At 68.7% G+C, this 106757-nt stretch carries 81 protein-coding genes, 2 tRNA genes and 5 pseudogenes; 33 read left to right on the forward strand and 55 right to left on the reverse strand.

The window, feature by feature from the left end; genetic code table 11:
• Positions 1 to 114: pseudogene (locus LZ199_RS40805) on the forward strand (IS5-like element ISRso1 family transposase); the annotation flags it as partial.
• A gap of 40 nt (positions 115 to 154) precedes the next feature.
• Here the strand turns inward: LZ199_RS40805 and LZ199_RS40810 are convergent.
• Together LZ199_RS40810 and LZ199_RS40815 are read right to left on the reverse strand one after the other, a co-directional pair.
• Complete coding sequence (locus LZ199_RS40810) at positions 155 to 526, reverse strand: M57 family metalloprotease (RefSeq protein ID WP_323390263.1); 372 nt, start codon at positions 524 to 526, stop codon at positions 155 to 157.
• Between the two features lie 205 nt (positions 527 to 731).
• Complete coding sequence (locus LZ199_RS40815; RefSeq protein ID WP_253999217.1) at positions 732 to 1601, reverse strand: NAD(P)H-binding protein; 870 nt, start codon at positions 1599 to 1601, stop codon at positions 732 to 734.
• A 111-nt stretch (positions 1602 to 1712) separates the two neighbouring features.
• On the opposite strand from LZ199_RS40815, the gene LZ199_RS40820 reads away from it, so the two are divergent.
• Positions 1713 to 2159, forward strand: coding sequence for a winged helix-turn-helix transcriptional regulator (locus tag LZ199_RS40820; protein ID WP_253999218.1), 447 nt, complete (start codon positions 1713 to 1715; stop codon positions 2157 to 2159).
• A gap of 706 nt (positions 2160 to 2865) precedes the next feature.
• On the opposite strand, the pseudogene LZ199_RS40825 reads toward LZ199_RS40820, so the two are convergent.
• Positions 2866 to 3003: pseudogene (locus LZ199_RS40825) on the reverse strand (IS256 family transposase); the annotation flags it as partial.
• A gap of 49 nt (positions 3004 to 3052) precedes the next feature.
• Between LZ199_RS40825 and LZ199_RS47040 the strand changes: the two are divergent.
• A pseudogene (locus LZ199_RS47040) lies at positions 3053 to 3109 on the forward strand (hypothetical protein); the annotation flags it as partial.
• A 102-nt stretch (positions 3110 to 3211) separates the two neighbouring features.
• Here LZ199_RS47040 and LZ199_RS40830 read toward each other — a convergent pair.
• The gene (locus LZ199_RS40830; protein ID WP_253999219.1) at positions 3212 to 5011 is read right to left on the reverse strand and encodes an eCIS core domain-containing protein; all 1800 of its coding nucleotides are present in this window, start codon (positions 5009 to 5011) and stop codon (positions 3212 to 3214) included.
• 356 nt (positions 5012 to 5367) lie between these two features.
• On the opposite strand from LZ199_RS40830, the gene LZ199_RS40835 reads away from it, so the two are divergent.
• Positions 5368 to 7413 carry a tetratricopeptide repeat protein gene (locus tag LZ199_RS40835; protein WP_253999220.1) on the forward strand — a complete coding sequence of 682 codons (2046 nt, stop codon included), beginning with the start codon at positions 5368 to 5370 and terminating at the stop codon, positions 7411 to 7413.
• A gap of 427 nt (positions 7414 to 7840) precedes the next feature.
• Positions 7841 to 8230: a hypothetical protein gene (locus LZ199_RS40840; RefSeq protein ID WP_253999221.1), complete on the forward strand. Its 390-nt coding sequence runs from the start codon at positions 7841 to 7843 to the stop codon at positions 8228 to 8230.
• Between the two features lie 84 nt (positions 8231 to 8314).
• Here LZ199_RS40840 and LZ199_RS40845 read toward each other — a convergent pair whose 3' ends face one another.
• From LZ199_RS40845 to LZ199_RS40870, 6 genes are all read right to left on the reverse strand, one after another.
• Positions 8315 to 9328 (reverse strand): phosphotransferase enzyme family protein, encoded by a 1014-nt coding sequence (locus LZ199_RS40845; protein ID WP_253999222.1) that lies wholly within the window; start codon positions 9326 to 9328, stop codon positions 8315 to 8317.
• 8 nt (positions 9329 to 9336) lie between these two features.
• Entirely contained in the window at positions 9337 to 11085 is a 1749-nt protein-coding gene (locus LZ199_RS40850; RefSeq protein WP_253999223.1) for a hypothetical protein, read from the reverse strand.
• A gap of 6 nt (positions 11086 to 11091) precedes the next feature.
• Positions 11092 to 12588 carry a TolC family protein gene (locus LZ199_RS40855; protein ID WP_253999224.1) on the reverse strand — a complete coding sequence of 499 codons (1497 nt, stop codon included), beginning with the start codon at positions 12586 to 12588 and terminating at the stop codon, positions 11092 to 11094.
• Complete coding sequence (locus tag LZ199_RS40860; RefSeq protein WP_253999225.1) at positions 12585 to 14552, reverse strand: ATP-binding cassette domain-containing protein; 1968 nt, start codon at positions 14550 to 14552, stop codon at positions 12585 to 12587. Before LZ199_RS40860 ends, LZ199_RS40855 begins: the two co-directional genes overlap by 4 nt.
• 140 nt (positions 14553 to 14692) lie before the next feature.
• Complete coding sequence (locus tag LZ199_RS40865) at positions 14693 to 17425, reverse strand: ATP-binding cassette domain-containing protein (protein WP_253999226.1); 2733 nt, start codon at positions 17423 to 17425, stop codon at positions 14693 to 14695.
• Positions 17426 to 17427: 2 nt separating this feature from the next.
• On the reverse strand, positions 17428 to 18645 hold the full coding sequence (locus LZ199_RS40870) for an HlyD family secretion protein (protein ID WP_253999227.1): 1218 nt from the start codon (positions 18643 to 18645) through the stop codon (positions 17428 to 17430).
• A 1153-nt stretch (positions 18646 to 19798) separates the two neighbouring features.
• Here LZ199_RS40870 and LZ199_RS40875 point away from each other — a divergent pair.
• Both LZ199_RS40875 and LZ199_RS47140 read left to right on the forward strand, forming a co-directional pair.
• Positions 19799 to 20173 carry a hypothetical protein gene (locus tag LZ199_RS40875; protein ID WP_253999228.1) on the forward strand — a complete coding sequence of 125 codons (375 nt, stop codon included), beginning with the start codon at positions 19799 to 19801 and terminating at the stop codon, positions 20171 to 20173.
• A 41-nt stretch (positions 20174 to 20214) separates the two neighbouring features.
• Positions 20215 to 20346 (forward strand): annotated as a pseudogene (locus LZ199_RS47140) (helix-turn-helix domain-containing protein); the annotation flags it as partial.
• 34 nt (positions 20347 to 20380) lie between these two features.
• Here LZ199_RS47140 and LZ199_RS40880 read toward each other — a convergent pair.
• From LZ199_RS40880 to LZ199_RS40890, 3 genes and pseudogenes are all read right to left on the reverse strand, one after another.
• The gene (locus LZ199_RS40880) at positions 20381 to 21964 is read right to left on the reverse strand and encodes a mechanosensitive ion channel family protein (RefSeq protein WP_253999229.1); all 1584 of its coding nucleotides are present in this window, start codon (positions 21962 to 21964) and stop codon (positions 20381 to 20383) included.
• Positions 21965 to 22404: 440 nt separating this feature from the next.
• Positions 22405 to 23664, reverse strand: coding sequence for an imm11 family protein (locus tag LZ199_RS40885; RefSeq protein WP_456094068.1), 1260 nt, complete (start codon positions 23662 to 23664; stop codon positions 22405 to 22407).
• 17 nt (positions 23665 to 23681) lie between these two features.
• Positions 23682 to 25037, reverse strand: a pseudogene (locus LZ199_RS40890) (AHH domain-containing protein); the annotation flags it as partial.
• Between the two features lie 340 nt (positions 25038 to 25377).
• Here LZ199_RS40890 and LZ199_RS40895 point away from each other — a divergent pair.
• A tRNA-Ile gene (locus LZ199_RS40895) sits at positions 25378 to 25451 on the forward strand.
• Between the two features lie 98 nt (positions 25452 to 25549).
• Here the strand turns inward: LZ199_RS40895 and LZ199_RS40900 are convergent.
• Positions 25550 to 25777 (reverse strand): hypothetical protein, encoded by a 228-nt coding sequence (locus LZ199_RS40900; RefSeq protein WP_253999231.1) that lies wholly within the window; start codon positions 25775 to 25777, stop codon positions 25550 to 25552.
• 452 nt (positions 25778 to 26229) lie between these two features.
• Positions 26230 to 26817 carry a hypothetical protein gene (locus LZ199_RS40905; protein WP_253999232.1) on the reverse strand — a complete coding sequence of 196 codons (588 nt, stop codon included), beginning with the start codon at positions 26815 to 26817 and terminating at the stop codon, positions 26230 to 26232.
• Positions 26818 to 26997: 180 nt separating this feature from the next.
• Between LZ199_RS40905 and LZ199_RS40910 the strand changes: the two genes are divergently transcribed.
• From LZ199_RS40910 to LZ199_RS40920, 3 genes are all read left to right on the forward strand, one after another.
• A complete protein-coding gene (locus LZ199_RS40910) occupies positions 26998 to 27255 on the forward strand; it encodes a ribbon-helix-helix domain-containing protein (protein WP_253999233.1) in 258 nt (85 codons plus the stop codon).
• Entirely contained in the window at positions 27252 to 27425 is a 174-nt protein-coding gene (locus tag LZ199_RS40915; RefSeq protein WP_253999234.1) for a hypothetical protein, read from the forward strand. Before LZ199_RS40910 ends, LZ199_RS40915 begins: the two co-directional genes overlap by 4 nt.
• A gap of 85 nt (positions 27426 to 27510) precedes the next feature.
• Positions 27511 to 27891 carry a hypothetical protein gene (locus LZ199_RS40920; protein ID WP_253999235.1) on the forward strand — a complete coding sequence of 127 codons (381 nt, stop codon included), beginning with the start codon at positions 27511 to 27513 and terminating at the stop codon, positions 27889 to 27891.
• A gap of 36 nt (positions 27892 to 27927) precedes the next feature.
• Here LZ199_RS40920 and LZ199_RS40925 read toward each other — a convergent pair whose 3' ends face one another.
• The 3 genes from LZ199_RS40925 to LZ199_RS40935 are packed head-to-tail and all read right to left on the reverse strand — an operon-like array spanning position 27928 to position 29947.
• Positions 27928 to 28992, reverse strand: coding sequence for a lysylphosphatidylglycerol synthase transmembrane domain-containing protein (locus LZ199_RS40925; protein ID WP_253999236.1), 1065 nt, complete (start codon positions 28990 to 28992; stop codon positions 27928 to 27930).
• Positions 28993 to 29009: 17 nt separating this feature from the next.
• Positions 29010 to 29741 carry a tyrosine-protein phosphatase gene (locus LZ199_RS40930; RefSeq protein ID WP_253999237.1) on the reverse strand — a complete coding sequence of 244 codons (732 nt, stop codon included), beginning with the start codon at positions 29739 to 29741 and terminating at the stop codon, positions 29010 to 29012.
• Positions 29738 to 29947: a DNA gyrase inhibitor YacG gene (locus LZ199_RS40935; RefSeq protein WP_253999238.1), complete on the reverse strand. Its 210-nt coding sequence runs from the start codon at positions 29945 to 29947 to the stop codon at positions 29738 to 29740. Before LZ199_RS40935 ends, LZ199_RS40930 begins: the two co-directional genes overlap by 4 nt.
• A gap of 84 nt (positions 29948 to 30031) precedes the next feature.
• Between LZ199_RS40935 and LZ199_RS40940 the strand changes: the two genes are divergently transcribed.
• Genes LZ199_RS40940 through LZ199_RS40950 form a run of 3 tightly spaced genes read left to right on the forward strand, consistent with a single transcriptional unit; the run spans position 30032 to position 31990 of the window.
• On the forward strand, positions 30032 to 31021 hold the full coding sequence (locus LZ199_RS40940) for an NAD(P)H-quinone oxidoreductase (RefSeq protein ID WP_253999239.1): 990 nt from the start codon (positions 30032 to 30034) through the stop codon (positions 31019 to 31021).
• Between the two features lie 10 nt (positions 31022 to 31031).
• Positions 31032 to 31427 carry a hypothetical protein gene (locus LZ199_RS40945; RefSeq protein ID WP_253999240.1) on the forward strand — a complete coding sequence of 132 codons (396 nt, stop codon included), beginning with the start codon at positions 31032 to 31034 and terminating at the stop codon, positions 31425 to 31427.
• Between the two features lie 59 nt (positions 31428 to 31486).
• On the forward strand, positions 31487 to 31990 hold the full coding sequence (locus LZ199_RS40950; RefSeq protein ID WP_253999241.1) for a hypothetical protein: 504 nt from the start codon (positions 31487 to 31489) through the stop codon (positions 31988 to 31990).
• 40 nt (positions 31991 to 32030) lie between these two features.
• Here LZ199_RS40950 and LZ199_RS40955 read toward each other — a convergent pair whose 3' ends face one another.
• The gene (locus LZ199_RS40955) at positions 32031 to 32561 is read right to left on the reverse strand and encodes a hypothetical protein (protein ID WP_253999242.1); all 531 of its coding nucleotides are present in this window, start codon (positions 32559 to 32561) and stop codon (positions 32031 to 32033) included.
• A 371-nt stretch (positions 32562 to 32932) separates the two neighbouring features.
• On the opposite strand from LZ199_RS40955, the gene LZ199_RS40960 reads away from it, so the two are divergent.
• Genes LZ199_RS40960 through LZ199_RS40975 form a run of 4 tightly spaced genes read left to right on the forward strand, consistent with a single transcriptional unit; the run spans position 32933 to position 39356 of the window.
• Entirely contained in the window at positions 32933 to 35767 is a 2835-nt protein-coding gene (locus tag LZ199_RS40960) for a serine/threonine-protein kinase (protein WP_253999243.1), read from the forward strand.
• A gap of 13 nt (positions 35768 to 35780) precedes the next feature.
• The gene (locus tag LZ199_RS40965) at positions 35781 to 36800 is read left to right on the forward strand and encodes a peptidase associated/transthyretin-like domain-containing protein (RefSeq protein WP_253999244.1); all 1020 of its coding nucleotides are present in this window, start codon (positions 35781 to 35783) and stop codon (positions 36798 to 36800) included.
• An 11-nt stretch (positions 36801 to 36811) separates the two neighbouring features.
• On the forward strand, positions 36812 to 38275 hold the full coding sequence (locus LZ199_RS40970; protein WP_253999245.1) for a DUF4215 domain-containing protein: 1464 nt from the start codon (positions 36812 to 36814) through the stop codon (positions 38273 to 38275).
• A gap of 43 nt (positions 38276 to 38318) precedes the next feature.
• Positions 38319 to 39356 carry an agmatinase family protein gene (locus LZ199_RS40975; protein ID WP_253999246.1) on the forward strand — a complete coding sequence of 346 codons (1038 nt, stop codon included), beginning with the start codon at positions 38319 to 38321 and terminating at the stop codon, positions 39354 to 39356.
• A gap of 5 nt (positions 39357 to 39361) precedes the next feature.
• On the opposite strand, the gene LZ199_RS40980 is transcribed toward LZ199_RS40975, so the two are convergent.
• A complete protein-coding gene (locus LZ199_RS40980; protein ID WP_253999247.1) occupies positions 39362 to 39997 on the reverse strand; it encodes a response regulator in 636 nt (211 codons plus the stop codon).
• A 244-nt stretch (positions 39998 to 40241) separates the two neighbouring features.
• On the opposite strand from LZ199_RS40980, the gene LZ199_RS40985 reads away from it, so the two are divergent.
• Positions 40242 to 41585, forward strand: a complete 1344-nt coding sequence (locus LZ199_RS40985; RefSeq protein WP_253999248.1) for a trypsin-like peptidase domain-containing protein — start codon at positions 40242 to 40244, stop codon at positions 41583 to 41585.
• A gap of 78 nt (positions 41586 to 41663) precedes the next feature.
• Positions 41664 to 43820: a protein kinase domain-containing protein gene (locus LZ199_RS40990; RefSeq protein WP_253999249.1), complete on the forward strand. Its 2157-nt coding sequence runs from the start codon at positions 41664 to 41666 to the stop codon at positions 43818 to 43820.
• 75 nt (positions 43821 to 43895) lie between these two features.
• Here the strand turns inward: LZ199_RS40990 and LZ199_RS40995 are convergent, their stop codons facing one another.
• From LZ199_RS40995 to LZ199_RS41005, 3 genes are all read right to left on the reverse strand, one after another.
• Positions 43896 to 45791 (reverse strand): hybrid sensor histidine kinase/response regulator, encoded by a 1896-nt coding sequence (locus tag LZ199_RS40995; protein ID WP_253999250.1) that lies wholly within the window; start codon positions 45789 to 45791, stop codon positions 43896 to 43898.
• A 118-nt stretch (positions 45792 to 45909) separates the two neighbouring features.
• The gene (locus tag LZ199_RS41000; protein WP_253999251.1) at positions 45910 to 47256 is read right to left on the reverse strand and encodes a GspE/PulE/PilB domain-containing protein; all 1347 of its coding nucleotides are present in this window, start codon (positions 47254 to 47256) and stop codon (positions 45910 to 45912) included.
• A 55-nt stretch (positions 47257 to 47311) separates the two neighbouring features.
• The gene (locus LZ199_RS41005) at positions 47312 to 47698 is read right to left on the reverse strand and encodes a VOC family protein (protein WP_253999252.1); all 387 of its coding nucleotides are present in this window, start codon (positions 47696 to 47698) and stop codon (positions 47312 to 47314) included.
• A gap of 13 nt (positions 47699 to 47711) precedes the next feature.
• Between LZ199_RS41005 and LZ199_RS41010 the strand changes: the two genes are divergently transcribed.
• The gene (locus LZ199_RS41010; RefSeq protein ID WP_253999290.1) at positions 47712 to 49103 is read left to right on the forward strand and encodes a DUF4388 domain-containing protein; all 1392 of its coding nucleotides are present in this window, start codon (positions 47712 to 47714) and stop codon (positions 49101 to 49103) included.
• A gap of 1 nt (position 49104) precedes the next feature.
• On the opposite strand, the gene LZ199_RS41015 is transcribed toward LZ199_RS41010, so the two are convergent.
• The 7 genes from LZ199_RS41015 to LZ199_RS41045 form a co-directional block, all read right to left on the reverse strand.
• Positions 49105 to 52173 (reverse strand): hypothetical protein, encoded by a 3069-nt coding sequence (locus LZ199_RS41015; protein WP_253999253.1) that lies wholly within the window; start codon positions 52171 to 52173, stop codon positions 49105 to 49107.
• Between the two features lie 9 nt (positions 52174 to 52182).
• Positions 52183 to 55788, reverse strand: a complete 3606-nt coding sequence (locus LZ199_RS41020; RefSeq protein ID WP_253999254.1) for a flagellar motor protein — start codon at positions 55786 to 55788, stop codon at positions 52183 to 52185.
• A gap of 91 nt (positions 55789 to 55879) precedes the next feature.
• Positions 55880 to 57784, reverse strand: a complete 1905-nt coding sequence (locus LZ199_RS41025; RefSeq protein ID WP_253999255.1) for a hypothetical protein — start codon at positions 57782 to 57784, stop codon at positions 55880 to 55882.
• A gap of 43 nt (positions 57785 to 57827) precedes the next feature.
• On the reverse strand, positions 57828 to 59492 hold the full coding sequence (locus tag LZ199_RS41030; RefSeq protein WP_253999256.1) for a TolB family protein: 1665 nt from the start codon (positions 59490 to 59492) through the stop codon (positions 57828 to 57830).
• 249 nt (positions 59493 to 59741) lie between these two features.
• On the reverse strand, positions 59742 to 60710 hold the full coding sequence (locus tag LZ199_RS41035) for a FecR family protein (protein ID WP_253999257.1): 969 nt from the start codon (positions 60708 to 60710) through the stop codon (positions 59742 to 59744).
• A gap of 36 nt (positions 60711 to 60746) precedes the next feature.
• Positions 60747 to 62594: a sensor histidine kinase gene (locus tag LZ199_RS41040; RefSeq protein ID WP_253999258.1), complete on the reverse strand. Its 1848-nt coding sequence runs from the start codon at positions 62592 to 62594 to the stop codon at positions 60747 to 60749.
• Complete coding sequence (locus LZ199_RS41045; RefSeq protein ID WP_253999259.1) at positions 62591 to 65917, reverse strand: response regulator; 3327 nt, start codon at positions 65915 to 65917, stop codon at positions 62591 to 62593. Before LZ199_RS41045 ends, LZ199_RS41040 begins: the two co-directional genes overlap by 4 nt.
• Before the next feature lie 198 nt (positions 65918 to 66115).
• On the opposite strand from LZ199_RS41045, the gene lexA reads away from it, so the two are divergent.
• Entirely contained in the window at positions 66116 to 66781 is a 666-nt protein-coding gene (gene lexA, locus LZ199_RS41050) for a transcriptional repressor LexA (RefSeq protein ID WP_253999260.1), read from the forward strand.
• Between the two features lie 34 nt (positions 66782 to 66815).
• On the opposite strand, the gene LZ199_RS41055 is transcribed toward lexA, so the two are convergent.
• From LZ199_RS41055 to surE, 4 genes are all read right to left on the reverse strand, one after another.
• On the reverse strand, positions 66816 to 67952 hold the full coding sequence (locus LZ199_RS41055) for a tetratricopeptide repeat protein (protein ID WP_253999261.1): 1137 nt from the start codon (positions 67950 to 67952) through the stop codon (positions 66816 to 66818).
• A 15-nt stretch (positions 67953 to 67967) separates the two neighbouring features.
• The gene (locus LZ199_RS41060; protein ID WP_253999262.1) at positions 67968 to 69047 is read right to left on the reverse strand and encodes a hypothetical protein; all 1080 of its coding nucleotides are present in this window, start codon (positions 69045 to 69047) and stop codon (positions 67968 to 67970) included.
• A gap of 158 nt (positions 69048 to 69205) precedes the next feature.
• On the reverse strand, positions 69206 to 69949 hold the full coding sequence (locus LZ199_RS41065) for a peptidoglycan DD-metalloendopeptidase family protein (protein ID WP_407667334.1): 744 nt from the start codon (positions 69947 to 69949) through the stop codon (positions 69206 to 69208).
• A gap of 221 nt (positions 69950 to 70170) precedes the next feature.
• A complete protein-coding gene (gene surE, locus LZ199_RS41070; RefSeq protein WP_253999291.1) occupies positions 70171 to 70953 on the reverse strand; it encodes a 5'/3'-nucleotidase SurE in 783 nt (260 codons plus the stop codon).
• A gap of 79 nt (positions 70954 to 71032) precedes the next feature.
• On the opposite strand from surE, the gene LZ199_RS41075 reads away from it, so the two are divergent.
• Positions 71033 to 72103, forward strand: a complete 1071-nt coding sequence (locus tag LZ199_RS41075) for an ADP-ribosylglycohydrolase family protein (RefSeq protein ID WP_253999292.1) — start codon at positions 71033 to 71035, stop codon at positions 72101 to 72103.
• A gap of 128 nt (positions 72104 to 72231) precedes the next feature.
• On the opposite strand, the gene LZ199_RS41080 is transcribed toward LZ199_RS41075, so the two are convergent.
• The 4 genes from LZ199_RS41080 to LZ199_RS41095 all read right to left on the reverse strand — a co-directional run bounded on the left by LZ199_RS41080 (position 72232) and on the right by LZ199_RS41095 (position 74645).
• Entirely contained in the window at positions 72232 to 72408 is a 177-nt protein-coding gene (locus tag LZ199_RS41080) for a hypothetical protein (RefSeq protein ID WP_176433708.1), read from the reverse strand.
• 385 nt (positions 72409 to 72793) lie between these two features.
• The gene (locus tag LZ199_RS41085) at positions 72794 to 73219 is read right to left on the reverse strand and encodes a type II toxin-antitoxin system RatA family toxin (RefSeq protein ID WP_253999264.1); all 426 of its coding nucleotides are present in this window, start codon (positions 73217 to 73219) and stop codon (positions 72794 to 72796) included.
• Between the two features lie 33 nt (positions 73220 to 73252).
• Positions 73253 to 74221 (reverse strand): class II fructose-bisphosphatase, encoded by a 969-nt coding sequence (glpX, locus tag LZ199_RS41090; protein WP_253999265.1) that lies wholly within the window; start codon positions 74219 to 74221, stop codon positions 73253 to 73255.
• A 13-nt stretch (positions 74222 to 74234) separates the two neighbouring features.
• On the reverse strand, positions 74235 to 74645 hold the full coding sequence (locus LZ199_RS41095) for an acyl-CoA thioesterase (RefSeq protein ID WP_253999266.1): 411 nt from the start codon (positions 74643 to 74645) through the stop codon (positions 74235 to 74237).
• Between the two features lie 100 nt (positions 74646 to 74745).
• Between LZ199_RS41095 and LZ199_RS41100 the strand changes: the two genes are divergently transcribed.
• A complete protein-coding gene (locus LZ199_RS41100; protein WP_253999267.1) occupies positions 74746 to 76362 on the forward strand; it encodes an alkaline phosphatase family protein in 1617 nt (538 codons plus the stop codon).
• A 57-nt stretch (positions 76363 to 76419) separates the two neighbouring features.
• Here the strand turns inward: LZ199_RS41100 and LZ199_RS41105 are convergent, their stop codons facing one another.
• On the reverse strand, positions 76420 to 77181 hold the full coding sequence (locus tag LZ199_RS41105; RefSeq protein WP_253999268.1) for an alpha/beta fold hydrolase: 762 nt from the start codon (positions 77179 to 77181) through the stop codon (positions 76420 to 76422).
• A gap of 104 nt (positions 77182 to 77285) precedes the next feature.
• On the opposite strand from LZ199_RS41105, the gene LZ199_RS41110 reads away from it, so the two are divergent.
• On the forward strand, positions 77286 to 77987 hold the full coding sequence (locus LZ199_RS41110) for a helix-turn-helix transcriptional regulator (protein WP_253999269.1): 702 nt from the start codon (positions 77286 to 77288) through the stop codon (positions 77985 to 77987).
• A 7-nt stretch (positions 77988 to 77994) separates the two neighbouring features.
• On the opposite strand, the gene nadC is transcribed toward LZ199_RS41110, so the two are convergent.
• The 4 genes from nadC to LZ199_RS41130 all read right to left on the reverse strand — a co-directional run bounded on the left by nadC (position 77995) and on the right by LZ199_RS41130 (position 84938).
• Entirely contained in the window at positions 77995 to 78879 is an 885-nt protein-coding gene (gene nadC, locus LZ199_RS41115; RefSeq protein WP_176433711.1) for a carboxylating nicotinate-nucleotide diphosphorylase, read from the reverse strand.
• 11 nt (positions 78880 to 78890) lie between these two features.
• Complete coding sequence (locus tag LZ199_RS41120; protein WP_253999270.1) at positions 78891 to 82634, reverse strand: valine--tRNA ligase; 3744 nt, start codon at positions 82632 to 82634, stop codon at positions 78891 to 78893.
• Between the two features lie 69 nt (positions 82635 to 82703).
• Positions 82704 to 84005, reverse strand: coding sequence for a response regulator (locus LZ199_RS41125; protein ID WP_253999271.1), 1302 nt, complete (start codon positions 84003 to 84005; stop codon positions 82704 to 82706).
• Between the two features lie 117 nt (positions 84006 to 84122).
• Positions 84123 to 84938 (reverse strand): chemotaxis protein CheW, encoded by an 816-nt coding sequence (locus tag LZ199_RS41130; RefSeq protein WP_253999272.1) that lies wholly within the window; start codon positions 84936 to 84938, stop codon positions 84123 to 84125.
• A 50-nt stretch (positions 84939 to 84988) separates the two neighbouring features.
• Here LZ199_RS41130 and LZ199_RS41135 point away from each other — a divergent pair, with 50 nt between their 5' ends.
• Complete coding sequence (locus tag LZ199_RS41135; protein ID WP_253999293.1) at positions 84989 to 86368, forward strand: GGDEF domain-containing response regulator; 1380 nt, start codon at positions 84989 to 84991, stop codon at positions 86366 to 86368.
• An 8-nt stretch (positions 86369 to 86376) separates the two neighbouring features.
• Here the strand turns inward: LZ199_RS41135 and LZ199_RS41140 are convergent, their stop codons facing one another.
• Positions 86377 to 86769 (reverse strand): demethoxyubiquinone hydroxylase family protein, encoded by a 393-nt coding sequence (locus tag LZ199_RS41140; RefSeq protein ID WP_253999273.1) that lies wholly within the window; start codon positions 86767 to 86769, stop codon positions 86377 to 86379.
• A gap of 149 nt (positions 86770 to 86918) precedes the next feature.
• Between LZ199_RS41140 and sinK the strand changes: the two genes are divergently transcribed.
• Positions 86919 to 88430: a hybrid histidine protein kinase/response regulator SinK gene (sinK, locus tag LZ199_RS41145; RefSeq protein ID WP_253999294.1), complete on the forward strand. Its 1512-nt coding sequence runs from the start codon at positions 86919 to 86921 to the stop codon at positions 88428 to 88430.
• The gene (sinM, locus tag LZ199_RS41150; protein WP_253999274.1) at positions 88427 to 89527 is read left to right on the forward strand and encodes a signal integration modulator SinM; all 1101 of its coding nucleotides are present in this window, start codon (positions 88427 to 88429) and stop codon (positions 89525 to 89527) included. The genes sinK and sinM overlap by 4 nt, the downstream gene beginning before the upstream one ends.
• A 128-nt stretch (positions 89528 to 89655) precedes the next feature.
• Here sinM and groL read toward each other — a convergent pair whose 3' ends face one another.
• A complete protein-coding gene (gene groL / locus LZ199_RS41155; RefSeq protein WP_253999275.1) occupies positions 89656 to 91308 on the reverse strand; it encodes a chaperonin GroEL in 1653 nt (550 codons plus the stop codon).
• 168 nt (positions 91309 to 91476) lie between these two features.
• Positions 91477 to 91833, reverse strand: a complete 357-nt coding sequence (locus LZ199_RS41160; protein ID WP_176433714.1) for a response regulator — start codon at positions 91831 to 91833, stop codon at positions 91477 to 91479.
• Positions 91834 to 91924: 91 nt separating this feature from the next.
• Here LZ199_RS41160 and LZ199_RS41165 point away from each other — a divergent pair, with 91 nt between their 5' ends.
• On the forward strand, positions 91925 to 92998 hold the full coding sequence (locus tag LZ199_RS41165) for a metallopeptidase family protein (RefSeq protein ID WP_253999276.1): 1074 nt from the start codon (positions 91925 to 91927) through the stop codon (positions 92996 to 92998).
• On the opposite strand, the gene LZ199_RS41170 is transcribed toward LZ199_RS41165, so the two are convergent.
• Entirely contained in the window at positions 92952 to 93959 is a 1008-nt protein-coding gene (locus LZ199_RS41170; RefSeq protein WP_253999277.1) for an NAD-dependent epimerase/dehydratase family protein, read from the reverse strand. The genes LZ199_RS41165 and LZ199_RS41170 overlap by 47 nt on opposite strands.
• Positions 93960 to 94062: 103 nt before the next feature.
• On the opposite strand from LZ199_RS41170, the gene LZ199_RS41175 reads away from it, so the two are divergent.
• The gene (locus LZ199_RS41175) at positions 94063 to 94683 is read left to right on the forward strand and encodes a TetR/AcrR family transcriptional regulator (RefSeq protein WP_253999278.1); all 621 of its coding nucleotides are present in this window, start codon (positions 94063 to 94065) and stop codon (positions 94681 to 94683) included.
• Positions 94684 to 94723: 40 nt separating this feature from the next.
• Positions 94724 to 94822 (forward strand) — tRNA-Sec (locus LZ199_RS41180).
• Positions 94823 to 95273: 451 nt separating this feature from the next.
• Here the strand turns inward: LZ199_RS41180 and LZ199_RS41185 are convergent.
• From LZ199_RS41185 to LZ199_RS41205, 5 genes are all read right to left on the reverse strand, one after another.
• Complete coding sequence (locus LZ199_RS41185) at positions 95274 to 95480, reverse strand: hypothetical protein (protein ID WP_253999279.1); 207 nt, start codon at positions 95478 to 95480, stop codon at positions 95274 to 95276.
• Between the two features lie 1200 nt (positions 95481 to 96680).
• Positions 96681 to 97349, reverse strand: coding sequence for a hypothetical protein (locus tag LZ199_RS41190; protein WP_253999280.1), 669 nt, complete (start codon positions 97347 to 97349; stop codon positions 96681 to 96683).
• Between the two features lie 194 nt (positions 97350 to 97543).
• Entirely contained in the window at positions 97544 to 97930 is a 387-nt protein-coding gene (locus tag LZ199_RS41195) for a hypothetical protein (RefSeq protein ID WP_253999281.1), read from the reverse strand.
• A 58-nt stretch (positions 97931 to 97988) separates the two neighbouring features.
• Positions 97989 to 102236 (reverse strand): eCIS core domain-containing protein, encoded by a 4248-nt coding sequence (locus LZ199_RS41200; RefSeq protein WP_253999282.1) that lies wholly within the window; start codon positions 102234 to 102236, stop codon positions 97989 to 97991.
• Positions 102237 to 102396: 160 nt separating this feature from the next.
• A complete protein-coding gene (locus LZ199_RS41205) occupies positions 102397 to 102594 on the reverse strand; it encodes a phospholipase D-like domain-containing protein (RefSeq protein WP_253999283.1) in 198 nt (65 codons plus the stop codon).
• A gap of 325 nt (positions 102595 to 102919) precedes the next feature.
• Here LZ199_RS41205 and LZ199_RS41210 point away from each other — a divergent pair, with 325 nt between their 5' ends.
• Positions 102920 to 103444: a hypothetical protein gene (locus LZ199_RS41210; protein ID WP_253999284.1), complete on the forward strand. Its 525-nt coding sequence runs from the start codon at positions 102920 to 102922 to the stop codon at positions 103442 to 103444.
• A gap of 44 nt (positions 103445 to 103488) precedes the next feature.
• Here LZ199_RS41210 and LZ199_RS41215 read toward each other — a convergent pair whose 3' ends face one another.
• Entirely contained in the window at positions 103489 to 103647 is a 159-nt protein-coding gene (locus LZ199_RS41215) for a hypothetical protein (RefSeq protein WP_253999285.1), read from the reverse strand.
• A 382-nt stretch (positions 103648 to 104029) separates the two neighbouring features.
• Between LZ199_RS41215 and LZ199_RS41220 the strand changes: the two genes are divergently transcribed.
• Positions 104030 to 105859 (forward strand): DEAD/DEAH box helicase, encoded by a 1830-nt coding sequence (locus LZ199_RS41220; RefSeq protein ID WP_253999286.1) that lies wholly within the window; start codon positions 104030 to 104032, stop codon positions 105857 to 105859.
• A gap of 92 nt (positions 105860 to 105951) precedes the next feature.
• Here the strand turns inward: LZ199_RS41220 and LZ199_RS41225 are convergent, their stop codons facing one another.
• Positions 105952 to 106251, reverse strand: a complete 300-nt coding sequence (locus LZ199_RS41225) for a hypothetical protein (protein WP_253999287.1) — start codon at positions 106249 to 106251, stop codon at positions 105952 to 105954.
• 132 nt (positions 106252 to 106383) lie between these two features.
• A complete protein-coding gene (locus LZ199_RS41230; protein WP_253999288.1) occupies positions 106384 to 106614 on the reverse strand; it encodes a hypothetical protein in 231 nt (76 codons plus the stop codon).
• Positions 106615 to 106757: the final 143 nt, after the last annotated feature.

The following is a 106757-nucleotide window of genomic DNA, read 5'->3' on the forward strand; positions in this document are numbered from 1 at the left end:
ACCAACGCGTGGCTGACGCGCCAGCGGCGACTGGCTCGCGACTACGAGCGTCACGAGCACTCGTCCGAAACCTTCATCCACATCGCGATGACCGGCCTCATGCTGCGCCGCCTCGCGTAGCGCTCCAATTCAACAGGCTCTCAGGGAAGAGTGTTTAGCTGTGGTCCTGGGTGGTGGTCACCATGTCGATGTTCGCGGAGCACCCGGTGGTCGGGCCGCGCGCGAAGGTGAATCGCAGACCCAGCGCGTTGTAGTTGTCGATGGCCATGTCGAGCCCCTGGCTCAACTTGGGATAGGTGTTGAACGAGGCCGATGGGTTGAGGCAGATCTTCGTCACTGAGGGGCCGACGAGGTTGGTCGTGCGGTAATGCTCGGCGCTCCCCGGGGGAGCCTGAAGCATCTCTCGGGAGGCCTGGAGCGTCACACGCGTGTCGCCGCCCACGAAGACAGCCTCGTTGATGACCTGGATGTCCTTGGCCGGATAGCCGGCCTCGATGAGGTTGGAGATGATCTCCTCGTTCTCCATTCGCGGCTCCATACCGCCGCAACCGACCAGCAATGCGACACCGATCACCACGAGGACTGCTGCCTGCTTGAACATGAATGCTCGTCTCTTTGACTGCGGGGGAATGCGCCGCCCGGCGAGGGCTTCCTGCCGGGACCGCGCGCCAGGTTTCATAGCGCGCCCCCACCCCAAACCCTCAGCGACAACCCTGGATGATTAATCTGTCTCAAATCTCGGGATTCGAGACACCCATGGGAGGTCGGAACGCGGCGACGTGACGCTCCACCCACGCGGAGAACAGACTTGCCGGACGCCCGAGCACCTGCTCCACGTCGGGACTGACACGCCGCTCGGCTTCCGTCGGCGCTTCGAGGATGTCGAGCGTGCCATCGGCAACGGGCTCGGGCATGAACCGCAGCATCATCGACCGGGCCTCCTCGCGGCTCCACTCCACGAAGCGCAGCGGTGTGCCCAGTGCCTTCGAGATGACCGTGGCCTGCTGACGCGGGGAGATGGCGACGGGCCCGGTGAGCGTATACACCTTGCCGGCGTGTCCTTCCTCGCGCAGGGCGCGGTCCGCGACAGCCGCGATGTCCGCCGGGTCCACGACGGGGAGCGCCACGTCGGCGAAAGGCGCGGCGATGGCACGCTCGGCGCGCACCGAGGGCACCCAGGCCAGGGCATTCGAGGCAAAGCCCCCGGGACGCAAGAGTGTCCAGGGAACCGCGAGCGAACGGACCCCTTCCTCGACAGCGCGCAGGTGTGCATGCGAGGTGGCCAGGGGCCGCGTATCGACAGCGAGCGACGAGAGCAGCACCACGCGCGACACACGGGCCGTCTCAAGCAGTTCGCGCAGCACCTGCGGTGAGATATCCGCGCCTCCGCCAGGGATGAGCAGGAAGACTCCTGAAGCATTCTTCAGATGCGGAGCCAGCGATGCAGGCGAGGACAGGTCACCCTGGACGTGGCGGACCCGCCGAGGGAGCGGTGCCTCGGGTGCCTTGCGGGCCACCGCCGCCACCTCCTCCCCTGCCTCCGCCAGCCGCGCCACCAGCTCCCGCCCCACGTTGCCCGTTGCTCCCAACACGACCAGCATTGACGTACTCCTCGAAAAGGGTGCTCCTTTCGATAGCCGTCTCACGCTCGCCATGGCACCTACGAACGAGCTGTCTCCACTCTTTCCAGTAACCGCTGGGTTACCGACATCATGACCCTCAAGGTGAGGAAGAACCGGGCCACCCCACCCGCCGACATCGACCGGCCACGACGTGGCCAGGGCACGAAGTCCTCGGAGGAGTGCCCGCTCAATCGCTCGATGGAGCTGCTCAGCGGAGCGTGGGCGCCACACGTCCTCTACTACCTGAGCACCCAACCCCGGCGCTTCGGCGAGCTGCGGCTCGACATCCCGGGAGTCTCCGCGCGTGTGCTCAGTCAACGCCTGCGAGAGCTGGAGGCACGGGGCGTGGTGGCGCGCACCCTCGTGCACACCACGCCCACCTCGGCTGAGTACGCCCTGACGGACCTCGGGCGTGAATTGCTCCCCATCATCCAGGCCATCGCGGACGTCGGCCGTCGACTCCAGCAACGTCCCGTGGAGCACCGGACGCGTCCAGGAGGCCTTCGCGCGATGGCGCCCCAGCCCACGCTGGGCTGAGGCGCCAAAGGGGCATGGGAACGCGGCGGCGTGCTCAGTCCAGGATGAGTGAGGAGGGGCCGAACGTTCAAGCTCCCAGAGACATGTTCAGGCCGGACCCGGAGGTGATGGAGGCCTGATTGGGTGGGAGTGAAGTCCCCCTCGAAGCTCCTGGGCATGTCCGTTCCATCCGGGGCCATCACACCCACCACCGTCCCTAAACCGGCTGTGGCCTTCACCCGAGGGCGGCGACGAACGGGTTCGATGCGTGCCAGCCTCCACCCCTTCGGTTCCATGGCCAGAAGTTGGAACAGATGAAATCACCAGCGCCGCCACGGGGACACCGCGATCCATGGAGCGCACCGCCCATTGGCACGGCTCGGTCCTCGCCCAGTCACGACGACCATCGCGAACGCGGTGAACGCGGTTCCACGCACGAGTACGGCCCCGCTCAGCATTCCGAGACAGTCCAAGGGCTTCGCCAACCATCCGCTCAACTCAGAGGCGGCAGAGGCCTGGGAGGACGCGGGCCTCGGCACGAGGGCCACCAGGCCGTGTGGTGTTGAGACTCCAGAGGCGCCAACAGACCCAGGCTCCTGCCACGCACCTGATGGGAGCGCGGCCTGTCCACCGGCCGGGAGCATCGCTCGGGCGGCCCCGGGTCAAGCACCGAATCCTGTGTAGTTGGTTCGGAGGGGGTTCGGGGGAGGAAGGCTCCTTGGCGGCATCAGGCAGCGGCGGTGTCTGGGGTTGACTTGAGCAGGGACATATCGAGGTAGCGGCGGTCGTCCCAGACTCCGGTGACTTCGAGGGCGACAGCGGTGATGAGGCGCAGCGCGCTGGCGCGGTCCGGGACGGCGCCCACGAACAATGGCGGCGCGCCCTTCACCGGCTACATCATCACCCCGCATCCGATGGGCGCGACCCAGTCGACGACCTCCTCGGCGACGAGCCACTACCTGTCGGGCCTCACCCATGGCGCCACGTACACCTTCAGCGTGGCCGCGCGGAACTCGACGGGCGTGGCGCCGCCGCCACCCTGGGGCTCCGGAAGAGGGCTCTGGGAACGGTCGCTAACGCTCACAGCGGCTGAGCTTGGAGATGTTCATCGTCAGGGCATTGGCGAAGCCGTGGGCGTAACAGCTCTCGTGCCAGGACTGGGCGATGAGCGGATCATTGACCTGGGTGGGCACGCGGGTCATCTGGAAGAACGAGCGGAACTCGCTGCCCTGGAGCTGGGGGCCATCGCGGTCCTCGTAGTTGCGGGCGTAGTTCTCGAAGGTGATGCGGTCCTGGCCACTCTCCGCGACCACACCGCCCCAGTGGTACTCCCACACCGGCTCGCTGTAGACGGCCGGAGGAACGAGCACCGCCGGGCGGGGTGCCACCTCGTCCCGCATCCGCATCCAGCTGCGGAGCTGGGCATCCTGATAGCGCTCCATGGCGCCCACGGAGTACGTCTGGAACGCATCGCCCACCCGTGGGTCCGCATAGGCGTTGACGCCCAGCCGGAAGAGGAGTTGCTCGTAGCGTGAGCGGAGCGTGAGCCCGTTGAAGTTGACGCCGTTGAGCGTCATGGGGGCATTGGCACGGACCCGGTTCACCAGCCGGCCATAGTCGCGGCCAATAGGGCCGTAGTAGCCCGCGAGCGCCGCCATCTGCGCATTGGGGTTGTTGGCACCCGCCAGCGCGTTCTGCAATCCCACCTGGTAATCGTCGACCGCGCGTTGCCGGGCCGCGACGGCGTCGGGTCCCTCTCCCTGCCCATGGAAGAGGAACGTAGTGATGAGCACCGCCAGCCGGAAGGGAATGTCTCCATGCGTCGCGAACGCGGGGGACCACCCTCCGAGCTGCCAGCGCGGCAGATTGTGGAAGAGCTGATTGCCGGACTGCTTGAGCCTCACGGTGCGCTGCGAGTCCCGCTGCTCCCCCATGACCTTGCCGGAGATCTCATTGCAGTTCTGTGCCACGGAGGGCTCGAGCTGCCCATTCTCGGACATCACCACCTGGAACAGCCGCTTGGGCCCCCGGCCGTTCAGGAAGGGCAGGAACCCCGGCCGCGCGGGGGGGCCAATCTCAATGAAGCGTGGCCCGGCGACCTTGGCGATTCGATAGACGGAGCCTGCGGACTTCAACGCGCGGTTGCACCTGCTGATGGCGCTGTCCGTGGCGAAGAAGTGCTTGGCCTGCTCGTGGTGAGGGTTGGTGTCCTCGATGGCGAGTTCGTTGTCATCCGAGAACCGGAGCGCGACCTGGTCCTGCGCCCGCACCATGATGTTCGCCACCCCAGCGTCGATGAGGAAGCTGTCCCCGTGCGTCTTCGGGTGGGGATGAGGGCGCACTCCGTCCCGCTGGGTCTCGAAGACGGCGTTGTGGAGATTGACATCCTGGGCGCCGAACTGGGCGTTCTGGATGACGTGGTACGCCTGAAGCGCCGGCGTGGACAAAGCCCAGCGGCCCCCGCCCGCCCCCGGAGCCGCGAGGTGCGCACGCTCACCCGCGAGGGCCCGTGCCGCCAGGGCTTCGGCCTCCGCTTCCAGGGCCTCATCCACGAGCAGCCCGGCCCCGCCGTTCCCATGAGGTGCGCGCCCCGCGCGCTGTTGCAGCACATGCACCAGTTCATGCGCGAGGATTTGAGAGCCGCGAGCCGCGTCGAGCTCCAGCGCTCCCGGAGCGTAGAGAATCTGCTCTCCCCAGCACAGGGCCTCGGCCCCCAGCCTCGCGACCAGGGGATGCTCGTGAAGGCGCACAGCGCCCAGCTCGGCTCCGAAGGCGCGCTCGAACCGGACACGCGACCGACTCGGGAGTGCCCAGCCCCGAGAGCAGGCCTGCTCCAGGAGCGTGGGGGAAATCCAACGGTGCCGAACATCCAAGTTTCGTGCTCCCAGTGTATCGGGCCATGCCCCGTGAAGGACCTACCCTACACCAGGGATTCACAGCTCACGCGAGCATCTTGAAACATGTCGCGGCGAGGGAAAGGTCCTCGCAATCCAAGTGATTCCAACAATAACAGACACCATTGAATTGGGAGGAAGCGGAGTCCAGAGTTGGACGATTTGAAATGTCTCGCCCTGGCTCACGCGGAAGCGCCGTGACGCGCTCCGCACGAGCACAACTCGAAGTGCGGCGACTCGACGAATTCGTCCAAGAAAGCGGGGTGCGCCCATTGTTGCGCCGCGCCTGTTCCAGCTACGATTCCGGTCCTTTTTTCTTTCTGGGATGTGGGTCCGTGACTCGTCGGTCGGTCCTCGTGGGTGTATTCATTATTGTAGTCAGCGCGCTGGGAGTGCCCGCGCTGGCCCAGGCTGATGCGGCCAGGTCGGCACTCGCCCAGTGCAGGGCCCAGACGAACACGCGACGCTTCGCCGAGGCCCAGCGGGCCTGCGACCGCGCCGTCGCGCAGCAACCCGCCTCCGCGGAGGCCCTTCGCGCTCGCGCGGAACTGCACTTCGTCCAGGAGCGCTACGACCTGGCCATCAGCGACCTCGACGCCGCGCTTGAAGCGACCCCTGAATTGGATGGCGCCATCTTCCTGCGCGGCATGGCGCACAAGCACAAGGGCGAGGACGCGAAGGCCCTCCTTGACGTGGAGACAGCCCTGCTCCTGTCGCCGGGGAACGCCGAGTACCTGAACTCCGCGGGAGCCCTTGCCCGCTCGCTGCGCCAGCACGAGAAGGCGCTCGGCTTCTTCGACCGGGCCCTGGCCTTGAAGGCGGACTCAGTGCCGGCCCTCATGGGGCGCGGCTTCACGCTGCGCGAGAAGGGCGATGCGGCTGGCGCGCTCGAGGCCTTCGACGCAGCGGTGAAGGCCGCTCCCCAGGAGACCCAGCCGCTGCACTGGCGTGGACACCTGCTTGCGTCGCTCAAGAACACCGAGAAGGCGCTGGTTGACTTCGAGGCCGCGCTCGCCATCTCTCCGCGCTCGGCCGACATCCTCTGCGACCGCGGCGACCTCCTCCTCGGCCTGAATCGCCACGACGAAGCCCTCGCCGCCTATGACAAGGCCATCGCGACCGACCCGGCCTTCACGCGAGCCATCCGCTCACGCGCCGTCTCCCGCTTCAAGGCCGACGACTTTCTCGGAGCACGCATCGACCTCGAGCTGGCGCACAAGCAAAACCCTGACCCGAATACCGCGAAGTACCTCGAGGTGCTCGACACCGCGTTGGCCCTCGGCTACCGCGGGCCTCTAGAGGAGGCACGCGACACCTTGCGCGAGGCCTCCCCTGGCGGCATCGGCTGCGCGAGCGAGCTCGCCTCGGTGTGGACCTACGAGCGCGGGCTGCGAGACGCGGCTGGGAACGTCGATGCCGCCGAGCAGAAGCTGATGCGCGACGGGCTGGGCAGCTACCGCAAGTGCCTCGCCGAGAGCCGGGCGGAGGGGGCCGGCGCCGTCGACGGACTCCCGGCGCTCCGGCTCAAGCTGGTCGAGTTGCTCAAAGCCCAGGCCGTCAAGACGGAGGAGTTGAAGACCCGCTGCGCCGCGCGACCGGAGGCGAAGGAGACCTGCGCGAGCCTGCTGAAGGACATCGCGGACGCCAGCCAGAAGGTGCGCGCGGACCAGAAGCTGCTTGAGTCGGCCACGCTTGCCCTGGGAGGCGACGTGGCGCGGCTGGAGGCGGACGCCCCAGGGCGCGTGGCGGCGGCCATCGAGGCAGCTCGTGCTGGGTTCGCGGCCCGGGCCGCAGCGAGCTACGACGAGGAGATTGACCGCGGAGCCCTCGCACGACACTCGGCGCTGGTGCGCAAGGGGAGCGTGAATACCATCTACAGCACTTGCGGCAGCATCCGATTGTCGGCGCCCAGGACCGAGCTCCAGTTGGACGCGATGAACCAGCAACTGAGCAACCATCGGAAATGCCTGCAAGGGCTCGGCAAGGAGAGTTCGAGCGCGGGCTCCGACTTCGCCGACGCGCACGAGGTTCTGGACGACGCCATCGAGCAGAACGCTGTCTTCAAGGCCTTCCGCTGCTCGGTCCGCCCCGGCCCGGGTTGTGTGAAAGACGAGGCCTGGTCCAGCGTCCAAGGCCTGGCGACACCAGAGTTGCGCTCACGCGCGCTCACCCTCTCCGCGATGGCCGGGAAGGTGCCAGACGAGGTGGACGCCGAACTGACTCGTATCAATGACGCGGTGAAACGCCTCAACTCGGAGATAGAAAGTCACAACACCTGGGCGGACGTGAGCGCCGCGGTCAGCGCCTTCACCGATGCGTTCAATGCCGCATCGCCATCCAACCGCGCTCCGAGCAACTTTTCCGCACCGGGGATTCGCTGAGCCGGCGTTCCCGGGGCAGCCCTCGAAGCCCAGCTCCACGGCACTCCCGTGCCCTGTGCGCTCGAGGAGCGCCGCGAACAAGGCCTTGAGTGGAGGCAGCGGGGTTGCGGCCTCCCCTCAAAGGGGGGCGTGACGCTCGCGCTGGAGTGTCTTCTGGGACCCATGGGTATAATTTCCATCCCAGTCCGACACATTTTACCGGATGCGTGTTAAATTCCGTCCACGGTGTCGAACGCTGGAAAGCGCGGGGAACACGGATTGTAGCGCGCGTGACGTGGGAGTCGGGCTCGCATGCTCATGCGGGAGCGACTCCGGAGGAAGGCTCGTGCGCTGAACCCTGTGTGCCACGCCAGGAGGCTGTCCTCCCTGGCGCGGATACTCGCGGCTGGCTGGCGTACCCGCTCCGCACGGAAAGAGACCGCATCCCATGACGAGCCCGCTGTCCGCCGCCCTCCCCATGTCGCTTCCGCCGCAGCCCGCGCGTAGCGAGAAGCTCAAGGCCTCCTGGTTCGATGGTGTCCCCGCGGACAATGCAAGTCGCGTCCAGCCCCCGAGCGCTCCCCAGGAGGTGGCCTCGGTGGGAGGGGCGGCCCCGGTGACGAGGATGGACGGGACGATGCTCAATGGCATCTCCCGCTTCGTCCAGGAGTTGGAGCAGGGCCAGCGCGTGCTGGACCACCTCATCCGGTCCGCGTCCTCCGGCCCGCGCGACTCCAGCACGGAGCTGCTGTCGCTCAAGGCGTCCATGTACCGCTACGCGGAGGTGTTGGACCTGGTGAGTCGCATCGCATCGTGGAGGAGGGCACCCACGGACTGAGGTCAAGTCCCGGAGCGCGTGTGGTGGGTGGCCCTCCTCGGCCCCTCTGCGCCCTCCCTCCCCTCCACAGGGCCCCCGTCCCTGCTATGCGCCGCTGAAATCAATCTGCAGGACGGGTGTGTCCGCTTCGATGTCTCGCTTGAACCGCCCCCACCGGTCGAGCGTGCTCTCGTCGAGCACGGCCGGGTCGCGATACTGGTGGAACAGCGCGTAATTCATTGAGCGCTGGAGCGCGAGCAGGTCCGGCACGGCCGCGAGCCACTCGGGCTCCATCCGTCGGAGCTCCCGATATCCTTCGAGGAACGGCCCCAGGAACGCAGCGGCCGCTTCGTCGCGCGCCTCTCGAGCCTCGCCTCGCGCGATGTAGAAGAGGAGGACCGCGATGTCCTTGACGAACCACGCGTACTCGCAGTTGTCGAAGTCGAACGCGGTGATCTTCCCTTCGGCGAAGCAGAAGTTGTGCATGTGGAGATCGGCGTGGATCAGCCCGTAGCTCTCCGGTGTTCGCGGTAGCCGGTTCAATCGCGCGATGATCGCCGCGGTGCGCTCGCGAACGAGCTTCTCCTCGGGGGGCGCGAACCGGTCGATGTCGACCACGTCGTACTCATGCCATTCCTGGCGCTTGAGCCTGGGGCTCGAAGGCGCGTAGCTCTCTGCGCGGTTGTGGAGCCGCGCGAACAGCCGGCCCATGTCGCGGAACAGGGGCGGCTTCCAGTAGCGCTCCTTGAGCGGAGGCGCGTCGTCGAAGACGATGCCCGGCGCGCGCTCGAACGCGGTGACGACGAAGTAGCTGCCGGGCTCGCGGTCTTCGATCCGCTCCACGAACTGCCCCGAATCGGAGAGGATCGGCGAGGCGACTGGAATGCGCGCGGCGGCCAGATAGCGAACGAACTCGACCTCCCCCAGCGTGTAGTCAATCGTTCGCCGCGTGCTGTGCGAGATGCGCAAGATAAGGCTTTCGCCGTCGTCGTTCTGCGCCTCGTAGACGAAGTTCTCGAAGGCCTGGAGCTCGGTGAGCTGCTCGGGCGACAGGCCATACCGGCGCGCGGCCTCATCGCGAATCGGTTCGTGGAAGCGGCGGACAAGCTCTGGATGCATCGAACCCTCTAGTCCTTCAACGTGAGGCTGCTCCCACCGTAGCCCAGCACGGTCGAGGCAGAGTCGCTGGTCACCGAGAGGCCCAGGCCGCGCGCGAGGGTCTCCGCCAACGGGGGGCCATTGCGCGGCCGCGTGAACACCGCCAGGTCCATGCCGGTCAGGGGGTGATCCGGGCGCCGGAGCCGCTGGTTCAGCATCGCTTGCTCGCGCTCGACGACGCGCAGGCACCGGCGCTCCAGGGCGAACGCGCTGGCAGCGACGTCAGCGAGCTCGCCGCGGAGGGACTCCGCCACGACCGCGTCTGCCGGCAGCCCGTGCGCGAAGAGCTCGGCCAGTCGCCGTCGGCTCGTCTCCTGCTCGGCGGGATCCAGCTTCGCCAGCTCGTCCAGCGAGGTGCCCTGTGGCGTGCCGGGGAACACCTCGCCGATGCGCGCGAACAACCAGCGGCTGAGCTTGATCTCGCGCTGGTAGGTCTCCGCGAGTGGGAAATCGTCGCGGAGCAACGGGTAACGCGCGACATCGATCGGCGCCTCCACGAACTCTTGCAGCGCGGTGCGCGGGAGGTGTCCGGCGAACGCCGCCCGGAGCCGCTCGTGGAGCAGCCCCTGGGTCGCGCCGAGGAAGCGGACCACCGCTTCGACGCGCTGCCCGAGCAGGCCGTAATCGAGCGCGGCGTCGAGATCGCCGAGGCGCGCCGCGATGTCGGGCTGAGCATCAATCGGTGCCGGGGCCACGCCGGTCAACACCTGCATATATTCGTTGATCAGCGCCGGCGGCCCGGCGCACACGCCGTGCGGACCATTGAAGACCGCGTGACGCTCGGCATAGTCCACGATGGTTTGCACGGTGACGGGCTGCTCGGGGGCGTCGCGCACCAGGTCGTTGGTGACCAGGCGAACTCCGTCGATCAGCCGGAACATGGCCGCGAGCCCGTTGTCGAGCTCTCCGTTCGGCACCGGCTGGTTGCCCCGCACCATCACGTACCCGACCGACGCGAGCGTGCAGACGACCATGATGTGGAGTTCGCCCGCGGTGAGCACGCCCGGGGTCCGGGGCGGCATGCGCGCGAAGAAGGCCTTGCGGAACTGCTCGGTCAGCGAGAGCAGGTCCGGCCACTGACGCGCCATGCCCTTCATCGCGGTCACGTTCATCGGGAGTTCGTTCTGATACCGGCTCCCCGCGTAGTGGCACTGCTTGCGCACGGTGGGGAGATCGAGGAACAAGGTGCGCGGTCCGACGTTGTTCTCGCCCACCTGCCGACCGTCAGCGTCGAGCGCCGGATGCGCCACGCGGTAGACCGGAACGACGACCTCGAGGTTCGAGAGCTCGAACGCACGTCCGTACGCCTGTTCGGTCAGCACGGGGCAACGGTTGTCGTGGGCGCTGAACGTGCGCGGCTCACGCCCGGCTGGCACCTCACCCAACCGCTCAGGGTAGGACACCGTGGTGCGGCCCGTGGGCGCATCCGAGACCCGCCTCAACACCCGCTGTTCAATCAATGTTTCGAGCAGGTCCCGGATCTTGTCCCAGGAATGGGGCGCGCCGTCCGACCACGCCATGGCGTCGGAGGCTTGAAATTGCTCGAGCTGGATCAGCTTCTCGCCCAAGGGCGCGATGTCCGGCTCGTCGAAGATGAGCTCCACCTCGCCATAGAAGAGGTGCAGGACCTGCTGGCCATTCCCCGCGTCGATCCGGTCGTGCGTGAGCCGCTTTCGATTGGGAATGTAGAGCATCTCATCCGCTTGCAGCTGTGCCATGGCTTTTCACTCCCGATTCAGTGTGACGTCGCGCGACCAGGTGCCGCCGAGCGAACGATAGACCGCGACGCGATGGTTGAGCAGCAGCCGTTGCGCTTGCAGACTCGCGCGCTCGAGCCCGACCAGATTCGTCAGGGCGGAGAGCACCGTCAGATAGTCCGAGAGCCCCTGCTCGAAGAGCCGCCTCGCCTCGTCCAGGAGCCGCTGCCCGAGCTGGACCTGCGCGCGCAGGGCGCGCAGGTTCGTCGCCCCGGTCTCCTCCTGGACCACGGCATCCTGCACCCGTCCGATCGCGGTGTTCAGCGCGAGCTGGTATTGGACGTGGCGACGGTGGAGCTGGATCGGCAGGCGCATGTGCTCGGTGAATCGCCTTCCATCGAAAAAGGCCCAGGTCAGGTTCACGCCGACGACGGACTGGTGGAGGACCGGCTCCGAGAGGCCGACCTTCGCGGCGCCCACGCTGCCCACCAGTTCGATTGTCGGAAGCCAGCTCGCCCGGTTCGCGTTGATGCGGTGCTCGACCTCGGCGACGCGCAGCTCCTGGAGCCGCATCTCCGGCGTGTTCGCGTTCAGGTCTTCTGGCGTTCCGAGTCTGGGCGGAGGCGGGAGATCGGGGAGCTGTCGCTCGAGGGGGACGATGTCGTCCGCGGGATTGGGGACCCGGCCCAGCAGCGCCTTCAGCTCCGAATTCAAGAGCGCGCTCCGGGCGGAGATCAGCGGCACCTGCGCTTCGAGGTTCAGCAGCAACTGCTCCTGCTGCAGCACCGCGAGCCGGGGCGTGAGGTGCTGCTCGAACCGCGCTTGAATCAGCCGCAGCAGCTCCTTGTTGTAGTCGATCTGCCGCAGCGTGAGGTCCCGGAGCGCGCGGGCCTCGAGGATGTCGAACCAGACCTGGGTGATCCGCTGCGCGAGGTCCTGGACGCGGGCCTCGGTGAGCTGCCGCTGCTGCTCGGCGAAGTTCATTCCCGCGCTCCGCTGCGCGGCGAGGTTTCCGAACAGGTCGACCTGGTAGGTCACGCCGACATCGGCGGTGGCGATGCTGTACCTGGCCTGGGTTGCCGGCGCGGGCGGAACGATGGCGACCACATGATTCAGCCCCGCCGGGTTGAGGATGCCGACCTGGAGCGGGTACCACCAACCTTGTGGCACGTTGGGGTCGAGCTGGTTCTCGTAGATCAGATCCCGCACGTCGTGCAGGACCAGGCTGTTGGCGAAGCACTCCTGGATGGCCGTGTCGAGCGCCGGATCGGCGAACGCCGACCACCAGACCTCGTCCTGGGTGACGTGCTCGGCGGGCCGCGAGGGTGCGCCCTCCTCCTTCGGCGGCCGAGGGCTTGGAGCCCCACCCTCGGGTGCGCTGGACGGTGGAGGCGGCTCGGTGCTCGGCTCGACGGAGGTCGAGTAGCTGCTTGGCGCCTGAGGCGGTGTGACGACGACGGGACGGACCAGCCCACAACCGGAGCAGGTCGTCGCGAGGAGTGCGAGCGTAAGTCTAAGGCTCATGGGTGACTGACGACCACGAGGGCTTTGGCGTGGTTGAGGACGCAGCGCTGCGCGACCCGCATGGTCTCCGGGTCGAGGGAGGCGAAGCTCTCGTCGAGGATGACCAGCTCGACCCCCTGCAGCAGCGTGCGCGCGATGTAGAGCCGGCTCTTCTCGCCGTGCGAGAGTTGCCAGCCGGTCTCGCCGATCATCTCCTCGAGGCCGGCGGGCATCTTGGCGACCAGCTCGTCCAGCCCGAGCTCCTTGCACAGCGCGGCGGCCTTGGTCCGCAGCTCGGGCGAGGTCGGCCACTCGCGCCCGAGCAGGAGATTGTACGCGAAGCTGCCGGACAGGACGTGGTTCTCGTGGAACTGCGGCGCGGCGGTGATGCGCTTGCGCCAGCCCGAGGAGCCGAACGTCGCGCGGTCCAACGCGTGCAGCAGCATCACCCCGCCCTGCGGCCTCCTCATGCCCGTGAGCAGCGACACCAGCGTCGACTTGCCACCGCCGGATGGGCCCTCCAGCAGGATGCGGTCGCCCTGCGCTATCTGGAACGAGCAGTTCTCGAGCACCGGCCGGGTGCGCGCGTCGTGCCGGAAGGTCACGCCCCGCGCCTCGATGAGGCTTCCGCCGTCGGCGTCGGTGGGCTTGCCTCCCTCCATTTCGAGAGGGACTTTCGATTCGAGCTCGGGGCGGCCCACCGCGAGCAACAAGTCGCGGATCTGCTCGAACGACACCGCCGCCTGGGAGACCTGCTGGAAGTAGACGGAGACCTCGTCGAAGGCTCGCAGCGCGAGCAGGATGCCGCCCACGGCCACCGCCAGCGCGCTGGCATTGGCCGTACCGGTGCTGAACGCCGGCAGCAAGGTCAGCAGGCCGAGCACCAACCAGCCGTCGCGCAGGAGCGCGGTGAGCTGCATGGTCCGGCGATCCATGACCTTCGAGATCTCGGAGTAGGAGCTCAAGCGGAGGTCTTCGCCATCGTGCCAGCGCTCGAGTGGAAGCTGCGCCAGCCGCGTTCGATGGCCGAGCATGCGCTCGAGGAGGTCGTGGGTGATTTCAACGCGCGCGCTCGACCATTCCCGCTGGACGCCGTAGTGGCGGCGCGCGAGGACGAACGCGACCACGACCCACAGGACGAGCACCATCGCCTGGGGCCACCCTCCCGCCCCGAGCACGAGGATGGCGCCCGCCATGACCAGGTCGACGAGCGACAACACCGCGAGCAGGGCGCCGCCGACCGCGAGCTGCTCGACGACCTCGGACTCGGCGACGCGGCCGAAATGGCGGCCGATGCCGTCGAGCCTCACCTCGTCGGGGGTCAGCTTGAGGGTTCCCGCGAGGAGCTGCTGCTTCAGCAGCGTTCCCAGCCGGATCGAGAACACGCCCTGCCACCACACCTCGAGCATGCGCAGCGGAATCGCGCACGCGATGACGGCGATCCACCCCAGGAACCAGCCGGTCTCGAGGTGGGCCTGGAGCGCGGCGCGACCGAGCAGCCAGAACGAGCCCGCCAGCACCAGCGAGAGGAGCGTGTGGCTCACGAGGATGCCTACGGCGAGCGACGGGATGTCGCCGAGCAGCGTCCGCCGGCTCGCGGTGCGCCGGGGGCGCATGATCCAACCGGTGCGCAGCTGCGCCTGGCCGAGCCGCTGCAACAGCATCCGTGAGCGGGCGCGCTCGAGCGCACGGGGCGACATCTCCACGCCGCCGAGCAGCTGGTCCACCTCGGCGACGGTGGCCTCCTGCTCTTCGCGCAGGAGCGAGAGCGCGCTCTTCATCGGGAGCGAAACCACCGTGGCGTCGCGCGCGAGCAGGCGCGGCTTTCCCCGCCGCGTCCCCAACAGCACCAGATAGGACGGGACGCCGTCTCGCCGGACCTGGAGAATGCAGGGCGCGGCGCGTTCGAGGACGTCGGGCAGCTCGTGGTAGAGCGGCGTGATCGGCTCGAGCTCCACGCCGAGTCGATCTCCGAGCGCGAACATCCAGACCCGGCTCGGCTCGACGGCCGCCGCGGGCGGAGCGATTTCACCCGCGGCCCTGCCATAGCCCTGCCGCTGCGCCAGCTGCTCCAGCGCGTCGGGCAGTCGCTCGACCGGCCACAACAGGTCGGAGTGCGAGCGCGTCATCCCACCAGCTCCAGCTCGCCCGCGGCGGGCTTCGCGACGGGCGTCTCCACCGGCTTCGGCGCCGTCCTCTCCACCAGCTGGCCGTCCGAAAGCCACCAATGGCGCCAGTGTCCACCGCCCCAGAGCAGCGTGCGATTCTCCTGGTCAGCGCGAAGGAGCACGGAGTACCGCGACTCCTTGTTCGCGAGCAGCTCCTTCGGCCGCCCGTTCTCGAGGACTCGACCGTTCTCGATCACGAGCACGCGATCGAACTCCTGGGTGTGCTCGACGTCGTGGGTGACACAGAGGAGCGTGATGTCCGCCCAGAGCCGCCGGGACTCGGCGAGGAGCCGCGCGCGCCGGTCGCGATCAAGACCGCGAAAGGGCTCGTCGAGGATGGCCAGGCGCACGCCGGAGCGGAGCATCGCGCGCGCCAGACGCACGCGCTGCCCCTGGCCGCCGGAGACCAGCCCTCCGCCTTCGCCCAGCGACGTCTGCAGCCCGTCTGGAAGCGCCTCGAGGATGTCGAGCATCTCGGCGCCCTTGAGCGCCCCCGTCAGGGACCAGCCATGCGCGCCATCGTTGCCATACCGGATGTTGTCGATGAGGCTCTGGTTCCAGAGGCTGATCGCCGGGTCCACCCAGGCCGTGGTGCGCCGCAGCCGCTCGACAGCGGCCTGGTCGAGCACCTGCCCGTCGATCTTGATCTCGCCTCGCGCCGGCCGGAGCCAGCCGAGCAGAAGGCCGACCAGCGTCGACTTGCCTGCGCCGGAGACACCGACCACGGCCACGTGCTCGCCAGGGGCGATGTTCAAGGAGACCTTGTCGAGGATGGTGTGACCGCCGCCCTTCACGCGGACCTTCTCCATCACGATCGAAACGCCGCTCGCGGCGGCCGCGGGAGCGACAGGCTCCTGCACGGGCGCCTCGGTCCGGGCCGGCGACTCCTTGATGTCGCCGATGATGTCGAGGAGCCGGCGAACCCGGTTCATCGCATTCGGGAACGCGCGGCTGAGCACCATCAGCCGCTGGCCGAGGATGGGGTAGCGCAGCGCCCAATAGACGACCAACAACACCAGCGAAGCCCGCTCGGTGCCCGCGAGGTACGAGTAGACGAGCAGCATGACGAGGCCGTAGCTCACCAGCATCAGCCCGCCTTCGAACCCGACCGACAGCGTCTGGACCCAATAGCGCGCCTTGGTCCAGCTGACGAGCAAGGTCTCCTGTGCGCGGCGCAGCGACCGCTCGGCGCCGTGGATGCGGATCGGCGTGAGCCCGACGAGCGCGTTCAGGGTGAAGCCGCTGAGCGCGCCTGAGTGCATCTGCACGCGCAGGTCGGGCTCGAAGAGCAGCTTCTGCGCGACCAGGGGCACGAGCAGCGTGACCGCCGCGAGCCCGAGCACGAGGTGCCATGCGTACGGTGCGGCCCAGATGAGCGCGGCGGTGATGCTCGCGACCTCGAGCGACAGGATGGCGGCCTGCGCGAGCAGCTGCGGCAGCGACCGCATCGCCTGGATGTTGTGCGTGCGAGACGCCATGTCGGAGGCGAGCCGGCTCTGGAAATAGCGGTCCTCCATCTCGGGGAGCTTCTCGAAATACGCCTTGCGCAGCCGCACCTCGAGCCGGCGGCCAATGCCGAGCAATCCCAATGAAATGGGGATCTGGATGAGCATGAAGCAGAGCGCGACGCCCGCGAGAACGGCCATGCCCGTCGCACGCTGCGCGAACGTCCCGAGATCGCGCCCCAGGTCGAGCACGCCCCGGAGCATCAACGCTTGCAGGATCCGCCCGAAGGTGGCGAACACCAGTCCCACCGCGATCAGGCCCGGAACGACCCACGAATCCTCGCCTCGCAGGCGGAGCAGCGTTCGCGCCGGGCTCACCTGTTTGGCGACGAGCTCCGTCGCCAGGTCGCTGGCGAGCACGGCTCTCGGCGCGTCTTCGCCTGTGCGCGAAGCCTCCTCGCGCCAACCGCGAATCCGCATCAGCACCGCGCCCGTCATCGACAGCTCGCCGTCCACCTCGGGGTTGGGGCGAACGGCCCAATAGGCCGCGGGAATGGGCACTTCGCCGGAAGCGTCCTTCGCAATCATGGATTGCAGCAGCCCCGCCGCGGTCGCGCCTCGCCGGACGGCGCCCGCGCGGATCATCGCTTCGGACGCACGGCACGCGGCGTCGAGCCTGGCGATCGACAGATACCCGGTGTCCTCAAGCGCCCGGGCCACCAGCGCCCGCGCCTGCGTCGAACCCAGGTTCAGCAGGCGGCGCTCGAACGTCGCGACCGCCTCCTCGGACCCGGCCCATTCGCGCCAGCCGGTCGCCGGAACGGACGTGGTGTGCTGGTACAGGTGGCCCAGCAGCGTCGAAATCAGGGTCCAGTGACGGCCCGCCGCCGGGTCCATGACCTGGACGAATGGGCCGATGCGATTCCACAGCACCACGAAGTGCGGCCGTCCTCCCGCGCTGAGCGTGACGATGATGGCGGGGAGTGCCTTGGCTTCAGGGACCACCACGTGATCGAGCGGAAGCATCACCTGCTCGGAGTCGAGCCCGAGCTGGTTGGCGACTTCATCCAAGGTGACGATCGAGGTGCCGTCGACGTCCGTCTGACACACTTCGCGAAGGACGCGATAGTTGAGCTCGACGCCCATTCCCGCGAACAGGCTCTTGAGCGAAGAGGGACCGCAGTCCGTCGCCGAGATCTGGATCACCTCGGGAATGATCGAGCGCCGGACCCTGGGAGGAGTCATGGTCAGCGGGCCTCGGCTTCGGGCTGAAACACGGTCACAGGCGGCTCTTCAGGCTGCGGGTTCCATTCGCCGAGCGCCCGCATCAGCAGGGCGACAGGCGATGCCCGTGCGACCTCGACCTCCACCACCAGGGTCATGCCGTGGCGGAGCTGGATGCGCGGATCGTCCGGCGGTGCGAACTTGAGCTCGACGCGCACGGTACCGGGGATGGCCTCGGGCGTGGCCGTCTGGCCGGGCTCGGTCCCGACGGCCGTCACCCGGGCGGGGACCGTCCCGTAGATGGTCATCGGGTAGCCGTCGAGCTTGAGGCGCGCCGTCTGGCCGGGCTCAATCAATCCGACGACCTCCTTCGGGAAACGGGCGCGCACCCGCACCTCGGCATCGCTCGCGACGATGGTGCCGACCCGCTGCCCATCGGCGATGAACGCTCCCGAGCCGAGCTCCGCCACGTCGACCAGGTGCCCCGTGGCCGGCGCCCGATACAGCTTCCGCTCAATCTGGTACTCGAGGCGGTCAATGGCGCCCTGGAGCTCCCGGATCCGCCCCTCGGCGCCCAGCTCCTCGCGCTCGAGCTCGAGCAGCTGCGCGGCGAGGGCTTGACGGCGCACGTTCTGCTCGCGCCGCAGTCGGGTGAGCGCCAGGCCCTGCGCCGTCTGCGCGTAGCTGAGCGCGTCGACATCGGTCTTGCGCTCGAGCTTCTCCATCTCCGAGACCGCGCCCGTCGGGCTCTTGAGGGCCAGCTGCTCGCGTTCCACCGCGAGCCGGTGCCTGGGCGCGAGCTCCTGCGCCCTCCCCAGCACCTCCTGGATCGCGACCTCGTCCACCCGTGCCGTCAAAGCCGCCTCTTCGCGCTTGTTGGTGATCTGCTGGCGGATGATGGCGAGTTCCTTCTCGGTCGCGGCGAGCGTCGCCTTGCTCCGCTCGAGCTCGAGGCGCTCGGCCCGTGCGTCGAACTCGATGAGGAGGTCGCCTTCCTTGACCTGCTGGTCGAGTTTGAGCCGCGAGAGCACGACCCTGCCCGCACTGGGCGGCTCGATGCGATGGACGGCGTTGTGTGGCTCAATCCGGGCCTGTGAGCTGGCCTTGACGAGCGGGACCTTGGCGAACAGCGACCAAGTGATGAGCCCGCCTACGCACAACACCATCAGAGCGACGAACACGAGGCGCGTGTCCGACTCGTAGTTCAGGGAACGAAGGGTCCGCTCGAAGGGATATGCCATGGTCCGCGAACCAAAGTCGCCTTAATCGCCGCACCCTGTCAACACCTCGGCCCCTGCATTTAATTCACGCTCCCCTTGTCTGAATACGGGCGCCCCGATGCGACGCGAGACTTCGCCCGCATCGCCGCAATGCGCCACACATTGTACCTTGGTTCGATTTGACATCCAGCTTCGATTACACTTAGCGTTCAATTAGAAAGGAGGCACGACATGAAGATCAAGCTCCACGTTCGCGGCGGCCCGAAGGCGCGCGCGTAGTCAGTCGTTTTGACGCCCGCTGTCGAAGTTGGGCGTCCCTCGTTTTCGATCACAGAGGAGGGGTTGATGGGAATTTTCCATCAGCCCCTCTTCTCATTTCTGGCATCGTCTTGACCTTGCAGGTGCTCGTTCCTGCCAGGCTGCCCCACGACCTCTCAGGTGCTTGATCCGAATAGGCCACGGCGCTCCTGGGTGGCTGTTCGTCGCTTCCCGGAGTGGGGCGATACCTCAACTCCCACTTCGCAGGTCGGGCCCCCATTCGCCTGTCCAGGCCTTGGCGGGTGAGCACACTGATTTCAATCTCCACGACGAGCGGGACCTTGGCGAACAGCCACTGCGTTGTGATTCACGCTCCCCTTGTCTGAATACGGGCGCCCCGATGCGACACGGGACTTCGCCCGCATCGCCGCAATGCGCCACATTTTGTTCTCTGGTTCGATTTGACATCCAGCTTCAAGTACACTTAGCGTTCAACTCGAAAGGAGGCACCACATGAAGATCAAGATCCACGTTCGCGGCGGCCCGAAGGCGCGCTAGTAGTCAGTTGTTTTGACGCCAGCTGTCGAGGCTGGTCGTCCATCGTTTTCGATGACCAGAGGGGGGTTGATGGGAATTTTCCATCAGCCCCTCCTCTCATTTCAGGCAACGTCTTGAACTTGCAGGTGCTCGTTCCCGCCAGTCTCGTGGCCTCCCAGCGTTGGGCGGTACCTCAACCCCAACCTTGCAAGTCGGGCAGGTTCGCCCGCCATTTTGTCTCTGCTCCGCCGTGTGCCGCGCCAGCATTGCTGAGCGAATCGGCCTGATTGAGATGGCTTAGCACCCTCCTCCGGCCTGCTGAGACAGCCATCCTCCGACCTGCTGAGTCAGCCTCCCTCGGCCAGTCATCACGGTTTCAATGTTTCAATGGGAGCAGCCCGCCTCCATCCAGGGGCTGCACGTCACCTTCACCGACGCCGACAAGGACGGCCTCGCCGATGCGCTGCCCTACAGCCCGGGCAGCGGCACCTCGACGCCGTACGCCAACACCAGCGACGGGTTCGTCGCCCAGCCGGTGGGCGCCTTCGCGTCCGTGGGGATGGGCGTCTCGGCGCCGCTGGCCGCGGACGTCGTCGGCAGCGGCAACGCCGAGCTGTACTGCCTGGTGGCGGGCAAGGCGCGTACCTGCAACTACGGCTCCGCCTCGCCCCGGGCGCATACCGCCGGGCGCTACCTGCTCGGCTATCAGCCGACCGCGCTGGGCACGCTCCCGGCTGCGCCAGCGGCTGCGTAGGGGGCACCTCCCGCGAAAGCCGCGATGGACGCGGCGGCGGGAAGGACCACGGCGAAGAGTTTGCGGTCTTCCGCAGCCAGGCCAGCGGCCCGGTGGTGCACCGCCAGTTGACGCGCGGCGCGCTGAGGGAGCTGGCGCGGCAGAAGTTCCGCCCGCCCGCAGCCGAGCACACCTGCACCATGACTACGGCCCCCGCTGCCGAGAGGACTACCGAAGCGAAGCGGCAAGGGCCTGGGGCTCCTCCTCTGGCGGCGCGGCGGCGGCGGCGGGAAGCACCGTGGTCCCCTCGTATTGCACCGACTTGGGGTAGGGAAGTTCCAGGCCGTTGGCGTTGAAGGCGTCGAACAACAGCCGGTTGAGCAGCCGCTTCACGTCGAAGTGCGTCCCTGGCTGGACCTTGGCTTCAATGCGAATGGTCATCCAGCTCTCATCCATGCTCTCGATACCCAGCAGCTTGGGCATCTCGGACACCTTGCCCGCCGACAGCAAGGGCACCTGCTCGCAGACCTGGCCAATCACATCCAGCACCTTCTTCAGGTCGCACTCATAGGCCACGGCCATGTCCACGACCGCCAGCGTCCAGCCGCGACTGTAATTGATGACATTCTTGACTTCACCATTGCGGAGGATGTGAAGGCGCCCGAAGCGATCGCGAATGCGGGTGATGCGAGGCGTTATCTCCTCCACCACGCCCTCGGTATCGTTGATGCGGATGTAGTCGCCGTTCAAGATCTGGTCCTCGAAGAGCAGGAAGATGCCATTGACCATGTCCGTGACGATGGCCTGTGAGCCCAGGCCCAAGGTGAGGCCGACGATGCCGGCGCCAGCGAGGATGGGGGTGGGGTCCACACCCAGGTCGCTGAGCACCATCATCCCCACCAGGAAGTAGACCAGGTACGTGGAGGCTCTCTGGATGAGGGCGACGAAGGTGTTGCGCCGCCGGGCCTTGTCATCCAGGTCGAGGCCGTCCACCTTGAAGGCCCGGGCGATGAGCAGCCGGACGAACTCCACGGCGACGCTGGCGGCGAAGAACAGGGCGATGACGCGGATGAGCACCGGCCCGTACGGAGCAAAGGGCTCCAGGCCTTGGAACCGACGAATGATGAGGGTCGCCACCGAGATGTAGACGATGGCCTCCAGGCTCCGCTGCCCCACCGGAAGCAGCCGGCTGAGGGCCAGGAAGTACTCCTCGTACTTCGTGGCCGTGCTCTTCGCCCGCCAGGATTCGACCAGCCGACCCGACATCAGGTGAAGCAAGGACACCGCCAGGCGCCCACCGCTGATGCACAGCAACACGAAGACGATGGTGCCAACGAGCCAGTCGAACGCGGCCGGGGGCTGCAGCGAGGTGACCGCCACGCCCACCGCGAAGTAGGCCAGCACCAGCTTGATGAAGCCGGGCCCCTGCTCGATCGCCTTCTGGGCATGTGCCCTGTGCTCCGGGCTCAGTTGCCACTCGTTCACCCTGCGCTCGAGCCGCATCAGGAGCTGGCGCGCCGTCCGATCCAACACCAGGAAGGCCGTCAGCAAGAGCACCAGCAGCCCCGCTCCGCGCCCCAGGGCAGACAGCCCCTCCGCCGTCACTCCCGCCAGCAAGGCCTTGAAGGAGGGCTCCAGGTCCTTCTTCGCCCACAGGGAGAAGCCCAGCACGGCGATGCCGATGATGACCACCACGAAGGACAGGAGGGCGGCACTCAGCCGGGCGCGCTTGCGAAGCGCGTCCGCCATCTGCTCCAGCGCCTTCACACCCATCAGCCGGATGCCCTGGTACAGCAGCGCACTGGAGGCCACGAGCGCGGCCCAGAGGACGAGCAGCTACAATGCCACGCTCAGTCCGACGAGCCATGCGTTGTTCAACTCGACCGTATCCGCAAGTCGGAAGATTTCCATGCGCCGGGGCATAGCACACCAGCGAACACATCGCGCCCCGCCCCCGAGGAGGAACAGCGGCTCCAACTTCTCGCCAGACAGGAAAGGCCGCGAGCAGTTCGCCGGGGTTCCCATCCAGTGCGGGCAAGACAAGCGTTGAGCCTGGGGCAGCGGCTGGGAGGGAGTGCGGGCTCCGTCTCCAGGGTGAAAACGGACCGCCGTCCCGGCTGCTCCGGAATGCCATCCACCTGGGCGACTCCGCGACTGCCATGGAGCCAACGCTCCAGGTGGGCAACTGCTGCGTCCTTGGTGTCAACTGAAGCGGATCACGCCCAGCGTCACGTCATCCATGGATGAGGCCGTCACACCACGGACCTACGCCACGCGCGAGACACATGTTCCTGTCCGTCTTGGGCGAAGCACCGCACCAGTTCGTCCCGACCGCGCGTTCCGTGCTCCAGCAGATATGCGAGCTCCGCGGGCATCAGCACCTTGACGGTGACGAGCCGGACCTCTCCGGCTGGCGTGGTGAAGCGGCCAGGCAGCGTGCTCGACTCCATGCCTAGCAATACCCCCACCCTGCCCTCTTTCGTCAGCAGAGGCTCGGGCATTCCCTGGCCTGAGACTTCCATGGAGAGGAAGCCTGTCTTCACCTTCTCACGGACACTTTCGTGTTCCGCGATTTCATCTCCCACCCGCTCCAGCAACAACAGGAGCCAGCTCTTCTCGATGTGCGCCTGGGGCTCGTTCGTCTCCAAGGCCAGTTCCAGGCCGAAGCCCACGGACGGCTCGGGCTCCACTCCGTCCACGACGAAGAAGTCCGAGAGCCCATGCGTCACCAGCAGGGTCCGCCCGTGCTCGCGGTGGATGACACGCCACATCTGACGCCGGGCCGGCCAGTTGCCACCCACGACGATGGGAATGATGACCTCTTCATCCAATTTCCCCAGGGTGCGCCAGAAGACGCTGCGGGCAGCGTCTGCCTGATCCGCCAGAGCCATGAGCTTGTGGTTGCGTTCTCGCTCCTCTGGACTGATGGCGCTCGGACCGGTGACCTCCTGGAACTTCGCCCCCGTGACACCCGCTCGCTCCAGCGCCTCCTTGATGTCCTCGGACACGATGATTGTTCCAGTCCACCCCCAGGTCCGGAACACCTTTGCATCACCCACCTTCGTCGGGTCGATCCGCATATCATATACGGCCCGGTATTCGCCGAGCCTGTCCGGTCGACCATCCTCCGGCGTCCAGTACCTCACCTCGGTCGATGCGTTGTCATCAATGCACCGGATGAGCCGAGTAGCGACAAGGATACAGTACGGCTCAAACAGCCCGTCGATATCGACCGGTATGCTCTGCACGTCGTCAGGTGCCAACTCCGTGAAGATGTTTGAGACTCTCTGATGAACTACGGGGGCGCCACCAACATCCGCCCGTGTGAAATCGAGAGGGCTCCCTGGATGGTAGATGGGAATCCGGAGTCGTTCTGCAATTGCAACGGGGCGACCATCCGCGAACTGCCATGGGTCGTCCACCTCCTTTCCCTGTGAATCCGTGGGGTCTCCCAGCAACCAGCGCCCCTGGCTCCCCATGTCATCCAATAGCTCAAAGAATCGCTTTGCCATAAGTCCGTCCTCACAGCCCGCGTCACCAGCTTGTTGAGCTTGGTGCCCGACGTGGAGATCTCCCTCGCCAAATCCGTCAGTTCCGCCGTCAGACTTTCACGACACTGCTGGATTCTTCTGCAATGCCTCATCGCGTCCTGCAATCGGCGGAAGATCTCTCGATGGTACTCAACGGGGTGAGGCCCCTTGTGGTCAGGTACGCGGACCCTGTTGACCGCGTCATTGAGGGACATTCCGGCCCGGTCGAACAGCCTCTGGAATTTGGGGGACCACGGGCCATCGTTATTGAAGGAGTCCCACCATTTGTTCGTGGCGATGTGATGCTCGTGGGCACTGGTCGCTACGGGCTCGGACGCCACGGCTTGCGTACCGCCTGCCGTCTCCGCGAGAGCCTCCGGGTCCAGGGCGATGGTGATGACGCCTCCCGCTGCCACCGCCACGGAGGTGACCTGCCCCGCTGCCGACAACCTGAAGCCACCCTGCCCTGCACCCACCAGCGCGGCCTGTGCGGAGCCGGGGAGCGTGGGAATCCGCGCCGCCAGCGTCTGTGCCGTACCCCCGAGTGCCGCCATCGCCAGCATGACGAACGCGCGCGCGGCGTTCCTTCCCATCACCTCTCCGTACTTCTCTCCCGCGTCCTGAATCCCATCGAAGCTGGTTGCCTCCTCCACCTCCTTCGCCAACGCCCGCCAGCCCTGGACGAGGCTCCACATCGTGTCCCATCCCAGGTATGCGATGAGCGCCACCGTCAGCGTCGCGGCGATGCCCTTCGAAAGCAGGGGCTCGGGCACCAGCCACAAGGCGAAGTAGACCGCTCCCGTCGTGGCGAGCATCGTCATCATCGACTCCTTGTCCGTCAGCTCCTCCAGGGCCTCGGCCGTTTCGTCCCAGACCGAATCCAGCGCCAGGCGAAAGGCCAGGATGCGCTTGCCCTCCTCGTCCAGCGTGACGCCCTCGTCCAGCAAGTGAAGGCAGTCTCGGGACTGCTCCTGGCGTTGACACCAGCGTCCGTAGGCACTCGCCAGCTCCGTCTCCGCGTCCGGCGCTTCGGCCACGAGAAGGCGGCCTCGGCGTGGCTCCTCGACAGAGACCAGTCCCAGGCGTCCCCGCACACGAGTGACGGCACGAGGGGGCTCGAGGTTGAACAGCCGCATCGCGGTGTCCCTCGGCCGAGAGGGAAGAGGCGCTGTGCTCGCCAACCGCTGGAGCGCCTCGTTGAACTCGTCGGCGTCGAGTCTCGCAGGCTCATCATCGGTGCGTGGCTCGTAGACGAGAGGCCGTCCTTCGCCCGTATCCAGTCGCACCCCCCTGGAGGCCGCACACCCCGAGCCCATCAACACCAGCAGCACCACGGCGCCCCACCGCAGCGTCATGCGCCTCTCCCGTCATCGCGACCCTCTCGAGAGTCGAAGTCCATGAAGTACCAAAGCAGCCCCATCACACCCAAGGAGCGTGAGAATCGGCGCTGCATGCCGCCTTGGCGCAGGGTACCTGCACCATGAGTACGGCCCTGCTCGCGCGGAATGAGCCTGCTCCTGCCCTCCTCCTTCCAGGCCGGGCAGAGCGCCAGGACAGCACAGAGGTCCACTCCCGGACGGCCCAAAACCCGCCCTTCTCCCTCTGAAACCCGAGGGAGGCGACTCACAGGTCCCCTGGTCGCTTCGAAGTTCTTGCGGTGACGCGACGCTCCCGATATACGGGCCCTCACTTCACGGCCAGGTAGCTCACCTGGTTAGAGCGGCGGTCTCATAATCCGCAGGTAGTCGGTTCAAGTCCGACCCTGGCCACTGCCCCGGAGTCACTTTCTGAGTGACTCCGGGGCTTTTCTTTTGCCGGAATGCTCTCGGCGGCGTGCCCTGTGCTCCGTGTACGCCCCTCCCCTCGCCTACGCTGGAAGGATGCGCTCCACGCGAACCAGAGCGCCCTCGTCGTCCACGGTGGCCACGAGCTGGAGCGGCATCTCCCCCTCGGAGAGCAGCGACTGGAGCCTCTGCGCCACGGAGTCGACGGCCTCTCTGACCGCGACATCCGGACCTTCGAGACCGCGCTCGGCATCCTTCAGTCGGGAGCGGAGCTGCCCTTGATGCTCTTCCTCGGTCGACTCCCAGGTCATCCATCCCCCCCTTGAGTGCAGGGATGCGCAGCTCGGCCGCTTCGAAGAACTTCTTCTGGCGCTCCGCATGACGCTGCAACGCAAGCCCGCGTCAATCGCGACCTCCTCATCACGCAACCCGCCGCCACGGCTCCGGCCATCAATCCCAACCCGAATTGAATCCAGCTTTGCATAGGGCCCCCACCGAGGTTCGCGAATCAAAGGAGAGCATCCGGCGCCTCCGCCTCGGAGACTCCCAGGTCGACGTCGGGCGCGGGCTCGCCCTGGGAATCCAAACAGCCCGGCAGGCCCAATACCACCCAACACGCAACCAACAGCTTGCGAAGTCTCATCAGCCACGAGACCTGTCAATCCCGTCACACCGGTGCGAGCCCTGAGTCGCGTTCGGATTGACCCATGCACCAGCCCACGGCGTCGGCCCGAATCCAGGGCCGACGCCTCACGACATCAGCTCAGGAGTCGTAGCCCGTGTAGCCCTGCAGCACGACGACCTTGCGCGTGGCCGGGTAGTACAGCACCGCGTACTGAAGGAACTCATGGCAGTTGTGGCAGGGCACTTCCTGCGTGGCAATCCACGCCTGGACCGTCCCACCACTGGCGAAGGAGTCAATGGCCGCCAGCACCGCGAGGCCATTGCCGTAGTAGTTCGAGCTCAGGAAGATGCTCTGCGACAACCCGGCGCGGTTGGTGAAGAGGCCATCCTCGGGGAACGGAAACCCCTGGTTCTGCTCCGACAGCTTGTTCACCACCGCCTGGATGGTGACCGGCGTCGCGGGGCACTGCGGCGTGACATAGGCCTGGATGGTGTCCATGTAATGCCAGGCACCACTGTTGGAGCCGGCATTCCACGCCACCCGCGTGGGCTCCAGCGAGGACGCGTTGATGGCCGTCAACGACAGCGGCACCGCGGTACATACCTTGGCCTGTGACGCGGCGAAGCCATCCACCTCCACCAGCGACACGGACTCCCGAACTCCCTCGGCGCTCGCGGCGAACGAAAAGACAGCGGCAGCGGCAACGCACACACGACGAATGTTCATCAGGACGCTCCAGGTGAGAAGTCCGCGAAATACCACATCAATTTGAGAGAACGGCTAACAAAGGTGTCACTTCCACCCCGTGGGGCGCGGGCCGTTTTGTTGACGAGTCCTCGGAGCGCCCTCCTAATGCCCGGACAGGTCGGTAGCGGCCTGTAGCAGCCACGCCAGGAGGAACCCCCGATGCAAGATGGAAACGCCAGCCCCCTGAGCCCCGAGCTTCCCGCGTCCCCGGCCACCGCCGAGGGCTCCGTGAATGCACGTGGGCCCGAGGCCGACATCGTCTCCACCCACGTCCTGGTGCCGGAGGAGCAGGTCCAGAAGCTGCGCGAGCTGGCGCGGCGGACCCGCATCCACCAGAGCGAGTACCTCCGCGAGGCGGTGGAGGACCTGCTCGGCAAGTACGGCCGAGGCCCCGCGAAGGAAGAAGGCCAGTCGTGACGAGTCGGGCCTTCATGCAGCACGGAGCGCCACCCCGTACGCGCGAGCACCTGTCCCCCGCGCGGCTGTACGACGTGGAGACGACGCGAGGCCCGCGCGCTCGTCCGGCCTCCGAGCGCCCCACCTCCATCCGCGACGCCATCATCCGCTGGTTGGACCAGGAGTTGTAGGACCGACACACCCGGCCCCTGTCTGGAGGCTGGCGACACGCGCGGGCTAGGCTGGCGGCTTTCCTTCCCTGGAGCCCCGCACCCCATGCGCTCTTTCTTCCTGACCGTCACCCTCGCCGTCGCCGCCTCCGGCTGTTCCACCACCGGTGGCTTCCAGAAGCTCTACCCCGGCATGACGGCGCGGGAAGTCGTGGACGCCATGGGCCAGGGCCCTACCCGGGCGCAGGAGTTCCCCGACAAGTCCACCGCCTGGTACTACGGCGAGGACCGCTGCGTGCTGATGCGCGATGACAAGCTCGTCGCCAAGTCCACGTCGAAGGACCGCATCGCGGTGGACACCCCCGTCGTCACCATCCGGGACACCGCCAAGGCCCAGTGCGCGCCGGAGGGCTACGCCGACGAGGGCCACAGCGAGCACCAGGTCGAAACGCCCTTCGGCACCATCAAGCGGAACATCGACCCCTGACGCCGTGAAGCCGCGCCCGCGAGCACCTCGCGGGGCTCACGTCGTGGGCGCGGGGGCTTCGCCTTCCTTCTCCAGCTTGCCCGCGATGTCCTTGAAGGACATGTGTCCCAGGGACATGAGGAGGATGCCGAAGCCCACCGTCTGCACCGTCTGCGCGAACCACAGCACGTTGGCGTAGGCCAGCCCGCTGGCATTCACGACGGTGGCGGGAAGGAAGAGGCTCAGGCCCACCTTGCAGGCCGCCTGGAACGTGCCGACCATGCCGGGCGCCGCGGGAATCATCAGCCCCACCACCAGCACGCACAGCACCACGTACGCCTGGAAGAGCGACAGCTCCATGGGCTGGCACGCGGTGCCGGCCGCCACGCCCGAGCAGTCGAAGGCGTTGGCCAGCAGCACCATGCCAAAGCCGTTCAGGCCCCAGTAGCCGAAGGTGAAGAGGAAGAAGAGCGCCACCTGCCTGGCGTCGGGCAGCTGCCGCATGGCGCCCACGAAGGTGTCGACGACATCCGCCACCTTGTCGGCCAGGCCCGGAGCGAGGCGGCCCACCGTCGCGCGCACCAGGCCCACGGTGCGCTCCTGCTGCCACAGCCCGACGAGGAGGAAGAGCAGCCCGCCGCCGAACACGGCGAACATCAGCCACGAGCCCAGCTTGACGTAGCGGACCTCGGGCGTCTCGTTGGGGACGAAGAAGAGCAGCACGCGCATGGACGAGGCGACGAAGAGGCCGTCGACGATGCGCTCCAGCACCACGGACGTCATCGCGGCGCTGCGGCGGATGGAGCTGCGCTGGGCGATGAGGAAGGGCCGGGCGAACTCCCCCAGGCGGAACGGCAGCACCAGCAGCATCATGAAGCCGATGCCGGAGGCCTCGTTCAGCTTGCGGAAGGGGATGCGCTCCATGCCCGACAGCAGGCTCCCCCAGCGCAGCGTGCGGAACACGTGGATGGCGAAGAGGCAGCCGAAGTACGGCACCAACCAGACGTAGTTGGCCGACTTGAGGCTGGCGAGCTGGGTGCCCCAATCGGTGTCCCGGAAGGCCCACCACAGGAAGAGGACGGTGACCAGCAGGCTGGCTGTGAGCTTGACGGCGCGTTTCACGGCGGCCGGGTATACCGTCAGTCGTGGTCGGACTCCAGCGACTCTCCCGCCAGGAGGTGGGATGGGTTGCCCCGAAGGAGGCGGCTGGATGCCTCCTCCCCCACCCTGCTCCTCAGCTCCCCGAGCGCCCGGCCCACCCACTCCCGCGCGCCCACGGGGCCGTGCAGGTCCGTGGCGGCCACGGCGTAGAGGCCGTCGTCCAGGAAGGCCCGGGCCAGCTTCTTCGCCAGGGGGCCATAGCGGCCAATGAGCGCCCCCACGTCGAGCTGCAGGTGGGCGCCCGCGCGCACGGCCTCCGCGGCGCGGCCCTTGCGCTCGAACTCCAGGCACCGCTCGGGATGGGCGATGAGGGGCACCACGCCCTTGGTGCGGATGCGGAAGAGGATGTCCGGAAGCGCGGGAACGGGCGCGGTGTAGGGCAACTCCACCAGCGCCACGCGCCCTCCGCCCAGCATGCGCGCCGAGGGTGTCCCCAGGCCGCGCAGGAAGGCGTCATCCAGGAGGTTCTCCGCGTTGCGGCCGAGCGACAGCGGGATTCGCGCGTGCTCCAGCGCGGCCGTCAGCTCCGCGAGCCGGGCCTCCACGACGTCGACGGGCGCGTACTCGGGGCGGGCGTGAGGGCTGGGCGCCACGGTGGAGAAGCCCAGGTCGACCAGCGCGCGCGCCATCTCCAGCGCGTCCTCCAGCGTGCGTGCGCCATCGTCCACGGCGGGCAGCAGGTGGCAGTGCAGGTCGACGAAACCGCTCACGCATCCTCGCGCTGGCGGTCGGGGTGGCTGCCGGAGGGCAGCTCATCCTCCGTCTGCTCGGCCTGGCGGTCGGGCATCCGGTACTCCTCCCCCAACCACCGCCCCAGGTCCACGGCGCGGCAACGCCGGGAACAGAACGGGAAGGCCGGGTTCTCGGCCCTCGGAGGGGCCTGCTTCTTACAGATGGGACACGTAATGGTGCTCATGATGGGCCAGTCCTTAGATATGCCTTGAGGCTCTCGCGGGCCAGGACGTTTCGTGCCCGCTCGCCCCAGGGAGAGGTCCGCGCCATGAAGGTCATGCGAATCACCGAGCCGGGAGGCCCCGAAGTCCTCGCGGAGGAGGAGCGCCCCGAGCCCACGCCCGGCCCCGGCGAGCTGCGGGTGCGCGTCCGGGCCACCGCCCTCAACCGCGCGGACCTGCTCCAGATTCGCGGGCGCTACCCCGCCCCGCCGGACGTGGCCCCGGACGTGCCCGGCCTCGAGTACGCGGGCGAGGTCGTCGCCGTGGGCCCCCGCACGCGCCGCTTCAAGGTCGGTGACAGGGTGATGGGGCTGGTGGGCGGCGGCGCCTGGGCGCAGATGCTGCTCACGCACGAGCGCGAGGCCCTGGCGATGCCGGAGGGCATGGACTTCACGGACGCCGCCGCGCTGCCCGAGGCGTACCTCACCGCGTACGACGCGCTGGTGCTCCAGGGGGGCTTGAAGCCGGGGGAGACGGTGCTCGTGCACGCGGTGGCCAGCGGCGTGGGCTCCGCGGCGGCGCTGCTGTGCCGGGCCTCGGGCGCGCGCGTGGTGGGCACCGGACGCAACGCGGCCAAGCTGGCGCGGGCCTCCGAGTGGGGCGTGGCGCGCACGGTGCTGTGCGAGTCGTCCCCCCCGCGCTTCGCGGACGCCGTGCGCGAGGAGACGGGCGGCCGGGGCGCGGACCTGTGTCTGGACCTGGTGGGCGGGGACTACGTGCCGGAGTCGCTGCAGGCCCTGGCCCCTCGGGGACGGATGATGCTGGTGGGTCTGGTGGCAGGACTCCAGGCCGACCTGAACCTGGGGCTGCTGCTGACGAAGCGGCTGAGCCTGACGGGCACGGTGCTGCGCAGCCGCCCCATGGAGGAGAAGATGGCCCTGACGCAGAGCGCGGAGCGCCACCTGCTCCCCTTGTTCCGCACGGGCGCGCTGCGGGCCGTGGTGGACGCGGTGCTGCCCAAGGCGGAGCTGCGTCAGGGATTGGAGCGCATGGCGCGCAATGACTCGGTGGGCAAGCTGGTGGTGCGCTGGGAGTGAGCGGGGCCCGTTGCATGCCATCGCGCTGATGAAGGCGCGCGACGCGCTTGTCGGCATCTCGATGAACGATGCCGGCAAGACGTTCGGCCCGGCGATTGTCGCCGTGGCCACGCTCGTCTGCGCGCGGTGGTTCCTCAGGCCCGACCCTCGGATTGGAATGGCTTGTCTGGGTATCGCCACATGCAGACTCGCAACCGACAACCACTGTCAGTCAATGGTGGATGACCTCCATGCCCTCACGTCTGAGATTGTCATTTCCGCTGGCGTGGCCTTTTTCGCGCAGCTGATGGAATGTCGTGACGCAGCAACGCGATGCATCAGCCCCTGGGAGGTCACCTCCCCGTGTCGTGGAACGCCGCGCACGGTCCTTGACGGCGCCAGGCGCGGCGACTTAGCTGAAGACTGAATCACCCCTCAACTCACGGATTCGCCGCACACGTGCGGCCCGGGAAGGCAATGCGCTACATGGGACACCTTCGGCATGGCATGGTCATCGGCTTGGCGCTGCTCGCGGGATGTGGAGGTCAGGAGGGCACGGAGGTCGGGGCGGAGCACCCCGAGGCCACCGGCACCGTCGAGGCCGCCCTCTATGAGACTCCGGACAGCCTGGCGGGACTGGTAGGCACCTACTCCCGCAGCTGGCCTCCGGCGGCGACGGAGGAATTGCTCACGATGACGCTGACGGGCACCGAGTACATCGACCGCGTGGAGGGCAGCTACGTGCGCACGGTGAGCCGCACCTGCCCCGTGCTGGGCTGCAACACGGAGACGGGCAGCTTCTACGCGCTCCCCAACAACCCCGCCATCGGCTCATTCATCGCCTTCAGGGACCTGGCTGGCGTGACTCGCGACGTCTATTCCATCAGCCAGATTCAGCGCAGCCTCTTCACCGGGAAGATCACCGGCATCATCCTCCAGAAGGGCGTCAACAACTCGCAGCCCTTCACGATGACTCGCGTGGGCTTCTGATTCACCGGGGCGCCCGGGTGCCTCCTGCAAGGGCGCTCCGTCAATCCCAGCCGTACCAATACTTCTTGTCGGGATTGTAGGAGTACTTCCAGAAGACGATGGTCATGCAGGTGATGCCGTAGGTGTCAGCCGTCCTGCGGAAATAGCCGCCGTCGGCGATGCCCGGCCGGTGCTCGGGTGAATCCTCCAGCTCGCACGAGGGCGCCTTCGACAGGTGCGCGGGAATCAGCTCCGCCACCGACTCGGGGTACTGCCCCGTCTCGGCATGGTAGGTGTCCAGCGCCTGGATGAGGGGGGCGAACTCCTCCTCGATGCGGTCGAACCGCCAGGACATCCCCCGCGTCATGCCCGCATAGGCCAGCGCGATTCCGCCCAGCAGGTACGCCGGGATGATGAAGTTCACGGCCCTCCGGCCGGGCAGGAGCGCGCGGACGAGCGTCACCAGCGCCAGCACCCCTCCCCCCAGCACCAGGAACGGCACCAGCAGGGCCGCATTGAACGAGCGATGTCCCAGCAGCGTCATCGTCGCCGCCCCCAGCAGCACCAGGACGGGCAGAAGCCAACGTGTCATCCCGTCACCGTAGCAGTCGGGAATGACCTGATGTCGCGCAGCCGACGCCCCGTTCGAGGCCCGTTTCCGTCCGGGGTGCACGACTGCACCCAATCGCCAATCACACGACACAGCCCTGCCCTCGCGTTCACATAGGCAAGCAGGCAAGTACGGTCAAGATTGGCAACGAGAGCTTTCTCCGGAAAGTCGGCCCCCCCCTAGAGCTCTCGTCCATCGGCGGACGTCCATTCTCCGCGAACAGGGATTCGTCAGCGGCCCCTCCCTGTCGGCCCGCCCTCATCGAGATTCGCTGAAGCACGGCCCGCACCCTTCGCGGGGGCGATGGGCCGCTCGCGCTTTCCCGAGGCCCCCCTGCCTCTCCGAGTACCCCCATGAAGCCAGAACCCACTCAAACCGCCCGCAATGCGCCCATTCCCCATGCTCCCCCGCCTGGAGCGCTGACTGCCTTTGGCCCCGGCACTCGCATCCAGCACTACGAGCTGATTCGACAGCTCGGCAGCGGAGGCATGGGAACCGTCTTCCTCGCGCGAGACACCCGGTTGGGCCGGCGCGTCGCCATCAAGCTGTTGCACACGCGGGACGCGCAGTTCGCCCGTCGCTTCATCCTCGAGGCCCGCACCACGGCGCGGTGCGGCCATGAAAACATTGTCATCATCTACGAAGTCGGTGAGGCCCATGGCACCCCCTACATGGTGCTGGAGTACCTGCAGGGCCAGCCGCTCGACAAGATTCTGAAGAGCAGCCCGCGACTGCCTCCGTCGCGCGCCGTGGAGCTGGTGTCCCCCATCCTCCGCGCCCTGTCCTGCGCGCACGCGCACAAAATCGTCCACCGCGACCTCAAGCCGGAGAACGTCATCGTGACGGACTCCGGCACCATCAAGGTGCTGGACTTCGGTATCGCGAAGGTGCTCCAGGGCGACGAGCATCGCGGTGAGACGGACCCGCGCGCGCTCCTGGAAGGGCTGCGGCTGCTTCCCCCACCGGGGCCCCGGAATGAGTCCAGCCACCTGACGCGCCAGGGCGCGTTGCTCGGGACGCTCGCGTACATGTCTCCAGAGCAGTGGGGCAACGGCATCCCCGTCGACCACCGCACGGACATCTGGGCGGTCGGCATCCTGCTGTTCAGCATGCTCGCCGGACGTCATCCCCTGGAGCCCCTGCGGGGTCCGCAGTTGATGGTCACCGCGCTGCTCGAGGAGCCCATGCCGTCCCTGCGGGCCGTGCTCCCGGATGTCCCCGCCGAGCTCGCCGCCGTCGTCGACCGGTGCCTGCTCAAGCACAAGGAGCAGCGCTTCCCGGATGCGCTCGCGGTGCTGCGGGCCCTGGAGCCGTTCCTCCCCGGCCGGTTCGTCCACGAGGCGGGGCTCGATGAGAGCCCGTATGCCGGCCTCGGCTCGTTCCAGGAGGCGGACTCGGCGCGGTTCTTCGGCCGCTCGCGGGAGACCGCAGCGCTCGTCAATCGGTTGCAGGACCAGCCGTTGCTCGCGGTCGTCGGTCCCTCGGGTGCGGGCAAGTCCTCCTTCGTGCGCGCGGGCCTGGTGCCCGTGCTGAAGCGGACGGGAATCCCCTGGGAGTCGCTCATCATCCGCCCCGGTCGAGACCCGCTCGGGGCCCTGGCCAGCATGGTGGCGCCGCTCGTCACCTCGTCGCCCACGTTGGAGGAAGACCTCCAGAAGCAGCAGCAGATCACCGCGCATCTGCGGGTGGAGCCGGGCTATGTGGGCGCCGTCCTGCGAGCCCGTGCCCGGCGCGAGCGTCGGCGCATCGTGTTGTTCATCGACCAGTTCGAGGAGCTCTATACGCAGGTGCCCGATTCGCGGGAGCGCCGTGCCTTCACGGCCTGCCTGTCTGGCATCGCAGACGATGCGACGTCTCCCATCCGCGTCGTGCTGTCCTTGCGCTCCGACTTCCTGGACCGCGTCTCGGAGGACGAGCGCTTCATGGCGGAGCTGTCTCCGGGGCTGTTCTTCCTGACGGCACCCCAGAAGGAAGGCTTGCGGGATGCGCTCGTGCAGCCCGCGGAGATGGCGGGCTATCGCTTCGAGTCTCCCCAGATGGTGGACCAGATGCTCCAGCACCTGGAGACGACGCCGGGCGCCCTGCCCTTGCTCCAGTTCGCGGCCACCCGACTGTGGGAGGCGAGAGACCCCTCGCGCCGGATGTTGACGGAGAGCGCATTCCAGCAGCTCGGCGGAATCGCGGGGGCGCTCGCCACGCATGCGGACAGCGTGCTCGCGAGGATGTCGTCTCCGGAGCGGGCCCTGGTTCGGGCCATCTTCCTGCGGCTCGTCACGTCGGAGAAGACGCGCGCGATTGTGTCGCTGGAGGAGCTGCGCGAGCTGACCCGGGACGCGGACGCGCTTCAGCGGCTCATCGACAGCCTGGTCCAGGCGCGACTGCTCGTCATCCAGACGGGGACCAAGGCCACGGGTGCGTCGGTGGAGCTGGTCCATGAGTCGCTCATCTCGGGCTGGCCCACGCTGCGCAGGTGGCTCGAGGAGGGCCAGGAGGACTCGGCGTTCCTGGAGCAATTGAGGAACGCGGCGCGGCAGTGGCAGGCGAAGGCTCGGGACAGTGGGCTGCTTTGGCGCGGTGAGATGGCGGATGAGGCACGGCGATTCCAGCGCCGATATCGGGGGGAGCTGCCGCTGTTGCAGCGGGCGTTTCTGGAGGCGGTGTCGGCGCAGGCGACGCGGTCGGCTCGGATGAAGCGCGCGTTCGTCGTGGGTGCGGTGACGTTGGTGACGGTGTTGTTCGCCTCCGCGGCGGTGGCGCTGGTGGTCATCCGGGAGGCACAGCGGGAGGCGGAACAGCAGGCCATCATCGCGCTGCGCGCGGAGGCTTCGGCGCGCAATGCGGAGTTCCTGGCGAAGCGTTCCGCGGCGGAGGCCCAGGAGCGACTGGCGGAGGTCCAGGCCAAGGAACTGGCCCGCCAGGAGGCCCAGCTTCAGGTCGATGCGGCCAATCTGCGAATTGAATCGACTAACGACGAGCTGGTGAAGAAGAACTCCGAGCTGAGCAGGGCGGTTCTCCGGGCGCGGTGGGCGCAGTACCGGGCGAACGAGGCGCTGCGACAGGCCGAGCACAGCGCCCAGCAGGCTCGACAGGCGCGCGCCGAGGCTGAACGGCTGCTGCAACGTGAGCAGGAACGGACGCTGCGCATCCAGTCCTCGCTCGGAAGTTCTTTCATCGAAACCTTGAAGTAGGACCGAGGCCCCCATGACTGCGATTCAGAAACATGGCTCGCGTGGACGCGGGCTGGCCGTTGTGTTGATGGTGGCCTGGGCGAGCGTGTCCATGGCGCAGCGTGTGGACACGCCGCTGGATGTCGGAGGAGACCGGCCGTGGGCACTGGGGGTTCCACCGGATGAGCAACAGGCAGCCCAGGCGCTCTTCTTCGAGGGCAATGAGCGCCTGCGGGAGTCGGTCTTCGTCGAGGCGACCCGGAACTACCGCCGGGCCCTGCGGCACTGGAATCACCCGGCGATTCACTACAACCTGGCGCTGGCGTTGATGAACCTCGATCAGCCCATCGAGGTCTACAAGCACCTGAAGTCGGCGATGGGTCATGGGCCGGAGCCGCTCGACGTCGGCAGGTATGAGCATGCGCGCTCGTACAATGCGCTCCTGGAGAAGCAGCTGGCCTGGGTGGATGTGAAGTGTGACGAAGCGGGTGCGATTGTGACCTTGAACGGGCAGTCGCTGTTCAAGGCGCCCGGGAGGTATCAGGCGTTCATCCGGCCCGGCGTGCACAGCATCGTGGCCTTCAAGGATGGGTATCTGCCGACGGAGAAGCGTCAGCCGTTGATGCCGGGTGAGAAAGCGGAGCTGGACCTGGAGCTGTACACGGAGGACGAGGTCATCCGCTACAAGCGCCGGTGGTCGGCCTGGGTGCCATGGACGGTGCTGGGGGCGGGGCTCGTCATGGGGGGCGGGGGCGGATTGATGCATAGGAAGGCGAATGAGGCCTTCCGGGATTTCGACTCGCGTATCACGCCCACTGGGAGCCCTCTGACCAGGGACCTGGCGGGGCTTCGAAGAACGGGCTTCAGGTTCCAGGCGGGCGCCGTGGGCGCCTATTCACTGGGGGGCGCCGCCGTCATGACAGGGACGGTGCTGCTCTATCTCAATCGGCAGCGGGCCTATCGACTCAATCCAGACGAAATGGGTCCATCCATGGTCATCGCCCCCGCCGTCGACTCCGAGTCGAAGGGCGTCGTCGGCTCGGTCCGTTTCTGAAGAGGTGGCTCATGAACCAGCATTCGTTCTTTCGCGGCATCCTCACGTCACTCACCCTGTCGGCCCTGTCCTTCGGCCCGCTCGCCTGTCTCCAACCCGGGAGCACCGTCTGCTCCACGGGAATCGTGTGCCCCTCGGGCGAACGTTGCGCGGCGGCCCAGGAGATATGCATCACCGACAACTGCGGCGATGGAGTCATCCAAGCCGGAGAGGCCTGTGATGATGGCAACATCCACAGTGGTGATGGTTGCAGTTCAACGTGCAGCTCCAACGAGACCTGTGGCAATGGAACCACGGATTCAGGCGAGCTCTGCGACGACGGGAACACGCTCGACGGCGACGCATGCAGCAAGGACTGCCTCTCGGACGAGTCCTGCGGCAACCTCACCGTGGACCTCGCCCAGGGCGAGCGGTGCGACGACGGCAACAAAGAATCGGGTGACGGATGCAGTGGCGACTGCAAGTCCACTGAAGTCTGCGGTAACGGAGTCATCGATTCGGCCGCGGGCGAAGCCTGTGATGACGGTAATCGAAGCAGTGGCGACGGGTGCAATCCAGACTGCCTTTCCAACGAAGCTTGTGGGAATGGCGTTCTCGATTCAGGCCAGGGGGAACTCTGCGACGATGGAAACACGAACAACGCGGATGGCTGTAGCTCCGACTGTCGCTCCACCGAGCGGTGCGGCAACGGCACCGTCGACGTGAGCGAAGGCGAACTGTGTGATGACAGCAACACAGACGATGGCGATGGATGCAGCGCCAACTGTCGCTCCCTCGAAGGCTGCGGCAATGGCATCCGCGACACCAACGAACAATGCGACGACGGAAACGGCAAGAACGATGACGACTGCCTGAACACATGCCGGATCGCGACGTGTGGAGATGGCCACCTCAGAGCCACCGGCCTTTCGCCAGAGGCCTGCGACGATGGAAACACCAGCGCTTGTGGCTCATGCAACTCCTCCTGCACCAGGGCTCAAGAACCAGGTCAGGCCAGGGGAGCCATCGCTGTCGATGGAACGATTATTGAGGGAGAGATTGTCTCCATCGGCATCGGGAGCGTTCGTCGCACCTTCGAGTTCACCAGAACGGGAAAAACCCCTGCTTCACATGTCGCGATTTCCATTCAAGGGCTGAATGGCAACGCCGCCATCGCGACAGCCCTCCTGAACGCCATCGAGTCCACGACCAGAAACGACCAGGGAGAGCCCCTTCGAATCAAAGCCACCCAAGCCAAGGGAAGCTCCACCGTGAAGCTGGCTGCCATGGACCCAGGCTCAGCAGGCAACCAGCCCATCATCGAGTCAGTCGCGGACCCGAAATTCACGGTGACCACCATGAGCGGAGGGGCCGGCTACGACTGCCCCGGCGACACGGGATGTACGCAGCACTCTGACTGCGACCCAGGCGACGGCACCATCACCTGCGTGAAAGACGACGCCCAGCTCGTGGGGAAGTGTGGCCGGCGCCCCTAACGGACAGTTGCACCCGCTTCCCGGGCCCATATCCTCCGCCGCCATGGCCACCCACTTCGACCCCAGCGCCGCGGCGCAGCCGGGCTCCGGCGTCTTCGGACTCCCCCACTCCCCCGATGAGGCGCACGTCGTCCTCATCCCCGTCCCCTTCGAGGCCACCACCAGCTACGGCGGCGGCACCTCCGAGGGACCCGCCGCCGTCCTCGACGCCAGCCGCCAGGTCGACCTCTTCGACGTGGAGACCGGCCGCCCCTACGAGCGCGGCATCGCCATGCTCCCCGAGTCCGAGAAGCTCCGCGACTGGAACACCCGCGCCAAGGAGCGCGCCCAGGTCGTCATCGAGGCCGGCGGCATCCACTCCGGCGAACCCGAGCTCCTCGCCGCCGCTCGCGACGTCAACGCCCTCTGCGACCAGATGAACGAGCTGGTCTACCGCACCACCAAGCACTGGCTCGACCAGGGCAAGCGCGTGGCCGCCGTCGGCGGAGACCACTCCATCTCCTTCGGCATCATCCGCGCCCACGCGGAGAAGTACCCCGGCCTGGGCGTCCTCCACCTCGACGCCCACGCCGACCTGCGCGTCGCCTACGAGGGCTTCACCTGGTCCCACGCGTCCATCATGTACAACGTCTCCGAGCGCATCCCCGGCGTGAAGACGCTCGTCCAGGTCGGCCTGCGCGACATGAGCCAGGAAGAGCACCGCTACATCGAAGACTCCCAGGGCCGCGTCCACGGCTTCTTCGACGCCGCCCTCCAGAACAAGCGCTTCGACGGAATCCCCTGGAACCGCCAGGTCGATGAGATGGTCGCCCTGCTCCCCCAGCAGGTCTACCTCTCCTTCGACATCGACGGCCTGGACCCCGTCCTCTGCCCCCACACCGGCACGCCCGTGCCCGGCGGCCTGTCCTTCCCGGAGGCCATCGCCCTCATCTCCGGCGTCGTCCGCTCCGGACGCACCATCGTCGGCTTCGACCTGACGGAAGTCGCCCCCGACCCCGAAGGCAGCGAGTGGGACGGCAACGTCGGCGCCCGCCTGCTCTACAAGATGATTGGCTGGATGCTGAAGTCCCAGAAGGCCTGAGCCCCTCAGCTCACGCTCCCCTTCGGCACCCGCGAGCCAAACGTCAGGCCGCGCACCGCCTGCGACTCCACGGTCAGCGCGCCTCCCTGCAGGCGCGCCAGCTCCGACGCCACTACGTCCATCGACTCGAGCTGCGCTCGCAACATCTCCAGCGCGGCTCGGTCCACCGACGGCCCCGACTCCAGCCGGTGGAGCTGCCGCCGCGCCTCCTCCAGCGGGCCCTGCAGCGCCCTCGCCGCCCACTGGCTCAGCGTGGCCCCGGGCGGGCCCTCCGCCTTCGACGCGGACTTCGGCGCGTTCGCGAGCGACTGGTGGATGAGCGCCTCGAAGTCCGTGATTTCGAAGGGCTTGTGCAGGAACGCATGGGCCTCCGGCGCGCCCTGCGGCAACACCGCGCTCAGCAGGATGACGGGCACGTCCTGGAGGTCCGCGTCCCGCTTCAGCCGGCGGCACAGCTCCACCCCGCTCAGCCGAGGCATCATGTGGTCCGTCACCACCAGGTGTGGGCGACACGCCCGGGCCAGCTCCAGGGCCTCCTCGCCGTCTCGCGCCTTCACCACCTCGTGACCCAGGTCCTCCACCACCTGACTGAGAACTTCCAGCACCGCGGGCTCATCATCCGCGACCAGGACGAGACTCATTCTTCCGCTCCTCCGCACCGGCGCGGCCCCCAAGCCACGCCGCCAGGACTTCGGCCTGCCCCAGGGATGAACCGAAATCCTCGGGGAACGGCCGCCTCCCGGAGATGCAATCGTTCACGGACGTGCGGACTGGTTTATGAAAGGCACCGCACCGCCTCCAGCGAATCGTGGGAATGACGCCAGCTTCCCGACAGTCTGCGTGTCATTCGCCGGACAATCCGCTGCGGGCGCACGGAGGGCATACATGAAGGCTGGAGTCATGAGGTGGGGACCCCTGGTGGTGACGCTGCTGGCGTCCAGCGGCGCGAGCGCGGACATGGCCCGGCGTCGCGACGCCGTCGTGGAGGTCGTCCAGAAGGTCTCCCCGGCCGTCGTCTACATCGGCACCGAACAGGAGGTGGAGTCGCGCTTCCGCCGCCGTTCTCCGCTGGAGGAGTTCTTCGGAGGCATGGGCGGCGAGCAGGGCCGCCAGAAAATCGAGGGCCTGGGCAGCGGCGTCATCATCGACCCGACGGGCATCATCGTCACCAATGACCACGTCATCCGGGGCGCGTCCGCCATCCACGTCGTGCTCGCGGACGGTCGCTCGTTCGACGCGGAGGTCATCGGCAGCGACGCGGGCAACGATTTGGCCGTGCTCAAGGTGACGGCGAAGGAGGCGCTGCCCATCGCGAAGCTGGGCACCAGCGCGGACCTGATGATTGGCGAGACGGTGGTCGCCATCGGCAGCCCGTTCGGCCTGAGCAAGACGGTGACGGCGGGCGTCGTCTCCGCCGTGGGCCGCACCTTCCGCGCGGACAACCGCGTGTACAACGACTTCGTCCAGACGGACGCGGCCATCAACCCCGGCAACTCCGGCGGCCCGCTGCTCAACGTGGATGGCGAAATCATCGGCATCAACACAGCCATCTTCGGCGGCGGCGCGCAGGGCATCGGCTTCGCCATCCCCGCCGACAAGGTGCGCCGCATCGTCGACGAGCTGACCCGCTTCGGCAAAGTGCGCCCGTCCTGGGTGGGCCTGGACGCGGTGGACCTGACGCCGCGCGCGGCCCGGCAGCTCGGGTGGGACCGCTCCTACGGCGCGCTGGTGACGGCCGTGGAGGCGGGCAGCCCCGCGGACCAGGCGGGCGTGAAGCGCGGGGACATCGTCGCGGAGCTGGGCGGCTCCCGCATCCAGGACGCCGAGGACTTCGACACCCGCGTGCGCGGCTACCCCGCCCGCTCCGCCTTCCCCCTCGTCCTCTTCCGCGAGGGCGCCACCCGCACCCTCCAGCTCACCCCCTCCGAGTTTCCCCCACGCATGGTGGAGTCCCTCGCCTGGGACCGACTAGGACTCAAAGTGAAGGAGACGCGGGGTGTGCTGTCCCTGAGCGGCGTGAGGGCGGGGAGCGCGGCGGCGGAGGTGGGGCTGGAGCCGGGAGACATCATCCTCCGGGTGAACAACCAGCCGGTGACGTCGGCGGACGCGTTCAAGGAGGCCCTGATTACGGCGCGGCGCGGACGGAGCGTGTTGTTGCTCGTGCGGAGGGGCCGCTACGGGTACCACATCACGCTGCCCTTCGAGCAGGACCGGGGCCAAAGCCTGTAGGGCTGGCCTCCAGGCAGGCATGGCAGCGGGTTCCTCGGATTTCGGAGGGCGCTCAACTCGCACTAGCATGCGTGCCCCATGAGCACCGTGCGCTACCTGTCACTTGGTCCCCTGCTCGCCGGGGCGGGCTCCCGAGCCTTCCTGGGGCTTGCCCTCGAGGATGGCCTGCCCCCTCGCCCAGTGGTTCTCATCTGGGCTCCACAAGAGGTCGTCCAGAGCCCTGAGCTGACGGCGAAGCTGACGCGGGAGACGGCGCGAGCGCTCGTCTTCGAGCATCCGAACATCCTCCGCGTCCACAGCCTCGCGGCCCAGGACGGCGGCCTGGCGCGCGTCACCGAGTTCGCCGACGGCGAGCCCCTGCGGCGCGTGCTGGAGGCGAGCCCTCGGCTCCCCCCGCCGCTGGCCGCGTTGGTGGCCGCGGATGCCGCCACGGGCCTGCACTACGCGCACATGGCCGGCAACGACGACGGCACGCCGCTGGTGCACGGCGACGTGCGGCCCGAGACGCTGATGCTCTCCTTCAGCGGCCTGACGAAGGTGACGGGCTACGGCGCCCTCAGCGTGGCCCCGCGCGAGCGCGATGGAAAGCGCGTGAAGAACCGCCGCGCGTACAGTGCCCCGGAGCAACTGCTGGGCGGCCGCGAGGCCGTGAATGTCCAGTCGGACGTGTTCCTGCTCGGGCTGGTGCTGCATGAGTGCCTCTCCGGGAAGATGCCCTTCAAGGAGAACGCGGACCCGGACAAGGCGACGCTCACGCGCACGCTGCCGACGATGTCCCAGGACGTGCCGCTGAAGCTGGACGCGGTGGTGCGCAAGGCGACGGCGAAGCGCGCGTATGACCGGTACTCGTCCGCGCACGCCTTCCGCGAAGCGATTGTGGATGCGGTGGGCACGCTGCCCGCGCACACGTCGATGGCGGACTACCTGGCCAAGCTCTTCCCGCCGGAGAACGAGGCCCGCGCGGCTCGGCGTCGGGTCATCGACGCGGGCATCGCGGACGTGCTCCAGAAGGTCGGAGTCGCGCCTCCCGCCGTGGCGGAGTTCCTCGTCACGGGCACCCTGCCCCTCTCGGCCATTCCGAAGGTGTGGCCGGCGATGCAGGGCCAGCTCTCCATCCTCGCGGCCGTGTCCGGTGGCACCAGCGGCGTGCAGCTCACCGAGGCCAGCGCGGCACCGGCGGGAGAGAGCACGGGCTCCAACGCAGTGGTTGCGCCGGCACCGGAGGCCGCACCCGCCCCCGAGGCCACGAGCACCACGGCGTCCAACTCCACGCTGCCCTCCGTCGCGACGATTCCCGCGACAGGGACCTCGGCCGCTTCCTCTGAGAGCGCCACGGCCTCGACAGGGAGCGCTGACACGGCCACGAGCACGGTGGCGCCCACCGCCGCTGTAGCGACCACCGCGAGTTCAGGGCCGACTCCGGCCGGAGCCGCGACGGCGTCCCCGACTCCGAGTGCCACGCCGCTCGCGAGCACCGCGCCGTCGGCCACGCCCACGCCCGTCACGAACGGAGCCGGTGCGTCCGGAGCTCCGGTGTCTCAAGCGGGCGCGGTGCCTCCAGCGGGCGCGGTGCCGGCTTCGAGTTCCCCGCCGCCAGCGGCCGGTGCGCCTCGGAAGTCCTCCCGCGCATGGGTCGCCGTCGTCGGCGTGGGCACGGTGCTCGCGCTCGGTGGCGCGGCCGTCATCGTCCAGCGCCTGCCGCCCGGGATTGAAGCGGAGCTGGAGGACGCGGGGCCTCCGGCCATCGCGATGGGCGGCCTGGAGGACGCGGGAGCAAGCACCGACGGTGGCGCGGACGCGGGCGCCGAGGTGATTGCGACCGGCTACCTGGACCTCACCGTGGATCCTCGCGTGGACGTGTCCTATCCGGGTGGATTCCTGGGTCGCACGCCGCTCAGCGTGGCGCTGCCCGCGGGGCGACATGTGTTCACGCTCACCAACGCCGTGCTCGGCATCCAGGTGGCTCGCACGTTCACCATCACCGCGGGCGGGCGCAACGCGCAGCAGCTCTTCCTGAACAAGGGCTTCATCAACATCCGCGCGCCGAAGGACGCCATCGTCACGCTCAACGGCCGGCTCATTGGCGCCGCGCCCGTGGAGGAGCAGGACGCCTACGAGGGCACGCATCAGCTCCTCGTCATCGCCAACGGCGCGCGGTGGGCGAAGACGTTCAAGCTGGAGCCCGGCCAGCGCGTCTCGTTCGACGTGGACTTCGAGACGCCCTCCGAGGAGTAGGCCACCCCGGTCTCCGCTGGCAGCGGCTCGTCACCCCGAGCCCTGCCAGCGCGCCTCGCCCCTGGTGCGCCGTGACTACTCGCGACGCTCCAGGCGCAAGAGCTCCAGGACCCGGTCTGTGTCCAGGGGCCGCGTCACAAAGTCGCTGACACCCGCGGCCAGGCACCTCGCCCGCTCGTCGTCGCTCGACTGGGCCGTGACGAAGACAATGGGCATGTTGGCGAAGCGCGCATCCGCGCGGAGCGTCTTCAGGACGGTCTGGCCCTCCTCCGTCATCGGGAGCAGCAGCAGCAGGCCATCGACCTCCGGGGAGTCCCACAGGACGCGCAGCGTCTCCCCCATGCTCTCCGCGTGGAGGACCTCCAGGCCCCGCGACTCCAACACGCTGATGAGCGAGAACGCCTCACGGATGTTGTCGTCCGCCACGAGCACGCGACGCCGGGTGGTCCGCGCCCGCTCCCCTTCCAGGAACGAAGACCCCGCGAAGAACTCGGACTCAATCACCTCGCCTGGGGCACGTGGACCGCCTGGCGTCGACGCATCACCGCGCGCGAACGCGGGGATTTCGACCGCCGAGACCTCCACCATCGACTCCCCGGCCCGCACGAAGTCCCGCTGTCCACCCGCCGTGCCGTCCGCATGGAGCTCTTCCCCCACGTAGACGTCGGGCACGTAGAGCGTGAAGGTGCTGCCGCGCCCCAGCTCGCTGGCGACGTGCAGCTCTCCTCCCAGCAGGTGCGCCAGTTCGCGGCTGATGGACAGCCCCAGGCCCGTGCCACCGTACTTGCGGCTCGTGCCCGGCTCCGCCTGCTGGAAGGCCTCGAAGATGCGCTGGAGCTTGTCCTGCGCGACGCCGATGCCCGTATCCACCACGCTGAACGCCAGCACTCCTTCGGCGCGATTCAGCACGGGACTCTCGAAATGGAGCAGCCCCCGGCCCATCAGCGCGACGCGCAGCTCCACCCGCCCCGAGTCGGTGAACTTGAAGGCGTTGGAGAGCAGGTTCTTGAGCACCTGCCGCAAGCGCGACGAGTCGGTGCGCATCGTCCGGGGCAGCGAGCTGGAGAGCACGACGGCGAAGCCCAGCCCCTTCTGCTCGGCGACGTGCTGGAAGTCGCGCTCGATGAGCGCCTTCACCTCCGCGAGCGGCACGTCCTCCGGTTCGACCTGCAGCTTCCCCGCCTCTACTTTGGACAAGTCCAACAGGTCATTGATGAGGCTGAGCAGGTCCACGCCCGAGGCATGGATGGTCCGCGCGTACTCCGCCTCCTTCGGCCCCAGGCGATGGTCCGAGTCCTCCGACAACATCTTCGCGAGGATGAGCAGGCTGTTGAGCGGCGTGCGCAGCTCGTGGGTGATGTTCGCCAGGAACTCGCTCTTGTGCCGCGAGGCCAGCGCGAGCTTCTCCGTGAAGCCCACGTTGTCGTTGAAGTCCTTCCACACGCCGGAGTGTCCGGCCTCCGCAACGCCCTCCACGCCCACCTGACGCGCGACGCGACTCACCTCGCTGGCGAAGGTCGTCAGTCGCGCCACCATCCCATTGACGATGTTCTTCAACTCCAGCGACTCGCCCCGGACCTCCGCGGTGAGCATCTGCGACAGGTCTCCCCGCGCCACCGCGCCGCTCACCCGGATGAGGTCTCGCACCTGTGACGCGAGACTCCCGGCGAGCACATTCACCCCGTCGCCCAGCTCCCGCCACGCGCCCTCGGTCCCCGCCACGTCGACGCGAGCCCCCAGTCGACCCTCAATCCCCACCTCGCGGCCCACGCGCGCCACGTCCCGAGCGAGGGACGACATGCGCTCCGCGCCCGCGTTGAAGGTCTCCGCCAGCTGGTCCTCGAGCGTGTTCGCTCCCCGGACGGGCACTCGCCGCGAGAAGTCGCCCCGGTTGGCGGCCTCCATCGCGGCCAGGAGGTCTCGAAGCCAAGCGTCCTGCCGTGCGGTCCCCTGGTTGCCATCCTCTTCCACGCGTTGCTCCCGTGAATCCGCATTCGTCACAGGGCCGGAGCACACCCGGCCCCCACGACGCCACGACATCGCGGCGACAACGAACAGACGAGCCGGCTCCCAGAATCCCGAATGATGACTACGCGCTCTTGCGGCGCCTCATCATCGCCTCGTACGAACGACCCACGCTCTGCGAGAGGATCATCAGCTCGCCCACGTCCGGCGGCGTGAGCTGATCCGGTCCGTTGTCCACGTACAAGAGGTGGACCACCTTGCCTCGGACCAGCAGCGGCAGGATGACGGCCGTCGTCGGGAAGCCGCCTCCCAGCAGCTTGTAGAACACGCCCATCGCCGCGTCCCGGCGCACCGGCCCCACGTAGTGCGAGCGCGTGTCGCGCACCAACCGGAACGTACTCTGCTCCCGGAGCGCCACGCCGATGCGACGCACCGCCGCCTCGCGCACGCCCGGGCCCATGCCGTGCCAGCCAGTGACGAGGCTGCCCTGCACCGACAGCAGCAGGTTGCGCCGCCACTTGCCCAAAGCGAAGCGCAGCACCGTGCGAGCCACGTCCTCGCGGTCCGTGCTGCGCGCCAGCTCCGCCTGCGCCTCCGCGAACGTCAGCGGCGTGGGAGGAGGCTCGGGCGCGCGCTGCACGGGCGCGGCGGCCATGGGCGGCTGCGCGACAGGCGCCATGGGGGCCACGGGAATACCCACCTGCGCGGGAGGAGTCGGCGGAGGCGGCGCCACCGGGCGCGGCGCGGGAGGCTGCGCCTGCATCGCGGGAGGCGGAGCCACCACCGGACGGGCCACGGGCGCCGTCGGCATGGGCATCGGCGGGAGCTCGGGGAGGGCTTCCACCACCTCGACGCCGGTGATGACCTCCTCCTCGCCCATGTCCCCTTCGTAGTCCGCGCCACCGCGCAGCGCCTGCGCGTAGACGGACTGGAACTCCTCCTCGCTCATCAGGTCGGGCGGCTTCTCCGTCGCCTTGGCGATCTCCGCCGCGGCCTGCGAGCCGGGCTTGGGGCGAGGCCGCACCGCGTTCATGTCGATGGCGCGCAGCGGGCGGAAGGCCTTGGTGTAGCGGCGCAGCAGCTGGTTCATCCGGAATTCGGGGATGACCACCGGCACCACGCGCTTGCCCGTCTTGAAGGCAATCGCGTCCAACGTCGTGAAGTCGTGCGGGTTGACGACGGCGACGCTCAGGCGCGTCGCATCCACCCGCATGGGGAGCAGCTCCTTGTCATCCGCCTGGTTGGGCGGCACCAGCTCCAGCGCCTTGGGGTCCGGCACCATCTCCCCGGAGGCGAACGCGCTGTTGTGCAGCGTCCCCAGCGTCTTGGCCAGGTCCACCTCGGACAGCAGCCCCAGCTCCACCAGGTTCGTCCCGAGCCGGCCGCCATGCACCACCTGGGCCTCGAGTGCCTCCTCGAGTCCCTCCGCGGTGACGAGGCCATCCTTCAGGAGCTGTTCGCCCAGGCGCATGACCGGCTTGTAGCCGCGCCCCATCCCGCTCCGCAAGCACGCACACCCAGGGCCCCTAGTCCTCCGGGTGGTGACTGAGCGCCACCCGGTTGCCCTCCGGGTCCCGCACGTACACCGTCCACCGCGTCTCGTGCTCCAGCGGGACGCCCGCCTGAGTAAGCTCGGACACCACCGCGGCCCGCTCCGTCCTGGCGATGCGGAACGCGAGCATCAGCAGGCCCGGGCGCTCGTGGCGGAACGGGAGCGGCTCCGGCGCCATGCCCGCCGCCTCGATGGCCAGGAAGCCGCCCCCGGGCACGCCCACCCAGATGCTCCGCAGGGAGCCATCCGGGCGCAGATGGCGGGTGAGCTCGGGGAAGCCCAGCAAGTCCCTGTAGAAGGCCGTCACCCGCTCGATGTCCTCCGCCTGGATTGCCACGTGGTGGAAGCCCTGAACGTTCATGAGGGCGGATGGTATGGTCCCGCCGCCCATGGCGCGACTGCTCATCGTCGAGGACAACCACGAGCTGGCCTCCCTCATCGTCTCCACGGCCCAGAGCCGGGGCCACGACGCGCGCGCCGTGCACACCGGCGAGGCCGCGCTGGAGGCGCTCAGCCCCGGTACCAAGTGGGACGCGGCCCTGGTGGACCTGCTCCTGCCGGACATCCGGGGCAGCGAGGTGCTCGCCGCCCTGCGGGCCCACGGCATCCCCGCCATCGCCGTGAGCGGTGTGTACAAGGGTGACCGCTTCGCGCAGGAAGCCGTGCAGGTCCATGGCGCCCGGGCCTTCTTCGAGAAGCCCTTCGAGCTCATCCAGGTGATGGAAGCCCTGGAGCAGGCAGGGGGCGTGGAGTCCGCGCCCCGCGCGCCACCGCCCGTGGAGGACGGCGCGGCCCAGGATGAGCTGCTCGACGACGCGGACCTCATCGTCCTGGAGGAGCTGATTCCCGACGGAGAGGAAGCAGGCGACGCCAGCGCGCCCATGCAGGCCATCCCCGACTCCGCGCCGCTGCCCGGGCTGGAGAGCGAGGAGCCCGCCCTGCCGCTGCCCTTCGCGCATCGGGAGAAGGTGTGGACGCGCACTGCGCCCGACGCGGCGAAGACCCGGCGCGCGCTGCCCGAGTGGTCCCTCGGGGGAGATTTGAAGGACACCTCCGTGGCGCGGCTGCTCAACGCCTACTACGAGGCGCGGCACCACGGAGAGCTCAAGCTGCAGCAGGGCTCCATCCTCAAGGTCGTCTACTTCGAGTCCGGCCGCATCGTATACGCGGCCTCCAATCTGGCCCACGAGCGCTTCGGTCGCTTCTGCGTCCGCAAGGGCGTGCTCACGGAGCAGAAGCTCGCGGAGGTGGCCGCCTTCGCCCGGCAGGAGGGCCTGCGCACCGGCGAGGCGATGATTCGCCAGGGCGTGCTGGATGCGCCTCGGCGGCGACAGCTCTTGGAGGAGCAGGTCCGCGAGCTGCTCTGGTCCACCTTCACCTGGACGGAGGGCGCCTACGGCTTCAGCGCCATGAGGCCGCAGCGCGCGGACCTGGTGAAGCTGTCCGTGTTCCCGGGCGACCTGGTGCTGGAGGGCGTGGAGAAGACGGAGACGCTGGTGGCCCTGCGGCAGCGCATGGGGCAAGGCCGCCGCCTCTTCCCCACCGCCGACCCGCCGTACGGCCTGCACGAGCTGAAGCTGCAAGGGCCGCAGGCGCTGCTCCTGGCCTACGCGGACGGAAGCAAGACGGTGGAGGACCTGCTCGCGCTGACGGACCTGTCGGAGCGGCAGGCGCTGGCGACACTGCGGGGCCTGGAGCTGCTCGGCGTGCTGGAGGAGCGGCCGGAGACACCGAGCCGCCGCCACCGCATCTCCTTCGGCCTCTGAGTCAGCGCCGCGTGCCGTCGCGACGGCGGCGCAGCCACTGAGCCACCGCGAGCAGTCCGAACAGCGCGGCGCCCGAGCCTCCCTGCGAGCAACCACAGGACGACGGTTGCTCACTCGACGACGCCCCGGACACGGGCACGCCGTTGAGGAACACCTCCCCAGCGAAGCGCGGCGACGACAGCAGCCGGGGACGGACCACGTACGTCAGCGTGCGCGTCTCGTGAGCGGCCAGCGCCACGCCTTCCACCTGGAAGCCGCCCTCGGTGGACTGCTCCGCCAGCGTCGCGCCCGCCACCTTCACGCTGCCGGGCACCAGCTCCATGCCCTCGACGCGCTCGACATAGCGCAGGCCGGTGACGCCGCAGTCCGTGGTGTTGCTCAGCTGCACCACCACGCCCACCAGCCCCGTCTCCTGGCCGGAAGAGGCCTCCGTGGAGTGCGCCACCTCGACGAAGGGGTCCGCGACAATCGGCACCGTGTGCACCCGCGTGGCCGCGTTGCCCCCACCCGCATCGGCGGTGACGCGCAGGGAGAGGGACGTCCCCACCAGCTCCTGCAGGCCCGTCTCGCGCGTGGCCACGGTGACGCTCGGGCCCGACAAGTCGTCCTGCGCGAGCGCGGGGCCGCTCTCCCGGGACCAGGACACATCCACGTCAGTGCACGCATCGGGAGGAATCCGCTGCGTGAGGGTGGTCTTCGCGCCTTCACCACAACGCGCCACCAGCGCCTCACCCTCCACCTCACCCAAGGACACGGCCCGAGCCTCCGCCGTCAGCGTCTGTCGCGCACGGCCCGCCTCCACGGGCGTGGCGACATCGGAGAACAGCTCGCCTCGCACGGTGTACGCGGTGGGCGAGCAGACCGCGGGCAACTGGAAGCGCCACACGCCCGGCACGGGCACCACCTGGGAGGCGAGCTGCACGCCGTCGGCGGACTCCAGGAACATGCGCGCCTTGAGCGCGTACGCGCCGGGGCAGCGCAGCGACGTGCCCAGGGTCGCCTCGACATCCTGGCCCCCCCCGGTGACGCTCATCGACAGGTCGAGGCTCGCGGCGGACACGTCCTCCGCTTCCGGCTGGGCGTCCACTCGCACGGGAACCTCGGGCCCCTCCACCACGCCGACTCCGTCGACGGTCATCCGGTTGCGCACCACCAGCGTCAGTGACGCCAGCCCGCAGCCCTCCGCCGACACCTGGAGCACCTGCGCCGTGACGGGCGACGAGAGGTCGACGGGAGTGCCAGCACCGTCCTTCACCGAGAGCCCCGGAGGCACGGAGCCTCCATCCGGGAGCCGCCACACCGTATCCACCTGAGGCAGCCCCGCCGTGGCCTCGCAGGCGTGCAGTGCCTCGGGACGCAGCTCCACGGTGCTCCCCGACCGCACCTGGCGAACCGTGTTCAGCGCGAAGGGCGCGGCCGGCTTGCCCCAGGGTTGCACGTCCACGGAGATGGCCGTGGCCTCGGACGGAATCCGCCCCTTGTCCCGTGCCCGGACTTCGTAGGTGTAGCGCGCGCCCGTCGCGGAGCAGAGGAACTCTGGGGGCGTGAAGGTCGCGATGCGGCCTGCCTCCTCTGTCTGCAACATCGGCTGGCCCGGGGGCGTGCTCCACACGTAGTCCACCGACTCGCAGACCCCAGCGCTCGGGGATGCGGTGAACACGAGCGAGGAGCCTCCGGCGGAGGTGGTGCCCTGAAGCGGCAGCACGCCGGGCGCTCCGGGCCCTTCCGTGTTCTCGATTCGCACCGTCACCGGGGTCTGACGGTCATGCGCGCCCAGGCCATCCGAGGCGAACACGGTGAACTGGGTCGTGGTCGTCTCGCAGACCTCCGGGGCAGTGAGGGACAGCGACACCGCGTCCATCCCCGGCGTGGCGTTGACGGTCAGCGGCGTCGCCCCCACGTCGGCGGAGACTCGCACCGCATCGCCGTCCTCGTCGCTCGCGGTGACCTCCAGCGTCCGCGTCGTTCCCTCGTCGATGAGGACGGGGTCCGGAATCGCGCCGAACACCGGGGCCACGGCGTTGACGTAATAGATGACGTTCTGTCCCTGGTTGCGCAGGGTGATGACACAGAAGGAGGAGTCCACGCAGGACACCTGGTCGAAGGGGTCCGACACCGGCAATGACGCGTTGGCGAACGCGGGATGCACTCGCCACGTCATGCCGGAGTCGCTGGCGCTTCCCGTCGGCACGGCGCCGAGCACGACATGCTCTCCGCCATTGCGCGTACCCACCGCGAGGCCAAAGCCCGTTCCCCGGCCGGTGCTCTGCTCGGTGTTCACATCGACGGAGACGATGTTCACCGGCCCCGAGTCCACCAGGGTGACTCGACTGAAGTCCCCGGGAACTGGCGCTGCGGAGAGGGGCGCCCTGAAGAGGCCGTCCGCGTTGCCCGCCAGGAGGATGGGAAACAGCCCGCTCGTGGGGATGAGGTCCACCGTCTGGAGCGGCTGCGTCGTCAGCGCGGTGTTCATGCTGAACGAGGCCTCGCGCTTGTCGGCTCGAATGTAGAGCAGGTTCTGCGGGCCGATGACGGGGACGACTGCATGCGACACTCCACCCGCGGACTCCGTCACCCCCATCACCGACGTGGCCCTGTACTCGCTTGTCTCCAGGACGCGGGTGGGCCATGGGAAGGTGGCCGTCTCGGACGCCGTCGCGTGCAACAACAGGATGTCGTTCGTATCGACGGCGATGGCGGCGTAGCCAGTGCCTGACGCGGTCTGCATCACCCGGCGAACCTCCGTCGTCGTCGCGGTGGGCAGGTCGGGGATGATGCTGCCGCCGGGCAGACAGTTGTCGAAGGCGAAGATGACGCCGTCGTTGCGCACGCCCGCGAAGCAACCCGAGGTCAACAGCAACGTGCCCACGGCGGGCGACAGGTTGCGGTTGGCCCTCTGCTCCTCGTTGACGTGCAGCTCCGCGCCCGTGGAGTGAGCGATGGCGACGGTGAAGGGCTCCCACGCCCTCACGTCACGAGGCTCTCCCGGGACCGTCAGGCCTTCCTTCCACTCCGCGGACGCCACCGCGGACAGTCCCAGACAGAGGCAGATGAGGATGCCGGCGCGCACGAGTTACTCCTAGTAGGCGAGCTCCGCCCGGAGGTAGAGCCGGTCCTGATCTTCGGACGACTCGGAGCCCAAACCCAAACCGCTGAAGCCCAGCAGTGTGTACCCGACAGCCATTCGGAGCTTCTCATCCATCCGATATGCCACTTCCGCGCGCACCGCTGTCAGGCGGTCACCCTCCGGTGAAGCCGTCCGACGGGCCAGCTCCGCCGCCACCTCCAGCCCACCCACGATTCGGACCGCCGGGCGCACCGTGCCCGTCCACACCCACCGCGAGGAGCCCTCCAGGCTGCTGTGCCCCGCGTGAAGTCCCGCCGCCACCGAGAACCTGTCGCCCAGGCGCACCGCGGGAAGCAGGGAGAGAATCTGCAAGGCCCTGTCGCCAAACGCGGCCCGAGTGCCCGGCAAGAGCTCCCGCGTCACAGCGTAGCGAGCCACCACGAGCCACGGGCCTGGCCGCCACGCCACCGCCGCGTAGCCCTCCAGCAGCCGGGCTTCCAGCGCGTCGTCGTTGACGGTCCGCGCGAAGTCCACGCGGCCAGAAGCCGTCACGTCGCGCAGCAGCTCCGCCTCGGCGGCCAGCGCCACCACCGTCTGGAGTCGGTCCACCGCCTCGCTCGCTCCGCGCTCCGGCGTGCCCTTCTCCCGCCGCACCTCGAAGCGGCCTTCCAGCCGCAGCCGCTCCAGGAGCAGCTGACCGAAGACGCCGCCCGCATCGCGCCGCAGCGGAGGGTTACCATCCAGCAGGCTGCGCACGCCGCGCTCGTAGCGGGCCCCCACGCTGAAGCCGTCCAGCACCGTCTTCTGGAGCCCCACCGCTCGCGACAGTCGCACGGACGTCGCGTCATGCAGGCCCACCTCCTCGACGAACAGCGCCGTGCCACTGTCGGGCAGCTCCGTGCGAGCGCCCGTGAGCGTCCGACCCGCGCCGAAGTCCGGCCCATCCACATCGACGGAGTAGCCGCCGTAGTACACGTCCGAGCCACGACGTGACTCCACGTTCGCCCAGGCGCGAGGCCCCAGCTCCGGCCCCCAGCCGCCGCGCACGCCTACGCGCGTGTCACGTCCCAGCTCCACGTCCACGCCCGCCGCGCTGAACGTGTCGTCCACCCGGCCCGGCCCCGCGCCATGCAGGGCCAGCTTCTGGCGATGCGACGCCTGGAGCCAGAGGCCGTCGAGCAGACGGTAGCGGCCCGCGACGCCCAGCGAGGTGCGGCCTCCCGTCAGCGCCTCACCCTGCCCCACGACTTCCGCCGCCTTGAGCCGAGCATCCCGCGCCTCCAGGCTCACGCCCCAGGTCGCCTCCTCCCAGCCCACGCTCGCGCCCACGGTGCTCGCGGAGAAGGGGTTGTCCACGAAGGGCTCGCGAGGGTCCGCCGAGTTCCGTCCATCCGCGAGCAGCGACAGCCGCAGCCGCCCCATGGGCTGGCGCAGCCGCAGCGCGAGTTGCTGGAAGCGCGCCGCGTCCAGGTGCGCGCCGTCCGAGAAGCCTCGTCCGCGCCAGCGGTAGGACGTATCCACGGAGCCATCGCCCCACAGGCCCGGTCCGCGCATGCGCAGCCCCAGGGCCTCGCCGCCCGTCGCCAGCCCCGCCCCAGGACGCAGGAAGCTCAGGCCGCCGTCATCGGAGACGCCGAACACGCTTGAGTCCACCGCCATGCCGCGACTGGACGCCGCCTCCGCCTCCAGCGAGTACGCGCCCAGTCGCGCGGAGCCCCGGCCCGAGTAGAGCGTGTACGGACGGCCCTCGCGGCCTTCGCGCACCGCGGCCAGTCCCACGCGCGCGCCGCGCCACTCGGCCCACACCTCTCCGCCTCCGGAGTCCTCGGTGCCCGTCGTGCGCAGCGCCGCGTAGTCGACGACGAGCACCGGCTCCGGGGCCTCCGTCAGCATGTCGGTGCGCAGGAAGGTGTCGCCCGCCAGGAACGACAGCGGCCGGGACAAGAGGATGCGCCCGGCGAAGTAGTCGATGTCGTAGTCGCGCCCGCGCACCAGGTGTCGCTCGGCCAGCGGCAGTCCGGTGACACCGTCGCGCACCTCCACGCGCACCAGCTCCGAGCCCTCCGCCACCGACACCGCGCCCAGGTAGAAGAGGCTGCCGCCCGTGGCGCGCAGCTCCTCGTGAGCGGGGACTGCCGAGAGTCCGCGCGTCGGGTCCGTGAGGCTGCCGCCGAACGCGTCCACACCCGCGCGGAGCTCCGGGCCCTTCGCGCTGGAGGTGGTCAGCTCCGCATAGGGACCGAAGAGGGGGCGGTGGTAGCGGCCCACCTCGCGGTCCTGCACCAGCGCGCGGTACGTGCCCAGGCCGACGCGGCCGTAGTCGGGATGACGTGCCTCCGCGCGGAGCCGGGCCTCGGAGGCGTTCGGCGTCAGCGACACCGAGTCGTCGCCCCACTCCTCCGGCGAGAAGTCAGGGTCCGCCACGCGGTCGAAGCGCTCGGGGACGCGAGGACGCAGCCAGTCGGGGAGCTCGGCGCCGCGCAGCGTGCGACCGTCCGTGTCGCGCAGGTCGACCTCTCCCACCACGTCCACCAGACCCAGGCGCAGCTCCGCGTGCGCGGAGCCTCTGCCGCGAAGCTGGAAGTCGCTGTCCGCTGGCGCGAAGCTCGCCTCGACGTCCAGCAATCCCACCGCGAACGGCCTCGGCTTCGCGAGGATGTCCACCACCACCTCGTGAGCGGAGCCACCAGGCGGAGTCAGCGCCAGCGTCACGCGGTTGCTCCCCGAAGCCAGTGTCACGGGAACCTCCACACGGCCGTCGGCGTCGACCACGGAGCTCTCGCCCAGCGGGCCTCGCACCCAGGTCCCCGAGGGGGCTTCCACATTCAAACGGGTGACGCCAGTGGCCGCGGCCTCGTCCCGCGCGGCGGGGAGCTGGAACGCGCCCACGAGCACCAGCGGCCTCGGCACCACCAGCCAGCCTTCGGCGCGGCGCACGACATCGACGTGCTGAACGGAGACGCGCACCTTGCCATCTGGCGCAGTGGCCTGGATGACCAGCGTGTTGCCTCCCGCGATGAGGGGAACCGAGGCGCTCCACCCACCGCGCTCATCCACCTCCGCGTCGACGGCACCAATGCGCACGCGGTCTCCCACGGCGGCCTGTCCCGCGACGCGGAAGCGCACGGCGCCCTCGCCGGAGACCACGTCCGCAACAGGAGGCATCCGCGAATAGGACAGGACCAGCGGGGGCGCCTCCGAGGCCTGGCTGCGCACGGCGAAGTCCTGGAGGACGACGGCGCCCCAGGGCACCTCCACCGTGGCGGCCTCTGGCGTCACCTGACTCGCGGCTGGCAGCGAGCGCGGGTCCACCTTGAGGCGATGACGCCCAGAGCGCAGGTGAAGTCCTCGCGTGGCGTCCGGCATGCGCGAGTCCACGCCCGTGAGGTGGAAGCGTCCTCGCGAGTCCGTGCGCACCTCGCGGCCCGTCGTCAGCACCAGCCGCACGCCCGCGACACCCGGCTCGTCGACGCCGCAGAGTCCATCCCCATCCACGTCCAGACACACGCGGCCAGCGATGGTGGAGGCCAATGAGGGCACGTCCATGGACACGCCCTGTCCCAAGGCCGTCCCGGCGCACAGCAGCACGCTCAGCACCAGCAGGCCCGAGCGCCTCATGCGCGCACCTCGACGAGCAGCGAGGGCACAGCCATGGAAACGCCCTGTCCCGAGGTCGTCCCCACGCGCAGCACCAGCAGGCCCGAGCGCCTCATGGGCGCACCTCGACGAGCGCGGTGACACCCGTGGCCACGTCCGCCACGGAGACACTCACTGGACGCGTGGCTCGCACCGTGAAGGACGTGCGGCCCTCCCGGACCTCGTCACCTTCACGCGCTCCATCCGACAGCGCGACATGCACCGCGCGCCCCTCCAGGATGCGTCCGCGCGAATCCTCCACCCAGTACGTCACGCGCGTGCCCTCCACGCGAAGCCGCACGTTGACGGGGACCTCGGGCGCCACGCGCACCTGCTGCGAGACGGCCTCGGGCACAAGCGACATGTCCAACGGATACGCCAGCCCCTCGCCCCCCAGGACATGAATCGTCCGCACCAGCCCCGTCCACAAACCATGCGCCACCAGGTGCGCGCCCGGAGCCAGCTTCCCCAAAGACACCGTGCCGTCCAGACCCGTGGTCAGCTCGTGCCCATCCAGGCGCAGCGGCTGCGAGGGCACCGGCAGCCCGGCCAGGTCCGACACGCCTGCGTACAGCTCGCTTCCCCGACGCCACACCGCGATGCGCGCAGGCTCGCTGCCCACCGGTCCCCACGCCCGCGCGCTCAGCGTCACCTGCTCCTCGCCCCCGGAGGCTGGCGGCTGCCAGGCGCTCGCGAAGTCACCGGGCGCGGGCTCCACGGGCGGCGTGAAGTCTCCTTCGGGAGCGGTGAGAGACAACGTCGCGCCGGGACGAGGACGTCCGAGCGCATCCCGCGCGCGCACGGCCACCTGGGCCTGGGCACCGCGATGCACCAGCGGCTCCGACACGGACATGGCCAGCTCGGTCACCGGTCCCTGCACCAACTGAAGCGCCAGCACCTCGCGAGAGCCCGCGCCACGCTGAGGCCAGGCCGCTTCGATTCGCTCGTCGTCGCCGAGCGTGCGGGGCGCCGTGTAGAGCCACTCCAGCATTCCGCCCGCCGCGCGCGACGGCCCCTTGAGGACACCGCGACGCGCCTGCGCCGTCACCTTCGCGTCCTCCACCGGCTTGCCCAGCGGGTCGCTCGTCGCGCACAGCAGCCTCGCCCGCGACACCCCATCCGCCGGAAGGCGCTGCGGCTGGAACACGCACGCGAGCCCGTCGGTGGGCGGCAGGTTCAAATCAATGCGCTCCCGCTTCGCATTGCCCGCCCGGTCCACCACGCGCCCCTGGCCGAAGCGATGGCCCGGCGGCACGACGATGGGGAGGCGGAAGCGACCATCCGCGCCCGCCGTCACCGGGCCAAACGTCTCCCCCGCGATGTCGATGGAGATGCGCGCATCCGGCTCCGTCGTGCCCGGCAGGTTCACCGACGCGGCGAGCGGCACCAGCACTCGCCCATAGGCCCCATGCACGGACTGCGGACTGGGCCACGCGGAGAACGCCACCAGGATGGCCACCTCGGGATGCCGCGTGTCCGGCAGGACGTAGCGCGCCCGATACATTCCAGGCGCGACACGCTCCAACCCCTCCACCCTGCCAGTGCTGACGCGCACCACGGGCGGCGCGCCGCTGTCGTCGGCCGTGCCATCCGGCCGCAGCAGACTCACGGTGAGCACCGCCTCCTTGTCGCGGCCCTTCACCGGCGCAGCGGGCTCCAGCCCCAGCTTCACCTCGGTGGCGGGAGGTCCGAGCACGAAGCGCGACTGCGCCTCCAACCCCTCCACCCGCGCGCGCACCACCACGTCACGAGCACCCGCGTGGGGCACGACGATGAAGGTGCGAAGCGGCGGCTGCGCGAGTCCCTCACGCAGCTCCGCGCCCTCCACGGTGACGGTGGGCGTGCTCGCCATCGGCACGGGCACTCCAGACGCATCCTTGCGCACCACCGCGACGGGGAAACCCTCGGGCGTCACGGCGGACGACGGCCCAAGCAGCTCCAGTGTGTCGGCTCTGGCCGAAGCACACACGCACAGCAATAGAATGGCGGGGAGCGGAAAATGTTTCAGGACGCGTAGAAGTCTACAGGGCCCGTCCTCTCCGCCGAAGCCTCTTCCGCGAAACCACCACCGAGACTCGCCGGGGTCGCGCCAGCCACAACGCCACCAGCACCAATCCCGCCGCCGCCACCGGCGTGCCACCCGCGCTACACCCTGCTCCAGGCCCGTCGCTCACAGGCACGAAGGTCACGGCTGACACCCCGCCCACCTCGAGCGTGAGGGGTGCCACGTAGTGCCCCGGAATGCGCTCCTCCCCCGCCACCGGCTGCGTCACGCCACACGCCGACGCGGTGCCATAGATGCGGATGCGGAAGGAGCTTCCGGGATTTCCTGAGATCAGCGCCGCCAGCCAGGTGTTGCCATCCAGGGTGACGTCCCGAGCCACCAGCGACACGGTGGGCTTGAAGCGGGACGGGTCGACGATTTCCGCGCCGTCCAGCCACACCCAGCCGGAGGTGGCGCGCTCGCCGCTGTAGCCGTTGTCGACGCACATGACGCCCGCGCCCAGGCCGTAGAAGCCGAGTGACACCGCGTTGGGCTGCCCCGTCGTGCGCGCCACTTCCAGCGCGGCCAGCAGCGGCGTCGACCCGGGCTGCGTGCACACCGCCTCGGCCGTCCGCGTCGGCTCCGCGGGTGCGGCGTCCTCGCAGGGGAGGTCCCTGGGGAGCTTGAAGGTGAACGAGCGCACGTTGAAGTCCCCGTTCTCCGCCACCGTCCACACCACGCGCACGGTGCCGTCGTCGGACACGCTCAAGTCATTGAGGTTCTCGTTCTCCGGGGACTGGGTGAGCAGGTAGAGCGTCTGCGTGTCCAAGTCGTAGAGCGCGATGTCGAAGTCGCCCTTCGTCGGGTCCCTGCGCTCGAAGGCGATCAACGCGCCGCTGATGCTGGGATTCGCATCCAGCCCTGGCAGCGCGAGTCGCTGCTCGGTGCCGCCATTCACGGGCTTCCAGTAGATGTCCCGGTCCGACACACCGTCCACCATGCGCGTGCTCGCGTAGACGACGATGTCTCCGTTGGTGTCGGGCTGGGACTCCTCGCCCTCGCTTCCGGTGAGCGCCTGCGAGTTGAAGCCGTTGCCCGCCCAGCGCGCCTGCCAGATGTCGCAGTGCTGGCCCTGGGCATCGCACTTGGCCCAGACCACCGTCTTCCCATCCGGGGACACCGACGGCGTGCGGTCCAGCATGCGGTCATCCGTGAGCCGCGTGAGCGTGCCCTGGTCCAGGTCGAAGAGGGCGATCTCCGGCTCCAGCGTGCTGCCGGTGTAGCCGAAGTCCTGCCACGCCACGGTGCGGCCCCCAATCACCGCCGCCCGCCGGCTGCTGCCCGCCTGGGGGGCCAGCTCCACCGGCGCCTGCGCCTTGCCCACCTCGTACGTGAAGATGGCGCTGGAGGTGTTGACGCGGGTGAACACCACGGTGCTTCCGCTGATGTCCGACACGAAGTCGAACGCACCGTCGTTCGGAATGGCCTGGTCCACGCCGGACACCAGGTCGTGGTAGCGAATCTCGCTCGTGCCACCGGACTCGCTCGTGTAGGCGACCAGCGCCCCGCTCACGTGAGGGTCCGTCTGGTCTCCGGGCCCGCCATTCACCACCTTGGCGGTTCCGCTGAGACTGCCGACTTGAGGGGAGGCGGGGGACAGCGCAGGCAGCAAGCACGTCACGACGGCGAGAGCGCGCAGCATTTGAAACCACCTTCCCGGGGGGACTCAGGAACGACAGACCCATGGCCCGCACAAGGCGCAGTGGGCCCGGAATGCTCCCCGGAGCGTGCTTCCCACGGCGGTCACGGCCGGCCGGACTTCAGGCCCCGCGGCTTTGCGCACCAGGCCTTTCGGCCAGGATTGCCCTTGAACAGGAACGACTGTGGTTCGGAGTCTAGGGAGCCCCCCTGGCAGGGGTCAAGCCGACCGCCTGCCCGCACACTCGTGGATTCAGGGAGATGCGTCGCTTGCCTGATTCCAGATGTCGGAGTCGGTCTTCAGCGAAGGAGGCCGGGTGTCGACGACGAGCTCGGCCTTCTCGCGCTGCTCGACACGGCCGACGCCCACGGCGCGCACATCGACGGTGTTTGAGCCCTCGCGCAGCTTCACCTTGCGCTCGAAGCGGCCCTCCGCGTCGGCGAGCACGCGCACGTCATTGACCTGCACGCGGCTGCCGGGCGTCGTCTGGCCTCGGACGACGAGGTCCTTCTCGCGACGCGTGCGCTCCGAGGGCCAGTCCACCTTGAGCAACAGGCTGGTGGGCACGGCCGCGGGCTCCGACGGGGCCTGACCGGGACGGATGACGGACTGCTGACCGGCGCGGACGATGACGACCTTGCCCTGGCCGAGCAGCGTCACCTCGCCCTCGCGCGTGCCGACGGCCACGGTGCCCTGGCCGTTGTTGCTCATGGTGAAGGCACCGGCTTCGTGCAGGGTGGCCACCGCGTCGGTCTGCGCGGCCTTCACCTCGAAGGTGTGGCGCTTGCCGGGACGCACGACGGCGGTCGCCATACCGTTGGCGAGCAGGAGGCGGGACACCGACGCGGTCAGCTCCTCCACGGACACCTCGGTGCCCGGGTCCATGCGGAACTCCACCGCCTCGCCGCCGATGAGCACGGCGTACGAGCCATCATCCGTGCGCACCTTGTCGTGCCGCCGCAGGGCCATGCCCACCGAGGCCTTGCGCCAGGTGCCGTCGCCCTCCTTCACCTCCACGGTGCCCGTCACCTCCGTCAGCTCCAGCTCCAACGGCCGGGTCACTACGGGCGCGGCGGCGGGCACCACGAGCGGGGCGGGAGGCGGAGGCGGAGGCGGTGGCTGGCGCAGGAAGACGAACCACCCCAGCGGCAGGGCCGCGAGGATCAACGCGAGGCCGATGAAGAACGGCGTCTGACGCCGGGAGGGGCGAGGCTCAGCCATGGAGTCCCTCTAGCTATCACAGCCGGAGTGGGATGCTCAGGCCCTCGGCAGCTCGACGGTGAAGCAGGCCCCCTGCCCCACTTCCGAGCGGACAGAGAGCGTCCCTCCCGCCTCCGTCACGACGCGCCAGGCCACGCTCAACCCCAACCCCACGTTGGACCACACGTCCTTGGTGGTGAAGAAGGGCTCGAAGATGCGCGGACGGATGTCGGGGGAGATGCCCTTGCCCGTGTCCTCCACCTCCAGGAACGCGCGGCCGTCGCGCTGGCCCGTGCGCAGGGTGAGCCGCCGCGTGGGCGACTTCATCATCGCCGTGCGCGCGTTGGACAGGAGCGCCAGGACGACCTGGGACAGGTGCCCGGGGTCCGCGCGAACGCGGCTCAGGCCCGGCGTCAACTGGGTGGCAAGTGTCACGCCGTCACTGAGAATCTGGTGCTCGGTGAGGCTGAGCGCGTCGCGCACGACGGCGTTGAGGTCCACCGGGCGCATGTCGGGGCGCTCGCGCTGCTGGGAGAAGCGCAGGAGGTTCTGGGTGATTTCCTTGCAGCGCTTGGCGCTGTGCTCGATTTTGCGCAGCGTCTCCAAATCAGGGTCCGCCGAGCCCCTGTCCAGCATGAGCAACTGCACGTTGCCGAGGATGCCGGCCAGCGGGTTGTTGATTTCGTGCGCCACGCCCGCGCCCAACTGTCCCACCGCCGCCAGCTTCTGCGCCTCGAGCAGCTGGGCCTGGGCACCGCGCAGCTCGTTCGTGGCCTCGTCCACGCGCATGCGCAGCTCGTCATTCCAGCGCAGCATCCTCGCGCGGGCCGACTCCAGCTCCTCGCCCATGCGGTTGAAGGTGGTGGCCAGCTCGCTCAGCTCGTCCTGGCCCTCCACCTTGACGCGCCGGCTCAGCTCTCCGCGCCCGTAGGCCTCCGCGCCTTGAACGACCTCCTCCAGCCTCCGGTTGAGCCGCCGCGTGAAGAGCGCGCCCAGCCCCAGCAGGACGAAGAAGGCTCCGCCAATGGATGCCAGCACCGTGCGCCGCATGGCATGCACCGGCGCCAGGGCCGTGGCCTCGTCCACCTCCACCACCACGTCGAAGCGCAGGCTCCGGGACACGCGGGCCACGCTCACGCGCCGGGGCGGGTCCTCCAGACGGAAGCTCCGGACCAGTTCCGGCTCCGGGGCCGTGGGCGTCAACAGATGGGCGGCAAGCGCCGGGTCCAGCGAGGTCATCCGCCGCGTGGGCTCCGTGCTCGCGAGGATTCGCCGGTCGTCGTCCACCAGGTCCACCCGGCCCAGCGCGCCCTGGGGACGGCGGAGCAGCGCGGCCTCCAGCGGCGCGAGGACAATCTCCGCCAGCGCGAAGGGCGCGTCTTCACCCTCGGCCAGCTTCACCGCGACGGACACGGCCGCGTGTCCGCTCTCCTCGTGGACGTAGGCGCCGCCGAGCGCCGCCTGGCCCTTTCCTCCGCCTCGGAGCTGCTGCACGGGCACCGATTGGACCATCCGCGTCTGCCCGCCCTCCTTGAAGCCGGGGTGGCCCTCCACGCCTCCCGGCGGGAACACGGGCGCTCCCAGCGGACGGCCCTGGGCGTCGAGCTTCAGCACCGCGCTCACCGCTGGGGACTGGCCGTAGAGCAGTCGCAGCCCACCCACCGTCTCCGCCTCCGTGGCGGCTTGCCAGTCGAAGAGCTCGGCGGAGCGCGCGAGCGCCTCCACCACCTCCATCAACCTGGCCCCCACGGCCTCGGCGGCGGCGGACGCCTGGGTGCGTTGCTCCGCGTCGATGCGAGCGACCAGCTCCGCCTCGGCGCGCGAGAGCAACAGGAAGCCGACCGCGGCCAGTGGCAGCACCGTCGCGGCGAGCATGAACAGGACCAGCTGCTGGTAGAGCCTCACCCGGCGACGGAGCGTACCACCTGCTCCCGGTCGCTGCGCAGATAGACGGAGCCCTGGATGGCCTTGGCGCGCTTCTTCATGTCCGCCGCGCGGCGGGCAAGCTCCGCGTGGTCCTGGGTGCCGTCCGTCATCACCGCGACGATGGACACGCTCATGATGGGGAAGCGCCGGCGCTCACCGAAGCGGTCCTCCGCCTCGATGTGGCCCCGCTCCCGGTCCTGCCTGTCGTAGTAGAGCGGGATGATGCGGTCGAACGTCTCGATGGCCGTCTGACAGACGCGGTCCACCGACTCCGGCGCGGCGATGAAGACGAAGTCGTCTCCGGCCACGTGGCCCAGGAAGTCTCCGGGCACGCCTTCCTGCGCGAAGATTTCGCGCATCAAGTCACCCGTCTGCCGCACGACACCGTCGGCCTTCGCGAAGCCGTAGTAGTCGTTGTAGGCCTTGAGGTTGTCCAGGTCCAGGTAGCAGAACGCGAACGGCCGCCGCGTCACGAGCCGCCGCTGCACCTCGCGCTCAATCGCGGTGGAGCCCGGCAGCTGCGTCGTCGGAGAGGCCGACAGCTCCTGCTCCTTGCGCCGCAGCACGCTCTCCACCCGGGCGCCCAGCTCCAGCGCGTCGAAGGGCTTGGTGAGGTAGTCGTCGCCGCCCAGCTTGAGGGCGCGGACCTTCGAGGACGTCTCCGCGCGGGCGGAGATGAAGATGACGGAGATGTGGCCGCTGGCGCGCTCGGCCTTTATCTCTTCCAGGAAGAGGAAGCCGTCGCCGTCCGGCAGCGTCACGTCCAGCAGGATGACGTCCGGCCGGCGCTCGCGCAGGGCGCGGCGCCCCTCTTCCAGCGAGCCCGCCACCACCACGTCGAAGCCGATGTTCTCCAGCACCTCGCGGCAGATGACGGCGATCTTCACGTCGTCGTCCACCACCAGCACGCGGCCATGGGCCGGGCCCGCGCGGCCTCGCACCAGCGAGTCCACCGTGGCCAGCAGCTTGTCCGGCATCAGCGGGCGCACCAGGAAGGCATCCGCTCCGGCGCGGAAGGCGCGCTGGCGCTCATCGAAGGCGGACGAGAGGAGCAGCGGCGCGCGCCGCGTCTCCGGGTCGTGCCGGAGAATCTCGGCCAGCCGCAGCCCGTCCACGTCCGGCAGCCGCACGGACACCAGCACCATGTCCGGGTGGTAGAGCCGCGCGCTCGCCATACCCTCTTCCGCGTTGAAGGCCAGCCGCACGTCGTAGCCGCGCGCGGACATCAGCGCCTTGGCGATGTAGCCGACCTCCGGCTCGCCCTCGATGACCAGGATGCGGCCGCGGCTCTCGCGGCGGCGGGGGCCCGGCGCTTCACCCGCCTCGTCCGTCTGACGCAGCTCCGGCGGCGGCTCGGTGGGCAGCACCGCCATGAAGCGCACGCCGTCCGTGCACGGCTCACACCAGATGCGGCCACCGTGGGCCTCGACGATGTTGCGGCAGATGGCCAGGCCCAGGCCCGTGCCGCGCACGGTGCGGTTGGCCTTGGTGCGCGCCTGCTCGAAGCGGTCGAAGATGCGCTCCAGGCTGTCCTCGGCGATGGGGTCGCCGCTGTTCCAGCAGGAGAGCACCACGTAGCCGGGCAGGCTGGACGTGGCGTGCAGCTCCACGCGCACCTCGCCGCCCTCCGGGGTGAACTTCACCGCGTTGTTGAGCAGGTTGTTGAGGACCTGGTTGAGGCGGTTCGGGTCGGCGATGACGCGCAGCGGATGGCGCGGCAGCCCCGGCGTCACCTGCACGCGCTTCTCACCGAAGGCCGGACCGTACTTCTCCACCACCCGCTGGACGAGCTCGTCCAGGTAGGCGACCTCGAAGTTCATCCGCAGCCGGCCCTTGGCGAACTTCGACAAGTCCAGCAGGTCGTCGACGATGGTGTTGAGCTTCTCCGTCGAATCCCGGGCCAGCGACAGGTAGCGGCGCTGGCGCTCGTTGATGTCGCCGGCCATGAAGTTGAGCACCAGGTCCAGCGCGCCGGAGATGGACGTGAGCGGCGTGCGCAGCTCGTGGCTCACCATGGAGACGAACTCGTCCTTGCGCTCCTCCAGTCGCTTCTGGTCGGTGATGTCGCGCAGCACCACGCACACCCCGCGCAGCGTGCCGCGCGCGTCGCTCACCGGCGTCGTCGTCGTCTGCACGTGCCGGTCGAAGAGCTTCACCTCCTCGCGCAGCACCTGCGTGCCGCTGTACTCCCAGCCGCGCACCAGGTGGAAGGGCTGGAACCCCAGCCGCTCCTCCATCATCCGGCTGGTGTGCTCCGTCGGGTCATCCCCCACGCGCAAGAGCCGCCGAGCCGCGGGGTTCATCACGACGATGTCGTTCTTCTCGTCGGTGAGCACCACGCCGTCGGCCATGGACTCCACCATCCGCTCCATGCGGTGGCGGGCCTCTTCCTCCGCCGAGCGCAGGGACTGGATGGCGTCCGCCGTCTGGTTGGCGAGCACGTCCAACAGCACGCCGTCGTCCTCGGTGAAGGCGTCCGCGCGCTGGCTGAACAGCGACAGCATGCCCACCGGACGTCCCCCGGCCACCAGGTTCACCGTGAGCTGGCTGGGGTACACGGCCGGCGCCGCCGCGTCCTGCGTCGTCGTCCCCGCCACGCGGGTGATGACCCGGTCCTCCGGCAACAACAGGCCGCTGCTCTTGCGGTACGCGCCGAGCATCGACTCCTTCACGCCCAACAGCGCCTGCTCGCCCACGGTGCCGTGACAGCGCAGCCGCAGCGTCGCGCTGCGCGACTCGTCCGGGGCGATGAGCGCCGCGCCGCAGTCGTACGGCAGCACGCGCGCCACGGCGATGAGCACGCGGTCGATGATGTTGTCGTAGCTGGCCGGATCATTCGCGCTGGCCCGGCTCACCTCGTACAGGACGAACAGCGCCTCCACGCGCTGGTGGAGCTGGCGGATGAGCCGCTCCTTGTCCCGCCGCAGCTGCGTGTACTCCACCGCGTTCTTCACGGTGATGAGCAGGTCGTTCACATCCCAGGGCTTGGTGATGTACCGGTACACCTGCCCCTTGTTGATGGCCGCGATCAGGTCATCGGGGTCGGTGAAGCCCGTCAACAACAGCGTGGTGACGTCGAACCCCTCCGCGCGCGCGGTCGCCGCCAGCTCGATGCCCGTCATCTCCGGCATCCGCTGGTCCGTGACGAGCACGTCCACTGACTCGCGACGTAGGACTTCCAACGCGGCCTGACCGCTCAAGGCCGTGAGGACGCGATACCGGCGCTGGAACATCCGCGAAAGGATGTCCAGGACGTCGGCTTCATCGTCGACGAAGAGCAGCGTGTGGCGGAGCTCGGACAAAGCAGGCGGAATTGTACGTCGAGATCATCGACTCCCCTCAAGAACTGAGAATGCCGAAAAGTTCGACACACACTGAGGGTGCGCACGGGGATACTGAACGGATTGACTCTACACGTATGTTCAGGGAAAGTGGACACTGAAAGCCTGTTGCCTGGAGACCTGCTCCAAGGGAATCAGGCCGGCCGAGCGAGGGAGCGCATGGAAGAGCTGACGGACCGCCAGCGCGAGATTCTCAGCTTCATCGTGAAGGAGACGGAGACTCGCGGATTCCCGCCCACCATCCGGGAGATTGGCGAGCACATGGAGATCCGCTCCACCAACGGGGTGAATGACCACCTGAAGGCGCTGGAGCGCAAGGGCTACCTGAACCGGGGTGAGCAGCAGAGCCGCTCCCTGGTGCCCACCAAGCGAGCGCGGTTGCTCCTGGGTCTGGGCGCCAAGCGCGACGCGGGCATGGTGGAGGTCCCCCTGCTGGGCAAGGTGGCGGCCGGCGCTCCGCTGCTCGCGCAGGAGCACATGGAGGACTCGGTCAAGATCGACAGCTTCCTCCTGGGCGGCGTGAATGGCCGGGAGGTCTTCGCCCTGCGGGTGAAGGGCCAGTCGATGATTGACGACGGCATCCACGACGGCGACTACCTCTTCGTGAAGAAGACGCCGGCGGCCAATCCGGGCGACATCGTCGTGGCGCTCATCGAGGACGAGGCCACGGTGAAGCGCTACTACCCGGAAGGCGAGCGCATCCGCTTCCAGCCGGCGAACGCCACCATGCAGCCCATCTACGTGAGCCGCGCGGAGTTCCGCTCCACGATGATTCTGGGCCTGGTGGTGGGCGTGTACCGGAAGATGCAGGGCGGGCGCGCGTAGCGTCGTCGCGGCCCCAAGGCCCCTGGGCTTGTGCTCAGGGGCACTTCTTCACGCGAGGGTCCGCCGCCAACGCGCGAGCACAAGCAGCCTGCACCAGCACGGGGTCCTTCAGCTCCCGGGCGAGCCGCGCCGTGGCGAGCTGGAGGTCCACGTCCTTCACCATGTCGTGCTCGGTGCTGAGGTTGCCGAGGATGCGCAGCGCGTCCGACTTGCGCTCCATGGTGACGAGCAGGTCGGCCAGCTCCCGCAGCTCGCGCACGTCGTTGCCCTGCACGGACTCGAGCGCCGCGGCCAGCTCCTGCTCCGCGCCCTCCTTGCTCTTCATGGCGAGCTGGATTCGGGCCAGCGCCACGTGGACGATGGCGCGGTCCTTCACGCGCAGGGATTCCTTGTACGCGTCGATGGCGTCACCCGGCTTGTCCAGCTGCAGGTGGATGGTGCCGACCAGCTCCCACAACGTAGGGTCCCTGGGGGACTTGCTGGCGGCCTCCTTGTAGGCGGTGGCGGCCTCCGGCAGCTTGCCGGCGCGCACCAGCGCGTCGCCCAGCGCGGTGAGCACCCCGGGCGTGCGGACGCCCTCGTCGGCGGCCTTCTGCACCAGCGCGAGCACCTCCGCCTGACGGCCCACCTTGGTGAGCACCTCCGTGGTGCGGAGGATGAGCTCGGACTTCACCGCGCCCGAGGAGGCGTTGGCGGCCAGGACGAAGTGGCGGATGGCCTCGTCGTTCTCGCCCTTCTTGAGGTGGATTTCGGCCAGCTGCTCCAGCGCGTTGTAGTCGTTGGGGTACAGGCCCACGGCCTTGCGCAGGGAGCTGAGGGCCTCGTCAGGGCGGCCGAGCTGGGCCTGGACGAAGCCCAGGCGGCTCCAGTTGGTGGAGCGCTTGGGCTCCAGCTTGAGCGCGGCCTCGAACTCGGTGGCGGCCTCCGCGAGCTTCCCCATGGAGAGGAAGATCTCGCCGCGCGCGGCGGGCAGCCGCGGATCATTCGGCGCCAGCTTCCGCATCTCCTCGAAGGACGCGAGCGCGGCCTCGAACTGGCCCTGGAGGTACTCGGCGGTGCCCTTGATGTAGAGGCCCTCCGCGTGGTCCTTGGGCGTCACCTTGGGACTGTCGTCACAGGCGGAGGTGGCGAGCAGGGCAATCAGGGACAGGGAACGCAGGCGCGAGAACATGGGGGGCTCCGAATCCTAGAAGTGGTACGCGATGCCCAGGTTGAGGTCCAGATTGAGGCCATCTCCGAGCTTGGACTCCGCGAGCCCCAGCACGGCCTGGGCCACATTCGTACCGGCCTCCAACTGGACGCCGACGTGTCCGGCGATGAGGTACTCCAGCCCGAGGAAGCCGACGACGGTGGGCAGCGGCCCGGTGGACTGGAAGATGCCGAAGTCGCCGAAGGACAGCTGCACGCCCAGGCCGAAGCCCCAGTAGGGGCGCAGCGACTTCTCCACGTTGTGATAGTGGCGCGCGCCGACGACGCTCGGAAGGACGTTGAGGCCACCCTCGGCGCCCTCGGCGTCGGAGCGCAGGTAGGAGAAGCCCACCTGGACGAAACCGAGCCACTCCGGGTGGAACCAGTAGCCCACCTCCAGGTCGGCGCCTGGATTGAAGTTGGCCAGCTTGTCGACGAAGTTGTTGTTGATGCGCAGGCCCAGCGAGAGGCCGCCACCGCCGACCATGGGAGCCCCGCCGATGAGCGGCCGCGCGCCCTGGCTCACGCCGGGGGCCACCAGCTCCGCGACGAGCGCGTCTGCGATGGCGTAGACGGTGGGAAACAGCGTGTCCGCCTCGGGCGACTCCGCGCGCGGCTTGGACAGGCTCTCCTCGCGCTCGGTGTCGAGGAGATTGGCGGTGAGCAGGTACGACTCCCCGAAGCGGTCCACGCGGCCGATGATGACGAAGCGGGCGCCGGTGAGCTTGGAGAGGTCCTTGAGGCAGAGGCCCCGCTCACACGAGGACTTGAGCTCGACGAGCTGCTGACGCTGGGCCTCGTTGAGCGAGGCGTCGACGTCGCGCTGCGAGACGACCCACAGGCGCGGAGCCTCGGCCAGCCGTCCGGTGATGAGCGAGGTGACGCCCGTCGCGGAGTCCCGAGCGGAGGCATTGGCGTCGAACGAGAGCACCGCGACGCTGAGGGGGGCCTCCTCTTTCGCGGGAGCGCTCGTGGCGGGCGCCGGCTCGGGCTCGCTGGACGGGGAGAACACCTGGGCCCACGCGGTCGGGGAGAGCAGGACGAGGAGGACGACGAGGGGTGCGAAGGTGTGCGGCACGGCGCGGCACTCTACCCTCCCCCGGCCCCAGCCCGGAGGGCCCCACGAGCCCTGGCCCCTGAATTCACCCGGGTGGACCGTCCAGGAGGGTGCCTGGGAGCGAGAGAGGGAGCAGGCCCCCGGTTCCGAGCCTGGAACTCCGAGCCTTGGGCCCACGCTCAGGTGGACGGCATCGGCCCAAGATAATCGAGCGGATCCACCGGCTTGCCGTCCACGCGCAGCTCGAAATGCAGGTGCGGGCCGGACGTCTTGCCAGATTCGCCCACGGTGGCGATGACCTGCTCCCGGCGCACCTTCTGCCCGGTGCGCACGCGCAGGTCTCGGTTGTGCGCATAGAGCGTGATGAGCCGGTTGGCGTGCTCGACGATGACGATGTTGCCGTAGCCCTTCTGCTCGCCCGCGTAGAGCACGGTGCCTTCCTGGGCCGTCTTCACCGGAGTGCCCGAGGGAGCGGCCAGGTCGATGCCGTCGTGCGGCTCGCGCCCCTTCTTCCCGAAGCGCCCGTACAGGACGCCCCTCAGGGGCCAGTCAATCATCCCCTGCGTGGCCAGCCGGGGCCGGGGCGAACCCGGACGCGACGCGGGCCTGCGGGGAGGCTCCTCGCGACGTGCCACCACCTGGCGGGGCGCCGTTCCCGTGGACGTGCGCACGGGCTCCGGGTCCGCTTCGGCGGCCAGCGTGTCGGACGACTCCACCGGCACGCTGCGCTCCACGCCAGGAATCGTCAGCTCCTGGCCCACCGACAGCGCGCGCGCGTCCTTGATGCCGTTGGCGGCGGCCAGCTCGTCCACGGTGAGGCCATACGTCTTGGCGATGCGGTACATCGTCTCGCCCGGGGCGACGCGGTGCCTCACGGACACCAGCTCCGGCTCCGGATGCGCGGAGCGCAGGGCGAACGGCAACGCGCCGTTGCGTGGCGGCGGCGTCGCGTCCTCGGAAGGACGGGAGGCACGGGCCGGCGATGCGCCCGGCACCTCGGACGGGGCCTGGGACTCCGAGTCCACCAGCGTCAGCTCCGTCCCCGGAGCGGCGGCCCGGGGGCCCACGCAGCCCACGACGAGCACGGGCACGAGGAGAACCAGGAGCGCCCTACCCGCTCGGATGGAGGTGCCCGGCCTCAACGCTAGGCACCATCCGGCTCGTGTCGGACGAAGTCCTGGAGGCTCCAGCCTTCCAGTCCCTCGAGCTGACCATGGTCCGTCAGGTCCAGATGCAGAGGCGTCACCGAGACCCGCTTGGACAGGTGCACGGCGTTGCAGTCACTGCCTGGAATGTCCTCGTGCTGATACTCGCTGCCGCCAATCCAGTAGTACTTCCGGCCGCGAGGGTCCTCCTTCTCCACCACGCTGTAGCCGTACGAGTGCCGGCCCAGGCGCGTGACGCTGTAGCCCTCCGGCTCCACGCCGCCGGGGATGTTCACGTTGAGCAGCATCCGCTTGGGCAAGGGACGCGCCAGCGCCGCCGTCACCAGCGAGCGGGCGAACCGCGCGGCCGGACCGAAATCGAACGAACCCCGCGCCACGAGGCTGAAGGCGATGGCGGGAATCCCGAGCAGGGCCCCTTCCATCGCCGCGGCCACCGTCCCCGAGTAGGTGACGTCTTCGGCCAGGTTCGAACCGTGGTTGATGCCGGACACCATGAGCGTGGGGCGATCATCCTTCAGGAGATGGACGATGGCCAGATAAGCGCAGTCGGTGGGTGTCCCGTCGACGGCGAACCACCGCTCCCGGACCTCCTTGATTCGCAGGGGCCGGTGCAGGGAGATGGCATGGGACGCGGCGCTCTGCTCGCGGTCCGGCGCCACCACCCAGACCTCCCCCAGGGGACTCACCGCCTCCACCAGTGCCTGAAGTCCTTCGGAGAAATAGCCGTCGTCGTTGGACACGAGGATGCGCGGTTTCCGCATAGCCGCGCGGTTGTAGAGGAGCCCCCGGGCATCGGCAAGCACGCTCACCAGCGGCGCTGTTACAGTGTCCACCCGCCGAATGCCGCCGCCGCCCCGTCGCCGCAATGCCCCCCAGGGGCCCGACCCGCTCATCGCCCAGCGCCGCCGAGGCGCCCTGCTCGGCCTCGCCGTGGGCAATGCCCTCGCGGTGCCCACCGCGCACCGTCCCCTGCAGGCCTCCGCCTTCCCCAGGCTGGCGGATGGGCCGTACGACAGGATGATGGGCGGAGGCCCCCAGCAGCTGCGCAAGGGCCAGGTGACGGAGGAGGTCCACCTGGCCTGTTGCCTGGGGCACAGCCTGCGCGACTTCAAGCGCTATGACGCCGCGGACGCGCTGCGCCGCTACCGGGCCTGGCAGCCCCACGCCTTCGACGTCAGCGAGGCCATGAAGGAGGTGCTGGAGGACTGCCAGTCGGGCCTGCCGCCCCTGGGCTCGGGCAAGCGCGTGTGGCTGCGAAGCCACCGCAAGGCCGTGGGCGCGGGCAGCCTGGCGCGCTGCGCGCCGCTGGGCGTGTACCTGGCGAGCGACGCGAAGGCTCGCACCCAGGCCGCGCTGGAGGACTCCGCGCTCACCCACTACGACCCGCGCTGCCAGCTCGCATGCGCCGCCTTCACCGCCGCGCTCGCCAAGGCCGTGACGACGGGCGAGGGGCTGAAGCCCGAGGACCTCGTCACCGCCGCGGAGTCCGGCATCCTGCTGGCCGGCGCGGCGTTGGGGCGCTCCGCCCCCGACTACGTCCAGGAGGTGGCCTTCGCCTCCAGCCTGCTGCGCGAGGACCTGGCGCGCGCGCGTGACGACGACCCCTGGCTCTATGGCCCGGACCTGCACGTGCACCGCGCCCAGCACGCCATCCACGTCGCCTTCCGGCTGGCCTTCTGGGAGCTGCTCCACGCCCCCACCGCCCAGGCGGCCCTCATCGACGTCGTCCACCGGGGCGGCGACACGGAGGTGCATGGCGCGGTGACGGGCGCGCTGGTGGGCGCCTTCCACGGCGAGGACGCCTTGCCCGAGGAGTGGCGCAAGCAGGTGCTGGAGGCCCTGGGCACGGTGAAGGGCCCCCTCTGGGACGTCTACCACCCCAGGCACCTGCTCAGCCTCGTGCCCACCTGAAGCGCCGCCCGTGCGGGGTGGTGCGGGGCCCCTACGGATACACGAAGCCCGCGGGGGACGGTCCTCAGGGGGACGCCCGCCGCGGGCTCGTTGCCACGTCAATGCGGCCCGGAGGCCGCGTGTGTCACTCAGGCCAGCAGGTCGATGACCACCACGCCCCGCTGGGGCTTCTCTTCCTCGGTTTCAGTCCGGCGACGCGGGCGGTCGTCGGGCATGGGCAGCGGCAGCTCCACCACGGGCCTGTCGTGCTCCTCCCGGCGGCGCTCCCTGCGCTTGATTTCTTCGATGATGAAGGCGTCGAGCATGGGTTTCCGTCTCCCCTCAGCCTACGTACCCCGATGTACGCCCGCCGTCCCGCCCAGAAATCGCTGCCACCACTCTCAGATGCAAATTAAGAACCCCGGTTCCGCACTGGGTACGTTGCCGCCATCTCGCACGGTTGCTCGTCCACCATCCGACATCCGAGCCAGGGGAACCGTGGCGTAGATGTCATGGAGACCCGAAACTTCCGGTCGGGATGCTGTTGATTCTAATGCCCTCGCGACGGCCCGCAAGCGGACCGCGTCCCGACACACCTCCGGCACTCGGGGCGGCAAGCCGCCCGGCGGGAGGGCCTGCCCGCCTGTCTACTCCCAGGCGGGTGGGGTCAGCGAGGGGCCTGGAGTCCGGACGGACCCCTGGCCGCCACTTTCAAGCCGCCTCGGCGCGGCGCTTGAACGCCTCCAGCATCTTCGGCAGCGACGTGTCGACCAGGGCGTTGACGACGGCCTTGGGCACGAGCAGGCCCAGGGCCATCTCCACGTTGTAGGTCGCTCGCGTCTTGCCCTCGCCCTCGGGCTCCAGGACCCAGCTGCCCTTGTTGTCCTTCATGACCTCGCCCTCGATGAAGGTCCAGGACATGCGGCGGGGGCGCTCCTCCACCACGCGGATGGAGTAGCGGACCGTCTTCATGACGTCGACCTTGTAGTGGACGTCGACGGTGTTGTCCTTCCGGTTCGCGGTGCGGGTCTCCTTCACCTCGGGGAGGAACTCCGGATAGCGGTCGTACTGGGTGATGACGTCGAACACCTTCTCGATGGGGGCGTTGATGACGATGGTCCGCGAGGCGCCAGGCATGGTGTCGGTCTCCGAAAGCGTCGAGGGGACAGGCTAGAAGGCAGCGTAGCCCGGCTTCTTGTCGAACTTGTGCAGGGACTGGATGAAGCGCACGGTGCTCGTCTTGCTGCGCATGACGACGGAGTGCGTCTCACAGCCACCGCCGAAGAAGCGCACGCCCTTGAGGAAGTCGCCGCTGGTGACGCCCGTGGCGGCGAACATGACCTCGCCCCGCGCCAGCTCCTCCGCGGCATAGATTTTCGTCATGTCGGTGATGCCCATCTTCTTGGCGCGCTCGATTTCGCCCGGGTTGCGGGGCACCAGCCGGCCCTGCATGTCGCCGCCGGTGGCGCGGATGGCCGCCGCGGCGATGACGCCCTCGGGCGCTCCACCGGTGCCCATCAGCACGTCCACGCCCGTGCCCTCGAAACAGGTGGCGATGGCGCCCGCCACGTCACCGTCCTCGATGAGCCGGATGCGCGCGCCCGCCGCGCGAATCTCCTTGATGAGGTCCTGGTGGCGCTCACGGTCCAGGACGACGACGGTGAGGTCCTCCACGTAGACCTTCATCTTCTCCGCGACGGCGCGCAGGTTCTCCGTGGGGCTCTTGCGCAGGTCGATGGCGCCCCGGGCGCGGGGGCCCACGGCCAGCTTCTCCATGTACGTGTCCGGCGCGTTGAGCAGCCCGCCCTTGCTGGCCATGGCCACCACGGTGATGGAGCCCGGACGGCCGTAGGCGCACAGGTTGGTGCCCTCCAGGGGGTCCAACGCGATGTCCACGGCGGGGTCACCCTCGCCACGGCGGCCGACCTTCTCGCCGATGTAGAGCATGGGCGCCTCGTCGCGCTCGCCCTCGCCAATGACGATGGTGCCGTCGATCTGCAGCGCGTCGAAGGCGCGGCGCATGGCGTCCACGGCGGCCTGGTCCGACTCGTTCTTGTCGCCGCGGCCCATCAGTCGGGCGGAGGCGATGGCCGCCATCTCGGTGACGCGCACGACCTCCATTGCAAGGTTGCGATCCATCGTCTGTGCTCCTTCAGGTTCCTGCGTTCGGATGTTCCAGCAGCCGGGCCAAGGACTCCGGCAACCGCGTGGGCTTGCCGTCGCGTCCCACGCACGCGTGCAGGGTACGACCGGTGCACAGCAACGTGCGCGGTTCGCCCTCGCGGAAAAGCTCGTAGGTGAACACGACCGAGGCCCGGCGCAACTCGCTCACCGTCGCGCGGATGATGAGCACGTCGTCGTAGCGCGCGGGGGACTTGTACGCGCAGCTCGCCTCCGCCACCGGCAGCATGAAGCCGCTGCCCTCGAACTCCCGGTAGCTGCCTCCGCGCGCGCGGAAGTACTCGCTTCGGGCGAACTCGAAGTAGCGGAAGTAGTTCGCGTAGTAGACGACACCCATTTGATCGGTGTCGCCGTAGATGACGCGCAGTCGGGCCTCGACCATGAGGGCGCGGACCGTAGCAGGGGCTGACCGCCTCCGTCCAAGACGCCGAGGCGCTTGTCGGTTGCATCTTCCCCGTCGGGCAGGTCAGCTTCTTGGACGTATGATTCGCGCCCTCGCCCTGACCGCCCTGCTGGGTTCGCTCCCCGCCGCCGCGCGTCCTCCCCGACTCACCCTGCTCATCACCGTGGACGCGCTCGGCAGCGACGTCCTGTTGCGCAACCGTCCCCGGCTCCAGGGCGCGCTGGGTCAACTGCTCGACAGTGGGGCCTACTTCCCGTACGCGCGCTATGCCTACGCGAAGTGCCGCACCGCGCCGGGCCACACCACGCTGGCCACGGGCACCAACCCGTGGCGTCACGGCATCGTCGACAACCGGTGGGTGGACCGCTCCACCGGCAAGCTCGTCTATTCCTTCGTGGACCCGGCGCACCCGGTGCTGGAGGCGACGCTCAAGCCGGGGCAGGACGCCAGTCCCGCGAACCTCATGGCGGAGACGCTCTCGGACCGGCTGCGCATGGCCACGCAGGAGCGCGGCAAGGCGGTGGCGGTGTCGCTCAAGTCGCGCTCGGCCATCTCCCTGGCGGGCCGGCTGGGACAGGCGTGGTGGTTCGACGATGGCGCGGGGAAGTTCGTGACGGGCACCTGGTACACGAAGGAGTTCCCCGAGTGGGTGAAGCAACTCAACGCGCGGATGCTTCCGGAGTCCTACTTCGGCAAGACGTGGGAGCTGATGCGTCCGCGCGCCGAGTACATCGGCGAGGATGACCGGAGCTACGAGGCGGACTCATACGGGCTGGGCCGCACCTTCCCCCATCCGCTCACGGGCGGGCTGAAGGAGCCGGGGCTCAACTTCTACAAGGCGTTTGGCGTCTCGCCGGACTCGCACACGCTGCTGGTGGAGGCGGCGAAGGCGGCCATCGTCGGCGAGCAACTGGGGAAGGACGCGGTGCCGGACCTGCTCGCGGTGAGCTTCAGCGGGACGGACAACGTGTTCCATGAGTACGGCCCGTACTCGTGGGAGATGCAGGACACGATGCTGCGCCTGGACAAGGCGCTGGGGGACCTCATCTCCGCGGCCGAGCGCGCGGCCGGTGGACGCGCCAACCTGACCATCGCGCTGGTGGCGGACCACGGCGGAGCGACAGCGCCCGAGCAGTGGGCGGCGGCGGGACTTCCCGCGCAGCGGATGAACCCGAAGACCATCAGCGAGGGCATCTCCGCGATGGTGAAGGAGCGCTTCGGCCCGGACGTCACGGCGACGATGGAGGAGCTGGACGTGTACCTGGGCGGCCCGGCGCTGACGTCGGGCAAGGTGGATGGCGCGCAGGTGCGGCGCGCGGTGGCGGACTGGCTGTTGAAGCAGCCCCATGTCGTGGCGGCGGTGACACGGGAGGAGCTCTTCTCCGCGCCGGACCCCGCCGGTTACCTGGCCCCCTTGCGCAAGGGCTACTACCCGGAGCGCAGCGGCGATGTGCTGTACCTGCTGCGGCCCTTCCAGGTCGTCTACTTCGACCCCGAGGGGAGCACGCACGGCTCGCCATACTCGTACGACTCGCAGGTGCCCGTGGTGTTCGCGGGCAAGGGAATCAAACCGGGGACGTACATGACGGAGATCGACCCAGTGGACGTGGCGCCCACGCTCGCGGCGTTGCTGGAGATGGGGATGCCCGCGTCCACGGAGGGCAAGCCTCGCGCCGAGATTCTCACCGGCAAGTGAGCGCGGCCTGAGGCCAGGGACCTCGGACTCCAGGTCCCCGCCGCGAACCCGAGCCCCTCAGCGCAGCGGTGCGAGGAAAGCGTCGAGCACGCCGTTCACCCACTCTGGCGCATCGAGCTGCACCCAGTGTCCGGTGACGGGCTCCACCTTCTTGAACGGCAGCTCGGGCACCAGGACCTGGTACGCATCCGAGCCCTCGTTGAAGGCCGTCACCACGGACAGCTTTGGACCCGGGTAGCGACGCAGCGCGGAGACCGGGTCGAACGTCAGGAGCGAGCCCAGTCCCGACCGGACCGCCACCTGAGCGGTGGCCTTCAAGCCTCCGAGCACCTGCTCCCGGACCTCGGGCCGCGAGGGCGCGAGCATCGGCGCCCAGTACTCCTCGACGACCTGAAGCCACGCCTCGGAGCCCAGCGCTCCCATCAGCCCCTGCGCCTGCTCCTCTGGAATCATTCGTCCGTCGGAAGCCGGGTCGAGCAGCAGCAACCCCGCCACGCGCGACGGATGGGCCGCCGCGTAGGCCGCGCAGACCGCGCCGCCCAGGCTGTGGCCCACGAGCACGAACCGCTCCAGCTTCAAGCCATCCACCACCGCCGCGACGTCCGCCGCGAAGTCCTCGACGGAAATCGCGCCCTCGGTGGGGACCTGCGACTGGCCGTGTCCTCGCAAGTCCAGCGCGAGCGCCCGACGCGTCTGGCGCAGGTGTGAGAGCTGCGCCGCCCAGTGCTTCGTGCTCCCGGCGCTGGAGTGGACGAACACCACCGGAAGCCCACCCACGCCACCATCATCCACGTACAGCGCTCCCGCAGGGCCCTTCATGACGACCTCCTCGATTCAGGGGCGCGTCCAGCCGCGCCATGAATCCTTGAGTACGGCCCATCCCTGTCAGAATCTGTCAGCAAATGGCACGCGTCAGCCGAGTCATGCGTCTGGTCGACTTTCTCCGGGGCCGGGAGGCCACCACCGTCGCGGAGATTTCCGCCGAGCTGGGGGTGAGCCCGCGCACCGTCCACCGGGACCTGGCCACCCTGAGGGAGCAGGGCCTGCCCATCGCCAGCGACACCGGCCCGGGAGGCGGCGTGCGCCTGGAGCGCGACAGGGGTGTCACCGCCGTCCACCTCGCCGTCGAGGAGGTCGTCGCGCTGTGGCTGGCGGCGAGCCTGTCCTCGACGGGAAGCGCGTTGCCCTGGGGGAGCGCGGCCCGCTCGGGGCTCGACAAGCTCTTCGCCAGCGTGCCGAGGGAGCGCTCACGCAGCATGCGCGAACTCTGCCAGCGCGTGGTGGTGGGGCGCCCCGCGACGGCCCGCGTGCTCTCGGAGCTGGGAGCGCCGCCAGAGGAGCTGCTCGCCATCTTCGAGCAGGCCTTCCGCGAGCAGGTGTGCCTCGCCTTCGACTACGAGGACCGGCACGGGAAGAAGAGCCGCCGCTGCGTGGAGCCGCACGGGCTGCTCGTCGAGTCACCTGTCTGGTACGTGCTGGCGCGCGACGTGGAGAAGTCCGCGGCGCGCATGTTCCGGATGGACCGCGTCCACCGGCCCCGGCTGGTGCCCGAGCGCCGCTTCATCCCCGACATGGAGGGGCTCAAGGCCCAGGCCCTCGCTCAACGGAGCAAGGGCCCGGAGTGAGCGAGGCTCAGCCCTGAGAAGGGGCCGCAGCGCGCGGACGACGCGGCTTCTTCGCCGCGACGATTTCCAGCGACAGGTCCATGGCCCGCGCCGAGTGCGTCAGCGCGCCCATGGAGACGAAGTCCACGCCCATCTTCGCCAGGCGCGGCAGGCGGTCCAGGGTGACGCCACCGGACACCTCGAGCGGAACGCGACCACCCGCCAGCTTCACGGCCTCGCGAATCTGCGCGTCGTCCATGTTGTCGAGCATCACCACGTCAGCGCCGTGTTCGAGCGCTTCGGCGAGCTGCTTGAGGTTGGTGACCTCAATCTCGATTTTGCAGAGGCGAGGCCCGTTCGCCTTGGCGAGCCGGAGCGCCTCCGAGATGGAGCCGCCCACCGCCGCGATGTGGTTGTCCTTGATGAGGACGCCATCAAAGAGACCGAAGCGGTGGTTGGTGGCGCCGCCCATGCGGACGGCATCCTTGGCCAGCACGCGCATGCCGGGCGGCGTCTTGCGCGTGTCCAGCACCTGCATCTTCGAGCCCCGCACCGACGTCATCGCCTGCTGAGCCAGGGTGGCGATGCCGGCGGCGCGTTGGACCAGGTTGAGCGCGGTGCGCTCGGCGGCGAGCAGGGAGCGCAGCCGCCCATGACACCGGGCGGCCACGACCTTGGGCTTGATCTCCTGGCTGTCCTGGCGGAGCAACTCCACCTCGACGTCCGGGTCGACCTTGTGGAAGACGCGCGTGAAGGCCTCGAGCCCCGCGAGCACCAGCTGCTCCTTGGCGACCAGCTCCGCACTGCCCTCCGCGTCAGGCGGAATGAGGGCCTGTGAGGTGACGTCTCCCGCCGCCCCCAGGTCTTCGTCGAGGGCGAGGTCGATGAGCCGATCGAGGTAATCCTGCTGCACGTCTCCTCCTGCTACCGCCGGGCCTTCGCCCGTGCCGAGGGCTTCGCCCGGGTGACCTTCTTGGCCGCCGCCTTCTTCGCGGAGGCCTTCTTCTTCGCGGGAGCTCTTCCGCCCGCCTTCTTGGCCGCCGCCTTCTTCACGGGAGCCTTCTTCGCCGCGCTCTTCTTCGCCGAAGCCTTGCCAGCGGCCTTCTTCGCCGCGCCCTTCTTCGCCGACGCCTTGCCGCCCGCCGCCTTCTTCGCCGCAGCGGCCTTCTTCACGGCGGCGCCCTTCTTCACGGAAGACTTAGCACCCGCCGCCTTCGCGGGAGCGCCCTTCTTCGCGGAAGCCTTGCCAGCCGCTGCATTCGGGGCAGCGCCCTTCTTCGCCGGAGCCTGGGTGCTCGCGGACTTGGCGGCGGGAGCCTTCTTCGCCGCCGGCTTCGCGGGAGCCTTCACCGGGGCAGCCGTCGCCACGGTCGGCTTCTCGGTGGAAGCCTTCGGGGCCTTGGGCGCCTTCGGAGCCGCCGGCATCTCGGGAGCCTCACTGGCGTCGGGGGCGGCGGCCTGCGTCTTCGCCTTCTTGCCACCCGTGCGCGCGGGCTTGGACGCGGCGCCGTCGGCCGGAGCCTCGCGGGCGTCGCCGCCCTCCTTGGCCTTGCCGAACTCGCGCATCGCGTCGTCCACGAGGCCCATGCTCATATACGCGACGCCCAGGTCGTGGTGGTCCGTGGGGGACAGTCCTTCCTTCGTCCCCTCACGCAGCTTCGCCAGCGCGTCCTGCACCTGGGGGTCCTCCTCGGGCACGCGGCCCTCGTCCCCCATCTCACCCTTCAGCTCCCGGCCCAGGTCCACGCCGCCCTTGTCTTCCTTCGACGGGGCGACCTTCACCTGGGCTGGCTCGGAGGGGGAGGCACTCTCGCTCTCCTCGGTGGGCGTGCTGTTTTCGGTCGGCAGGTTCTCAGGCATGGACGGCTCCGGGGCGATCCGCTGCAGGTGATCTTCGAGCTTGGCCTTGCGTTCCTTCAACTCCAACACGCGAGCGCGGTCCTTCTCCACCACGTCGGGCGGCGCCTTGGCCACGAAGTTGGGGTTCTCCAGCTTGCGCAGGATGCTGGCCGCCTCCTGCTCCGAGCGGGCCATCTCCTTGCGCAGCCTGTCCCGCTCCGCGTCCAGGTCGACGAGCCCCGCCAGCGGCACGTAGATTTCCAGATTGGTCGCCATGAAGGCCGCCGCCTGGGGAGGCTTCGGACCCGGGGGACCCACCTGCACGTCGGACAGGCCCGCCAGGGGCAGCAGGTAGCCGCGCCAGCGCTCCAGCAGCTCGCGCGTGCGAGCGTCCGGGCTCTGCACCACCGCCTTCAGCTTGGTGGCCGGAGACAGGTTGCTCTCGCCCCGGATGGTGCGCAGCCCTTCGATGGCCGCGATGACCGGCGCCATCTCGGACTCGGCCGCCTCGTCCACCAGCGCCGTGTCCGGCGTCGGGTACGGGGCAATCATGATGCTCTCCGTCGGCCGGGTCATCGGCAGCTTCTGCCAGATCTCCTCGGTGATGAAGGGCATGAACGGGTGCATCAGCCGCAGCACTCGGTCCAACGCGTAGACGAGCACCGCGCGCGTGGTGTCCTTCGCCGCCGCGTCCTCGCCGTAGAGCGAGCCCTTGGCCAGCTCGATGTACCAGTCACAGAGCTCCGCCCAGAGGAACTGGTACAGCGTGGAGGCGGCCTCCGCGAAGCCGTAGACCTCCAGCGACGCGCTGGCCTCCGTCGTCGCGCGCTGCAGCCGCGAGAGAATCCAGCGGTCCGCCAGCGTGAGCGGCAGCTCCTTCGGCGAGCGCCCGTCGTACTGGTACTCGCCCATGTTCATCAGGGCGAAGCGGCTGGCGTTCCACAGCTTGTTGCAGAACGCCTTGTAGCCGGCGAGCCGGTCCATCGACAGCTTGATGTCGCGGCCCTGCTGGGTGAGCGAGGCGAGCGTGAAGCGCAGCGCATCCGCGCCGAACGCGGGCATGCCCTGCGGGAACTTGTTCTTCAGCGTCGCGTTGAGCTGCTCGGGCTTGGCGCCGAGGATGATGTCCAAGGGGTCGATGACGTTCCCCTTGGTCTTGGCCATCTTCTCGCCCTTCTCGTCGCGCACCATCGCGTGCAGGTAGACGGTGCGGAAGGGCACGTCGCCCATGAAGTGCAGGCCCATCATCATCATCCGGGCGACCCAGAAGAAGATGATGTCGTGGCCCGTCTCCATGACGGACGTCGGGTAGAAGGTCTTCAGCTCCGCGGTGTCGCGGGGCCAGCCCAGCGTGGAGAACGGCCAGAGCGCGGACGAGAACCAGGTGTCCAGCACGTCCGGGTCCTGGATGAAGCTCTTGCCGCCGCACTTGGGGCAGGACTCCGGAGTCGTGCGCGCGACGATGGGCTCCGCGCGAGCGAAGTCCACGCCGCCCACCTTCACCGTCGGGGCATCCAGCGGCAGGTCCGTGTCGTCACCCTGCCGGGGGCTGCACGACGTGCAGTAGTACGCGGGAATCTGGTGGCCCCACCACAGCTGGCGGCTGACGCACCAGTCGTGGATGTTGCGCATCCAGTGGAAGTACGTGTTCGTCCACGTCTCGGGGACGAACTTCGTGCGGCCCTGCTCCACCGCCTCAATCGCGGGACGCGCCAGCGGCTCGATCTTCACGAACCACTGCGGCGACAGGCGCGGCTCCACCACCGTGGTGCAGCGCTGACACGTGCCGATGGACAGCTTGTGCGGCTCTTCCTTCTCGAGCAGCCCCTGCTCCTGCAGGTCCGCCAGCACCGCCTTGCGCGCCTCGAAGCGGTCCATGCCGGCGTACTTGCCGGTGTCCTTCGTCATCCGCGCCGCTTCGTCCAGGATGGACACCATCGGCAGCTTGTGACGCAGGCCCGTCTGGTAGTCGTTGAAGTCGTGCGCGGGCGTCACCTTCACCACGCCGGTGCCGAACTTCGGGTCCACCAGCTCCGCGTCCGCGACGATGGGAATCTCGCGCCCCGTCAGCGGCAGCACGACGAGCTGGCCGGCCAGGCCCAGGTAGCGCTCGTCCTCGGGGTGGATGGCCACCGCCGTGTCGCCCAGCATCGTCTCCGGGCGCGTCGTGGCCACGGTGAGCGTGCGGTCGCTGTCCTTGATGGGATAGCGGATGTGCCAGATGGAGCCGTTCTTCTCCTCGTGCTCGACCTCCAGGTCGCTCAGCGCCGTGCGGCACGAGGGACACCAGTTGATGAGCTTCTGGGCCCGGTACATCAGGCCCTCTTCGTACAACCGGACGAAGACCTCGCGGACCGCGGCGGACGACTGGTCGTCCATGGTGAAGCGCTCGCGGCTCCAGTCGAGCGACGCGCCCAGGAAGCGGTGCTGCTCGCCGATGCGGGCGCCGTACTTGCCCTTCCACTCCCAGACGCGCTTGAGGAACGCCTCGCGACCCAGGTCGTGGCGGCTCTTGCCCTCGGTCTTCTTCAGCTCCTTCTCCACCACCATCTGCGTGGCGATGCCGGCGTGGTCCGTGCCGGGGAGCCAGAGCGCGTTGAAGCCGCTCATCCGCTTCCAGCGCGTGAGGATGTCCTGGATGGTCGCGGTCAGCGCGTGACCGATGTGCAGGCTGCCCGTGACGTTGGGCGGCGGCAGGACGATGGAGAAGGCGGGCTTGTCGGAGGTCGCCGCGGCGCGGAAGTAGTCGCGCTCGAGCCAGAAGGCATAGAGGCGAGCCTCGACCTCGGTGGGCTCGTAGGCCTTGGAGAGTTCGGTCGTGTCGGTCATTGAAGACGGCCAGCCCCCCTGAGGAGGGCCGGCGGGAAGGTCAGGAGGTTTGGGGCGAGGAAGTTCGCCTCAGTGCTGCGTCTCTCGGTCCTTGATCAGCCGCTCGAGCTCCTCGCGGATGATCGTCTCCGCGAGCTGCGGTACGACCTCCCAGGCAATCTTCTCGATGACCTCGCGGGACGCCTTGGACAGCGCCTCGCGCAGCAGGGCCTCGCCCCCATCCGCGGCGGGACGGGCGACCGGAGCGCCCCTCTGCGCGGGCGCGGGAGGCGCCACGGGACCACCGATGTCGAGCGAGATCTCCTCGGCGCCGCTCGTGTCAGGCAGCGAGTCCTCGATGCTGATGGCGGGCTGCGCGGCCACCGGCGCGGGCTGCGCGGCCGGAGCCCCCAGCCCGAACGGATCCCTCGCGCGGGCCGCCGGCTGAGGCGCGCCACCCTGGATGGGAGGAAGCGGCGTGGCACCCGGCGGACGCGGCAGCGGCATCCCCGGCCCCGGAGGGACACCCGGACGGGCCACCATGCCCGGAGCACCTGGGCCCGGAGGCATGCCCTGACGCGGCGGCATGCCCGGCGCGGAAGCTCCCGGCGGAGGCGGTACACCCGGACGCGCGACGGCGCCCGGCGGCATGCCAGGACCCGGAGGACGCGGCGCCATGCCAGGACCCGGAGGCATGCCCGGACCCGGAGGACGCGCACCCGGCCCCGGCGGCATGCCAGGACCCGGAGGACGCGCGCCCGCGGGCCCCGGCGGCATGCCAGGACCCGGAGGACGCGGCGCCATGCCAGGGCCCGGAGGCATGCCCGGTCCCGGAGGACGCGGCGCCATGCCAGGACCCGGAGGCATGCCCGGACCGGGAGGACGCGCACCCGGCCCCGGCGGCATGCCAGGACGGGCACCCACGGGCGCCGCGACGGGCGCGGGCTGCGGCGCCACTGGAGCGACGGGCGTGGGGGAAGAACGAATCACCTGCGTGGCGATGGAGGCCGGCAGGGTGTTGGACTTCTGACCGACCAGCGCCTTCACCTTGTCGAGCAGGATCTGGCTCTCGAAGGGCTTGGTGATGTGGTCGTCCGCGCGGGCGGCACGGGCGCGGTTCTCGTCGAAGGCCTCGAAGGTGCCCGCCAGCAGCATCACCGGGATGGCCTGGGTGGCGGGGTCGTTCTTCAGCGCCTCGCAGACTTCGTAGCCACTCTTGCCCGGCATCACCACGTCGACGAGGACGACGTCCGGACGCGATTCGCGCGCGCGCGCGATGGCATCCATCCCGTTGTCGACCACGGTCACCTGAAAGTCCTCGGTCGCGAAGATCATGCCGATCACCTTGCGGATGGTGAGCGAGTCATCGGCGACCAGCAGATTCTTGGGCATCGGTATCGGGCCTCGGGGGCGTCGACCCCCCTGAATTCGTTGAGAAATCCGACCGAGAAAACCTGCTTCACGGCACGGTATCAAGCCCGGCAGCTTACGGTTCGCGCTCCGGGGCGATCAAGAAAACATGCGCTGCAGGTCAAGGAACAGCACTGGCTCCGGCAATCCAGGGACACGGAAGGTGCCCGCGGTGTCGTCCGGCTCGAAGCGCTGCAGGACTCCAAGCACCCGCGTGGCCGTCAGCCCTACGTTACGTCCGGCCAGCTCCGCCAGCAGGAAGAATGGCTCCGGCGCGGGTTGGGCCCCCAGCAGCGCTGGAACCGAACAGATGGGCCATAGGACCTGGGCATGGGGAAAGATACCGGCCACCGGCCCGCTCTGCACGGGCAGGACGCTGAAGGCCTCGCCCCGCTCCACCACCTGGGACACGAAGGCCAGGGGGACGCCGAACAAGCGCCCCTGTGACTCGAAGACGAGCGCCCGTTCAGGCACGGACTCGGCCCAGTGCACGGGGCGCGGGGGAGCAGGCGCGGCCCGAGGGCCCACCCGGTGCGGCAGCGCCTCCGCGATGAGCTCCAGGTAGAGCTTGTCCTTGTGCAGCACCGCGCCCCGGCTCAGCGGGGCCAGCGAGTCCGCCAGGCCCGGTGGCAACAGGAAGAACGGGGCGCGCGCGACATCCGCGACCTCCACCACCGAGCGGACCCGCACCGCGAGCGTCGGGCTCACGTCGAGCACCACCACCATGCCCACGTCCGGCTCCGGCGCGCCGCCGAGCAGCGCCGCCAGGTCCTTCACCTCGAGCACGCCCCGCAGGTTGCTTCCATGGGTGCCCGGCATCGCCACTTCCATGACGGAAGTGGCTTCCACGGCATAACGGGTCTCCCCGGCTTCGACGAGCAAGCAGAGTCGGCGACCGCTTTCGAAGGGCGACACGGGAGCGACCCTAGCAGCGTTCCGATGGATGGTGCTAAGCCATGCGGGAGATGGCGCGCATCCTCCTCGTCGACGACGAAAAGATCGCCCGCACCCTCTACGGCGACTACCTCACGGCCGTGGGGCACACCGTCACGGCGGTGGCCACGCTCCACGAGGCCCGGCAGGCGCTCGCCGCGGACCGCTTCGACGCGGTGGTGACGGACCTCATCCTCCCCGGTGGCGACGGCATGGAGGTCCTCCGGTACGTGCGGGAATACCACCCGGGCGTGGAGGTCGTGGTCATCACCGGCCTCGACAAGGTGGACCCCGCCGTGCGCGCCATCAAGAGCGGCGCCGCGGAGTACCTGGTCAAGCCGGTGGCGCCCGAGGCGCTCCAGCACGCCGTGCGCCGCGCGCTCACCACGAGGGACTTGATGCAGGAGAACGCCTCCCTGCGCCGACATGTGGCGCTGTTGGAGGCCGGACAGCGCCTGGCCACGACCCTGGACCGGGAGAAGCTGGCCACCGCCACCACCAGCGCGCTCGAGTCCATGGCCTCCGCCAGCGCCATCGTCCTGCTGGAGCGCGACACCACCTTGGGCCTGCGCTCCCAGGGAACGCGAGGGCTTCCCACCGGCACCGAGGAGACGCTCGTCGCCTGGCTGCGAGGGCAGCTGCGGGAGGCACGCGCCCCTCGCGAGTTGGAGGTGCCGGACGTCCCCTTCGCGCGCGGCCTCTCCTTCCCCGCCGTCGAGGGAGACGCGGTGCTGGGACACGCGGTGCTCTTCTACACGGATGACCGGGACACCGAGGCCAGCGCCTCCGAGGCCGCCAGCTACCTGGTGCGAAACTGGGCGCTCGCGCTGCGCAACCTGGGTCGGTTCGCCGCGGTGGAGGACCTGGCGTACATCGACGACCTCACGCGCCTGTTCAACACCCGCTACCTCCACCTCATGCTGGACCGGGAGTTCCAGGACGCGCCCCAGACGCAGCGGCCCTTCAGCCTGCTGTTCCTGGACCTGGACCACTTCAAGTCCATCAACGACAACCACGGCCACCTCGTCGGCTCCAAGCTGCTGGTGGAGACGGCGCGCGTGGTGAAGGGCTGCGTGAGAGACCACGACGTCGTGGCGCGCTACGGCGGCGACGAGTACGTGGTGATGCTGCGCAACACCGACTCGGGCGGCGCGCTCAAGGTCGCCGAGCGCATCCGGCGCACCATGGAGACCCACCAGTTCCTGGCGCGCGAGGGGCTGTCACTCAAGCTCTCCACCTGCATCGGCGTGGCGAGCTTCCCGGAGCACGCGCGGGACAAGGCGACGCTGCTGGATTTGTCGGACCGGGCCATGTACCGCGGCAAGCGCGGCACCCGGAACGTCGTCTACATGGCGGCGCAGGACCTGGAGGCCCCCCCGGCGGAGCGCCGCCAGGGGAGCACCGGCTCCTAGCCCTGAGCTCAGCGCCGCATGCTCCCGACGGTGAGGCGCTTGATGATGCTCGGCTCCGTCGCGTCGCTCCGGGCGCCCTCCTTGCCCACGGCCTCCACCGACTCGTGCGGGGCGCCGGAGATGATGAGCTTGAACTTCTCCACGGCCTCTTGCGCGTGCTGGGCCTGCTCGGGGTCCAGCCGGGCGATGAGCTGCCAGAAGAGGGCGGCGTGCTCTCGCTCCTCGTCCATGACGTGGCGGAGGACGGCCTTGGCCTCCTCGTTGTCCGTGGCGTCGATGTGGGCGGCGTAGAGGTTGATGGCGTCCAGCTCCGCCTCGATGTTGAGCCGGATGGAGCGGGCCAGCTCGGAGTCGGTCATCTTCCGAGGCACCAGCGAGTGGAACGGGTCGGTCTGCGGCATGTGAGGCCCTCCGAGGCCGGGAGGCGACGTCCAGGGGATGGGGCGGCGCGGGAAGAACGCGTGGAGCATCCGCGTCCCAGGCGGGCCGGTCAACGGATTCCCTCCAGGCGCGTTGCGTGGGATGGGCCCCCTCCGTCATGCTTCCCGACATGGAGATTCCCGCGCCGCTCGCCCAACTGCTCCAGGCCCTGGACGCGGGGGACCTGCCAGCCGCGCGCACGGCCGCGGCGGCGCTCCAACGCTCCGGCCTCCACGCCACCCAGCTCGCCGCGGAGGTGCTCCACGAGCTGCGCCAGCCCCTGCTCGGGGTGAAGGCCTACGCCCAGATTCTCGCCGAGGACGGCGGCCCCACCGGCCCCCTGCGCCTGCTGATGTCCCAGGTGGAGCGGATGGAGCAGATTGTCTCCGACTTCATCCGGCTCGCCAGCGAGCGCCACGCGCCCCAGCAGCGCCTGTCCCTGGCGGCCCCCATCTGGGCCGCGGCGAAGCTCTTCAGCGTCAACCCGGACTCCTCGCGCATCTCCCTGGAGGTGGAGGCCCCGGAGGACATTTCCGTGCAGGGCAACGCGCGCCTCATCGAGCAGCTCACCCTGAACCTGCTCAACAACGCGCGCGACGCCATGTCGGGGCGCGGCCGGGTGAAGGTGGTGCTCACGCGCGAGGGCTCGGAGCCCGTGCTGTACGTGGCGGACTGGGGGCCTGGCATCCCCGACGAGCTGCGCGAGCGCATCTTCGAGCCCTACGTCACCGCCAGCAAACGCGGCACGGGCTTGGGGCTCGCCGTGTGTCGGCGCATCGCCCAGGAGCACCACGCGCGCATCGACCTGGCCCCGCTGGAGGTGCTGCGAGACGTGCCGCCGCCCGCCACGGTGTTCCGCGTGCGCTTCCCCGCCTCGGACACGGCGCCCGGACGGCGCAAGCGCCTGCTGGTGGTGGACGACGAGACCATCATCCGGATGGTGTTCCGGGACTTGATGGGCAAGGAGTGCGAGGTCATCGAGGCGGCCAGCGGCGAGGAGGCCCTGGACCTGCTGCGTGAGTCGCCCGTGGACCTCATCGTCACGGACAAGAACCTGCCGGGCCTGTCCGGGCTGGAGCTGGCGCAGCAGGCGCGCCGACTGTCCGCCACGTCGCGGGTCATCCTGATGACGGGCTACCCGTCGCTGGTGACGACGCAGCAGGCGCTGGAGCTGGGCGTGGTGGACTACCTGCTCAAGCCCTTCGACGACATCCGCGAGGTGCGCAACCTGCTGCGCTCCACGCTGGCGGCGCCGCCCATGCAGCCCGGCGCGGTGGCCCAGGTGACGCGCGTGGACGTGCTGGAGGACAACCCCACCACGGCCGCGCAAATCGCCGAGGCGCTGGAGCTGATTGGCCTGGAGGCCCGGGTGCTGCCCACCTCGGAGCTCATCGCGCTGGAGCCGCCCGCGGGCGTCGTCGTCAGCTGGGACTTCGCGCCGGCCTACGGGCGCAAGGCGCTGGAGCTGGGCAAGGCCCTGGCCCAGGGCGCGCCCTTCGTGGTGCTGGCCGAGCACCTCACCATGGAGACCGCGCTGGAGTCGCTGCGCGCGGGCGCCACGGCGTGCCTGCCCAAGCTGCTGTCCGACACCACGGCGCTGAGCCGTGAGCTGAGCCGCGCGTTCAAGAAAGGCGTCCCATGAGGCTTGCGCTCCTGTCCGTCCTGCTGCTGGGTGTGGCGTGTTCCTCGGACAAGCCCCCGGTTCAGGGCGAACCGGACGCGAGCGGCCCGGTGGACTCGGGCTCGGACGCGGGGACTGACGCGGGGCCCGGAGAGGAGGACGCGGGGAGCTGCGAGCCACCTCCGTCCGTGCGCGAGTCCGTGCTCGTGCCCGGGCTGAACAACCCCCGTCGCCTCGCCGTGGACGCGACGGACATCTACATCTCCGAGTCGCACTCGCTGCGGCCCCAGGCCGATTACGGCGATGGTCAGGTGCTGAGGCTGTCTCGCGCGGATGGAACGGTGAGCTCGCTCGCCAAGGGCTTCCGCTCGCCAGACGCCATCGCGGTGGACGCCAGGAACATCTACGTGCTGGACCAGGGCGGGCTGTGGCGCGTGGACAAGGCCACCGGTGAGCGCGGCACGGTGCCCATCGAGGCTTCCCTGAACGGTGTCATCACGGGAGGCACCGACGTCCGCCTGGGGCGACTGTCCGGCAAGGACGTCCTCGTCGTGGCGACCGGGGCACGGCGGCTCGTCCGCGTCGACACGACAGGAGTCTCCCCTTCGTCCCTGGTGCTCTTCGAGGGCACCGTCGACACCCAGGTCCGAAGCGCGCGCATCGACGGCACCGACGTGTGGTTCCTCGTCACGGGAGGCACCGAGCCGGGCCTCTACCGCGTCCCCCTGGACCTGGACACCCCCGCGCAGCGCGTGGACGCGAGCATCACCACGGGCACCTCCCTGGAGCTCACGCCCACGCACTTCCTCATCACCGAGGGAGGCGGAGGCACCGGCCGGCTGCTCAAGCTGCCGCGCGCCGGAGGCGAGGCCCGCGTGCTCGCGGACGGCCTGCAAGGCCCCCTGTTCCCGGTGGAGCTGAACGGGGCCGTCTACTTCAAGGACGCCGTGGCCAGGTCCCCGGCCTTCCTGCGCCGCACCCGAGGCTGCCCGCCCGGCACCTCCGACGCGGTGGGCCCCGAGGGCACCGGCCCGGGTGGCCTCCTGGTGGACGGCGACACCCTGCTCTTCACCTCCCAGGAGAGCGGCACCGGGGGCGCCGTCGGCCGGGTGCCCTGAAGTCCCCTGCCCGCGTCTCCCAGCACCCGGAAAGACAACGGCCCCGGCGCCTCGAAAGAGGCATCCGGGGCCGAGGCCAGCTCACCCACCAGGTCCCGAGCCGTGAAGCCCGGGACGCGGAGCGTGGCTCAGTACTCCATGTCGTCGCCGCCGTAGTCCGGCATGCCGCCGCCGCTACCACCACCGCTGCCGCCCTTGGACTTGCCCTTCGGGCGCTCGGCGACCATGGCCTCGGTCGTCAGGAGCAGCGAGGCGACGGAGGCCGCGTTCTGCAGCGCGGTGCGCTCCACCTTGGTCGGGTCGATGACGCCGGCCTTCTCCAGGTCCTCGTAGACGTCCGTGCGCGCGTTGTAGCCGAACGCGCCCTTGCCCTCGCGAACCTTGTTGATGACCACGGCGCCCTCGACACCGGCGTTGCTGGCGATCTTCCGCAGCGGCTCCTGGAGCGCGCGGCGGATGATATCCACGCCGAAGTTCTGCTCGCCGCCCGGCTTGAGCTGCTCGAGCGCCGGCAGCGTGCGCAGGTACGCCACGCCACCGCCCGGGACGATGCCCTCCTCGACGGCCGCGCGAGTCGCGTGCAGCGCGTCCTCCACGCGGGCCTTCTTCTCCTTCATCTCCGTCTCGGTGGCCGCGCCGACGTTGATGACGGCCACGCCGCCCACCAGCTTCGCCAGACGCTCCTGGAGCTTCTCACGGTCGTAGTCGCTGGTGACGGTGTCAATCTGGCCGCGGATGAGCTTGATGCGGCCTTCAATCTCTTCCTTCTTGCCGGCGCCATCGACGATGGTGGTGTTGTCCTTGTCCACCGTGATGCGCTTGGCGCGGCCCAGGTCGTTGAGGGTCAGGTTCTCGTACTTGTGACCCAGCTCCTCGCTGACCACCATGCCGCCGGTCAGCGTGGCGATGTCCTTGAGCATCTCCTTGCGACGGTCGCCGAAGCCCGGCGCCTTCACCGCGGAGACGTTCAGCACGCCGCGAATCTTGTTCACCACGAGCGTGGCCAGCGCCTCGCCCTCGATGTCCTCCGCGATGAGCAGCAGCGGCTTACCCGAGCGCGCCACCTGCTCCAGGATGGGGACCATGTCCTGCATCGAGGAGATCTTCTTCTCGCTGATGAGGATGTACGGGTCCTCCGCGACGACCTCCATCCGGTCGCGGTTCGTCACGAAGTACGGAGAGATGTAGCCGCGGTCGAACTGCATGCCCTCCACGACCTCGAGCGTCGTCTCCAGGCCCTTGGCCTCCTCGACGGTGATGACGCCCTCCTTGCCCACCTTCTCCATCGCGTCCGCGATGATGGTGCCAATGGTCTCATCCCCGTTGGCGGAGATGGTACCGACCTGGGCAATCTCCTTCTTGTCGGAGGTGGGCTTGGAGATCTTCTTCAACTCCGCCACCACCACCTCGACCGCCTTGTCGATGCCGCGCTTGAGGTCCATCGGGCTGTGGCCCGCGGCCACCAGCTTCAGGCCCTCCTCGTAGATGGCCCGAGCCAGCACGGTCGCCGTCGTGGTGCCGTCGCCCGCCTTGTCGGAGGTCTTGGACGCGACCTCCTTCACCATCTGCGCGCCCATGTTCTCGAACCGGTTCTCCAGGTCGATTTCCTTGGCGACGGTGACGCCGTCCTTGGTGACCGTGGGCGAACCAAAGCTCTTCTCGATGACCACGTTGCGGCCCTTGGGGCCAAGCGTCACCGCGACCGCGTCCGACAACGTCCGGACGCCTCGCAGGATGGCCTCACGCGCGGACTGGTGGAAGAAAATCTCCTTCGCTGCCATCGCAACCTCCTGATGTTACTTGGAATTTTCGTGGATACTACGCAGGTCGTTAGCACTCGACCCTGGCGAGCGCCAACATAAGGGCCGGGCCAACGATGTCAACCAGGAAGGGCGGACGTGTGGCCGAGCGGACGGCCCGACGCGTGCCGGGGAGGAGCCTTTCGAGGGCTACTCGGCGAAGCGCATCAAGGTGAGCAGTTGGCCCATGTCCAGGGGCTTGTTCAGCGTGAGGGCCACGCCCTTGCGCAGGCCGCGCTCGGTGACGCTCCCGTCCGCGCTGGCCGTCATCAGGAGCACGGGGATGGCCTGGAAGCGCGGGTCGCCCTTCAGCTGCTCGGTGAAGGCGATGCCGTCCATGTGGGGCATGATGTAGTCGGTGATGACCATGCCCACCTGGTTGCGCTCGAGGATGTCGAGCGCCTGGAGCGCATCCGACGCCGAGTACACCGTGTACCCATGCATCTCCAGGAAGCGAGAGAGCAAGGTGCACAGCTCGAGGTCATCGTCGACGACAAGGATGTTCACGGGACGGAACGCCGCACCAGCACGGGCGGCGGAACGTAACAGCCGCCCCTGTCGTTGACAACGCACAGCGGGGCTTCTTATGAGCCGGGCCATGGAGAAGCGGACGGGGAAGCGATCGGGGTCGGGGGACCCGAAGGCGCGGCTGGAGGCGGTGGCGGACGCCTTCGAGGCGGGCGATATCGAAGCGGCGCTGGCACAGGTGGAAGGTCTGCTTTCGGACGCGCCGGAGCTGCCGGAGGCCCTGCACTACCGGGCCGCGGCGCTCGCGGAGCTGGGGCGTCTGGAAGAGGCCGGCCGGGCCTATGGCCAGGCCCTCAAGGTCGCCCCGGAGGACCTGGAAATCCTCCTGGGCGCCGCGGACTGCCTGGTCTGCCGGGCCGGAGAGGACCGGGAGGCGGTGGAGGAAGGCCTGGGCCTGTGCGCCCGGGGCAAGCGCCTGGCCCAGCGCGAGGACGACGTGGAGATGCTCTACGAGTTCCTCCTCCTGGAGGGCATGGGGCTCAACCAGATGGGCGAGTCCGAGCAGGCCCTGGCGAGCCTGGAGGCGGCGCTCGGGCACGTGCCGCGCTCGGTGGATGCGCGGCTGGAGCGCGGCATCGCCCTGTTCGAGCTGTGCCGCTTCGAGGATGCGCGCGCCGGCTTCGAGGCGGTGCTGAAGGACGCGTCCGACGAGGCGTGGGCCCACCACTACCTGGGGCTGATGGCGGAGCGGCGGGGGGACGAGAAGGAGGCGAAGAAGCGCTTCGCCAAGGCGCAGTCGCTGGCGTCCGAGGAGTTCCCGCCTCCGGTGGAGCTGGCCGAGGCGGAGTTCGACCGCGCGGTGGAGGACGCGGTGAAGGCCCTGCCCCAGCACGCCAAGCAGTACCTGGACAACGTCACCATCGCGGTGGAGGACCTGCCGTCGGAGGAGGACCTCCTGGGACAGTCCCCTCCCCTGTCACCGAGCATCCTCGGCGTCTTCCGGGGCACGCCCGTGGGCGAGCGCAGCGTGACGAACGCGTACGACCACTTCCCCGCGTCCATCGTGCTGTACCAGAAGAACCTGGAGCGCTTCGCGAAGACGCGCGCGGAGCTCATCGAGCAGATTGGAATCACGGTGATGCACGAGGTCGGTCACCTCATGGGGTTGGACGAGGACGACTTGTGGCTGCGGGGGCTCGACTGACGGCGGCGGCCGAGCGCTGCTGCTTCAGCGCGGCGAGCGTCTGGCGGATGCCCTCCGCGTAGGGCGTCTTGGGCACGTCACCGAGCAGGTGGCGCAGCTCTGAGTCGTCCATCAGCACGGGCTGCGTGTGCAGGTAGTGCATCTCCACCAGCTCGCGCATGAACGGGTCGAAGAGGCCGACGAGGCGGATCATCCCCTTCCCCATCGACATGAGCTTCGCGGGGCGGCCGACCTGTCGGTAGATCTCCTCGACGAGCTTGCGCTGGCTCGTCACGCCCGCGCCGGCGAGGTTCCACGAGCGGCCGTAGGCGCGAGGCTCGTCCATCAGCTTCGTCACCGTGGGGCCCACGTCGGGCACGTAGATGAACTCGTGTGGCGGGTCGATGGGGCCGATGAGCTGCGCGCGCTTGCCATCCACGGCGGCGACGAAGGCGCGGTACAGGAAGCTGAGCTCGACGCCCGGGCCGTAGAAGTCGGGGAGGCGGAGGATGGTGCCCTGAATCCTCCCGGCGGCGTGCTCGGCCAGGAGGAGGTCCTCCTGCTCCTTGCGCATGCGGCCCTTGAAGGTATGGGGCTCGCGCGGATGGTCGTCCTTGACGGGCGTCGTGCGCGGCAGGCCGTAGGGGTAGACGGTGCCGATGAGGACCACCTGCTTGACGCCCTCGGCGATGGCGCCGTCGAGCGTCTTGCGCATCAACTGCGGGTGCAGGTGGAACTGCGCGTAGTTGACGCCGACCATGTAGACCAGGGTGTCGACGCCGTGGGCTGCGGCGCGGACCGACGCCGGGTCGTCCGGGTTCCACGTCACGACTTCCGCGAGCGGGTCCGCGCCGAACTCGGACTGCAGGGAAGCCTTCGAGCGGCCCACCACCCGGTAGGCCCGTCCCTCGGCCTTCAATGCGTTGGCCACGCTCTGGCCGATGACTCCCGACGCTCCGAACAACGCCACCTTGCCGGCCATGATGCGCTCCTTTGCGAACATCGAGATATTTATGAACGCCGTTCTTTGAACACCGTTCATTTACTGGTGGCCGTTCGAATCGTCAAGTCCTAGGGTTGAGGGCATGGGGATTTCGGAGCGCAAGGAGCGGCAGCGGGCGGAGCTGCGGGAGCAGATCCTCCGGGTGGCTCGGGAGATGGTGGTGAAGGAGGGGTTCAGCGCGCTGTCGATGCGCAAGCTGGCGGAGGCGGTGGAGTACGCGCCCGCGACGCTGTACCTGCACTTCGAGAACCGGGAGGCGATTGCCCGGGAGCTGTGCGTGCGGGGCTTCGGGGAGCTGTTGGCTGCGCTGGAGCCGGGGGCGGCGGTCACGGAGCCGTTGGAGCGGCTGTCGGTGATGGGCGCGGCCTATGTGAAGTTCGGGCTGGAGCACCCGGAAACCTACCGACTCATCTTCATGGAAGACCCCAGGCTGTCGACCGAGCTCTTCCAGGGCGGCCCGGATGGAGCGGGGCCACGTTCTTTCGGCCTGTTGGCCCGTGTGTTCGAGGACCTGAGGTCAGCGGGCAGGATTGCAGACAAGGCGGACCCGGGGCGATTGGCGGAGACCGTGTGGGCCGGGTTGCACGGGATTGTGAGCTTGAAGCTGACGTGCGCGGCGTTCCGGACGTCCGCGGAGGAGTTGCGGGAGACGTTGACCCAGACGCTGGTGCACGGGCTGCCGGGGTTGAAGCCGGCGCGGTGAGCGTTGACGAAGCCGGGAGGGGCCGGCACTAATCAGCGGTGGTAGGGCCTCCGGACCTGGTGGCCGGCCTGGGCTTCAAACCCAGTGAGAGGCGTTGAGAGACGTCTCTGGCGAGTTCGATTCCCGTGCCCTACCGCCACTTCATTGGCCGCAAGCTCGCCGAAAAGCTGGGAGCCACTCCGCTCAGCAGCAACTCAAACGAGGCCCAACTTGATGGCGAATTAATCACAATCAAATGCACCAAGCCAGCCACTGATAGCCTGGGCGTCACTTTCCTGATGCTAACGCCGAGAGCATTGAGTTGAGGCAAGGATAGGCAGGGACGAAACCAGGCGGCGAGCTTTGCGAGCGGGGTGGCTGATCGCAGCCGCCGCACCACCCTGTCCAGCGCGTCGAGAGCCCGAGGGGCGAGCTTGGTTCGCCGATGAGGCCCCCTTCGTGCGGCGCGCCATCTCCACCCGGGCGAAGCGGGCGGAGACGGCGGGAACGACTCACCCCGGGTTCAACTCCAGATCAGAAACACAGGTAGTTGTCGCCCCAGCCATGCGGGTCTGAGCCCTCATCGACGGAGACGCAGCGCTTGTTGCGGTTCAGGAGAACGGGAAGCACACACAGACATCGCCAGAGCATCGGCCATAGGCGAAACCGGCCTCGATGCACTCATTGACGCAGTTGCCAGCACAATAGGAAAGCGGCTCCGCGGGCGCGGCGACCGCCAGCGTGGCACCGAACGACACAGCCGCCCCCGTGACAACGGCAAGCAACACCTGAATGACCTTCTTCGCGGAACCGAGCATCGTACCCTCCCAGGTGGGTGTGACAGGGACTTCCAACTCGCTCACGGCGACAACGTCTCAAAGGATAGCAGGTCGTCCGAATCTTCCACGCCACCTCTCGGGTGAGGCCTCCCTCATCCCGCTCATGGCGACATCCACACACACCAGACCAACGCACCGCACCACGGCCCGAGCCCCGAGGAGAACTCGGTGCCGTGTTGAATCACGCGCGGCGACTCGTCACGTCATGCGCTCAAAAGCTCCCTCCCAGACCCAACATCATTCCCCCCTGAGACACCGCCACCGATGGAAGCACGTTGACCTCCGACGGCTCCGGGGGCGCGCTGTTGGCGGCATGAGACACCTCATACCCGATGAATGAGCCCAGGACGGAGCCCGCCAGGGCGGAGACAGAGACGAGTGCGAGACGATCTCGTTTCTGAGCAAGAAGCAGCGCCGTCACGGCGCCAGTCCCCGCTGCCGACCCCGCTCCAATGAGCGTTCCAGTCCACGTCCCCTTTCCACCCAGGAGGTGCGCCCCCCACATGATACCAATAGGCGCTCCCACTGCCGCTCCCAGGAGATAGCCACCGAACAGTTCGTCAGCGCATGGGATCCATGCCGAATAGTCCGTACACGCCAGGCCGCCGACGAAGGTCCCGGGGAATCCCATGGCCAGACCTGTCACCGACATGGCTCCGATTTCCACCGCGATGCGCGCGCTCGTATGCAGGACCTCTCGCATCGGTGACTCGGACGACGGGTCCGTCACCGGGAGCACCTTGCTCGGCTCCGTGGCCGGAAGGGCCGCTTCCCCTGGCTGTGGGTCATCAGTGGCCGCGAGCGCGAGGCCCGGGGCCAGAAACAGCAGCGAGAGCAGCAGGGACCGCGTCAACAGGTTGCGCATCGTGGAGGTTTTCATGTGCACGCGACAGTGCAACCCAGAGACCTGTCCCCTGTTCCCAGGAGTTTCCAGAGGATGAGTCGCATGCGGCCGCGCGGAGGTGGAGTTCGTGTGCAGCTCTCTGCACAAATCCTCCCAACAGGCGCGTAATCGATTGTCCAGCACCAGACCCCGGCGCAAGTGCTTACCACCTGCGCCAGCAGTGCATCCCTGGAGGTTCAGGAGAACGGGAAACAAACACAGAACCACGGCACGAGCCTCCGCTGATGGCCTGATGCGGCGTTGAATCACGCGCGGCGAGTCGTCACGTCATGCACTCAAAAGTGCCCACCCAGCCCCAACATCATTCCACCCTGAGACACCGCCACCGACGGAAGCACGCTGACCTCCGTCGGGGCTGGTGGCGCGCTATTGTCGGCATGCGACAGCTCATACCCGATGAAGGAGCCCAGGATGGAGCCCGCCAGGGCGGAGATGGAGGCGGCTGCGAAACGATCTCCGTCATTCGCCACAAGCAGCCCCGTCAGGGCGCCAGCCCCAGCTGCCGATCCCGCGCCAAGGAGCGTTCCAGTCCACGTCCCCTTTCCGCCCAGGAGGCTCGCGCCCCACATGATGCCAATGGGCACGCCCACCGAGGCTCCCAGGACATAGCCAATGGCCGCCCCGCCGAGGCAGTCCCCGCTTCCCGGGGAGTTCCTACATAGCGCGTCGCCGATGAAAGCCCCGGGGAGTCCCATGGCGAGGCCCGTCACCGACATGGCTCCGACTTCCGCCGCGATGCGCGCACTCGTATGCAGGACCTCTCGTACCGGTGACTCGGACGGCGGGTCCTTCACCGGGAGCAACTTGCTCGGCTCCGTGCCCGGAAGGGCCGCTTCCCCTGACGGCGGGTCATCCGCGGCCGCGAGTGCGAGGCCCGGGGCCAGAAACAGCAACGGGAGCACCAGGGACCGCGTCAACAGGTTGCGCATCGTGGCGTTTTTCATGTGCACGCGACAGTGCAACCCAGAGACCTGTCCCTTGCTCCAAGGAGTTTCCAGTGGATGCGCTGCACGCGGCCACGTGGAGGCGGAGCTCGTGTGCAGCGCTCTGCACAAGTCCTCCCAACGTGCGCGTAATCATTTGTCCAGCGTCAGGCCTTGGCACGGCGCCAGAGGCTGGGCTCCACGCGAGTCACGCGTCACCCCCGCGGCGGTACAACACCGCGCAGCAACAATGACTCTTGAAGCAGGTGCCGCAGCTCCGCCCCTTCGAGGACAGCCGATTCCGGAGCCCAACCGTATTGGAGCCGCGAGAGCACCCAAGGCTCCTTCTCGCCCAGCTCCGCCCAGGCCTCTTCTCCCAGCTCCGGGGGAAGGTCGTCCTGTCCCTCGGCGCGGTAGGCCATGAAGACGTCGGGCAGGCTCATCCCCTGCCCCTCCGGGGAGAAACGCTCGGCGAACTCCTCCGCGGGCTCACGCCCGGAGAGGTTCTTCAGCGAGAGCGCATAGGCCAGGAACTCGCCGATGACGCCGTTCGGGTCGTCGGAGACATCGAGGCTCGGGCCTTCCAGGCGAACAGTGCGCATGTCTCCACCAGGCTAGCAGGGCTTCCCCCGCTTCACGACGGATTGAGTCCACGGACTTTCACGGCGGACGAACGAGCTGCGCGTTGGTGAGGTTCTCCTCGGAGATCCACCAGCTTCGAATCGTACCGATGCGCTCTCCCGCGGCCGGCGAGTCCCTCGCGACAATCACCTTCACCACCGCGGGCTTGCCCGCCCCATCCACCACCGGCACCTTCACAGCGACCAACCGGTCCGTGGGCGCGGCGCTCTCCAGCGCGTACGACGCATGGGCATACAGGTGCTTCTCGAAGTTGCTGAGCGAGCCGGTGCCGCGCCCCTCGAAGATCGTCTTCGGGACATTGACGGCCTTGCTGTCGTAGGTGTAGCGGATGACGCGCAACTCGGTATCAACGGTGTCACCCGGCAGTCGGAAGCCCAGCTTCTGCTGGTTCGTGACCTGAATCTTGTCCCCATACATCCGCAGGGTCTCATCCCAGGCATCCCGCGTATGCCCACCCGCGAAGCCCGCTTCCTGGAAGGGCTTCGATGGCTTGATGGACAGCCGGTAGCCGGTGGGCGGGGCCTGTGCGCCGGTCCACTCGAACTGGGTGCCACTCGCCAGCGTGACGCGCACCCTCGCCGTGGGCTGGAGCGGAATCTGGAACCCATCCACCGTGGGCTTGAGCTTGCCCAACACCGCGCCCGTGTCGTCGAGCACCTCGACCAGCTGCACCGCGCTGGAGCCCGGCATCGGCTCCAGGAAGACCACCTGCGTCGCCGGAACCTTCTTGCTGTTGGTCAGGCTCACCTGCTGGTTGTTGCCGCGCGCGGCCCGCGACGTGAAATCGGTGTCCGTCAGGTGGGGACGCACGCCTCGCAGTCCCGTCGTCGTCTCGTCCAGGTGCTGCAACAGCGTGGCGACAGGGGGACCTTCCGCCGGGAAGTGCAGGTAGAGGCGCTGGCCTTGTCCTGGCTTCGGCAGCGAGCCCTTGATGCCCAGCGCGATGATGCCCCCCGTCGCCATGAACTGCGCCAGGACCAGCGCCTTCGCCGCGTCCTTGTCCCCTCGGCTCCCGGCGGCCTGCTCTATCTGGTCCAGCTGGGTGGCGATCTGGTCCGTGAGGACCGCCAGGGTGATGACGTCCGCGGCGCCCTTGCCCAGGTTCAGCGGGATGTAGAGCCGCTCGGAGTAGACGGCGAGCCGCGCCGCCAGTCCCGACCAGGCCTGCCCCTGCTTCGCCGCGGCTGCCGCGCCCAGGGTGATTCGCCCGGCGGCCAGCGCCGAGGCCCCCGCCAGCCCCGCGACGACCGCCGCGACGTCGAGGGTGATGGCGGACCAGTCGCGGTTGCCGTGACTCAGCCGCTCCTGGATGTCACCGGCCGCCGCCACCGCCCCGATGACGCCCGAGCCCGCCAGGACCCACGCGCCCGCCACCGCCACCGTGCCCGTCCCGAAGGTCGCCAGCGAGAAGCCCACCGCGGCGACGCCGAGCCCGATGTAGCTCACATACTCGTGCCAGCTGCGCCGCTCGGTCGTCTCGATGCGACCGCCGGTGCCTCCAGGCACCTGGTAGTGGATGATGCCCTTGGGGAAGTGGACCTTGTAGTCGAGCTTCTCGAAGAGCGCCCTCGACGGCTCGGACTGCCCCGCCGCCACGGCCTCCGTGTCCTCGAAGGTGCTCTTCGGATTGGTGATGTCCTTGAGGTGCCACTGGCCCTGCTCGGACCAGAGCAGCAGCGACAGCGGCACCTCGTGGATGCGAGCCGTGGCCCGGTACTGCTCGTCCGGGTGGAAGACGGCCTGCACGCGGCGCACGCCCGGCTTGCCAGTCAACGCGTCGAGCTGCTCCCGCATCGCGCCCAGGTATTCGACGCGCTGCGCCTCCTGCGAGCGGCCTCCCTTGCGCAACGAATCGAGGATCCACTGGTCCATGCCCTGGACCAGTCGCCGGTAGTGCGACAGCGCGGCCTGCCAGCTTCCACTCCGCAGGCTCTTCTCCAGCTCGGGCCCCGCGCCCTTCTCGCCCGTCGGGTCCAGGCGCGCATCGGTGTACTTGTTGGTCGAGCTCCACCAACCATGCGCCGCCCGGAGCTCCACCGCGCCGCGCGTCTCGTCCGCCAGGGCCTTGTAGAAGGCCGCGGCGTGGACACTGGCCTGCTCCTTGAGCGCGGGCTGGACGGTGTTGGCGTTGGCCTGTGGCTCCAGGCGAATCATGTCCGCGGACAGCACCAGCCAGGACGTGTAGGTCCCCTTGCCCAGGAACCCGCTGCTGGCCGCCTTGTGGCGCTCGGCGCGCATGGCGCCCTCGTAGGCGTTCAGCTCGTCACGCAGGGGCCCGAGCGCGGCCTGCTCGGACAGGCCAGTGATGGCTTGCGCTCCGGAGGCCGCGAGCTGGTCCTCGCGACTCGGAGTGGCCCGGCCTCCTCGGATGACGCCTTGGCGCACGGTGAAGGCGAAGAGCTTCTCTCCACCCACGGCGGCGCCCGTCACCCGCAGCTGGTGGTTGCGGGCCTGCTCCGGGTCTCCCCCGCCATCCGCCTCGTCCGGCGAGTCGAGCCGGTCGTTGATGCGCAGGTCGACCTTCTGGTCCTGGTCCAGGTCCAACGCCACGGAGAGCCCATCCGAGTCGAGGACCGCCAGGGAGGGGACGCCCGTGAGCTGCAGCGGCACGCCCATGCTGCCCGTGGCCCCCTGGGACTGGAGCGCCGAGATGCCCAGCAGGGCGCTCCCACCGTTGCGCTGCACCGTGACGCGAAAGCGGTCCCGATAGGCGCCCAACGTGACGTCAACCGAGGAGACCCCGCCCGATGTCCGCACCGCGTCCGCGGAGGCGATGCGGTGCACGACCTTCTCCGGGGGAAACGTCGCGGTGAGCTCCTGGCCCGCCACGGTGATGCGGTAGGAGACGCCCTTCGCGTCGCGCGTGGGCGGGTAGACGAGCAGGAGCTGGGAGTCGGTGGGCAACACCAGGGAGATGCGCGTCGGCGCCAGCCCGTCCGTCGTCTCACGAAACAGCGGGAAGAAGCTGCCCCGGCTGGTGGGCCCCGGAGCAGGAAGCTGGAACAGGTAGGCGCGCTCCTGCCGCGATGACAACTGCATCACACGCAGCTGCAGGTTCCGGGGCACGTCCTTGTAGGTCGGGTGGGGCCAGTAGTCCTTCGGCACCACATTCAGCAGGAGCTCCTTGGACTGGTCTCCATCCCCGTCGATGCGCAGCTCGGTGCCGAGGGTGCGCAGGTCCAACAGTGACTGCGGCTTCTCACCGGGGACATCTCCCTGCGTCGCGGAAGGCGCAGACGACGCCGGCGCCGCTCGGGCGCTCGGGTCCTTCACCCAGAAGGACTGGAAGCTCCCGCCGCCACCCCCAATCACTTTCAACGAGAGGCTGTGCTCCCGGCCCCGGCCTGGACTCGCCTCCACGCGGACCTGGTCGACCAGCTTCACCACGCGAGAGCCATTGCCGTAGAGGTCCAGGGAGAGCGACAGCTCATCCGGAGCGAACTCGCCCGGAGGCAGCAGGACGGCCCTCAGCGGGGCCGTGCCCAATCCGACGCTCAGGCGCGCGCGCCGGCCATCCAGCCCAGGGCCATCCATTGGAAAGGGGCCGGTGTACGCGACGCTCACGACGAGGCGGTCCTCACCACTCACCTGACTGCGCTCGAAGGTGATGGTGAAGGAGTCTCCTCCCCATTGGACTGTCTTCGGGGGAGGCAGTCCGCTGGGAGGAGGCTCGTCGTAGAGCGCCAGCCCCGCCGGCGCGCGTCCCCGGACGGAGAAGGGACGCCCCTGCACGAAGGAGCGCGCGGCCTGACCCGCCTCTTCCTCCAGCTCCGCGCGGCGCTCCTCGGTCAGTCCTCCCCCGGCACCAGCGCGCTGCTGGAGTGCATGGGCGACCTCGTGCCCCACCCGGCCTCGGCCTTCCTCACCTCGCACGTCGCTGAAGCCTGGCGCGAGGTGGACCTCGCCATTCACCGTGAGCCCTCGCGCGCCAGCGGTCAGCGCCGAGCCCGGATGGATGGGAATGTGCGCGGCCGCGGGGCCGAAGGTCCGTTGGAGCCGCGCTCCCATCGGGTAGTAGGCGCCGCCGCGCGGCATCGACGGGGGTTCGATGGGGAGGCGGGAGAAGTCGAACCGTGGAGCCGGAGCGGGAGGCAGTCCCTCCATATCCAGGGCATCCGGAGTCCGCGCCTCCTGCGCCTGCGTACCACCTGACAGGACCACCTGGAGCGAGGGCGCCTGGGGTGCCCTGACCTGATTGCGTGCCGCTGGCGCCGAGCCGGGCGCCGGCGCGGACACAGGGCCCGACCTCTTGTCGAACGTGGCCATGGCAAAGTCCCCCGAAACCGCCGCGGCCGAGCCTAACACCTCTCACGACAGCGGGCGTGAGGGACACGCCACCGCCCATGGGCCAATACATGTGTGCGAGAGGCGCGCCCCGAGGCGCCCCACGACGGGTGGGCATGACGAACCCGCGCAAGAGAGGTGACTACCGCGTGTGCCCCATCAGTTGCGTGGCCTGACGGGCCAGCCGCCGCCACGGGTTGGTGCGACCTCCCTTCTCCAGGGAGATCTCCTTGGAGACGGCCAGGTCCTTCTCCCAGCACCGCCCCAGCTCGCGGACGAACCGCGCATCGTGAGCCGTTCTCCAGGAGCTCCAGCCGATGTCCGGCCTGAAACCCGACACCGATGGACTGGTATAGCGAAAAGGAGAAGCCCTCGGGCCCGGGGGGCAATTCGTAGGGGCCGTGCATCTCGTGGCTGCAACGATCAAGACCCTCGCCGAAGCCGTGGGCCCCCGGACTGAGCAGCCATGCGTCGCGCATCGGATGGTCTCTCATTGCTTTTCAACCTAGGGACACTTCTCCTCCCCGGCACGCCAGGGCTGCCTGCCTTTCCATCGCAAGGCGGCGGACCATCCCCCGGATGCTCGCCCGCCTCAATTGAAAATCAAACAGGAAGCATGCTAGAGAATCGGCGCTCCACCCAATACTAGACATCACGGAGTTCCCATGACGAGGAACGTGAAGCGCTCTCTGGCGGTCATCCTCCTGACCCTCGCGCCCATGAGCGGGGCCACGGAGCCGTTCGCCTTCGGCTTCCCGCGTAGCGAGTATGTCAGCACCCCCACGACACAGACGGTGGAGCTTCCGGCACGACGCGGGGACTCCGCATCTCCTGCGCGGTTCACCCTGATCCAGTCGTATTACGTCCTGAATCTGATCGGCTCCACCGTCTTCGCGGGTGGCACCCTCGTTCCTCAACTGCCCACCCTTCTGAACGGCGGCTGGGGCATGACCCAATTTCCTTTCACGCCCCCTTCGACCCACACCTACTACTACACGACCAACACGGGGAGTGGCCCCGCGAAGACGTGCGTCTGGCAATTCACGGTCACCCGCACCGGCGGCCTCTGCTCGGGAACCATCAACCAGAGCGCCCTCGGTTCGCCGCCCCCAGTCTGCACCGTCGACACTGCCAACTCGTATGTCGACCCTGTCTCCTGCGACACCCAGGTCGTCACCCTCATCCAGTGAGGTGACGCCAGGGACCCACCCACCTTGGCGGAGATGATGACATGTCAGGAGGGCTTCGCGAGCAGGATGGCCGACACCGTGGGAACCATGCCCGCCACCTTGAAGGCCCGGCGGACGCTGTGACTCACCACCGGCTGCTTCACGTAGGCGGCCTGCTGCTTCAGCGCGTCGAAGCACTTCCTGAGCGTGGCGGTCTGATGCACCAGGGCCAGTCACCCGCGCGAGGCTTGGGAGCATCGAAGGCATAGCGCGTCTTGCTGGGAACGTAGCTCAGGGTCCCCTTCTGGATGCGCCACTCAACGTCGTGCTCCGGCTCCACCGACTGATGCAAGGGCCATATGTTCGAGCCCGCCGGCCTTGGGACCCAGCCGTATTGCGGCCACGATTGTCTCTGGGGCCCTCTGTAATCGATATCTTCGCGCACAGCTCAAGCGAGGCCACGATGCTCTCCGACGTCCTGACTTCGCCTGACTTGCTCAAGTAGAGCCAGGCGTCACGGCCCGGACGTCACTCCGTGGTCACTTCCACTCCCGGCCTCAAAGGCCCGCGTTCCATCTCTCCCGCCCTTGGAACTACCATGGAGGCATGGCGACCCTCATCCCCGCCCTGAACCAGTGCCTCCCTCGGATGCAGTCGGGGGAGAAGCGCGTGGCAAGGCGGCTCGAAGAGAAGCTCGAGGACGACTATCTCCTCTGGTACGACGTCGCCATTGGGCAGACGGGCCGCCACCCTGACTTCATCGTCCTGCATCCCCGCCGAGGCATCCTGGTTCTGGAGGTCAAGGACTGGAAGCGCGACGGAATCCAGCGCATCGACAAGAACAGCGCCACCCTGCTCACCGGCGACGGGCCCAAGGAGGTCGCGAATCCCTTCGAACAGGCACGGCTCTATGCCCAGGACATCGCCTCCCTGCTTCAGAGGGATGCGGCCTTGGTTCTCCCAGAGGGGCCCCACCGGGGCAGGCTGGCATTCCCTTGGAGCTATGGCGTCGTCTTCTCCAACCTGACCCGGGCGCAGTTCGAAGACGCACGACTTGGCGACGTCATCCCTTCACATCGGGCCATCTGCAAGGACGAGCTCGCCGAGAGCGTCTCCCCCGAGGCCTTCCAGCAACGACTCTGGGAGATGTTCCCCTGGGTGCCCGTTCGCCCGCTGACGCTTCCCCAGGTCGACCGGATTCGCTGGCACATCTTCCCGGAGCTCCGCATTGGAGGAGCACAGCTCGGCCTCTTCGAGCAGCCAGACGCCGAAGCAACACTGCCCGACCTCATCCGCATCATGGACCTCCAGCAGGAGCAGCTCGCTCGCAGCCTGGGAGAGGGACATCGCGTCATCCATGGCGTCGCGGGTTCCGGCAAGACGATGATTCTGGGCTACCGCTGCGTGCAGCTCGCGAAGGTCCTCCAACGGCCCATCCTCGTGCTGTGCTTCGGCCGTCCCCTGGCGGAGTGGCTGGAGCCCTATCTGACCGCACGAGGCATCTCCCGGCAGCAGGTCAACGTGCGCACCTTCCACGCGTGGTGCCGCGAGCAGCTCGTGACCTTCCACGCGGGCCTCCCGCCTCAAGGGCTCTCCTCCTCCGAGTATGTCGAGCAGCTCGTCCAGCGAGTCATCCACGCGGCCGACCGGGGTCTCATCCCTCGTGGGCAGTACGGCGCGGTGCTGATTGACGAAGGGCATGACTTCCAGCCCGAGTGGCTCAAGCTGGTGGCCCAGATGGTCTCACCGGAGACCAACTCCCTCCTCGTCCTCTATGACGACGCCCAGTCCATCTACCGGCGCGGACGCTTCAGCTTCCGGAGCGTCGGCATCCAGGCGCAGGGGCGAACCACCATCCTTCGCCTGAACTACCGCAACACTTCCGAAATCCTCCAGTTCGCGTACCACTACGCCAAGGACGTGCTCACGCCCGAGGATGCGGACGAAGACGGCGTGCCACTGCTCCTTCCGCAGAGCGCGGGCCGCCATGGTCCACCGCCCCAGGTCATTCCGTTGCCCAGCCTGGGCGCGGAGCTGAACTACCTCGCGGGGCATCTGCGACAGCTGCACTCCGAAGGACTCCGCTGGAATGACATGGCGGTGCTCTACCGCGCCGTCGATGTCGGGGACGCCGCCATCCACCAGCTGCGTCGGTCGGGCATTCCCTTCCAGTGGGTGGGCAAACGCGCGCCTCAGTCCGCGCTGAAGCCCACCGAAGACAGCGTCAAGGTCATCACCTTTCACTCCAGCAAGGGCCTGGAGTTTCCAGTCATCGCGATTCCGGGACTCGGCCGCCCCTCCCGACATGCGACCGAGGCCAGAGAGGAAGCCCGCCTCCTCTACGTGGCGATGACGCGAGCCGTGGACCGGTTGGTGCTCACGGGGAGTCCAGAGGCGTTGCGTGCCACCCTGCCCTCCCAGCGGACCTCCTCGTAAGCGGCTGCCTCCGGCGGTAGCGCCAGCCGCATAGAAGAAACCAGGGACCGGGGGATACTCCCGGCCCCCTACCCGTCACGAGCGTGGCGGCTTTAACAGAATTGACAGCCCGTGCAGTAGATCGAGCCATCGCCATAGATGGTGCAGGTATCGCAACAAATATAGACATCCGCCAGATACGAAGCCGTCTTCTCTTCCGAGGAAAGAGTCTCCGTAGTCCCGTCCTTCATCTCGAACGTACCCGACGACAACGCGACGGCCTCGGCGTCGCCGTGAACGACCATCGCCCCCTTGTCGCCCTGCTCGATGCGGTACTCCGGGTCGGAGACGCCACCACAACCGGTAGCGACAGTCGCGAGAACTACGAGCCCGACAATGCGGCGAAGAATCATTGCTTCATGCCTTTTCGAGGAGGCGCCGGAATGGCGCAATCGCCAGCATGAGGGGGCTGTGATTTATTGTCGATGCGTGTCAATGCTACCCCGGGTCATCGTCATGAGCGACCCCGGTGCGCGAGCAGTCACTCACCCTGTCGCCGTGGACTCCTCAGCCAATTTCCGCAGGTCGAACGCCTTCATCCCTCGCAGGGTGCGATAACGCTCCGGGAAGGCGGTCAGGATGAGCACCTGGAGCGTCTCTCCCGCCTGCTCAATCAACTCCAGCGCACGCCGGTGACGGGCCGCGTCCGTGTTGACCAACGCATCGTCCAGGACCACCAATTGAGGCTCGGGCCTGGTGCCCTGCTTCGACAGCATCTCCCCGAGCGCTAGCCGCAATGCTGATCAGTTAGGTAGCCCTTGCATGGGGCTACCAAGCTGGTTGAGGGTGTGGCGATCTCGCTCTTGGAGATCGCTACATGGGGCTGGCTCAGGCCGTCCAGGGCGCCGCGTTGGTGGCT

Source organism: Myxococcus qinghaiensis (assembly GCF_024198215.1).
In the GTDB taxonomy this organism is placed as follows: domain Bacteria; phylum Myxococcota; class Myxococcia; order Myxococcales; family Myxococcaceae; genus Myxococcus; species Myxococcus qinghaiensis.

Excerpts from the sequence above, each read along its gene's own strand:
- LZ199_RS40940 (WP_253999239.1), top strand. The coding sequence starts at position 30,032 with ATGAAGGTCATGCGAATCACCGAGCCGGGAGGCCCCGAAGTCCTCGCG.
- LZ199_RS41120 (WP_253999270.1), bottom strand. The coding sequence starts at position 82,634 with ATGACCGACACGACCGAACTCTCCAAGGCCTACGAGCCCACCGAGGTC.
- sinK (WP_253999294.1), top strand. The coding sequence starts at position 86,919 with ATGGAGATTCCCGCGCCGCTCGCCCAACTGCTCCAGGCCCTGGACGCG.
- LZ199_RS40900 (WP_253999231.1), bottom strand. The coding sequence starts at position 25,777 with ATGACCTGGGAGTCGACCGAGGAAGAGCATCAAGGGCAGCTCCGCTCC.
- LZ199_RS40870 (WP_253999227.1), bottom strand. The coding sequence starts at position 18,645 with ATGGCATATCCCTTCGAGCGGACCCTTCGTTCCCTGAACTACGAGTCG.
- sinM (WP_253999274.1), top strand. The coding sequence starts at position 88,427 with ATGAGGCTTGCGCTCCTGTCCGTCCTGCTGCTGGGTGTGGCGTGTTCC.
- LZ199_RS41125 (WP_253999271.1), bottom strand. The coding sequence starts at position 84,005 with ATGCCCAAGAATCTGCTGGTCGCCGATGACTCGCTCACCATCCGCAAG.
- LZ199_RS40820 (WP_253999218.1), top strand. The coding sequence starts at position 1,713 with ATGACCCTCAAGGTGAGGAAGAACCGGGCCACCCCACCCGCCGACATC.
- LZ199_RS40860 (WP_253999225.1), bottom strand. The coding sequence starts at position 14,552 with ATGTTCGCGCTCGGAGATCGACTCGGCGTGGAGCTCGAGCCGATCACG.
- LZ199_RS40810 (WP_323390263.1), bottom strand. The coding sequence starts at position 526 with ATGGAGAACGAGGAGATCATCTCCAACCTCATCGAGGCCGGCTATCCG.
- LZ199_RS41095 (WP_253999266.1), bottom strand. The coding sequence starts at position 74,645 with ATGGTCGAGGCCCGACTGCGCGTCATCTACGGCGACACCGATCAAATG.
- LZ199_RS40935 (WP_253999238.1), bottom strand. The coding sequence starts at position 29,947 with ATGAGCACCATTACGTGTCCCATCTGTAAGAAGCAGGCCCCTCCGAGG.
- LZ199_RS40815 (WP_253999217.1), bottom strand. The coding sequence starts at position 1,601 with ATGCTGGTCGTGTTGGGAGCAACGGGCAACGTGGGGCGGGAGCTGGTG.
- LZ199_RS41190 (WP_253999280.1), bottom strand. The coding sequence starts at position 97,349 with ATGAAAAACGCCACGATGCGCAACCTGTTGACGCGGTCCCTGGTGCTC.
- LZ199_RS41110 (WP_253999269.1), top strand. The coding sequence starts at position 77,286 with ATGCGTCTGGTCGACTTTCTCCGGGGCCGGGAGGCCACCACCGTCGCG.
- LZ199_RS41035 (WP_253999257.1), bottom strand. The coding sequence starts at position 60,710 with ATGGCTGAGCCTCGCCCCTCCCGGCGTCAGACGCCGTTCTTCATCGGC.
- LZ199_RS41185 (WP_253999279.1), bottom strand. The coding sequence starts at position 95,480 with ATGCTCGGTTCCGCGAAGAAGGTCATTCAGGTGTTGCTTGCCGTTGTC.
- LZ199_RS40910 (WP_253999233.1), top strand. The coding sequence starts at position 26,998 with ATGCAAGATGGAAACGCCAGCCCCCTGAGCCCCGAGCTTCCCGCGTCC.
- LZ199_RS40990 (WP_253999249.1), top strand. The coding sequence starts at position 41,664 with ATGAGCACCGTGCGCTACCTGTCACTTGGTCCCCTGCTCGCCGGGGCG.
- LZ199_RS41165 (WP_253999276.1), top strand. The coding sequence starts at position 91,925 with ATGGAGAAGCGGACGGGGAAGCGATCGGGGTCGGGGGACCCGAAGGCG.
- LZ199_RS41230 (WP_253999288.1), bottom strand. The coding sequence starts at position 106,614 with ATGCTGTCGAAGCAGGGCACCAGGCCCGAGCCTCAATTGGTGGTCCTG.
- glpX (WP_253999265.1), bottom strand. The coding sequence starts at position 74,221 with ATGGATCGCAACCTTGCAATGGAGGTCGTGCGCGTCACCGAGATGGCG.
- lexA (WP_253999260.1), top strand. The coding sequence starts at position 66,116 with ATGGAAGAGCTGACGGACCGCCAGCGCGAGATTCTCAGCTTCATCGTG.
- LZ199_RS41075 (WP_253999292.1), top strand. The coding sequence starts at position 71,033 with ATGCCGCCGCCGCCCCGTCGCCGCAATGCCCCCCAGGGGCCCGACCCG.
- LZ199_RS41175 (WP_253999278.1), top strand. The coding sequence starts at position 94,063 with ATGGGGATTTCGGAGCGCAAGGAGCGGCAGCGGGCGGAGCTGCGGGAG.
- LZ199_RS40975 (WP_253999246.1), top strand. The coding sequence starts at position 38,319 with ATGGCCACCCACTTCGACCCCAGCGCCGCGGCGCAGCCGGGCTCCGGC.
- LZ199_RS41085 (WP_253999264.1), bottom strand. The coding sequence starts at position 73,219 with ATGCCTGGCGCCTCGCGGACCATCGTCATCAACGCCCCCATCGAGAAG.
- LZ199_RS40855 (WP_253999224.1), bottom strand. The coding sequence starts at position 12,588 with ATGAGCCTTAGACTTACGCTCGCACTCCTCGCGACGACCTGCTCCGGT.
- LZ199_RS41200 (WP_253999282.1), bottom strand. The coding sequence starts at position 102,236 with ATGGCCACGTTCGACAAGAGGTCGGGCCCTGTGTCCGCGCCGGCGCCC.
- LZ199_RS41010 (WP_253999290.1), top strand. The coding sequence starts at position 47,712 with ATGGTCCCGCCGCCCATGGCGCGACTGCTCATCGTCGAGGACAACCAC.
- LZ199_RS41225 (WP_253999287.1), bottom strand. The coding sequence starts at position 106,251 with ATGATTCTTCGCCGCATTGTCGGGCTCGTAGTTCTCGCGACTGTCGCT.
- LZ199_RS41055 (WP_253999261.1), bottom strand. The coding sequence starts at position 67,952 with ATGTTCTCGCGCCTGCGTTCCCTGTCCCTGATTGCCCTGCTCGCCACC.
- LZ199_RS40985 (WP_253999248.1), top strand. The coding sequence starts at position 40,242 with ATGAAGGCTGGAGTCATGAGGTGGGGACCCCTGGTGGTGACGCTGCTG.
- LZ199_RS41195 (WP_253999281.1), bottom strand. The coding sequence starts at position 97,930 with ATGCGCACTGTTCGCCTGGAAGGCCCGAGCCTCGATGTCTCCGACGAC.
- groL (WP_253999275.1), bottom strand. The coding sequence starts at position 91,308 with ATGGCAGCGAAGGAGATTTTCTTCCACCAGTCCGCGCGTGAGGCCATC.
- LZ199_RS40970 (WP_253999245.1), top strand. The coding sequence starts at position 36,812 with ATGAACCAGCATTCGTTCTTTCGCGGCATCCTCACGTCACTCACCCTG.
- LZ199_RS40960 (WP_253999243.1), top strand. The coding sequence starts at position 32,933 with ATGAAGCCAGAACCCACTCAAACCGCCCGCAATGCGCCCATTCCCCAT.
- LZ199_RS41170 (WP_253999277.1), bottom strand. The coding sequence starts at position 93,959 with ATGGCCGGCAAGGTGGCGTTGTTCGGAGCGTCGGGAGTCATCGGCCAG.
- LZ199_RS40905 (WP_253999232.1), bottom strand. The coding sequence starts at position 26,817 with ATGAACATTCGTCGTGTGTGCGTTGCCGCTGCCGCTGTCTTTTCGTTC.
- LZ199_RS41100 (WP_253999267.1), top strand. The coding sequence starts at position 74,746 with ATGATTCGCGCCCTCGCCCTGACCGCCCTGCTGGGTTCGCTCCCCGCC.
- LZ199_RS40920 (WP_253999235.1), top strand. The coding sequence starts at position 27,511 with ATGCGCTCTTTCTTCCTGACCGTCACCCTCGCCGTCGCCGCCTCCGGC.
- LZ199_RS40850 (WP_253999223.1), bottom strand. The coding sequence starts at position 11,085 with ATGGCACAGCTGCAAGCGGATGAGATGCTCTACATTCCCAATCGAAAG.
- LZ199_RS41030 (WP_253999256.1), bottom strand. The coding sequence starts at position 59,492 with ATGCTGCGCGCTCTCGCCGTCGTGACGTGCTTGCTGCCTGCGCTGTCC.
- LZ199_RS40840 (WP_253999221.1), top strand. The coding sequence starts at position 7,841 with ATGACGAGCCCGCTGTCCGCCGCCCTCCCCATGTCGCTTCCGCCGCAG.
- LZ199_RS41105 (WP_253999268.1), bottom strand. The coding sequence starts at position 77,181 with ATGAAGGGCCCTGCGGGAGCGCTGTACGTGGATGATGGTGGCGTGGGT.
- LZ199_RS40865 (WP_253999226.1), bottom strand. The coding sequence starts at position 17,425 with ATGACTCCTCCCAGGGTCCGGCGCTCGATCATTCCCGAGGTGATCCAG.
- LZ199_RS41080 (WP_176433708.1), bottom strand. The coding sequence starts at position 72,408 with ATGCTCGACGCCTTCATCATCGAAGAAATCAAGCGCAGGGAGCGCCGC.
- LZ199_RS41005 (WP_253999252.1), bottom strand. The coding sequence starts at position 47,698 with ATGAACGTTCAGGGCTTCCACCACGTGGCAATCCAGGCGGAGGACATC.
- LZ199_RS40955 (WP_253999242.1), bottom strand. The coding sequence starts at position 32,561 with ATGACACGTTGGCTTCTGCCCGTCCTGGTGCTGCTGGGGGCGGCGACG.
- LZ199_RS40950 (WP_253999241.1), top strand. The coding sequence starts at position 31,487 with ATGGGACACCTTCGGCATGGCATGGTCATCGGCTTGGCGCTGCTCGCG.
- LZ199_RS41220 (WP_253999286.1), top strand. The coding sequence starts at position 104,030 with ATGGCGACCCTCATCCCCGCCCTGAACCAGTGCCTCCCTCGGATGCAG.
- LZ199_RS41135 (WP_253999293.1), top strand. The coding sequence starts at position 84,989 with ATGGCGCGCATCCTCCTCGTCGACGACGAAAAGATCGCCCGCACCCTC.
- surE (WP_253999291.1), bottom strand. The coding sequence starts at position 70,953 with ATGCGGAAACCGCGCATCCTCGTGTCCAACGACGACGGCTATTTCTCC.
- LZ199_RS41020 (WP_253999254.1), bottom strand. The coding sequence starts at position 55,788 with ATGAGGCGCTCGGGCCTGCTGGTGCTGAGCGTGCTGCTGTGCGCCGGG.
- LZ199_RS40965 (WP_253999244.1), top strand. The coding sequence starts at position 35,781 with ATGACTGCGATTCAGAAACATGGCTCGCGTGGACGCGGGCTGGCCGTT.
- LZ199_RS40875 (WP_253999228.1), top strand. The coding sequence starts at position 19,799 with ATGTTTCAATGGGAGCAGCCCGCCTCCATCCAGGGGCTGCACGTCACC.
- LZ199_RS41210 (WP_253999284.1), top strand. The coding sequence starts at position 102,920 with ATGACGAGGAACGTGAAGCGCTCTCTGGCGGTCATCCTCCTGACCCTC.
- LZ199_RS40980 (WP_253999247.1), bottom strand. The coding sequence starts at position 39,997 with ATGAGTCTCGTCCTGGTCGCGGATGATGAGCCCGCGGTGCTGGAAGTT.
- LZ199_RS40845 (WP_253999222.1), bottom strand. The coding sequence starts at position 9,328 with ATGCATCCAGAGCTTGTCCGCCGCTTCCACGAACCGATTCGCGATGAG.
- LZ199_RS41140 (WP_253999273.1), bottom strand. The coding sequence starts at position 86,769 with ATGCCGCAGACCGACCCGTTCCACTCGCTGGTGCCTCGGAAGATGACC.
- LZ199_RS41000 (WP_253999251.1), bottom strand. The coding sequence starts at position 47,256 with ATGCGCCTGGGCGAACAGCTCCTGAAGGATGGCCTCGTCACCGCGGAG.
- LZ199_RS40885 (WP_456094068.1), bottom strand. The coding sequence starts at position 23,664 with ATGGCAAAGCGATTCTTTGAGCTATTGGATGACATGGGGAGCCAGGGG.